We start from the raw sequence: 114,454 nt of genomic DNA on the forward strand, positions 1-114,454 counted from the left end.
GCCGCGGGCAATGGCGTTCTGGCGAAACCCGCGGAACAGACGCCGCTGATCGCCTGTCTGGCCGTTCAGCTTCTGCACCGGGCCGGGGTGCCGCGGTCCTGCCTGCAGCTTTTGCCCGGGGATGGCGCGACGGTCGGCGCCCGGTTGACGTCGGATGCGCGGGTCAACGGCGTGGCCTTCACCGGCTCGACCGAGACGGCGCGGATCATCCGCCGGTCGATGGCCGCGCATATGGCGCCGGGGACACCGCTGATTGCGGAAACCGGGGGGCTGAACGCGATGATCATGGACAGCACCGCCCTGCCAGAACAGGCCGTGGCCGATGTCGTGACCTCGGCCTTCCAGTCGGCCGGGCAGCGCTGTTCGGCCCTGCGGTGTCTCTACCTGCAGGAGGACGTCGCGGACCGGGTGTGCCAGATGCTGTTCGGCGCCATGGCGGAATTGCGGCTGGGCGATCCCTGGCACCTGTCCACCGATGTCGGCCCGCTGATCGATGCAGAGGCACAGGCCGGGATCGCCGCCTATGTGGAGGCCGCCCGCGCCGAAGGCCGCGTTATGTGGCAGGCCGACGCGCCGGATGGGGGGCATTTCATGGCGCCCGTCGCGATCCGGGCGACTGGGATCGAGGAGATGGAGCGCGAGATCTTCGGCCCGGTCCTGCATATCGCGACCTTCCGGGCAGAGGCTCTGGACGATGTCCTGACCGCCATCAATGACAGCGGCTACGGCCTGACCTTCGGGCTGCACAGCCGGATCGACGACCGCGTGCAACTGGTGGCCGACCGGCTGCGCGTGGGCAATCTGTACGTCAACCGTAACCAGATCGGCGCCATCGTCGGCAGCCAGCCCTTTGGGGGAGAGGGGTTGTCAGGCACCGGACCGAAGGCAGGGGGGCCGCATTATCTTGCCCGCTTCACGGCGCGCCCTGCCGCGGTCGCCAAGCCCGCGGTCGATGGGCCGGCCGATCCCGGCAAGGTGCAGGCCCTGCTTGACGGGTGTCGCGCGGCCAAGGGGGCCGAGACGCGCCCGCTGCCCGGCCCGACGGGCGAGTCCAACCGGTTGACGACCCATCCGCGCCCGCCGCTATTGTGCCTTGGCCCCGGCGATGAGGCCGCGCAGGCCCAGGTTGCGGCCGTGCGTGCCCTTGGGGGCGCGGCAGTGGCGGTTCCGGCATCGCTCTCGCCAGAGGCGATTGAGCGGCTGACCGGGTTCGCGGGGGTCCTGTGGTGGGGGGATGCCGATACGGCGCGTGCCCTTGACCGGGCGCTTGCGGGGCGCGACGGCCCGCTGCTGCCGCTGCTCACGGGCTGGCCCGATACCGCCCATGCGCGGGTCGAGCGGCATCTGTGCGTCGACACCACCGCCTCGGGCGGGAACGCCGCACTTCTGTCGGCGGTCGCGGCGCCCTGACCGCGGCATCGGGCCCCCGGTATCGGGCATCGCCCGGCGGGTGCCCGAATTGCTTAAATTTTTCGCAACCGCAGGGTTATGCTCGTCTCAGGCGGCTGGCCCTTGCGCAAAGGGCCTCGTCGGTCCGGCCTGTGCCCTTACCGTTTTGCGAATGCCGGGACGTGACGGAACGCCAAGAATGACAAACAGGGAGAACGTGAACGATGAAGATACTCGTCGGATTGGACGGGCATGAGACGGGCGAAAAGGCGCTCGCCCATGCCAAGCGGCTGGCCGCCGCGATGGAGGGCTGCACATTGCTGGCGGCCTTTGTCATCGAATGGTCGCCCTACACCTTCCAGACGCCCGAAGAAAACGCGCAGCGCCACAAGCGGCGACTGGAAGAGATCGCCGCCGCACAGGAACGCATCGTGGCACCCGTGGTGGAAAAACTGAAATCGGAGGGGTTCGAGAGCACGGGGCTTGTGCATCACGGGGATGTCGCCGACACGCTGCACCGATTGGCCGAGGAAAACGGCGCCGACCTGATCGTGGTGGGGCGCGCGTCCAAGGGCGGGTTCAGCCAGCGGCTGTTCGGCTCGTCCAGCGTGAACCTCGCCATGCATTCCAAGATTCCCGTCACGGTCGTCGGTTGAGGAGGCAAGACATGAACGCAAGAGCATTTCTGACCGTCCTCATCCTCGCGCTGCTGGCCCCCTTGGCCGCGCTGGCGCAGGACGCCCCCGGCATCGACGCCGCGGTGAACGAGGCCTTCGCCAAGATCACCGGGCCTTTCGTGTCGCTGATCTTTGCGCCGATCCCGTTCACCAACTTCCCGTGGATCGTGCTTTGGCTGGTTGTCGGCGCCTCGATCTTCACATGGTATTTCCGGGCCATTCAGGTGCGGGCCTTCTTCCATGCGATTTCGCTGGTCAAGGGCGACTATTCCGACCCAAAGGATGCGGGCGAGGTCAGCCATTTCCAGGCGCTGGCGACCGCGCTGTCGGGCACGGTGGGGCTTGGCAACATCGCGGGCGTGGCCGTGGCCGTCGGCATCGGCGGGCCGGGCGCGACCTTCTGGATGATCCTGGCCGTGCTTCTGGGCATGGCGTCCAAGTTCACCGAATGTACGCTGGCCGTGAAATACCGCAATGAATACGACGATGGCACCGTCTCTGGCGGGCCGATGTATTACATGCGGAAAGGCTTTGCCGAACGTGGCATGAAGGGCGGCCGGATCCTTGCCGTGCTGTTTGCCGTCTTCTGTATCCTCGGCGCGCTTGGCGGGGGCAACATGTTCCAAGCCAACCAGGCCCATGCCCAGATCGCGGGGCTGGTGGGCGACTATCCGGGCTGGATCACCGGGATCGTCTTTGCGGCCATCGTGTTCGCGGTGATCGTGGGCGGCATCAAGTCGATCGCGCGGGTCACCGAAAAGGTCGTGCCCTTCATGGGCGTCTTCTACGTGTCCGTGGCGATGATCATCCTGATCGCGAATTACGACATGATTGGCTGGGCCTTCGGCCAGATCTTTGCCGGGGCCTTCACCGGTCTGGGTGTCGCGGGGGGGCTTGTCGGCGCGCTGATCCAGGGGTTCAAGCGGGCGGCGTTCTCGAACGAGGCGGGGGTGGGTTCTGCCGCCATCGCCCACTCGGCCGTGCGCACCAAGGAGCCGATCACCGAAGGCGTGGTGTCGCTGCTGGAACCCTTCGTCGACACGGTGGTGATCTGCACCATGACGGCGCTTGTCATCGTGATCACCGGGCAACTGATGATCGATCCGGAAACCGGCCTTTACATCGTGCAGGATGGTGCGATCCAGACCGTCGGCGGAACGTCCGGCGTGACGCTGACCTCGGCGGCGTTCGGATCGGTCTTCTCGTGGTTCCCGATCCTTCTGGTGATCGCGGTGGTGCTGTTCGCCTTTTCCGCGATGCTGTCGTGGTCCTACTACGGGCTGAAGGCGTTCACCTACCTGTTCGGCGAGGGCAAGGTGCAGGAACTGATCTTCAAGGTCACCTTCTGCGTCTTCGTGGTGATCGGCGCCTCGGCCAGCCTTGGCCCGGTGATCGACTTCTCCGACGCGGCGATCTTTGCCATGGCGGTGGTCAATATCAGCGCGCTTTACGTGCTGATGCCGATTGTCCGGGTGGAACTGCGCTCCTACTTCGCGCGGCTGAAATCGGGTGAGATCCGGAAATACAGCGGTACGGCGGCGGAATAGGTCGTCCTCCTGACGGGCCTGCGTTTCGGCGCAGGCCCTTTCCGATCGGCGGGAAAACCCGGGGGTATACGTTACGGTCAACTGCCTGACTTTGTTGGCCGGACCCTTGGCACGACAGCGGCGCCCCCGGTGCATCGACTGGTCCGGCGGCGGGCGTGGTCTACCTCCTCTCCTGCAACGGGAGGAATGCGCCATGAAAAAGCTCACGGTAAATGGGCGGGATCTTGCGGTCGATGTCGAGGATGACACGCCGCTTCTTTGGGTCCTTCGCGATACGCTCGGGTTGACGGGAACCAAGTTCGGATGCGGGATATCGGCCTGCGGGTCGTGCACCGTCCATGTGGACGGGGTGGCCATTCGGTCCTGTTCCGTGCCCGTCGCCGATGTCGAAGGGGCGGATATCCGCACGATCGAGGGGCTGTCTGACGGCACCGCCCTGCACCCCGTCCAACAGGCGTGGGTCGAACTCGACGTGCCGCAATGCGGGTATTGCCAATCGGGGCAGATCATGGCCGCCGCGGCGCTGCTGGCGCGGACGCCCGAGCCCACCGATGCCGATATCGACGCCACGATGATCAACCTGTGCCGCTGCGGCACCTATCAGCGGATCCGGGATGGCGTGAAGCGCGCCGCCGAGATCATGAAGGCTTGAGGAGGTGCACAGATGACCGATACACAACTTTCGCGCCGTCTGTTCCTGAAGGTGACGGCCACGGCGGCCGGCGGGGCGCTTTTCGCCTTCAACCTTTCCGGCGCCCGGGCACAAAACGCCACCGGGTCGGGCACCGCGATGGAAGACGCGCCGCAGGTCACCGCTTTCCTGCGGATCGATCCAGATGGCGGCATCGTCTTCCTGAACCCGTTCATCGAGATGGGTCAGGGCACCTATACCTCGATCCCGCAGATCGTGGCAGAGGAACTGGACGCGCCGCTTGAGGCCTTCCGGGTCGAGCAGGCCCCGCCGGGCGACGCCTACAAGGTGTTCAACTTCGGCGCGCCCTTGCGTTTCACCGGCGGGTCGCTGTCGGTACGCGGATCCTACATGACCATGCGCAAGGTGGGGGCCGGGGCGCGGGCGATGCTGCTGGCCGCCGCCGCCGATGAGCTTGGCGTTCCGGTGGCCGAGTTGCGCACCAGCGACGGCAAGGTCCATCACGACGCATCCGGCCGGTCGGTCGGCTATGGTGCCTTGGCCGCCCGTGCCGCCGCGCAGACGCCTCCCGAGGACCCGCCGCTGAAGGACCCGTCGGCGTTCAAGCTGATCGGCCAGTCGCCGAAGCGGACCGACAGCCTTGAGAAATCGACGGGCCGTGCGGGGTTCGGGATCGATGTGCAGGTGGACGGCATGCGCTTTGCCGCGATCCGGCATGCGCCCAGCTTTGGCGGAACGGTGGCGTCTTTTGATCCGAAGTCCATCGACGGGATGCCGGGCAATCCCCGGGCTGTCGATCTCGGCTCTGCGGTCGCCGTGGTGGCCGACAGCTTCTGGCGCGCGAAGAAGGCGGTCGAGGCGCTGGGCGTTACGTGGAATGACGGGGCGGCGGATATCTCCTCCGAACGTCTGATCGACGCGGCCCTCGCCCGCCTGGACGAAACCGGCATCGAGGCCGAGGCCGAGGGGGACGCACCGGCCGCCATCGCGGGTGCTGTGCAGGAACTGACCGCCGACTATGTCCAGCCCTTCCTGGCCCATGCGACGATGGAGCCGCAGAACTGCACCGCCTGGGTGCGCGACAACGCCTGCGAGATCTGGGCCCCGAACCAGGGCGCCGATTTCGTCCTGGGCACGGCGCAGCAGGTGACCGGCCTGCCGGCCGAGGCGATCACCGTGCACACGCCCTATCTGGGCGGCGGGTTCGGGCGGCGCTTCGTCCTCGACTTCGCGACACAGGCGCTGAAGCTCAGCATGGCCGATGGCGGCCCGGTCAAGCTGGTCTGGACGCGGGAAGAGGATACGCAGAACGACTATTACCGCCCGATGGCCGCGGTGCGCCTGCGCGCGGGGCTGGATGCGGGGGGCAAACCGGTGGGGCTGCACGCGACCACGGTCACCGAAGGACCCGCCGCCCGGCTGATGCCGGGGCTGGTGCAGCCGAACGGGCTTGATCCGACATCGGTCGAAGGTCTGGTAAAGCAGCCCTACAAGGTCGGTGCCCGCAGGACCGACATGGTGAATGCGGGGTATGATGCGGTGCCGGTCGGGTTCTGGCGGTCGGTCGGGGGGGCGCTGAACGCCTTCCCCTATGAATCCTTCATCGACGAAATGGCCCATGCGGCCGGGCAGGAGCCGCTGGATTACCGCCTTGCCTTGCTGGAGCCCGGTTCAAACGAATACGCGCTTCTGGAAAAGGTGCGCGACATGGCCGGTTACCGCCCGGGCACCTACACGGCAGAGGGCGAGACGCGGGCGATGGGCGTGGCCCAGCATGAGGCCTTCGGTTCCCTCGTCGCGCAGATCGCCGAGGTTTCGGTCCGCGCGGGTCGTGCCCATGTTTCGCGCGTCTGGGCGGCCATCGATCTGGGGTCGGTCGTCAATCCCGAGATCGTCAAGGCCCAGGTGACGGGCGGTGCGATCTACGGGCTGTCGGCTGCGCTCCACGAAGAGGTGGTGATCGAGAACGGCCAGGCCACGCGGCCCAATTTCGATACCTATCCGATCCTGACACCGCAGGAGGCGCCCGAGATCGAGGTCGCGGTGGTCACCAGTGACCGTCCCATGGGTGGCGTCGGCGAACCGGGCACCGCCCCGATTGCACCGGCGGTCGCGAATGCGATTTTCAAGCTGACCGGCACGCGCATCCGCCGCCTGCCGATCAGCCGCCATGACCTTGGCGCGGCGTAAGGCAACGCGTTCGCGCATGACCTGACGGCCGCCATGTGCCGTCAGGTCGTTTGGCCCGGCCCCTGCGGGTTCGGGGCAAGCGGTCTTCTGCTGCGGTCTTGAACGCGCTCGCTCATCCCTCTTCCAGAGATGCCGAATTCCCCGGCAAACGCATGATTTGCGCCGTCTGGCCCTGAAAAAGGCGCCGAATTATCCCTTTAGGCCAGTTTTCGGCCCGCGAAGTCCCCGCCAATGCATTGCAAAACAGGAATGTACTTTGCAGACTGCCCAAAGGTGGATTTGTATTTTTGAAAGATGGCGGGGGACTCGTGAAACGGCATCTCGGCGTAGCTCTTTCGGTTTGCATGGTTGTCTCGGGGGGCCATGCGCTTGCGCAGGATCCACCGACCGACGAAACACTGGAGGCCTATTCAGAGCAGGCCGCCTCTTTCCGACGCGTGATCGCCGCGCTGCAGGACGAGATCAAGGCCGCGGAAGCGGAATCCGAACGGCTGACGGCGCAGCAATCCGCGCTTGAGACATCCATAGCGGCCCTTGGCGCGCAAAAGGCGGAATTGAGCGCCGAGGCGCAGGCCGCCCGTACCGCGCGCGAAGAGGCTGCCGCTGCCGTTGAAACGGCCCGCGCTGAGTTGGCGGAGGTTCAGGCCGAGGTGGACGCGGCCCGGCGGGATCTGAGCGGCGTTCAGGAAATGACCGAGACCCAGCGCGCGGCGCTCGCAACGCTTGAGACGCGTGTGGCCCAGGCAGAAACCGCCGCCGCAAATGCGGAGCGCCGCGCCGGGCAGGCCAGCGATGCGGCCGACCGGGCCGAGGCCGCGCGGGAGGCCAGCCAAGCGGCGCTTGAAGAGGCCGAAGCCCGGCGCGCGGCCTTGCACGCGGATATTTCCGAGGCGCGGCAGACCCTCGACGCGTTGCAGCAAGAAATCGAGACCGCGCAGGCCAACCTGTCCGAGAGCCGCGCAGAGGTCGAGGACGCCCGGGCAACCGTGGCGCAACTCCGCCAAGAGGCCGAGGCGAATGCTGCCGACGGCCAAAGCGCCGCCCTGACCGACGAAATCGCCACCGCCCGGCAGACACTCGATGCGCTGAAGCAGGAGATCGCAACGGCCGAGGCCAGCCTGTCCGAAAGCCGGACGCGGGCGGAGGAGGCAAAAGCCGCCGCCGACAAGCTTCGCCAGGAGGCCGAGACAAACGCACAGCAAATGGCCGAGGCCGTCGAAACGCGGCGTTCGGCTTTGGGTGAGGAAATATCTGCCGCCCAACAGACTCTCGACGCGCTGAAGCAAGAGGTCGCCACCGCCCAAGCCGATCTGTCCGAAAGCCGGACGCAGGCAGAGGAGGCCAAGGCGGCCGCCGAAAAACTCCGCCAGGAGGCAGAGGCGAACGCGCAGAAAGTGGCGGAGGCCGCCGAAAGCCAGCGTGCGGCCCTGGGTGAGGAACTCTCCGCGGCCCAACAGACGCTGGATGCACTGAAGCAAGAGCTCGCCACCGCCCAAGCCGACTTGTCCGAACGCCGGAAACAGGCGGAAGAGGCAAAGGCCGCCGCTGCGCAAATGCGTCAGGAGGCCGAGGCGCTGGCGCGCGAGACCGTGGAGACCGCGGCCTCCCGTGCGGCGCGCGAGCGCGATCAGATGCGCGCGGAAAGCGAGGCCGCCCTGGCCGAACTGGCCGCGTTGCAGGCCGAGATCGCCGACGCCGATGCGCGGCTTGGCACGGCGCGCACTGCGGTCGAGGCGGCACAGGCGGAGGCCGAGAGCTTGCTTGCAACCGCGCGGGAACAGGCGGAGGCGATCCAGTCCGACGCCAACGCCGCCCTTGAGGCCGCACAACAAGCGGCGCAGGCACGCATTGCCGGGGCAGAAGACGCCGCCTTGGACGCCGAGCGCCGCCGCGCAGCAGCCGAAGAACAGGGGGCCGGGCTTCAGGCTGAACTGTCCCGCTTGCAGGACGAGATCGCCGCCGCGCAAAGTGCAGCGGAACCGGCCCCGCCGCCCGGCCCCGCCGCCCAGCCCGACAGGGAGATGGCCCGGCGCAGCCCGCCCGCGCCCGATGCCGTGGCCCGTGCCATCAGGGCGGCCCCCGGCCTGTCCGCGGCAAACCCGGCGGAGATCGCGAACCTGCAGGCCCTGCTGTCAGAGGGGGTCTGCGCGCCCGATGCCCTGCTTGAGGTTTTCAAGACAATCAACCGTCAGACGCTCGTGTCGCTGATCCGCGATCTGGGCCGGTGCTGACGATGCCGGTGCGAGGAGAAAGTTACCGATGATCCCGATTATTGCCTGTTCCCGCCGCCTAGCCGCCGCTTTGGCCCTGATCGTTGCCTGCGCGGTTCCTGCCGTGGCGTCCGATGTCGAGAAGAACATCGTCACCGGCGGCCCGACCGGAACCTATATCCAGTTCGGTCAGGACATTGCCGATATTGCTGCGGAGTGCGACATCACGCTGACCGTGAACGAAAGCGCGGGCTCGCTTGAAAACTTCCTTGCTGTGCGCCAGCGCCCCGTGACGCAGTTCGGGATCGTGCAAAGCGATGTGCTGGAATATCTCAGCACCTTTGCCGCCGACGATGCCGGGATCGCGAACGCGATTGCCGGTGTGCGGATCGCCTTCCCGCTTTACAACGAAGAGGTGCACCTGCTGGCCACCTCCGACATCCAGAGCCTGTCTGACCTGGAGGGCAAGAGGGTCGCCATCGGCGTCTCCGAAAGCGGGACCTTCCTGACCGCCGCGCTGGTTCTGGATCTGGCCGAGGTTCAGGTGGGCGAACGGCTGACCATTGGCCCCGACGACTCCCTGCGCCGCCTGCTGGCCGGAGAGATCGACGCGTTCTTCTATGTGGCCGGGGCCCCGACCAAGCTGTTCGAAGACCCCGCGATCGATGGTGAGCGGTTCCATCTGGTCCCGATGAACGACCCGGTGCTTCAGGCGGTCTATGTGCCCTCGACAATCGCGGCGGGCACCTATCCGTTCCAGCCCGCGCCGGTTGACGCCGTCGCCGTGAAGGCGGTGCTGATGACCTATGAATACCTGCCGGAGCGTAACCGCTATTACCGCGAAAGCTGCCTTGCCGTGTCGGAAATCACGCACCTGATCGTGACGCGTTTCCAGAAGTTGAAGGAAACCGGGCACCCGAAATGGCAGCAGGTCGATCTGAACGCCATCCCCCCGGGGTGGGAGGTCGGATCCTGCGTGAATGCCGGGCTTGAGGCGTCCTTTACGCTGCCCTGCGACCGGGTGATGGGGGCGGCGCAACCGTCCGAAGAAAGCCGCGCGAACTCTGTCTATCGCGAACGTATCTGCGCGGCGATGGGTGGGTGCTGATCGGAGCGCCTGATCTTGCGTTGCCCTGAACCGGGCAACGCGGGTTCGCCCCGCCCGTACCGGCCGCGTTAGTCCATCTCGGCCCGGTGGGGCGCGCCGATCTCCAGCCACGGGCCCGGGGCAGCGCCCTCTGGCGTCACCCGCCACCATGTCATGTTGTCCGGTGCCACAAGGCGCAGCGCTGTCAGGTCGGTCTCGCGATGCGCCGCGGGATGGTCCGGGTGCGGGGCAAGGTCCACGCGGAACGACCCGCGCCCGGTCCAGATCAGGGTCACGATCCCGCCTGACCGCTCTGAATAAAGCGGCTTGGCCACCGGCATCGTGTCGAGGCTCCGGTCGCTTTGATCCAGACGCGCGGGCACATCCTGCCCGCCATGGGTGGCCGAAAAGGCATACCACGACCGCGCCGTGCCCGGCGCGTAAGTGACCCAATCGCCCGTTTCGAACATCTGCGCGAGGTAATAGGCCGCGCGCCCGTGCCCGGCCGCCGCGGAAAGGGAAAAATCGATCACGGCTTGCCGGCGGCTGGTCTCGGGGTCGAGTGCCGACCGGAAATGCTGCCGGGCCAAAGCCGTGTCAAAGGGGGCGTTGTCGAGAACGCGGCTTTCGGGGGCGGTCGCGTCGTCCACCGGGCCTGTCGCGCGAAGACGGGGCACGACCGACATGGCCAGTTCGGATCGCGAGGGGGCCGCCGTCGCCCGGTCGGGCGGGGGATCTGCCGGGGTGGGCGCGGGCTGCACCGCGTCCGTCGTTGCAGAGACATATTCCGCGTCCTCGATCCCGGCGCGCGGCCAGTCCAAGCCTGACTGGATCAATGGGGCAACCAGAACGGCGCAGGCCAGAACCCCCGTCGCGGCAAGGGCGCCGGCCAGAAACCCGACCGGATTGCCCTTGTTCGGCCTGCCATCTTCGGGACTTTCGGCTTCTGGGGGCTGGCGGTCGTCCCCGGGTGTTTCCGGCGGGTCGTCGGTGCCAGTGGTCTGCCATCCAACCTGTGGGGCCAGAACCCGCTGCACGAATTCTGCATCGATACGGGGCTTTCGATCCTGAAACGCCGCGATCAGGCAGGCGGTGCCGTGGGTGGCGATCAGGCGCGGCACGCCGCCGGCCATGTCGTGGATGGCGGTCAGCGCCTCGGGGTCAAAGATGCCCTCTGCCGGGCGGCCGGCCGCCTGCACTTCATGCCGGATGAAGTCGACGGTTTCGGTCTCTGTCATCGGCGTCAGCGTGCCCGCCTCGGCCAGTTCTTGCAGCGCGGGGCCGGCGTGGCCCAGCCGCTCCTTCAGTTCAGGGGTGCCCGCCAGCACGATTTGCATCGATGTGCCGCTCTCACCCGTGTCCGACATCAGGCGGTCAAGCGCCAGAAGCCCGGAGTCAGACAGTGTCTGGGCCTCGTCGATCAGGACAAGCGGCCGCTGACCGTTCTCCTCCACCTTGGCCAACAGCTGCCGCAGCCGGTCATAGGGGGGCACCGCCGTACTGCCGAGGGCTGTTACACCGAACGCGGTCAACAGCCACAAAAGCAGCGACTCCCCCTCCCCCGAGGGATTGGGGACGAGGGCCGGTTTGAACTCTGCCCGGTGTCCGGCGGCGTCGAAGACCGCTTGCAGAACGGTGCTTTTGCCCGTGCCGCTGTCCCCCAAGAAGACGGTGCCGGGCTGGCCACGGACAACCGTGTCGAGAACACCGGCAAACAAGGCCCTTTGTGAGGCGGTCCAGCGTAGCTCTCCGCCACCATGTATCCCGCGAAAAGGGTCGCGCCTTAGCCCAAAATATGCCGTCCAGTCCGTCATGGCGCACCGGGCGTTTCTTGAAATGTCATGGAACAACCCTGCGCCATGTTTGCCGTTCTGTCGAGACCCCAAGGGACGCGAACAGAGTTCCGGCCGATGGGGTTGCGAAGACTGTCTTTCCTGTTGCGGTTGCATTGCGCCTGTGGGTCACCTGATCCCGGGCTTTGTGGTTTCGGGCTGTGATGCTAGGCTTTCGCCTGGGAAGATCGCCCTGCATCCCGGTGCATCCAGTGCGGGACAGGGCGAGGGATCAGGGAGGAGTTCCAATGAAGACATGGGTCATGCCCGTGGCGGTTGCCCTTATGCTTGCAGGCCAGGCCGCCGCGGCAGACGACACCGATGCGCTTGTCGCGGAAGGCAAGGGCCTGATGCGCGCGTTTGGCGCAGCGCTCAAGACCGAACTGACGGCAGCGGTCGAGGCCGGCGGGCCGGTCAATGCCATAACCGTCTGCAACACCGAGGCGCCGGGAATTGCCAAGGGGTTGTCGAAAGACCGATGGACCGTCGCGCGGTCAAGCCACCGCCTGCGCAATCCTGACAACGCCCCCGACGCCTTTACCGCCAACGCGATTGCGGCATTCCTTTCCCGGCAGGCGGCCGGTGAAGCGCCCGAACGGCTGTCCACGGCGGCGATCGTCGAAGAGGACGGACAAAGGGTCTTTCACCTCGTCAAGGCGATCCCGACCAGCGATCTTTGCCTTGGCTGTCATGGCGGCACCACCGTCAAGCCCGAGGTCGAGGCGAAGCTGGCCGAACTCTATCCCGACGACAAGGCCCGGGGGTTCAGCGCCGGAGAGATGCGGGGCGTCTTCACCCTCAAGAAGGTGCTGAGCGAGTAGCGCGGGCCGAGCAACCGGCCGGTGTCGGGTGACGCGATGAACAGCGGACAGGCGGACAAGCCCGCCGCCTTTCTTTCATTGACAAGTTCGGGGCGGCATCGTTCGGTATACCAACGGTTCGCCCCGCAGCATGGGAGGCTGCCAGTCGCAGTCGGGGGGACGGGGAGAACCGAACCCGCGCGCGTGTCAGAGAACCCGCGCGAAAAGAGGAGGAAAGACATGATCTTCAAGGCGACCCGCACCCTGATTGCGGCCGGTCTTCTGGGCGCTGTGGCCATCGCGGCCCATGCCCAGGACTACAGTATCGAAAGCCCCGAATGCATCGCCCCGGCCAATCCCGGCGGCGGCTGGGATTTCACCTGCCGTCAGGTCGGCAAGTCGCTGCAGGATCTTGGCCTGATCGACCGGACCATGCAGGTGGTGAACCTTGCCGGTGGTGGCGGCGGCGTGGCCTTCGCCGAGGTCGTGAACAAGCGTGGCGACGACAACGACCTGATCGTTGCGGCCTCCTCTGCCACGGCGACCCGGCTGGCGCAGGGCGCCTATCCGGGCAACACGATGGATCAGGTGCGCTGGCTGGCCTCGATCGGGGCCGATTACGGCGTGATCGCGGTGGCGGCCGACAGTGCGATCGAAACACTTCCGCAACTGCTGGACCAGATCAAGACGAACCCCCGGTCGGTTTCCATCGCGGGCGGCTCTGCCGTTGGCGGATGGGATCATCTGAAGGTCCTGATCGCGGCGAATGCCTATGGCATCGAGGATGTGCGTTCGGTCAAATACATCGCCTTTGACGGCGGCGGAGAGGCCGTGACGCAGCTTCTGGCGGGATCGGTGCAGGCCTTCACCGGCGATATTTCCGAGGCCAAGGGCTTTGTCGACAGTGGCGACATCCGGGTCATCGCGGTTCTGGCCCCCGACCGTCTGGGGGGCGAGTTCGCCGATTTCCCGACGGCCAAGGAACAGGGCGTCGACGCCATCGGTGCGAACTGGCGGGGCTTTTATGCGCCGGGGGCGATGTCGGATGCGGCCTATGACACATGGGTTGCCAAGATCGGCGACCTCTACGCCTCCGACGAATGGAAGGCGGTGATGGCGGCCAACGGGCTTGCGCCGCTGGATCTGCAGGGGGATGCGTTCCAGGCGTTCGTGGCGGACTCGGTCGCCAAGATCCAGAGCATCTCGCGCGAGATCGGCATCATCAAGTAACCCCGACCCGGCGTCGGTCGGCCCCGGGGTCGACCGGCGCAGTCGGGGCCGTGCCCCGTTTTCCCGTCGACGGAGAATCGTGATGAGTGATCGCATCTTCGGCCTGTTCGGCGTCCTTCTGGCCATCGGCTTCGCCCTGTCCGCGTTGACGATCGAGGAAAGCTTTCTTTCCGATGCCGTCGGCCCCAAGGCCTTTCCCCTGATCATCGCGGCCATTCTGGGCCTGTCTTCGGCGGTGATCGCGTTCCGCCCCGACCCCGAACCCACATGGCCCGCGCTGGGGCGACTGGTCGAAATCGGCGCGGCAGTGGTCGTCATGGTCCTGTATGCGGAATTCCTGCCGATTGCGGGCTTTGTCGCCGCCACGGCCGTTGCCGCCGCCTATCTGGCGTGGCGGCTTGGGTCCGGCCCGGTAGAGGCCGTTCTGACCGGCCTTGGTACCTCGGTCGGCATTTACGTCATCTTCCACCTTGTGCTGGGGCTTTCGCTGGCCCGCGGCCCCTGGGGCTTTTGAGGGGCGATCATGGATATCCTTTCGTCGCTTGCAGACGGCTTCGCGATTGCCCTGACATGGCAGAACCTGTTGCTGGCGCTTCTGGGCTGTTTCCTCGGCACGATCATGGGGGCGCTGCCCGGTCTTGGCCCGTCGAACGGGGTGGCGATCCTGATCCCCCTGGCCTTCACGCTGGGGCTGGGGGCCACGCCCTCGCTGATCCTGCTGACCTCGGTCTATTACGGGGCGATGTATGGCGGGCGGATATCGTCGATCCTGCTGAACATCCCCGGCGATGAGCCCGCCATGATGACCTGTCTTGACGGCCATCCGATGGCGAAGAAGGGCATGGCGGGCGAGGCGCTGTCGCTGTCGGGGATCGCTTCCTTCGTCGGTGCGTTCCTTGCCACCTGGGGGCTGATCCTGCTGGCGCCGCAGCTTGTGAAGATCGCGCTGTTGTTTGGCCCGGCGGAATACTTCGCGCTGTTCGCGCTGGCCTTCATGACGCTGGGGGGCGTTTCCTCCACCAACCAGGCGAAATCGGCCTTCGCGGCGGCGCTGGGGCTGGGGCTGGCCATGATCGGGGTGGACACCCAGACCGGGGTGCCGCGCTTCACCTTCGGCGAGGTGCATCTTTACGACGGGCTGGATTTCCTTGTCGCCATCGTCGGGCTTTTCGCGCTGAGCGAGGTGTTCATCTTTCTCGAAAACCGCCACGGCGGGTCAGAGGCCGAGGGCCGCAAGCTGGAGATCGGACGGCTTTATCCGCCGCTGTCGATGATCAAACGCTGCACGCCCACGATGCTGCGCACCTCGTTCCTCGGCTTTCTCGCAGGCGTGCTGCCGGGCGCGGGGGCCTCGCTGGGCTCGTTCATCTCCTATTCGATGGAAAAGCGGCTGGTCGACAAGGAGGGCACCTTTGGCACCGGCGATCCGCGCGGCGTGGCGGCGCCGGAGGCCGGCAACAACGCCGCCGCCGGGGCGCGCTGGTGCCGATGCTGGCGCTGGGCGTGCCGGGGTCGGGCACCACGGCGGTGCTGCTGGCCGTTCTTCTGGCGTTGAACATCACGCCCGGGCCGCTTCTGTTTACCCAGAACCCCGATGTCGTCTGGGGGCTGATCGCGGCGCTATTCATCGCGAATTTCATGTTGCTGGCGATGAACATCCCGATGGTGGGGCTGTTCACCCGCGTGCTGATGATCCCCTCGCGTATCCTGATGCCCATCGTGGCGATGGTCAGCTTTGTGGGGATCTATGGCATCTCGGGGTCCAGTTTCGACCTTCTGGTGATGATCGGCTTCGGCGTGATGGGGTGGGCGCTGCGCAAGCTGGACGTGCCGCTGGTGCCGGTGATCCTTGGCACGCTTCTGGGCAATGCGATGGAAAACAACCTGCGCCGGGCGATCACCATCGACAATGGCAACTGGGGCACGCTGGTCGACAGCCCCCTGTCCATCGCGCTGTGGGCCATCGCGATTGTCGGGTTCGTTCTGCCGCTGATCATCGGCCGAAAGGTAAAGGCGCAGATGCACGAGCGCCGCGATGAAGAAGGGGCGATCAGCGATTGACCGGGGCCGGGGTCCGGTCTTGCCACGGGTTTCAGCGGACCGCGTGCGGCCGTCTTCAGGACGCGGCGGAACGCATCCGGGGCAGACCGGCGGCCTGTCGCCGCATCACGGCCGCGGGCGCGGGGTGGCCAAGATAGAAGCCTTGCGCCTCTCGACAGCCGTCTAGCGCCACCGTTTCAAGCTGTTCCGCGGTTTCGATCCCCTCGGCCGTGACGTCGATATCAAGGCTGGCACATAGCGCGCAGATCGCGCGCACGATGCTGTAGGCGTTCGGGTCGTGGTTCAGTTTGCGCACGAAGGAGACGTCGATCTTGACCTTGTCAAACGGGAAGGCGCGCAGATAGTGGAGCGAGGAATAGCCCGTCCCGAAATCATCCAGCGCGACCCGGACGCCCAGTGCGTGCAACTCCGCCAGAATGTCGAGGGTGCGCTCGGACCGTTCAACCAGAACGCTTTCGGTGATGTCGACCTCCAGCCGTTCGGGCGGCAGACCGGAACGGTCGAGGGCGGTCAGGATGTCTTTCAGCACGTCGTTCCGCGTGAACTGCGCGGGGGCGATGTTCACGGCCAGCCGGATGTGGTCGGGCCATGTGGCGGCCTCGGTACAGGCAAGGTCCAGCACGCGCTGGCCGAGATCCGACATCAGGCCAAGCTCTTCTGCCATCGGGACGAATTCTGCGGGCGGCACCATGCCGTGCGTGGGGTGTTTCCACCGCAACAGCGCCTCGGCCGCGCAGATCTTGCCGGTCCTGATGTCGTAGATCGGCTGATAGTGCATGGTGAAGACATCGTCGCTCAGCGCTTGCCGCAGGTCGCGTTCAAGCTGGAGCTTGGCCTGTTCGTGGTCCCGCATCTCGGGCCTGTAGAACTGGCAATGGCCCTTGCCGGCGGCCTTGACGCAGTAAAGCGCGACATCGGCATTTTTCAGAACCTCTTCGGCACACGCGCCGTCGCCCGGCGCAAGGGCAATGCCCACGCTGCCCCCGATCCGGACCTCGTTGCCGTCGATCTCGAACGGGGTCGACAGAAGATCGATGATCCGGTCGCCCAGTGCCTGCGCGCCCTCGGGCTGGCGGCAATCGCGCTGGATCACGGCAAACTCGTCCCCGCCGAAGCGGGCGAGGGTGTCGTGATCGCCCACCGCCCATTGCAGGCGCCCGGCCACCTGTTTCAGAAGCGCGTCGCCCACCGGATGGCCCAGCGTGTCGTTCACCCACTTGAACCGGTCGAGATCGATGAACATCACCGCGGACGGCCGCGACGGATCGGCCGCGGCCAGGACGGCATCGATTTCTTCGCTGAAGGTGCGGCGGTTCGGCAGGCCGGTCAGGGCATCGTGCCGGGCGAGGTGGCGGATGTTTTCTTCGGCCGCGACACGTTCCGAGATATCCTCGGCGATCATCATCCAGCCATCGGGCGTCGGCTGGGTCCGGGTGGCGACCGTGCGGCCGTTGGTCAGGCGCCATGTCGCGGATTTCGGCTGACGCGCCTCGGCGATCTCGGCCATCCGCATGTCGGCGTCCAGCGGGCCATCGCGATCGTCGTCTTCCAGACGCTTGGAGATGTGTTCCAGAATCCGTGCCTGCGGCGTGCCCGGAAAAAAGCGCCAGTCATCCAGTTCGTAGAGCGACCGGAACACCGGGTTGGCGACGACCAGTTCTTCCTTGGTGTCGAACATGCACAGGCCGACCGGCATGTTCCGGACCGTCGTGTCCAGCAGGGAGCGTTGCAGTTCCAGATCGGCGGCCAGCGCCCGCGTGGCCAGAACGCTGTCGCGGAAGGCCGTGGCCGCGTCGGACAGGATCTCGATCTCGTCCATCCGTTGGGGCAGGTCGGGGGCGTCCTGGGGCGTGTCGATATGGGTGATCCGGCGCATGGCGGCGCTGATCTGCAACAGCGGCCGGGTGATGCTGCGCGAGGCCCAGAGCATCGCGACCACGGTCGCGGCAATGCCCAGCAGGATCGTCCCCGCCGTCACGAAGCGCGCTTGCCGATAGCGCGTGTCGGCCACCGCGGCGATGGCCCGCGCCTCTTTCTCGGTGCCGGTCATCAACAGATCGACCGAGTGCCCCGCATCGATCACCGCGACAGAGGCCTCTTCCTCGAACAACAGGTTCGCACGCGAAAGCTCCCCCTGTTCCAGAAGGAAGAAGACCTCGTCAAGCGTGGCAAGATGGGTGTCCCAATCCTTGCGCAGGGCGGCCACCGTGGCGGCCTCCGCCGCGCTCAGGCGCAGCGACTGGAACTCCGCCAGGAACATCGACAGCCCCTCGCGCACCTCGCGCATGTCCCGTTCGATCTGCGCGACCTTGCGGAAATCCCGCGTCTCGATCCGGCTTCGGGCCAGGATGGCATGGGTGCTGAGCGAGGTGTCGATGTTTTGCAGGGCGATCAGTTTCGGCAGCGCGACCCGGCGCATCTCGTCCGTGACCGCGCTGACGGTATCAAGCTGGCGGATCGCAACGGCGCCCAGGGTCACGATCAGGACAAGCAGCGTCCCAAAGGCCAGGGCAAGGCGCGCACGGATCACCGTCCAGCCCGCGCCGGACCGGTCCTTTCGCCCGGCCGGGGCCGGGGCGCTGGTGTCTGTCTCGGCCTTCGCCATCACCGCTCCGCCGCTTGCTGGATGTCGGAGTTATTCCAGGAAGCTGAAATGTTTCCAGATTTTGTAATTCTCCCGGAAGTCCGAATATGACGCATAAACCCGGGCGAAATTGGGGTTGTTTGCGGCCTCGTTGCGGGCAATATCCAGCCACGCATCCTCAAGCTCGACCAGAATGGAGGCCGGCCAGCGGCGCAGTTCCACGCCCTCGGCCTGCATTTCCTGCATCGCGCTCCACTGCATCGCCTCGCCCTTGGCCATCATGTCGCGGATGACGTCGCCGCAGGCGGTTTCAACGATGGTCTGGTGGCTTTCCGACATCTCGTTCCAGACATCCAGCGCGATATACAGATCGAACAACGTCGCCTGCTGGTGCCAGCCGGGGAAGTAGTAATATTTCAGAACCTTGGAAAACCCCAGCCGCTGGTCCATCGAGGGCAGCGAGAACTCCGTGGCGTCAAGTTCTCCGTTCTCGACGGCGGCCAGAATTTCGCCGGGCGCCAGTTGCTGCGTTTCGACACCCAAGCGCTGCATCACCTGCGCGCCCAGGCCGAAAAACCGCATCCGGATCCCTTTCAGGTCTTGAACGCTCCTGATCTCCTCCGGGAACCAGCCGGATGCCTCGGGCGGGATCATGCCGCAGGGAATGTTATAGACGCCATGTTCGGCGAACATCTCCCGCGCCAGTTCAAGCCCGCCGCCATAGTAAAGCCATGCGAGGTATTCGCCCATCGACGGCCCGAAGGGCACGCTTGAGAACATGTTGAAGGCCGTGTCGCGCCCCGCGAACCATCCCGCACCGGCCCAGGCGGCCTCGATCCGGCCATCGGCGACCGCGTTCACGCTGTCGGGGGCCGGAACGAGGGTGTTGGGCTCGTGCGAATGGATGACAAGGGTGCCGTCCGACATGGTCGCGATCCGCTGCACCAGATCCTGCGATGCGGTGCCGAGGATGGGCATGCTGGTCGGGAAGGTCGACGCCATGTCGAGCTCGACGGTGGGGGTTGCGGACGCGGTCGTGCCGACCAGGCCGCTGCAGGCGACGGCCACGGCGGCAAGCGTGCTTCGAAGTCCTGTCTTCATCATCCTGCGTCCCTTCAACCGGTCCGAACCGCGTGGTGTTCGATGGTTCAAGACATGCGGGACGGGTCTGAAGCGCGCGTTAACGTTCCCATGCCGGATGTGCCCGGTTGCGGAAATCTGTTTTGCATTTTGCGCGGAATTGTTGCGAATGTCCGCGGTATCGCCGCAGGCAAGGCATCCTGCCCGGCCATCGCCGCGTGAAAGGTTCCGGCGCTGTGGCCGGTCAGCCAGATCGTGCGATGGGCAGGGTATCGGTCGCCCGACAGGAGGCGCCCCCGGCCGACGGCCGGGGGGGCCGATGGTTGTTCTCGGCCCTTAGCCTGCTTTTGCCACGGCTCTTTGTGTCATGACCTTTGCGAGATGGGCGCGGTATTGGGCGGTGCCGTGGATGTCTTCGATCATGTCGCCTTGGGGCGGGGTGAGGGGGGCGAGGGCGGCGGGGGAGAAATCGGCGGTCAGCGCGGCTTCGGCCTCGGCCCAGCGGAACACGCCCTCCTCGGAGGCGCCGGTGATCGCGACGCGGACGCCGGCGGGGCCCTTGGCCACGAAGGCGCCGGTCAGCGCGAAGCGGGAGGCGGGTTGCTCGAACTTGGCGTAGGCCGCCGCCGCCGGCACGGGGAAGCGGACGGCGGTGATGATCTCGCCTTCCTCCAGCGCGGTGGTGAACATGCCCTGGAAGAAGTCGTCGGCCGCGATCTCCCGGGTATGGGTCACCACCGTCGCGCCCGAGGCCAGCACCGCCGCGGGATAGCAGGCCGACGGGTCGTTATTGGCAAGGCTGCCGCCGATGGTGCCGCGATTGCGCACCGCGGGGTCGCCGATATGGCCCGCCAGCGCGGCCAGCGCGGGGTAATGGGCCGCGGCCTCGGCCGCCACCACCGCATGGGGCGTGGCGCCGCCGATGGTCAGCGTGCCGCCGTCCATCGAGACCCCCTTCAGCTCCGCGATGCCGGTCAGGCTGACCAGTTTCGAGGGCGCCGCCAGCCGCTGTTTCAACGAGGGGATCAGCGTCTGCCCGCCCCCCAGCGCCTGCGCCTCTTCGGTGCCAAGCGCGTCGATGGCCTCGGCCAGTGTCGCGGGGCGGTCGAATTCGAATGCGTACATGGTCCTTGTCCTCCTCAGCCCTGCATGGCGGCCCAGACGCGCGACGGCGTCAGCGGCATGTCGATATGGGTGACCGATGTGTGGCCCGCGCGCTGCAGCGCATCGACCACGGCATTGACCACCGCGGGCGGGGAGCCGATGGCCCCGGCCTCGCCGCAGCCCTTCACCCCCAGGGGGTTGTGGGTGCAGGGCGTGGCGCAGGAATGATCGACCGCGTAGAACGGCACGTCATCGGCCCTGGGCATCGCGTAATCCATGTAGGAGCCCGACAGAAGCTGGCCATACTCGTCGAACACCGCGCTCTCCAGCAGCGCCTGCCCGATCCCTTGGGCGATGCCGCCATGCACCTGCCCCGAGACGATCATCGGGTTCACGATATTGCCGAAGTCGTCCGCGGCGGCAAAGGAGACCACATCGACCTTGCCGGTCTCGGGGTCGACCTCCACCTCGCAGGCATAGGCGCCGGCGGGGTAGGTGAAGTTGTTGGGGTCGTAGAAGGCGGTCTCCTCCAGCCCCGGTTCGATATCCTCCAGCGGGTAGTTGTGGGGGACATAGGCCGCCAGCGTCACGTCGCCCCAGGCGACCGACTTGTCGGTGCCCGCCACGGTGAACTGGCCGTCCTTCAACTCGATATCTTCCGGCGCGGCCTCCATCAGGTGGGCGGCGATCTTCTTCGCCTTGGCGATGATCTTCTCGGTCGCCCGCACCATCGCCGATCCGCCGACGGCCAGCGAACGCGAGCCATAGGTGCCCATGCCCATCGGCGTGTTGGCGGTGTCGCCATGGACGATCTCGACCATGTCCTCGCCGATGCCGATCATGTCGGCCACGACTTGCGCAAAGGTCGTCTCATGCCCCTGCCCGTGGCTGTGGCTGCCGGTCATCACCACCAGGCCGCCGGTCGCGTTCACCCGCACCGTGGCCGATTCATACAAACCGGCCCGCGCGCCCAACTGGCCCACAAGCTGGCTGGGCGCGATCCCGCAGGCCTCGATATAGCAGTTGATGCCAAGGCCGCGCAGGCGCCCGCGGGCCTTGCTCTCCGCCAGCCGCGCCTCGAAGCCCGAGAGGTCGATCATCTCCAGAAGCTTGTCCATCGTCGCGTTGTAATCGCCGGTGTCGTATTCCACCGCGACGGGCGTGGCATAGGGAAACTCGGTGACGAAGTTCTTCCGGCGGAGGTCCACCGGGTCCATCCCCAGCTCCCGCGCGGCCTTGTCGATCACCCGTTCCAGCTGGAAGGTCGCCTCCGGCCGGCCCGCGCCGCGATAGGCATCCACCGGCACCGTGTTGGTGAACACCGCCTTGACGTTCACATAGATCAGCGGTGTCTTGTAATTGCCCGCCATCAGCGTGCCGTGCAGCCAGGTCGGGATCGACGGCGCGAAGGTCGACAGATACGCGCCCATATTGGCGTAAGTCTCGGTCCTGAGCGCGGTGAAGTTGGCCTCGGCATCCAGCGCCAGTTCGATCTTCGTGACATGATCGCGGCCATGGGCGTCGGAGATGAACGCCTCCGACCGCGTGCAGGTCCATTTCACCGGGCGCCTGATCGCCTTCGCGGCGAAGGTGCAGAATGCCTCTTCCGCATAGTGGAAGATCTTCGACCCGAAGCCGCCGCCCACATCCGGGGCCACCACGCGCAGCTTGTGCTCGGGAATGCCCAGCACGAAGGCCCCCATCAACAGCCGGATCACATGGGGGTTCTGCGAGGTGGTGTAAAGCGTGCTGTCCTCGGTCGCGGGGTTGAAATCGCCCACCGCCACCCGCGGTTCCATCGCGTTGGGGATCAGCCGCTGGTTCACAAGCTCCAGCGTGGTGACGTGATGGGCCGCCTCGAACGCGGCATTCACCGCCTCGCGGTTCTCCTCCACGAAGCCCCAGTCATAACAAAGGTTCGAACTCAGATCGTCATGCACCCTGGGCGCGCCGTCCGCCAGCGCCGCCTTCATGTCGAGCACCGGGTCCAGTTCCTCGATATCGGGGTCGACGGCCTCGGCCGCGTCGCGGGCCTGGTCCTCGGTCTCGGCCACCACCACGGCGATCGGGTCGCCCACATGGCGCACCTTGCCCTGGGCCAGCACCGGGTGGCCGGGTTCCTGCATCGGTTCCCCATGCCGGTCGGTCACCTGCCAGCCGCAGGGCAGGCCCCCCACGCCCTCGAAATCCGCACCGGTAAAGACGCGGATCACGCCGGGCATGGCTTCGGCGGCCGCGGTGTCCACCCCGTTCAGTTTCCCATGGGCCACCTGGGAGCGCACGAAGACCGCATAGGCCTGCCCTGCCAGGTTGATGTCGTCGGTATACCGGCCCCGGCCGGTCAGGAACCGCTTGTCCTCGCGCCGCTTGGAACTGGCGCCGATGCCGTGATCTTTCGGCATGTCTCTGTCCTCCCTCAAGGAATGTCCGGTGCGCGGGACGGCCCCGTCCGGGCCCCTATGCCCGCCCGCCGCTGGTGGTGTGCCGCGCCTATTCCGCCGCGATGGCGTCGCCGCCGATATGGGTCACGTCCTGACCGCTGGCCGCCAGGATCGCCTTGACGATGTTGTGGTAGCCCGTACAGCGGCAGATATTGCCCTCCAGATAGGCGCGCACCTCTGCCTCGGTCGGCTTGGGATTGTCCGCCAGAAGCGCCGCCGCCGACATCACCATCCCCGGCGTGCAGAACCCGCATTGCAGCCCGTGATGGTCCTGGAACGCCTGCTGGATCACGCTCAGCGAACCGTCCGCATTGGCCATCCCCTCGATCGTGACAACCTCCGCCCCGGCCGCCTCTGCCGCCAGCATCGTGCAGGACTTCACCGCCCGACCGTCCACATGCACAACGCACGCCCCGCATTGCGACGTATCACAGCCAACATGCGTCCCCGTCAGGCCCAAACCCTCCCGCAGAAACTCGACAAGCAACGTCCGACCCTCAATAGCCCCACTCAACAAACGGCCGTTCACCGTCATGGATACCGTCGTCATCTGAAATCCTCCCGGACCCGTCTTTTTCAGTTTTCTTGTGTTTCTTCGGCCTCGGCCGTGGGCTTGCGCCCGGTCAGGCGGCCGAACCAGCCTTTCTTCTTGCCCGTCTCGGGCGCGGCGTCCTCTGCCCCGGTTTCGTCCGCGGGCTCTTCGCCCTCTGCCTCGGGCTCTTCGACGGCCGCCTTGAAGTTTGTGAAGAACTGGTCGGTCAGCTTGTGCGCGACGCCGTGGATGATGCGGCTGCCAAGCTGGGCCAGCTTGCCGCCGACCTCGACCTCCAGCTGGTAGGAAAGTTGCGTGCCGCCCTCGACCTCGTCGAGCGTGACATGGGCATGGCCCTTGGCAAAGCCGGCCGCGCCGCCCTTGCCTTCGCCGCTCAGCGTCAGGGACTGCGGCTCTACCATCTCGCTCAGGCTGACATGGCCCTTGAAGGTCGCCTTGACGGGGCCGACCTTCTGCACGGCGACCGCATCAAAGCCCTCTTCGGGCGAGCCGCTCAGCTCCTTGCAGCCGGGCACACAGTCCCGAAGCACGTCCTCGGACAGCAGGGCCTTCCAGACCGTGTCGCGGTCGGCGGCGATGTCATGCGTCGCGTGGAATTCCATGGTCACACCTCCCCTTTGGACATGACGATAGCCCCTTCGCCTGCGGCAAGCTATTCGACCAAGGTGTCGGCCGGGTCCCGGCGCCGCCTGCCCGCATAAGACCATCGTCCTATGTCTGGCGCGCGCCGGGGCCCCTATCTTCGCCCCATGCGTGCGGTCCGCCCTTTTCTGGTGTTCCTCCTTGCGCTGGCGCCGATCTGCCTGCCGGTCGGTGGCGGGCGGGCCGACACGTTACCGAGAGAGGTCATCGCCCGCTTCGTGATGCCGCCCTTTTCGGTGGGGGAACCGGTCAACGACAAGGGCGTCTGGTCCCTGTTGAGTTCCGGCGGCGCGAAAGCCGGCTTCGTTTTCGAGACAGAGCCGCTGGCCCCCTTGCCCGGTTTTTCCGGGGCGCCGATCAACCTGCTGGTCATGATGGACCTGAACGGCAGCTTCATGGATGTGCGGCTGATTTCGCAGAACGAGCCGATCTTCGTCTCGGGGCTGGGAGAGGCGCCGCTGCGCGCGTTCCTTGAACAATATGGCGGGTTGTCGATTTCCCAGTCGCTGGTGGTCGGCACGCCCTATGGCGGGGCGGGGGGCGGATCGTCTCTGGTCTATCTCGACGGGGTGACCAAGGCGACGGCAAGCGTGCGGATCGCCCATGAATCGATCCTCGCCGCCGCCCGGGCCGTGGCGCGAGAGAAGATGCAAGGGGTGGCGACCGGCCCGCCCGCACGGCCGGACCCGGACCATGCCGAGGACCTGACATGGGACGATCTGGTCGCCAAGGGCCTTGTCACCCGCAAAACCGTCACCAATGCCGAGGTCGAGGCGCTGTTCGCAGGCACCCTTTGGCGCGCGGACGATCCACAGGCCGCGGCTGACCCGGACGGTGTGTATCTGGACCTGTGGATCGTCGATCTGGGGCCCCCGTCGATTGCCCGGGCCGCCCTGTCGCCAGACGGGTTTGCAGAATTGCAGGACTTCCTGTCGATCTCGGGAACTGATGAGCCGATCCTCGTGATCGATACCGGGCGGCACGGGCTGGTGTCAGAGGATTTCGTGCGCAACACCGCGCCCGACCTGTTGTCGGCGGAGCAAGGCGGCCTGCCTGTTGCGCTGCGCGATGCCGATCTGCTGGTCGACCTGGCCGAGGACGCGCCGGACGGGACGGCGATGATCCTGCGGACCGACCGGCGGCTGGGGTTCGATCCCACGCAGCCCTGGCAGATGAAGGTGCAGGCGGTGCGCAAGCACGGGATGTTCCAGCCGCAAGTGGGAAGCGTCACCCTGACCGCCGAACACACCACGCCAGAGCGGTTCTTCACCCGGCCAGAGGCGCCACGGCAAAGCCCGCCCTGGCGCGATGCCCTGCGCAACCGGGCCACCGATCTGTGGGTCGCGGGTGGGTTTCTGGCGGGGCTCTTGCTGTTGCTGGGGCCGGGGATGCGGCGCTTTGCGGGCAGCCGGCTTTTCATGCCCGCCCGTCTGGCGATCCTTGCCGGCGTGGTGGGGTTCATCGGTTGGTGGGGGCAGGGGCAGTTGTCCATCGTCACGGTGCTGGGCGTGCTGCGTACCGCGTGGGAGGGCGGAAGCTTTGCCTTCCTGCTTTACGACCCGTTTTCGCTGCTGATCTGGGGCGTGACGCTCCTTGGGTTCCTGCTGTGGGGCCGGGGGCTTTTCTGCGGGTGGCTCTGCCCCTTCGGTGCGCTTCAGGAGTTTGCCGGGGTTCTTGGTCGCGCGCTGCGCCTGCCGCAGGTGGAGCCCTCCGCCCGCTGGGACCGGCGGTTGAAGCTGTTGAAATACGGGCTGCTGGCGGGGCTGGTCGGCACGGTTTTCGTCGCGCCCCAGCACGTCGGCACCGTGGCCGAGGTGGAACCCTTCAAGACCGCCATCACCACCTATTTCGTCCGCGACTGGTACTACGTCCTCTATGCTGCGTTCTGGCTGCTGCTGGGTTTGAGCCTGTTCAAGGGCTTTTGCCGCTATGTCTGCCCTTTGGGGGCGGTGATGGCCATCGGCGGGGTCTTGCGCGGGCGGGACTGGATCGCGCGGCGGGCCGAATGCGGGTCGCCCTGTCAGTTGTGCCGGGTGCGCTGTCGCTATGGCGCGATCGAACGGTCGGGCAAGATCGCCTATTCGGAATGTTTCCAGTGCCTCGACTGCGTGGCAATCCATGACGACCCGTCGCAATGCGTGCCGCTGGTGCTGGCCAGTCGCGCGGACAGGCAGAAGGAGGCCGCCGAATGAACCGCCGCCGTTTCCTGAGCATTTCCGCTGCGGCTGTCGCGGTGCCGGGGGCCGCGTGTGCGAGGACCGTCTGGCGCGGCCATGCGCTGGGGGCAGAGGCGCAGGTTACGCTTGCGGGGGACCGCGCCGCGGCGCAGGCCGTGATCCCGGCGCTGACGGCGGAACTGGACCGCATCGCATCTCTCTTCAGCCTTTATCGGCCGGACAGCGCGCTGGTGCGGCTGAACCGGGCCGGGCAGCTCAGCGGCCCGCCGCCGGAGATGGTGGAACTGCTGACACTCTGCGGGCAGGTCCATGCGGCAACCGCGGGCCGGTTCGATCCAACGGTGCAGCCGCTTTGGGCCGCCTTGGCCCGGGGGGAGGATGGCGCGGCCGAAAAGGGCCTGATCGGCTGGAACAGGGTCGAATTCGGGCCGGATGCGATCACGCTTGGCCCCGGGCAGGCGCTGACGCTGAACGGCATCGCGCAGGGCTATGCCACCGACCGCGTGGCCGATCTGCTGGCCGGGGCCGGGTTCACCGACGTTCTGGTCGATATCGGGGAGCATCGCGCCCTTGGCGGCCCTTGGCGGCTGGGTCTGCGCGATCCGGCATTTGGGCTATTGGGCACACGCACGCTGCGCGACGGGGCCATCGCGACCTCCAGCCCCGCTGCGCTGTCGCTGGGGGGGGCGGCGCATATCCTCTCGCCCACAGGCGTGCCCCTGCGCTGGTCGACGGTGAGTGTCGAGGCCCGAACCGCCGCGCCGGCCGATGCGCTGTCCACGGCGCTGTGCATGGCGTCGCGAGACGAGGCGGAAGGGGCAGTGGCGCTGATGCCGGATGTTCGGTCGGTCACGCTTGTCGATCACGCGGGCGATCTGCGGACGATCCGACGGTAGCTCCGGGCGCACGTCGTCAGCCTGCACACCGCGCCCCGGATCGGGGGGTGCGCAGCGGGCTCACCACTCCGGCGGATGATAGCTCAGCCCCTCGGCCTCGAAGATCGCCGCGATCCGCCCGTCCGCCATCGCGGCGCGGATCGCATCGTCCACGGCATATCCCAGGGCCCGATACCGCTGATGCACCGCGACGCCGATGGGCCATGTGCCCACCGCAAAGCCCGGCAGGGGCGGTTCGTGGATCGCGCTGTCTTCGGTCAACCCGGCCTCCAGTTGCGCGCGGGGGGCCATGGCGGCCATGACCTCGTGCCGGGCCAGCGCCTCCATCGCGGCGGCGGCGGTCGGATAGCGGCGGATATTCGCGGCCAGCGCCCCACCGGCCAGCGAGGTCAGGTAGAAATCGGCGATCGAGTCGTTTTCCACCGCCACCGTGTCAAAACGGAAATAGGCGGGCACCGGCGGATCCTCGGGATAGTCGTCGCGGCGATAGGCGATGGCCACGGTCTCCTCCGCATAGACCCCGGTGAAGACGACCTGTTCCACGCGGCAGGCGAACTCGCTGTCATAGGGAACATGCATCATCACGTTGGACACGCGCCCGCCGACAATGGCCCCCTTCCAGACATAGTTGCGCAGATCGGCCTGCAATTCTTCCCCCGCGGCCACAAGGCGAAAGCGCGGCGCCACCCCCAGATCGGCGGCGATCAGGCGGGCGATTTCGACATCCACGCCCGCGGGCTTGCCCGCCTTTTCATAGGACCAGGGCGGGAAGTCATCATACAGCGCGAACTCGATGAAGCCCCGCTCCATGATCTGGTCGAGATCCTGGCCGACGATATCGCGCGACGCATTCTGGGGCTTGGCCTGCGGCACATAGGTTTCACAGCGTGCAAGGGCGCCCCCACCGGGCATGACCCCGGCAAGGGCGACAAGCGCGGCAAGAACGGCCCGGCGCTCCATGCCTAGTGGGCGGCCGACAGACCGATGGTCAGTGTCTCGGCCGCAAGTTTGTAGGAGGCCGACGTGCCGTCGATCTGGCGGGCGGCGCGATAGGCCACGCTGTCGGCGACAGGGGCGCCAGACAGGGTTTCGATGTCCCCGGCGATGGCATTCAGTTCTTCGATCATCCCGTCGGGGTCGGGGATGCCGTCGCCTTGTGCCCAGCCCGACAACTGGTCGCGCAGCGCCTTCAACTCATCGGTGCGTTCGGACACCTGCACATCGTCGGGGCGGGTTTCGATATAGGTCCGGATCGCCCAGGCGGCCTTCTGCCCCAGCAACTCGCCAAAGGCCGGCATCTTGGTGATGCCGTTCTGGGTGTAGCCGTGGCGAAAGCGTTCCACGAACCATTCGTCGCCATATTCTTCTGCCTCAAGGAAGCGCACATCGGGGGCCAGCCCGCCCGAAATCGCCCCCAGGCCATGACAGCGCGCGCAGTTCTGGTTGAAGCCGGATGCGCCGATCTCGATCGCCTTGTCCCAGACGTCCTGCCCCATGTCGCGATAGGGATTCTCGATCAGCCAGTCCTCGCCCACATCGGGCAGGGCATCGGTGTTGATCGGCTGCGGTGCCACATCGCCATGGGCATGGGCCAGCGTGGCGGCGGTGATGGCGGTGCCGGCGGCAAGCAGGATGCTGCGGCAGAGCTCTCGCATGGTGGTCCTCCCTCTCGACCTGTCACCGGGGTTTTAGCGCGCTGCCGGTCGTGGCGGTATTCGACCTTCGTTCAAGCGCTGGTTTCGCGCGGGCCGACAGGGGATGAGACCTTGGTCGAATGGCCCCGCATTTTCCGGCGGCGATATTGGGTGCGGAGGGAGGACGTCATGCTGAGAGTGGTTTTGGCGGTCATGGCCGTGGCCGCGATGCTGGGCGGGCTGCCCGCGCGGGCAGAGCTTTCGGTGGCGGTCGGCTATCTGCGCGTCGATGTGCCCCTGCCGCCGACACTGTCGAACCTCGACCCGGTGCCGGACGATCTGGGGATCGCGGGGGCAGAGGTGGGACTGGCCGACAATGCCACCACCGGCCGGTTTCTGGGCCATGGCTATGGGCTGCGCGTTGTCCGGGTGCCTGTCGACGGCGACGTGGCCGGGGCGGCGCGCGCCCTGCTGGGAGAGACGAGGCTGGTGCTGGTCGACGCACCGGCCGACACGCTTCTTGAGATCGCGGACTTGCCCGAGGCCCGGTCAGCCCTGCTGTTCAACGTCGCCGCGCGGGACAACCGCCTGCGGGACGGGGCATGCCGGGGCAACCTGCTGCACACGATCCCGTCCGATGCCATGCGCACCGATGCGCTGGCCCAGTTCCTGGTGCGAAAACGCTGGACCGATGTTGCCCTGATCGAAGGGACAACGCCGGCCGATGTGCAATTCGCAGACGCGCTCCGCCGCAGCATGACCAAGTTCGGGCTGAAGCTGCGGGGGCAGAATACATGGGCCTTTGACGCCGACATGCGCCGCAACGCCGCGCAGGAGGTGCCGGTCTTCACACAGGCGTTCAAGGAGTATGACGTGCTGCTGGTGGCCGACGCAGCCGACGATTTCGCCCGCTACATCCCCTTCAACACATGGGAGCCCCGGCCGGTTGCAGGCTCGGCCGGGCTGCGGCCCATGGCATGGTCGCGGGTGGTGGAACAATGGGGCGCGGCACAGCTTCAGTCGCGCTTTGCCGACCATGCCGGGCGCGACATGCAGCCCAAGGACTACGCCGCGTGGGCGGCGCTGCGCAGCATCGGTGAGGCGGTGACCCGCACCGGGGTGGGCGATGCGGCGACGCTGCGCGCCTTCCTGCTGTCGGACGCTTTTGAACTGGGGGGCTTCAAGGGGCGGCCGCTCAGCTATCGCGGCTGGAACGGGCAATTGCGCCAGCCGATCGCGCTGGTCGGGCCGCGGGCGCTTGTCGCCACCGCACCGATGGAGGGGTTTCTGCATGCCCGCAACGAACTCGACACGCTGGGTCTCGACCGGCCGGAAAGTGCGTGCACCGCATTCGGGGGCTGAGATGAGATTTGCCGCACTGGCCCTCTTGATGGCGGCGCTGCCCGCGCAAGCCGCCGAGATCTGGGTGACCAATGAAAAGGACGACACGATCAGCGTGATTGATGTGGACAGGCTGGAGGTCACCCGCACCATTCCCACCGGCGAACGCCCGCGCGGGATCACCTTCGCCCCCGATCATTCGGTCGTTTATGTCTGCGCCTCCGACAGTGACACGGTGCAGGTGATCGACCCGGTCAGCGGTAAGATCCTGCATGACCTGCCCTCGGGCGAGGACCCGGAGCAGTTCGCCGTCTCCCCCGATGGCAAGCTGCTGTACATCGCCAACGAGGATGACGCGATCACCACGGTCGTCGATACCGAAACCCGGCACGTGATTGCCCAGATCGACGTGGGGATCGAGCCGGAGGGGATGGCGGTGTCGCCGGAGGGCAAGATTGCGGTCACGACGTCTGAAACCACCAACATGGCCCACTGGATCGACACGGGCACGCACAAGCTGTTCGCCAATACGCTGGTCGATGCCCGGCCGCGCCATGCGGAATTCGTCAAGCACGGGACAGAGCTTTGGGTCAGTGCCGAGATCGGCGGAACCGTCACCGTCTTCGATGTGGCCACGCAGACGGAGAAGGCAAAGATCGCGTTCCCGCTGAAGGGCGTGCATCCCGACCGGGTGCAGCCCGTGGGGTTCGAACTGACCGCGGATGAAAAGACGGCCTTTGTGGCGCTTGGCCCTGCGAACCATCTGGCCGTGGTGAATGCGGAGACCTACGCGGTGGAGGACTACATCCTTGTGGGGCGCCGGGTCTGGCACATGGCCTTTTCGCCGGACAAGCGGCTCTTGTTCGTCACCAACGGGGTGTCGGGCGACGTAACCGTGGTGGATGTGGCCAAGCGCAAGGCGATCAAGACGATCAAGGTCGGCCGCTTCCCCTGGGGCGCGGCCACCAGGCTCTGACCGGGGGCACGGCTGCAAGATCATTCGCCCGGATTGTGCTATGCTAACGGCAAAGGAGAGACCGATGTTCACCAGAGCCCTGCTGATCGCCTGCCTGACCGCTATGCCCGCCCTTGCCGAAGGGGACGACCCGCTGGGCACGCTGAACCCCGACGAGATGAGCATGGGCCGGGTGATGGAGAATATCCGGCAGGGCCAGACCCGGATGACCGACTGCGCCGCGGGCTACCTGATGACGAAAGGCGGGCGGCACGGTCTGGCGCGCGAGACGTTTCAGGCCTGTGCCGAGGCGGGCTATTCCGGCGCGATGACGTGGATGAGCTATATGGAGAACAACGGCTTGGGTGGTGACTACAACCCCGATGCCGCGGCCGCGTGGGACCGGCGGGCGGCAGAGGCGGGCGACTCGGTCGGCAAGTTCAACCACGGTGTCAACCTGATGCGCGGCCACGGGATCGCGCGGGATGTCGAGGCCGGGCGGCGGCTGGTGGACGAGGCCGCCCGCGACGGTCTGGAGATCGCGCGGCGCCTGCAGGGGGCGGATTACGATCTGGACGAGATCACCCCCGATGCCGACGACTGGAAATATGCGCCGCTGTTCTGACCGGTTGCGGGACGGGGCCAACCTAAGCCCCGCCGATGGTGCCGGGAATACGACCATTGGACGATGGCACAACCCCGCGCGGCCTGACCTTTATCATGCAGAAGGACCCTGACCGGGCATGGCGTCCGGCCAGATTTCAAGGGAGCATGCCGATGAAACCGATCCTGACCGCCTGCGCAGTCGCGCTGGCCTGCGCAACGCCCGCCGCGGCCAAGGGGCCTGACCTGAACCCCGAGATCATGGAGAAGATCAAGGTCGAGGCGGGCGAGGAGCTGTTCCGGCATGAATGCCGGCGCTGCCACGCCACGGATCCGGTTGACCCGTCCTATGGTCCGCCCCTGGAAAACGTGGTCGGGCGCGGGGCCGGGACCTATCCCGATTACGACTATTCCATCGCGCTGTCGGCCTCTGGCATCGTGTGGACCGATGCCGCCATCCGGGCCTGGATGGAGGACAACAGCGGCTTCATGCCCGGCACCAAGATGCGCCATGTCGGCATCACCGACCGCACGATCCAGGACTTCATCCTCGCCTATCTCCACTCGATCTCGAAACAGGACAATTCGGCGATTTCCGAAGACCTGACGAAGTAGCGCCAGAGCGCCGGGCCGGGGCGCGTGGTGCAGGCGCGCCTGCCCCTACGACCAATGTTCAATTTCGCGCCGCCGACCCCGTCCCGATAATGATGACCGTGCTGGTGAAGTGCCGGGCACAACAGGAAACGGCAGAGGGAGGGAGCCGATGAACCGGTTCATAATGGCCGTGGTCGCGGGGATTGTGGCGACGGGCGTCGCGCAGGCCGAGGTCACGGAAGACGACATCGCCAACGACCAGACGATCACCACGCAGGTCGTCACGAACGGCATGGGGCGGCACCTTCAGCGCTATTCGCCGCTGGACATGCTCAACAAGGATAACGTCAAGAACCTTGTCCCGGCCTGGGCCTTCTCGCTTGGCGGCGAAAAGCAGCGCGGGCAGGAGACCCAGCCCTTGGTGCATGACGGGATCATGTATGTCACCGGGTCCTATTCCCGCCTTTATGCCATCGACGTAAAGACCGGCGACGAGATCTGGCAATACGATGCGCGCCTGCCCGAGGGCATCCTGCCCTGCTGCGACGTGATCAACCGCGGCGCCGCGCTTTACGGCGACAAGGTCTATTTCGGCACGCTGGACGCGCGGATCGTGGCGCTGAACGCGAAAACCGGTGACGTGGTCTGGCGCGACAAGATCGCCGACTACAAGGCGGGCTATTCCTACACGGCCGCGCCCCTGATCGTGGACGGGTTGGTGATCACCGGCAATTCCGGCGGTGAATTCGGCATCGTGGGCGAGGTACAGGCCCGCGACGCGGAAACCGGCGACATCGTCTGGACTCGGCCGGTGATCGAAGGCCACATGGGCACCCTGAACGGCGAACCCTCGACCATGACCGGCGAACTGAATGCGAGCTGGCCGAGCGACATGTGGAAGACCGGCGGCGGCGCGACGTGGCTGGGCGGCTCCTACGATGCCGATACCGACACGCTGGTCTTCGGCGCGGGCAACCCGGCCCCCTGGAACAGCTGGCTGCGCAATGCGGGCCAGAAGAACGACGGCAGCGGCGACAACCTTTACGCGGCCAGCCGCATCGGGATCGACCCCAAGACCGGCGAGATCAAGTGGCATTTCCAGACCACCCCGCGGGAGGGCTGGGACTTCGACGGCGTGAACGAGGTCGTGGCCTATACCGACCGCGACGGAAACAAGCGCTTTGCCACCGCCGACCGGAACGGGTTCTTCTACGTGTTGAACCGCGAAGATGGCGCCTTCGTGTCGGCCACGCCCTTCGTCAAGGAGATCAGCTGGGCCGAGGGCATCGATGACACCGGCCGCCCGATCTATAACGAGGACAACCGCCCCGGCGACCCGTCCGCCGCGGCCGATGGCGGCAAGGGAGAGACGATCTTTGCCGTGCCGTCCTTCCTTGGCGGCAAGAACTGGATGCCGATGGCCTTCAGCCAGAAGACCGGTGATTTCTACGTGCCGTCGAACGAATGGGGCATGGACATCTGGAACGAGCCCGTGACCTACAAGAAGGGCGCGGCCTATCTGGGGTCGGGCTTCACCATCAAGCCGCTGTTCGAGGACCACATCGGCGCGCTCAAGGCCATCGACCCCGACAAGGGCGAGATCAAGTGGGAGTACCATAACGAGGCCCCGCTTTGGGGGGGCGTGATGACGACCGGCGGCGGGCTGGTGTTCTTCGGTACGCCCGAGGGCAAGTTCATCGCGCTGGATGATGAGACCGGTGAGGAACTGTGGAGCTTCCAGACCGGCTCTGGCATCGTCGGCCAGCCCATCACATGGGAGATGGACGGAGAGCAGTATGTCTCGGTCGCGTCCGGCTGGGGCGGCGCGGTGCCGCTTTGGGGTGGGGAGGTCGCCAGCAAGGTGAACTACCTCAACCAGGGCGGCATGATCTGGACGTTCAAGCTGCCCAAGGCACTGGCCATGGCGAACTAGGGCGACCTGCACGCGCCTGGGCACCCCGCAGCGATGCGCGGGGTGCCCTTTCGTTTGGCACCTGCGGCAAGTACCCGTCGCATCAGACCTTGGTGCCATTCCGCCCGGGCCGCCGGCCGTGCTAGCCTGCCGGACAGCGATTATGCTATCCAAGGGATCCGATGAACGCAGCCGCGCGAAACCAGACCGACACGACCGCCCGCAGTTTCGACCGGGCGATGATCATCGACGATCATCCGCTGTTTTGCGACGCGCTGTCGATGACGCTGAAAACGGTCGTCGGCATCGACACCATCGACACCTGCGATCACCTTGAATGCGCGCTCCGCCGGCTGGAGGATGGGCCGAAGCCCGACGTGATCGTGCTGGATCTGCACCTGCCCGATGTCAGCGGGCTGGACGGGCTGATCCGGCTGAAGACGACGGTGGCGAACACGCCCGTCGTGGTCGTCTCGTCCATGGCCGATGACCGGATGATCGCCTCGGCGATCCGGGCGGGGGCCTCGGGGTTCGTGCCGAAACACAGCCAGCGAGAGGTGTTCCGGACCGCTTTCCTGACGATCCGGGCGGGGGGCACCTTTGTGCCCGACGGGGTGATTCTGACCGATGGCCCAACGGTCAACGGGACCGACCGGGAAGACGCGCTGCAACGGCTGGCACTGCTGACCCCGCAGCAGGCCCGTATCCTGAAGCTGATTTGCGCGGGCAAGCTGAACAAGCAGATTGCGTTCGATCTGTCGATCGCGGAAACTACCGTGAAGGCGCACGTGACCGCGATCATGCGGAAACTGGGTGTGCAGAGCCGGACACAGGCGGTTCTGATCGCACAGGAGGCCAGTTTTTCAAGCGTGCTGGACGACCCCCGCTAAGGCGGGCGGAAGGGGGCGGAAACGCCCGGGGAGGACAAGATGGACGGGATCGGGAAACCGGCCCTGTCCGATGCAGGTGCCCGGTCTTTGATGCGCAGCGCGCATGTGCCGGGCCGCTCGGACAACCCGATGGGGGCGTTGCGGGCGCAATTGGGCTCGGGTCCTTTTGCGCTTGTTGTGCTTTTTGCCAGCCCCGAGGCAGATTTTCTCGCCCTGATGGCCGCGGCGGAAAGGGCCTTTCCGGACACGCCAACCGCGGGCTGCACCACCGCCGGCGAAATCACGGCAGAGGGGTATACCGAGGGCGAGATCGTCGCCGTCGCCCTGCCCGCGGCCCATTTCAGCGCCCGCACGCTGGTGGTCGAGGATCTGTCCCGGATCGATCCGCAGGCGCTGGTCGGTGACATGATCCGCACCCGTGCAGCCCTTGGGCGCGATGTGCCCGATTTCGCCCATGAATTCGCGATGCTGATGGTCGACGGCCTGTCGGTGCAGGAGGATGCCCTGTGTTCGGCGCTTCTGGGGGGGCTGGGCCCGGTGCCGCTGTTCGGCGGATCGGCCGGGGACGGCACGCGGTTCCGCCAGACCTTTGTGGGGCATGGCGGGCAGACGCTGGGCAATGCGGCGGTTCTGTGTTTCGTGCGGACAGATTGCCCGGTGCGGGTGTTCAGCCTTGACCACCTGCATCCCAGCGACCGGCGCATGGTCGTGACCGAGGCCGACCCCAAGAACCGGATCGTGCGCAAGATCAATGCCGAACCGGCCGCGCGGGAATATGCCCGTCTTCTGGGAAAGGACCCCGAACAGCTGTCGCCGCTGACATTCGCCGCGCACCCGGTCGTGGTGAGGATCGGCGGGCGGCATCACGTCCGTGCCATCCAGCGCGTTGCCGACAACGGTGATCTGGTGTTTTTCGCTGCGATTGACGAGGGGCTGGTGCTGACGCTCGCCGACCCCGAGGATATGGCCGTGCATCTGGAACGCAGCCTGTCGGAGCTTGGCGCCACCGAAACGCCCGCCGCGATCCTGGCCTGCGATTGCGTGTTGCGGCGGATCGAGGCGCAGGAAAAGCAGAAGATGACCGAGCTTTCCCGCCTGCTGGCCCGTCACAATGTCGTCGGCTTTTCCACCTATGGAGAGCAGGTGGGCGGCCTGCATGTGAACCAGACCATGACCGGGGTCGCGATCTATCCGCCGCTGACCAGAACGGGAACATGACCTATAGCCTGATCGACCCGTCCGACAGCGTCCAGCGCCAGAACGAGAAGCTTCAGCAGATCGTCGAGGTCCTGATGAAGCGTGTCGAGCAAAGCACCGACGACAGCGGCGCGGCCTACGCCCAGTTCCAGCGGGTGGTGATGCTGGAGGACGAGGTTCGCGACCGCACCCGCGACCTTGAACACGCGCTGGACCTGCTGAACCAGTCGAACGCCCAACTGGCGGAGGCCAACCGCGCGACCGAGGCCGCCCGGTCCGACCTCGCCAATGCGATCGAGACGATCCAGGAAGGCTTTGCGCTCTTTGACCGCAACGATGCGCTGGTTCTGTGCAACAGCCGCTTTTCCATGCAGCTTCCGGATGTGCGCGAAATCCTGCGCCCGGGCCTGTCTTTCCGCGCCTATGTAGAGGCCGTCAGCGAAAGCCAGTTCCTGTCGCTGCCCGCCGGGGAAACGCCTCGGGACTGGGCCACCCGCCGTCTGAACCGCCACCGCGACAGCCGCGTGGTGCTTAACGTGCGCCTGATCTGGAACCGCTGGGTGCAGATCAGCGAACACCACACCGGCGACGGGCAGACCGTCATCCTGCAGACCGACATCACCGACATCATGCGGCTGGAGCGGCGCGAGCGGGATCGGATGCTGGACGATCAGGCCCGGCTGATCCGCGCGACGCTCGACCACATCAATCAGGGGGTGTGCATCTTCGACACCAAGGCGCGGCTTGTGGGCTGGAACGGCAAGGTGGGCGAGATGCTGTCGATCCCGGTCAGCCAGTTCCGTTTCGGCGCCGATTTCGACCGGATCTTCGACCGGCTGATCAACGAGCTGCAATTCACGGCCGGGCTGGCGCCGGACAAGCTCCTGTCATGGGTGCATCAGGACGACCCGCGCCCGCCCTTGCGGTTCGAGATCCGGCGCGGCGATGCCATCATCCTGGATGTCTTTGCCGAGGAGATGCCGAACCGGGAATTCGTGATCTCCTTCAACGACGTGACCGCGCGGCGGCAAGCGGCCGAGGCGTTGCAGGACGCCAAGGCGTTTCTGGAACAGCGCGTCATGGAACGCACGCTGGAACTTGAAGATGCGCTGGCCGAGGCCGAGCGTGCCAATGCGTCCAAGTCGCGTTTCGTTGCCGCGGCAAGCCATGACCTGTTGCAACCGCTGTCGGCGGCCAAGCTCTATGTCTCCTCGATTACCGATGACCTGGAAAAGCCTGCCCATGCCGAGGTTCTGCGCCGCACCGAACGCGCGCTGGAAAGCGTGGAGGACATCATCGGCGCGCTTTTGGATATCTCGACCCTGGACTCGGGGCAGGTGTCGATCGACCTTGCCCCGGTCGATGTGACAGACCTGTTCGCCCATATCCACGCCGAATTCGCGGCCCATGCGGACCTGAAGGGGCTTGATCTGCGGATCCGTCCGCGCCCGGCCTTCATCCGGACGGATGCACGCTATATTCGCCGGATCCTGCAAAACCTCGTTGCCAACGCCGTTCGATATACCGAGCGGGGCAGCGTTCTGGTCGGCGCGCGGCGGCGCGGCCGGTCGCTGCGTCTGGAGGTCTGGGATACCGGTCCGGGCATCGCGGAAGAGGATCAGGACACGATCTTTCGTGAGTTCCAGCGCCTGAACGCCCGCGCCTCGGCCAGCGAGGGGATGGGGCTGGGCCTTGCCATCGTGGAACGTGCCTGCGCGCGGCTGGGCCATCCCCTTGGCCTGTGGTCGCAGCCCGGACGGGGCAGCGGGTTCTTCGTGACCGTGCCGCTCGACCCCGGGCCGGGACCTGTGTCGGCGCGCTTGCCGGTTCAGCGGGCACCGGCCCATGACGTGGCCGGTCTGGCCGTCTTGCTGGTCGAAAACGACAGCGACATGCGGCGGGCCCTGTCGATGGTTCTTGAGCGGCGGGGGGTCAACCTTCTGTCCGTTGAGAACACGGCAGAGGCGCTGGCGCTGCTGGACGAAATCGCGCTGACACCCGACGCGATGCTGGTGGACTATCACCTTGACGGCGATGAGACCGGTGTCGAGGCGATCCGCGCGATCCGGGCCGTCTATGGCGCGATCCCGGCGCGCATTATCACCGCCAACCGCGCGCCAGAGGTGGCCGACGCCTGCCGCGCGGCGCAGATCGACCTCCTGCACAAGCCGCTCTCGACCGCCGAGGTGGAGGCCTTTCTGCACGCGGCTGCGCCCGCCTGACGGCGACGGGATGGCGACGAGGACGACCGATTTCCCTTGAACTGCGGTGAGAGTTCGCTTGTGCTTTGCATATGGGTAGCCAGCAAGGGGGCATGGTATCGTGAAAGGCCGCAGTTTCGCCGTCATCGGCCTTGGCACCTTCGGAAGCACAGTGGCCAGCGAACTTGCCCGGTTCGGCAATCCTGTGCTCGGCATCGACACCCAGGAACGCACGCTGTCCCGCCTTGCGGAGGTTCTGACCGAGGCGATCATCGCCGATGGCCGGGATGAGGTCGCCCTGCGCGAGGCAGGGGTGCAGAACTACGACGTCGCTGTCATCGCCATCGGCGAGGACCTTGAGGCGAACATCCTGTGCACGATGAACGTCAAGCTGCTGGGGGTGGAGACGATCTGGGTCAAGGCGATGAGCCGCACCCATCACCGAATCCTGTCAAAATTGGGCGTCGATCGCGTTGTCCTGCCAGAGCAGGAGGTCGGACAGCACATCGCGCAGATGCTGCACAACCCGATGGTGCGCGACTATGTCAGTCTCGGCAACGGGTATCACGTCGTCGAACTGATCGTTCCCGAGGGGCTGGAAGGCCAGACCGTTGCCGACCAGAAGCTTGCCGATGACTACGACCTCAGGGCGCTGGGCGCGATGCGGGAAAGCAGCTTTCTGTCCTGCGAAGACGGCGGGCTTGTGCTGAAGACGGCCGACAAGCTGCTGCTTTTGGGGCGGTCGTCGGATTTGCGCCGGTTCGCGGATGACCGGCGGACGAAAGCCTAGGCAATGGTGCAGGCGCGCAAGCGGCGGGCGCCGCCTTTCATGCCGCCGCCCCTGGCGCTGATCCTCGTTTATGCCGCGTCGATCGTTCTTGGTACCCTGCTGTTGAAGCTACCCCTTGCCGCGCGGGTGCCGATCTCTTGGTCGGACGCGGCCTTTACCGCGACGTCCGCCGTGACCGTGACCGGTCTGTCGGTGATCGACACCGGCAGCGTGCTGACGCTGTTCGGGCAGGCGGTGCTGTTGTTGCTGATACAGGTGGGCGGGCTTGGGCTGATGACCTTTGCCGTGCTGATCCTGACCATGCTGGGCCTGACGGTGGGCGTGACCCATCGCCAGTATCTGCGCGAGGATCTGAACCAGACCTCGGTCTCGGGGCTGCTGCGCCTCGTGCGCACGATCATCGGCTTCGTTCTGGTGTGCGAGCTTGTCGGGGCCGGGCTGCTGACGCTTGTCTTCGTGCCGCATCTGGGCTGGGCCGACGGGCTTTGGGCCAGCCTCTTTCACGCGGTTTCGGCCTTCAACAACGCAGGCTTTGCGCTTTTCCCCGACAGCCTGTCGGGCTGGGTCGGCGATCCTTTGGTGAACCTCGTCATTCCGGCGCTGTTGATCCTTGGCGGGCTTGGCTTCACGGTCGTGGCCGACCTGCGCCGCATCGGGGGCTGGCGGGGCCTGACCGTGCACGGCAAGCTGATGCTGGTCGGCACCGCCGGGCTGCTCGTCTGGTCGACGGTCAGTTTCGCCGCGCTGGAATGGACGAACCCCGCCACGCTGGGACAATTCGAAAGCCCGGCCACGCGGGCGCTGGCAAGCTGGTTTCAGGCGGCCACCACCCGGACCGCGGGGTTCAACACCGTCGACATCGCAGAGCTGGAAAACGGCACCACATTGATGTTCATGACGCTGATGGTGATCGGTGCGGGCTCGACCTCGACCGGGGGCGGGATCAAGGTGACGACCTTCATCGTGCTGTTGCTGACCACCGCCGCGGTGTTTCGCCGTCGCCCCAGCGTCGACGTGTTTGGCCGCCGGCTGGGGCATGACCAGATCATGAAGGTTCTGGCCCTGGCGATGGTCAGCGTTCTGGCGATCCTGATCGCGCTCTTCACCCTGCTGTTGTTTCACGAGGGCGATTTCCTCGATCTCGCGTTCGAGACGGTTTCGGCCTTCGGAACCGTGGGGCTGTCGCGCGGCGTCACCGGCGATCTGGACGCGGCGGGCCGGATCGTGATCATGGCGATCATGTTCATGGGCCGCGTCGGTCCGTTGACCTTCGGTTTCCTGCTGGCGGTACGGCGCCGGCGGCGCATCGCCTATCCCGAAGGCACGGTCTATCTGGGCTAGAACCCGCGCGATCCACAAGATCCGGGCGCGTGTTCATGGATTCTTCGCAGATCCCCCCTACGTTAAGAGTGTCGAAACGATACCGCCTTCCGGGCCGTCGGGGCTTGGGGGCGGTTCGGACGACATGAACGACCAAAACTGCCGGTCCGCGAACGATCCGGTTCGCCCCGGCCAAAAAAGACAGGAAAGAACAAAATGGCTCTTCACTTTACACATATCGACGAAACCCGGGCGAAGGGCGTCATCGACGACGTCCATGCCTTTGACATCGTGACCAATGACGGCGGCGCCACCGGGCAAATCCATACCTGGAAAAAGGTCCTGGCCGACCGCGCCGTGGACACCGTGGCCGACATGCGGTCGCTGACCTATGAACTGGTGGCGTTTTACCGCAACGAACAGCGCAGCCGGTATATTGCCGCGCGTCCGTTTTCGGGCCGATAGGGGCCCTGTACGGCCTTCGGGCGGCACGCAGCACATTCCCAGCATCGCAAGCAGCGCAAAGGGCACAGCCAGTGGTGGCGACGCCCTGCCCGGGCAGTCCTGCAAGCCGCCGATTTGGGGCATGCCTCTGCTGACGGCGCTGCGTGACGCCCCGCTGCATGCACGGCAATTTACGTACTGGCCCCACAAAACACACTCTGTTGCCCGCTCTTCGCCCCACCTCTGAAGAAGATCCTTCCTCATCAATGAGAGGGAACCGAGAGGATGGAACGCCGGGACAGAGGTTTGCACCGAAACGTCAGGGGCTTTCTGCACCGCGAAGACGGGTCCATCGTCGTCTTCGCGCTTTTCGTCTTCGTGGCGATGGTGATCGCCGGGGGTATGGCCGTCGATCTGTTGCGCGCGGAAGATCAAAGAACACGCCTTCAGGCCACGCTTGACCGTGCGGTTCTGGCAGCGGCGGATCTTGACCAGACCGGCGACACCGAGGCGATCACGGAAATTGTCTATGACTATTTCCGGCGCGAAGGGCTGGCCGATCACCTGGTCGATGTGCGCGTAAAACCGGACATCGCCGGGCGGACGGTGGGCGCGTCGGCGTCGTTCAGGCTGGACACGTTCTTTCTGCGCATGGTCGGGGTCGACGAGGTGTCCTCTGGCGTGGCCGGCGTCGCGCAGGAGTTCATACCCAACCGTGAAATCTCCCTCGTCATCGACATTTCCGGATCGATGCGCTGGGACGACCGGATGACCCGGCTGAAGCCCGCGGCCAAGACATTCGTCAAGACGGTGCTTGACCCGACCGAAAACGCGCGCGTTTCGATCAACGTCATCCCCTATGCCGGGCAGGTCAATCCGGGCCCAGAGATGTTCGACTACCTTGGCGGGGTGCGACAGGGCGGTGGAAACTATTTCGAGGAATGGCCGCAGGACATTTCCAACATCGTCACCTATTTCGACACCGATGACGACGGCCTCATCGACATCATGGCGAAGGTCGAGGATTTCCCCGACGCCGGACAGCCGGGCCATATCAGCAACGATGCGGATGCGTTCTTCAGCCAGATGGTTGAGGGTATCGTGGAGTCCGCCGGGGGCGTGCTGGACGGTGCCAGCGTGATCGGTGCCTCGATCAAGGGCGGCGTGCAAAGCGATGCCTATTTTGCCATTGCCGACAATAGCAACGGCGATGCGCCCGACATCGGGCCGACATGGAACACGGGCGGCGCGCCCAAGGGCATCACCGAAATCGATACGCTTTCCTACGGCGAACTCGACCTGACCGGGCCGCTTGTCGGCGGGTCCTGCCTTGAACTCGGTCAGGGCGATTTCGACGGCACCGGTCTCCCGGCGGCGGGGTCCTATGCGCAGACGCCGCTGTTCATGAAATGGGCCATTGCGGCGGACGTGATGGACTGGGGGTGGTGCCCGCAGGACGACACCGCGATTCAGTACGCCCAGAATGATCTGGAAACGATCGGCGACTATATCGACGCGCTGCGGATGCATGACGGAACGGGCACCCATTACGCCATGAAATACGCGCTGGCCCTGCTCGATCCCTCATCGCTGCCCGCGCTGGCGCATCTGGGGGCGCAGGGGCTTGTGCCCGATGACTATTCGGGTGTGCGCCCTGCCGCATGGCATGCGGACCAGACCGCGAAATTCATCGTTCTGATGACCGACGGGCAGATTACCGACCAGTACCGGCCGAAAGACCCGACAACCCCCCTGAATGCGACTGTCGAACTCGACCGGCAAAGCGGCAGCGTGACCAACACGCTGAGCGGGCGGGCCGACAACCTCGCGAACTTCTACGCGACCTGTCAGGCGGCCAAGGACAAGGGCGTCACGATCTTCACCATCGCCTATGAAGCGCCCGCCGATGCGAAGACAGAGATGCGGACCTGCGCCACCTCTGAATCGCATTTCTTCGATGCCAATACCTCTAACATCGCGTCCGTCTATTCCGCCATCGCCGGAAAGATCAACGCGCTGAGGTTGATCCATTGATGCGCGGCTTTCCCGGACATCTTCGGCGTTTCGGACGGGAGGAAGCCGGGTCATCAACGGTCGAGGTGGTGATCCTGCTGCCGATCCTGTTGTCGATCCTGTTGATGGCCGTGGAACTGGGGATCCTCGATGTGCGGCATGTGATGCTGTCGCGGGCGACGGATCTGGCCGTGCGGGAAATCCGCATCGGGGCTGGCGCGACACCGGATTTCGAAACCTTCCGGTCGCGGATCTGCGACTTCGCGATGGCCATTCCGAATTGCGAAGAGGTCATCCGTGTCGAGATGCGCTCTCTGCCGCCATCGCAATGGGCGACGATGACCCGCGATGCCATGTGTATCGACCGGGCGGAAGACATCGACCCCGCCGATAATTTCACCCATGGCGGCGAGAACGAGTTGATGTTCATCCGCGTCTGCGCGCTGTTCGATCCGGTCTTCCCCACGGCCATGCTGGGACATGCGCTGCCGAAGAACGCCGATGGCGAATACGGGTTGGTCGTCACCAGCGCCTTCGTCAACGAACCGGATGATGCGACATGAAAAGGCGCGTATTCTCCGGCTTTCGCAGCGATGAAGACGGCAGCATGGCGGTGGAATTCGTCCTGATGCTGCCAATGCTGATCTGGGCGCTTGGGGCGCTTTATGTCTATGTGGCGGTGTTTCAGGTTCGGGAAACGGCGACAAAGGCCACCTATACCATCGCCGATCTTTATTCCCGCCAGACCGATCCGGTGGACCAGAGCTTCGTCGACCAGACGGGAAATGTTCTGGCCTTCCTTGCCGGGCAGGGGGCGTCGCCGGCGATGCGCGTTTCGGTCATTCACTGTGCTGCTGATTGCGACATGCCCGACCGAACGCTGGCGCTGGACTGGTCGGCCGGGACCACGGGCGTTGCGGGCCTGACCGAGGCGGCGCTTGGCGCAAGCGGCATCGCGGCACGGGTGCCGACAATCGGGCTGGGCGACAGGGTGATCGTGGTCGAAACCAGGTTTCCCTTTGTGCCGCCGCTGGGCTTCGGGCTGCCGCCCCAACTGTTCGAGACGATGATGATCACGCCGCCGCGATTTGCCCCGCAACTGTGCTGGGAAACCTGCGCGAGTGGGGGTTAGAGCTGAACGCCCGCGGGGCGCATGGTGGCCGCCCTTCTGCGATGACCGGCCGTGTTCGCGTCGCTCTCGCACAACGGTTTGCGCCGCGGCCCCAGTGCCCCGCCGATATCGACAGTTTTCGCTATTTCCAGGGTTCTCGCTGCGCGGGCCGGGGAATTCTTAATCCTCTTTTTCTTGGTTCCAGCCACAAAAGTCAGAGTCCTTCGAAAAGCCAGGATCCGCAATGAAGGCGAGCATCTCGCGCACTATTGTTTCGGCAGTGATCGCGGCGGCGGTCATCGGTCTGGTTCTGGGTATGGTGCAGCACCAGCACACCCTGAAGAAGGCCGTGGCCGATGTGCGCGCCGACACCTATGCCGCGACGGACCAGATCGAACTCTTGCTGCGCAGTTTGCGGCTGTCGGCGGAGACCGTGGCCGATCGTCTGGACACGGGCGATCTTGCGACCAGCGGCCAGCCCGCGATGGAGGCCATCCGGAAAGAGAATATCGGTCTGAACGCAGTTCTTGTGATCGACGCGGATGGAATTGTCGTCGATGAGTTGTTCCCCGGCGGCACGGCGCTGGGGCTGGATGTATCAGACCGGGCCTATTTCCGTGTGCACCGGGATGGAGAGGTTCACAGCCACTATATGGGTGCCCCGATCCGGAACCGTTTCAATGGCGCGTGGAGCCTTCCGGTCAGCGTCGCGGTCCGCGATAGCAGCGGGGCATTTGCCGGGGTGGTCACGGTCGGCGTTCTGCAGGACTTCTTTGCGCAACTGAAGACGTATCTGTCGGCGGACGACAGCGAGATCTATTTCCGCGTGCGCCCGAATGGCGCGTTCATCGCGTTGTCCGGGGAAGCGGGGGCGCAGGACTTCGCAAAGGGCATCGCGGATGTCTTGGGGGGCGATACGGTTCGGGGCGAGGTTGGGGCCGGTGTGACGCGGCTGAACCTTGCCGGGGGGACGGCCTTTCTGCGCGAAAGCCCCTCTGGCCTGTTCGACGTCGTGGTCGTGCGCCCTGACGCGGGCTTGCAGGCCAGTGCGCTTGCCGCGGGGGTTTGGGCGGGCCTCGGCGCCTTCCTGCTTGCCGCGATTGTGCTGTTGGCCGCCGTCGCCCTGCGGTGGTCGGGGGCGCAGGCGCGGCAGGCGGCAGAGGACACCCGCGTCGCGCTGGACCGGCTGAACCGGCTGGCGGACAATACGCCCGGCGTTCTGAGCGAGTTCACGATTTCCGAGACCGGCGAGATCGACTTTGTCTATTTCAGCGCAAAGATGCCTGCGATGATGGGGATCACGGCCGACGCGCTGATGGCCGATGGACGGGCGATCGTCAGCCGTGTGCCCGAAGACGATGTCGGAGAGATCTTCGATGCGTTCGAACGAACGGCGCGGGATTTGAAGACCCTGACCTTCCGGCACCGCGTGCTTCACCCCGAAACCGGATTGCGGTGGATCCTTGCCACATGCTCGCCCGAACGTGCCGCGAACGGCACGATCCGGTATTTCGCAAGCAATGTCGACATTACCGATCAGGTGGAGGCCGAGCGGCGCCTTGCCGAGGCCGGGGAAGCGCTGCGGATCGCCCATGAACGTCTGAACACGCTCAACAACAACTCTGCCACGGCGCTGTTCGAGTACCGGATTTCTGCCGAGGGCGAGATCGACGTGCCCTATTTCAGCGACAAGCTGCCAGAGATCACCGGCGTGTCACGGGCCGAGATCGAGGCGGACGGCGCCGCATTCGAACGCCATGTCCACCCCGATGATTTTTTCGGTGTTCATGCGACCCTGGAAAAGGCCGGACGCGACCTGACGCCGGTGACCTTCAAGCACCGGCTGAACCACCCCACCAACGGCCTGCGCTGGGTTCTGGCCTCGGTCACGCCCAGTGCGCAGCCCGACGGGGCCATCGTGTTCTACAGCAGCATGCTGGACATCACCGACCAGATGTCGGCCGAGGAGCGCGCAGCGCAAGCGGGCGAAGAACTGAAACGCGCCCATGAACAGTTGAACTCGGTCGCCAATGTGGCGCCCGTGGGGATCTACCAGTTCCGGCTGTGTCCCGACGGGACGGGCGACTTTCCCTATACCAGCGGCCGGTTCGAGGAGCTTGTCGGCTATACGCGCGAGGAGATCGCCGAAATCAGGCTGGGCGTGTTCGACCGTATCCTGCCGGAAGACCGCGAGCGGGTGCTGGCGACGACCGTTGAAAGTGCCCGAACGCTTGAACCCTGGGCAGAACGCTTCCGCGTTCAGCATCCCGACCGCGGCGTGATCTGGTTGTCGGCGTCCTCGATCCCGCGGCGGGCAAAGGACGGGTCGGCCATCTTCGCGGGTGCCCTGCTGGATGTGACCGCGGATGTGGAGCGCGAGGAAGAACTCCGCCGGGCCCACCGGGTGACCGAGGAGATGCGGGCCGAGAACGAAAGGCAGGCGCTCCATGACGGGCTGACCGGTCTGCCGAACCGGCGCCACTATGACAAGACATTGGACGAGCGTCTGCACAGCGCGCGGGGCGACGGGCCACAGGACTGTGTGCTGATCCGCATCGACCTGGACCATTTCAAATACGTCAACGACACGCTGGGCCACGAGGCCGGCGATCTGGTGCTGATGCGTGTGGCGGATGTATTGCGCGATTGTCTGCGTGGCAGCGATTTCGCCGCTCGTATCGGCGGGGACGAGTTCACGGTGCTCATGGCGCCGGGGGCGTCCGAGGCGGATGCCATCGCGCTTGTCGAACGTATCCGCGCGCAGATCGAGGTGCCGCTTCTCTACGAAGGCCGCCAATGCCGCTTTGGCGCGAGCTTTGGCGTCGCCCATATCGCTGAACTCGCCCAGGTCGGCGAGGATATCCAGATGTTCGCCGACGCCGCGCTCTACCGGGCCAAGGAAGGCGGGCGAAACAGGTCAGAGCTTTTCACGCCCGATCTGCACCGCCAGATCCAGCACGATCGCCGCCTGGCTGTCGAGATTCACGAGGCTCTGGACAACGACCAGTTCGTGCCTTTCTTCCAGCCGCAGGTCGCGGCGGAGGGTGGCCGGCTGGTGGGTGTTGAAACGCTGCTGCGCTGGAACCATCCAACCGACGGCCTGCTGGCCCCCGATGCCTTCATGAACGTGGCGGAGCAGTTGCGGCTGGTCGCCGATATCGACCGGATCATGATGGAGAAATCCCGCGATGCGCTGTCGCGCTGGCGGGCGCGCGGGCTGATCATGCCCAAGATCAGTTTCAACGTGTCCTCGGGCCGGATGCACGACCCCGATGTGGTCGCACTGGCCAGCGAAATGGCGGCCGAAGAGACCAAGGTGACCTTCGAATTGCTGGAATCGATCCTTGTGGAAGAGGAAAGCGAGGCGTTCAAGTTCCACCTCGGCATGCTGCGCGAGGCCGGCATCGACATCGAGATCGACGATTTCGGCTCCGGCCATGCCTCGATCATCGGGGTGATGGAGATCGCGCCGTCTGCGCTGAAGATCGACAAGCGGATCGTCATGCCGCTGGAAGATGACCTGCGCAACCGCAGCCTGGTGCGGGCCATCGTGGAAATCGCCGAAACGCTCGGCATCGAAACCGTGGCTGAGGGCGTGGAGACCCAGGAACAGGCCGATATCCTGCGCGGGATCGGCTGCACGGTTCTGCAGGGCTATCTGTTTGCCAAGCCGTTGACCGAAGAGGCCCTGCTGGCGTTCGCTTTGGGGTCCGACAGGCGCACCGCCTGACCCTGCCGCGGAAAGACGGGGAACGGCCGGCCGGTCAGCCGCCCGAATTGCCCTTGATCATGCGACGGCGCAGGATCCCCGACAGCCAGTCCATGAAGATGACCATCACCACGATCAGCACGATGTAATAGCTGACCTCCTCCCAGTCCTTCTGGGTGATGATCGCCTGGGTCAGCATCAGCCCGATCCCGCCGCCTGTGATCGCGCCGATGATCGTCGCGCTGCGGGTGTTGGATTCTAGGTAATACAGCACCTGGCTGAGCAGGACCGGCGTGATTTGCGGGATCACGCCGAACCGATACCGCGCAAGGACCGGCGCGCCGGTGGACTGCACCCCCTCGATCTGCTTGCTGTCGACATTTTCCAGCGCCTCGGAGAAGAGCTTGCCGAACGATCCGCTGTCGGTCAGCAGGATGGCGAGCGCCCCGGTCATCGGTCCGGGACCGAAGGCGCGGGAAAGCAGGATGGTGAAGATCAGCGCATCCACCCCCCGCACGAAGTCGAAGACCCGCCGCACGGCAAAGCGCAGCGTCATGATGGGGGTGAAGTTCTTGGCCGCGAGGAAGGCCAGCGGCAGCGCCAGAAGGGCAGCCCCCATCGTGCCGAGGAACGCCATCAGGATCGTCTCACCCAAGGCCCAGAACACCTGTGCATGGTGCCAAAGCGGGTTTTCCCAGAAATCGTGCCACGCGCCGGCGATGTTGGACCGGTCCGGATCGATCTGCGGGCCGAACAGGATCGCGACCACCGAATGGCCGTGATAGGGGCTGTCGAGCGTGAACCAGAACAACTCCCACCCGAAGAAGTAGCGGAACACCTCTGTCTTGGCGCGGGTCATGGTCAGACGGCCCGCCTCGGTCGTGATGTCCACCCGCGCCTTGGAATAGCTGATCCAGTCGGGGATCTCGCTCTCTGGCAGATTGATCTGAACGCCGGAGGTCACCTGCACCCTGATGTCGCCGAAATCGGGGTGGTGATAAATCGCCGCCCTCTCTGGCAGGAACCGCACGTAGTGGCCGTCTGCCAGGTCGATCTCGGTGGTCTGCCCCCGGGGCATCACCCAGTCCGGAGAGGTGCCTTCGGGATAAAGGCCCGCGCGCTCGCCCTCCTTGGCGATGGTCAGATCACCGGTGCGGTTGTTGCGCGACACCACGGTCTTGTAGCTGTAGGTATCGCGCATCAGCGTCATCGCGTTGTCGACACGCGCACGTTCGGCCAGCCCGATCACGTCGAAGGCAAAAAACACGTAGCTGAGATAGGCCAGAACGGCGAGCGGCGCGCCGATGGAGACAAGCCGCTTGCGCCGGATCAGGCGGTCGGCCCCGGCCATGCGGGCGGAAAGATCGGCGGTCATGTCGCTCATGTCCGGGCCCCCTCGCTCAACCGGTTGCGCAGCGCGGATGAGGCCTGGTCGACCACCACGATGGTCGCGAACAACAGGGCGAAGATCGCCGCGGCCTCATCGAACCGCCCCGGCCCCCATGTGACGGAGTTCTTGAGTTCGTAGCCGATACCGCCTGCCCCCACGAAGCCGAGGATGGCCGAGGCGCGAATATTGATCTCGAACCGCAAAAGACCGTAGGACAGATAGTTTGGCGCCACCTGCGGGATCACGCCCAGAAGCATCCGCTGCGTCCATGTCGCCCCGACCGAGGTTAGCCCCTCGACGGGCTTGAGATCGGCGTTTTCGTTGACCTCGGAATACAGTTTGCCCAGCGCCCCGCCGGTATGCAGGGCGATGGCGATCATCGCCGGGACCGGCCCGCCGCCAAGCAGGTAGATCAAAACCAGCGCCACCACGATCTCTGGCAGGGCGCGCAAGACATCCATCAGCCGTCGAAAGACCGGGATCAACGGCGGCCAGAGCGCCAGGCCGCGGGTCGACAGAAGCGACAGCACCAGCCCCAGCGCGGCGCCCAGAATGGTGGCGACGGCGGCGATGTTCAGCGTCTCGATCAGGTCGGGCAGGTATTTCAGCAGCAGCCCGCCCATATCGGCCCGCTTGTCCCACGCCTCTGCCAGCACGTCTGCGGGAAAGTCGAATATCCGGTGAATGCCGTCGAAGAACCCGCCGGCATTGCGGTCGTTAGCCACGCGAAAGCCGGAGACGAGCAGCACCGCGAAGATCAACAGCATCAGCCCGCCGTAAAGGCGCTTCTGGCGCACCAGCGCCATATAGCTTTCCTGCGTCGCGGCAACGCTTCCGTGAAGCGGCATGTCAGTCATCCGGGGCCCCCGATCGGCGAACCCCGCCCCGAGAGGGCGGAGTTCAGATGTTCAAGACCGCGCAGGATCAGTTCTCGATCTTCTTGCGGCGGACTTCGATGATGGTCTCGTAGGCTTCGTGGCTGATGGGCGAGAAGCCGGCCGTGTCGCCGAAGGCCACGTTGTAGGCGCATTCGGGGTCTTTTTCAAAGAGGCCCAGAACGACTTCCTTCATCTTCTCTTTGACGTCAGCGGGCAGCGCCTTGCGCAGCACGACCGGGCCTTCCGGGATCGGCTTCGACATCCAGATCTGCACCAGCTCGTTCATGTCGACGAGGCCGTTGTCGACCGCGCGGCGCAGCGCGCCGGAGTTGTAGCCGTCTTCCCACTCGCCCAGACCGTCGGCCCAGGTCACGCCGGCATCGATGTCGCCGTTATAGACTGCAACGATGGTCTGTTCGTGGCCGCCGGTGAACTTGACCTCGCCGAAGAAGTCGCCCGACTCCATGGTGACGTTGTATTCGGCCGGGATCTCGACCGACGGGATCAGGTAGCCGGAGGTGGAGTTCGGGTCGCCGAAGCCGAAGGTCTTGCCCTTCAGGTCGGTGATCGAGGTGATGCCGCTGTCCTTGCGGGCAAAACCGATGGAGTGGTAGCTGTAGGAGCCGTCCAGATTGGTTTTCACGGCGAAGGGTTCGCCGGCTTCCGGGTCCTGCAGGTAAAGCGCGGCATAGGAGGAGGCACCGAACCATGCGATGTCCAGCGTGCCGCCCAGGAAGCCCTGGATCACGCCGTTGTAGTCGGCCGGGGTGAACATCTTGACCGGCACGCCCAGCGCTTCCTCGGTATAGTCGGCCAGACACTGGTAGTTGTTCAGGCGCGACTGGACGTTGTCGCCGCCAAGGATGCCGATGCGGAATTCGGTGATGTCCTGCGCCATGGCGGGTGCGGCGAGGGCGGTGGTTGCCGCAAGGGCAGCAAGCAGTTTCTTCATCATTCACTCTCCAGGTTGAAAGGCCCCCCGGGGTCGCCCCGAGGGCGCGTCGGGTCAGAGGACTTCGGTCTCCTCCATCATCGCGCGGGCATTTTCGTCCAGCGCGTTGATCGATGTGGATGTCGACGCCTCGGAAAAGGACGCGTCGGCCCCGTAGATGTCGCGCGCGACGCCGGTGGTCAGTTGGTCTGGCGTTCCGTCGAAGACCACGCGGCCCTCGCGCATGCCGATCACCCGGTCGCAATAGCGCCGTGCCGTATCCAGCGTGTGCAGGTTCGCGATCACCATGCGGCCGTCTTCCTCGTGGATGCGGCGTAGCGCATCCATCACCACCTGCGCGTTCGTCGGGTCGAGGCTGGCGATGGGTTCGTCGGCAAGGATGATCTTGGGGTCCTGCATCAGGGCGCGGGCGATGGCCACGCGCTGCTGCTGCCCGCCCGACAGGGCCTCGGCCCGCTTGGCCGCCTGTTCCGAGATGCCCAGCCGGTCGAGGATCTCGATGGCGCGGTGGATATCGGCGGTGGGGTAGAGGTTGAAGAAGGTCGCGAAGGCCGAATGCCGGTTCAGCGTGCCGTGCAGGACATTCGAAACCACATCCATGCGCGGCACGAGGTTGAACTGCTGAAAGATCATCGCGCAGTCCGACTGCCAGGCGCGTTTTGCCGGCCCTTTCAGATCCAGCACATTGCGCCCTTCGAAGCGGATCGCGCCGGAACTGGCATCGGTCAGGCGGTTGACCATGCGCAGAAAGGTCGACTTCCCGGCACCGGAACGCCCGATGATGCCGATAAAGGCGGTGTCATCGACCGAAAAACTCACATCATCGACGGCGGTGTTGCGACCGAACATCTTGGTCACATTCTGAACGCTAAGCAGCATCCGGCCTCCCGGAAAGAACTTTCGGGCTCCCTAAGCCGGGGCTGCAACGCGGATGTATCGGTTCGTTGAAGCTTTCGTGACGCCGGGCATTTGCCCCGGTCCGGTTTCGCGACATCGAGGTGGGCCGCACAACCGCATACCCATGCTGGGCACGGCGGCTGTGACTTACGGTTGTCCGATGCCAAGATTACCTGTCGGTTTGATTCCACGGACGGCTTGACCGCGCGGTTCATGCAGATTGATCGGGCTGGTGCGCAGATGGCAATTGCTATGCGGGCGGCACCGTTTGCCGCCCACGATGTCGACCTGAGGTCTCGTCTCAGGCGGCGCGCTTGCGCAGGGCGCCAAGCAGGCCAAGGCCGCCGACCATTAGCCACGCAGCCGCCGGCACCGGGACCGGGTTCGCAACCGCTGCGGTGCTTGGCGTGCCGAAATACGGGATCAATCCGTTCTGCGCGAAGTTGAGGTCGAAGTCGCCGGTCCGGATCGTGAACTGGAACGACTCGTCGGTCCCGACCATGATCCCGCCGATTGTCGCGAACGAATCCTTCGGAGCGAGGGAATCGTTTTCGATGATCGCGAACGAACCGGCGGGTCCGGCGAAGCTGCCAAGCTCGAACGCGGCACTTTTCCGAAGCACGTCAAAGTATCTCGATATCAAGACCCTGCCGGCGGCACTCAACATCGGGCCGAAGGTGATTGAGAGATTGGACAAGTTAGGGTTGCCGGGCGTCTACTGGCTGGCCGATACGCCCGTCGATTTCCCCGGGCAGTGACGGCTGACTCATGCCGCGCCTTTCCTGACCTTCGCCGGATGATCTGTGCCAAGCTCGCCGCGTGGATCAACCGCTACGGCCTGCCCGCCGCGCCTGACGGTTGAGGTTGAAAAGGCGCGGAAGACCGGCCAGCGCGCGCACTGCAACATCACCGGGCGAACGATGGCCGCGCTGATCCACGACGACCGCCAGAACCGCGTCTTCATGTCGTGCGGCCAAGAGACCCTGTGCAGTTACAGTCCCCTGCTGATCTTGATCGAAACGTATTGGGGCCGCAGCCGGTGACATATTTCGGCACGCCCGTGGTGGAGCAATGGTATGAGATCAACCTGACCGCCCGCGATCTGCGCCAGCCGTTCGGCCACCCTTCCCGCGCAGGCGGCGCGTCAAAGGACGACAGGGCAGACGTGCTGGGCAACTCTGCGGCGGCCGACCGGCGGCTGCAGCGCACCTACATGGCCCCGCAATTCGGGGCCGCCATGCGCGTCATCCACGCGGTGCGGCGGCCGGCCGACGATCAGACTGCATCGACTGGCAGGGGCCGGAAATCGTAGGGGCAAAATGGCGCGGCACGCTCCGGTTGCAATGCCCGTTGAGGTGTCGCCAATTCGGGGGCGTTAGGTTGCGGCCGCAGTCGTAGGCCCCCTGCCAGTCCATGCAGTCAAAAATAATAGGAGGAAGAACGCATGATCACACAGTTGAAAGCCGCCGTTTTCGTTGCGCTCGGGTTGGGTGTGGTGGCCACGTGGATACTGGCCGGCTATGGCGCTTGGTCCCTGTTCCACCGCCCACCCGCCTGCGAGGAAGCGCCGCGGTGAGCGTGACCGTCACGATCACGGACGACCAGGTCGCCGATGCCATCCGCAACGGCGAGCTGTGTCCGCGCGAGTGGCACATCGCCCGTTCGGCCGGCGTCGATCTGCACAAGGCCTGCAAGTTCCCCGGTTACTGCCGATGACCGCAGCGTCCGAATCGGACGCGCCGCACTGCAGCAACGCATTATCTTTTTTCAGTGTCTAAGTGGTGAGCCGTGCAGGATTCGAACCTGCGACCCACTGATTAAAAGTCAGTTGCTCTACCAACTGAGCTAACGGCCCACTTGAGGCCTGCTTCCTATGAAAAGCCGAAGGGGGGGTCAAGGCCAAAATCCGTGCTTTTTGCGGGGGTCTCTGGATTCATCTGACGCAGGGGCGTATAGGTCCGCGGCATGTCTGACAGGGTGTACGCAAACGGCCTGCATTTCATGAAGATGCACGGCCTTGGCAATGATTTCGTGGTGATCGACGGTCGGCAGGACGGGGTGTCCTTGCCGGCAGGCCTTGTCGCGGCGATCGCCGACCGGCACCGGGGGGTGGGTTTCGACCAACTGGCGGTGATCGAAGCGGCGCAGGACGCCGATGCGCATCTGCTGTTCTACAATGCCGATGGCTCCGTCTCTGCCACATGCGGGAATGCCACGCGCTGCATCGCGCGGTATCTTATGGCGGAAACGGGCCGGACCGATCTGACGTTGGAAACCGAACGCGGGCGGCTTGTGGCGCGCGATGCCGGGAACGGGTTGACGTCGGTCAACATGGGGGCGCCGCTGCTGGACTGGCAACAGGTGCCCCTGGCCAAGGATGTCGACCTCGACCGGCTGCCCATCGACGGCGCCCCGGTGGCCACCGGCATGGGCAATCCCCATTGCACCTTTTTCGTGGAGGATGCCGAGGCCGTGGACCTCGCTCGCTTCGGCGCCGCGCATGAGCATCACCCGCTGTTCCCCGAACGCACCAATGTTCAGGTCGCCCATGTGCTGGGGTCCGACCGCCTGCGCATGCGGGTGTGGGAGCGGGGCACGGGGATCACGCTGGCCTCGGGGTCGTCGTCTTGCGCGGTGGCCGTGGCGGCGGCGCGTCGCGGACTGACCGGGCGGAAGGTCACGATCGTTCTGGATGGCGGAGAGCTGGACATCGACTGGGCCGCGGATGGCGTTTGGATGACCGGTCCGACGGCCCATGTGTTCGACGGGGTGTTCACCCCTGATTTTCTGCGGTCGTCCTGATGGACCGCCCGGTCCCCCGTTTCACCACCTTCGGTTGCCGCCTGAACGCGTGGGAGACCGAGGCGATGAAGGCGCTGACCGATGCCGCGGGGTTGGAAAACGTCGAGGTGGTCAACACCTGTGCCGTGACGGCCGAGGCCGTGCGCAAGGCCCGGCAGGACATCCGCCGTTTGCGGCGGGACAATCCCAGGGCGAAGATCGTCGTCACCGGCTGTGCCGCCCAGACCGAGCCCGAGCGCTTTGCCGAGATGGACGAGGTCGACCTTGTCCTTGGCAACGCCGAAAAGATGCAGGCCGAGACATGGGCGCGGCTTGCCGCGGCGCCCGATTTCATCGGTCAGACCGAGAAGGTCATGGTGGATGACATCATGACGGTCCGGGAAACCGCGGGGCACCTGATCGACGGGTTTGGCACGCGGTCGCGCGCCTTTGTGCATATTCAGAACGGCTGCGATCACCGCTGCACCTTCTGCATCATCCCCTTTGGTCGGGGCAATTCCCGGTCGGTGCCCGCGGGCGTGGTGGTCGAGCAGACGCAGCGGCTGGTGGCGCGGGGGTACAATGAGGTCGTGCTGACCGGGGTCGACCTGACAAGCTGGGGCGCCGATCTGCCGGGGGCGCCGCGGCTGGGCGATCTGGTGCGCCGTATCCTGACGCTGGTGCCCGACCTGCCGCGGCTGCGCATCTCTTCCATCGACTCGATCGAGGCGGACCCGGCGCTGATGGCCGCGATTGCCGAGGAAGAGCGGCTGATGCCGCATCTGCACCTGTCGCTTCAGTCGGGCGATGACCTTATTCTTAAACGGATGAAGCGGCGCCATTCGCGGGCAGATGTCATCCGCTTCTGTGCGGAGGCCCGCCGACTGCGCCCCGAGATGACCTTTGGCGCCGACATCATCGCGGGCTTCCCGACCGAGACCGAAGGGATGTTCGAAAACTCCCTGGCTTTGGTGGAGGACTGCGGGCTGACATGGCTGCATGTCTTCCCCTATTCGCCCCGGCCAGGCACGCCCGCGGCGCGCATGCCCCAGGTCGGTGGCGCGGCGATCAAGGCGCGCGCGGCGCGTCTGCGCGCGGCGGGGGAGGCGCGGGTCGCCCGGCATCTGGAAGATCAGGTGGGCAAGACCCATCAGGTTCTAATGGAAAGCGCCCGCATGGGCCGTACCGAACAGTTCACCGAGGTTGCGTTCGACACAGACCGGCCAGAGGGCCGGATCGTGACCGCAACCATCACGGGCCACGCGGGTGGCCAGTTGCGGGCGGTGTAGCGTATGCACCCCAACCCGGCCTTCCGGACACGGCCGCGCGACGCCAATGTCGCCTTTGCCCGCGACCGCGGGTTCGGCATGCTGACGGTGAACGGCCCGGATGGCCCGCATGTCAGCCATGTGCCGTTCCTGTTGTCCGAGGACGGGACGGTGGTTGAAACCCATCTGGTGCGCTCGACCCCGCTGGCCCGGTCGCTGCCGGCATCCGCCGTGCTGGCCGTGCAGGGGCCCGATGGATATATCTCGCCCGACTGGTACGGATTGCCCGATCAGGTGCCGACATGGAACTATGTTGCCGTGCACCTGCGCGGCCCGCTTGAGGTCGCCCCGCCGGATGCTCTGCGCGATCTGCTGGACCGACAGTCGGCGCTGTTTGAGGAACGCCTTGCCCCCAAACCCGTCTGGACGACCGCGAAGATGCCCGATGAGGGTCTCGCCCGTCTGATGCGGGCCATCCTGCCCTGCCGGATGCGGGTGGAGGTGGTCGAGGGGACGTGGAAACTCGGCCAGAACAAGCCCGAGGCTGCGCGGATCGCCGCGGCGGACGGCCTGGCGGCGGCTGCCCTGTCGCCAGAGGCACGGATCCTTGCCGACCTGATGCGCATCCTGCCCGAGACGTGAATGGACAGGGCCGGTTTCGCCCCCTATCTTTTTCACGACTGAAACGGAGTGATCGACGTGCCCCTGCCTATTGCCCCGATTGCCGGTGTGGCGCTGCGCTACGGCGCGGTGGCGCTCGCCGCCTTTGCCATCACCCAGATCCGCGAGTCCGGACTGGCGCGACGTGACCAGCGCGCGGAAGACGCGATGGATGACCTGGGCGAGGGGGTCTGCTTCCGGCGGGACGGGGAACAGGTGAACGGCACCGCCCGTTTTGCCCGCACCATCCGCATGGGTCGAAACGGCCCGGGGGTGGAAATCGATGCAAGCGCCCTGGGACGGCTGCGATTCCGCCGCGTATGATGCGCCTTTTCGACAGCCAGGCTTCCCCCTTCTGCCGCAAGGTGCGCGTGCTGCTGCTGGAAACCGGGCAGGCCGACGATGTCGAGATCGTGCCGGCCATAGGCAACGTGCTGGAGTGCGAGCGGATGCCATTGGCCGAAAACCCGCTTGGCAAGATCCCGACGCTTGCACGGGACGAGGGGCCCGCACTTTACGACAGCCGGGTGATCTGCCGGTTTCTCGATGCACGGGCGCAGGCGCGGCTCTACCCCGAAACACGGCTGTGGGATGTCCTGACGCTGGAGGCGACGGCGGACGGGATCATGGATGCCGCCGTCCTGATGGTCTATGAAGGGCGCTGCCGTCCCGAGGCGATCCGCAGCGCCGACTGGGTCGAGGGGCAATGGGCCAAGGTCGACCGCGCGCTGGACGCGGTGAACGCGCGGTGGGTCAGCCATCTGGGCGGGCGTCTGAGCATGGCGCAGATCGCGATGGGCTGTGCGATGGGCTATCTCGATTTCCGGCATGGCGACCGGGACTGGCGCCGGGGGCGCGATGCCCTTGCCGCATGGGAGGCTGGCTTTGCCGAACGCCCCTCCATGCAGGCGACGCGGCCGGTCTGACGGGGCAAATCAAGTACATGTGACGGAAACTTGCCTTTCAGGCGGCAACTTGTGGGTTGCGCTGCGGTCATACGTCTCAGAATCGCGACTCGTTCCAGATTTTCTCTGGCTGACTCGCGGGGGCAGGGGTATACGACGGTCGACCGGAAGCCTGCGGGGCCCCCGCTTTAGCTTTGCTGTGCGGCTATGTCCGCTGGACGCAAGAATTTCTTGGGGCTAGGTAAGTCTGGTAAACGGCCCGGGCAATTACCTTGGCCCGTTTTTTGGAATCGGCCGGTTTTCCGGCCATGGAAAGGAGAAATTCTCGTGTCGCACGCAGAAGATCACGACGGCACCCGCCGCGATTTCCTTTACTACGCCACGGCGGGCGCCGGTGTTGTGACCGCCGGCGCGGCAATCTGGCCGCTTGTCGACCAGATGAACCCATCGGCGGACGTACAGGCGCTCAGCTCTATCCGGGTGGACGTTTCCTCGGTTACCGAGGGACAGCAGATCACCGTGAAATTCCTCGGCAAACCGGTGTTCATCCGGCTCCGCACGCCGGAGGATATCGAACTGGCGCGGTCCGTTCCTCTGGACGACCTCCGCGACAACAACTCGCGCAATCCCAACAAGCCGGGCGAAGCGACCGACGCAAACCGCACCATGGACCCCGAGGGCAAGTGGCTGGTCATGATCGGCGTCTGCACGCATCTGGGCTGCGTTCCGATGGGCAACCAGTCGGGCGATTTCGGCGGGTGGTTCTGCCCCTGCCACGGGTCGCACTACGACTCGGCCGGCCGTATCCGCAAGGGCCCCGCGCCTGAAAACATGTACATCCCGGTCGCGTCCTTCGTGGACGAGACGACCATCAAACTCGGTTAAGGGAGTCCCCGATGTCCGGTATTCCTCACGATCACTACGAGCCGACGACGGGCTCCGAAAAGTGGCTGCATCGGCGCCTGCCGGTTGTGGCCCTGATCTACGACACGATCATGATCCCCACCCCCAAGAACCTCAACTGGATGTGGATCTGGGGGATCGTGCTGTTTTTCGCGCTGGTTCTGCAAATCGTCACCGGTATCGTGCTGGCGATGCACTATGTGCCGAACACCGAGATGGCGTTCGCCTCGCTCGAACACATCATGCGTGACGTGAACGGCGGCCACTTCCTGCGTTACCTGCACTCCAACGGTGCGTCGCTGTTCTTCGTGGCGGTGTATCTGCACATCTTCCGCGGCATGTTCTATGGCTCGTACAAGAACCCGCGCGAGGTGACCTGGATCGTCGGTATCCTGATCTACCTTGCCATGATGGCGACGGGCTTCATGGGTTACGTGCTGCCCTGGGGTCAGATGTCCTTCTGGGGTGCGACCGTGATCACCGGCCTGTTCGGCGCGATCCCGTGGATCGGCGACGACATCCAGGTGTGGCTGTTGGGCGGACCGGCCGTCGGCAACGCGACGCTGAACCGCTTCTTCTCGCTGCACTACCTTGTGCCGTTCATCATCCTGGGTCTGGCCATCGTCCATGTCTGGGCATTCCACACCACCGGCAACAACAACCCCTCGGGTGTTGAGGTTCGCCGCGGCTCCAAGGAAGAAGCCAAGAAAGACACGCTGCCCTTCTGGCCCTACTTCGTGATCAAGGACCTGTTCGCGCTGGGCGTGGTGATGATTGTCTTCTTCGCCATCGTCGGCTTCATGCCGAACTATCTGGGCCACCCGGACAACTACGTCATGGCCGACCCGCTGGTGACGCCCGCGCATATCGTGCCCGAATGGTACTTCCTGCCGTTCTACGCGATCCTGCGCGCCTTTGACGGTGACGTGTGGATGGTCCAGTTCTTCGACTGGCTGACCCTCGGTGTCGTCAACGCCAAGTTCTTCGGCGTGCTGGCGATGTTCGGTTCGATCCTCGTGATGGCATTCCTGCCGTGGCTCGATACCTCCAACGTCCGTTCGGGCCGCTACCGTCCGATGTTCAAGCTTGCCTTCTACGGCTTCTTGATCGACTTCGTGATCCTGACCTGGGCAGGCGCGATGCCGGCGGAAGGTATCTACACCACCATCGCGCTGATCGGAGCGACCTACTGGTTCGCCTACTTCCTCGTGATCCTTCCGGTGCTCGGCGTCATTGAGAAACCGCTGCCGCAGCCGGCAACCATCGAGGAAGATTTCAACGACCACTACGGCGAAGGGGCTGCCACCGGCACCGCCTCTGCGACCCCGGCCGAGTGAGAGAAGGGATCGGAAGAATGCTCAAGAAACTCACGATCACGGCCCTGACGGCCCTGAGCCTCGGCACCGCCGGTGCCTGGGCCTCGGAAGGCGGCCACGTCAAGGACTACAAGTTCTCCTTCGAGGGGATGGCCGGCACCTACGACCAGGCACAGCTTCAGCGGGGTCTGCAGATCTACACCGAGATCTGCGCCACCTGCCACGGCCTGATCTACGTGCCGTTCCGCAGCCTTGCCGAACCGGGCGGTCCCAGCCTCAGCGAGCAGGCGATGATCGACTATGCCGCGAGCTTCGAAGTCTATGACGACGAGATCGAGGATTATCGCCCGGCCAAGCCGACCGATTACTACCCGGCCGGCACCTATCCCGGGGCACCGGACCTGAGCCTGATGGCCAAGGCCCGCGCCGGGTTCCACGGGCCGATGGGATCGGGCCTTGCCCAGCTCTTCAAGGGCATGGGCGGACCTGAGTACATCACGTCCTACCTGCTTGCCTTCACGGACGAGACCAAGGACGAGGCCGGCACGCTCTACTATGAAAACCCGGTCTTCTCGACGGGGTGGAGCGCGATGCCGCCGCAGCTTTACGGCGAAGACGTCGAATTCGCTGACGGGACCCCGGCCACGGCCGAGCAGGAAGCCAAGGACGTTGCGGCCTTCCTGATGTGGGCGGCCGAGCCGAAGCTGATGGCGCGCAAGGAAGCCGGGTTCATCTCGGTCGTGTTCCTGACCATCCTGACCGTGCTTCTGTACCTGACGAACAAGCGTCTCTGGGCCCCCTACAAGCCCGAGAAGAAAGCGTCCTGATCAGACGGCACAGTCTGCCACGTTATCGGAAACGCGCCCCACGGGGCGCGTTTTTCGTTTGTCGGCCTGACGCGACGGGCGACACGGAAACGCTTGCCGGGAAGAACGCCAAAGCCTTCAGCCCAGATAGGCCCGGAGCGCCGGGGGCGGGTCATCGAACAAGGCGGCCGTGGCCTGCGGGGCATGGGCCTGCCCGCCGGCCACCAGGATCGTCTGGTCGCAAATCGCCTGCGCATCGGCGGGATCATGGGTCACCAGAAGAACCGTCGCGCCCGTTTCGCGGGCAAGGTCGGCCACCAGCCCGAGCATTTCCGCCTTCAGCGCGGGGCCGAGCGCGGCGAACGGTTCGTCCAGCAGCATCAGCGGCCGCCCCCGCAACAGCATCCGGGCCAGCGCCACGCGCCCGCGCTGCCCGCCCGACAGCGCCGCGGGCTTGCGCGCGCCAAGCCCCGGCAGCCCAACGCGGGACAGGGCCGTCTCGATCCGCTCATGGTCGGCGGGCGACAGCTTCAGATCGGGCCGCAGCCCAAGCCCGACATTCCGTGTGACGCTCAGATGCGGAAACAGGTTGTTGTCCTGAAACAGGATCGACAAGGGTCGCTGTCCCGGCGCCATGGGTGTCAGGTCCTGTCCGTCCCACAGCACACGGCCTTTGTCGGGGGGGCGAAACCCGGCGATCATGTCCAGCAGCGTCGATTTCCCCGCCCCCGACGCGCCGAGGAGCGCGACGATCCGGCCGGGCTCGACCGCGAAATCGGCCGCCAGCCGAAAGTCGCCCTGCCTGACCGAAAGCCCCTTACAGATCAGCATTGATCCGCCCCCCGCGGTCGAACAGCCAGAACAGCCCAAGGCTGAGGATCAGAAGCAGCAGCGCGGCCCCGGCCGCGTCCTCCATCCGGTACGCGGCCATCAGGCGATAGAGTTGCAGCGGCAAGGTGGCCTGCCCCTGATCGGCGAACAGCGCAATCACCCCCAGATCCCCCATCGACAGCGCCGCCGACAGCCCCAGCGTGAAGCCCACAGGCCGGCGGAGCCGCGGCAGCAGGACAAGCCGCAGCCGCGAAAACCCGTGGATGTCGAGACTGTCGGCAAGCTTTCCGAAATCCCGTTGGGCCTCGGCCACCGCCGGGGCAAGGGCGCGCAACGCGAAGGGAAGGCTCATCACCGCGTTGACCGTCGCGGTCACCGGCAGGGCCAAGGCCGTTGGGTCCGCCAGGGGAAACAGCAGGATGAACAGCCCCGTGCCCATCACCAGCGGTGAGGCCGCGATCGACAGGGTGCCCGCCGCCAGAAGGGCGCCGCCAAGTGCGCGTTTCAGCCGGGCCGCGGCCAGCGCCATCGGCAGGGCAAGGGCCAGGGTCACGGCGGCAGAGGCCAGCGCCACGCAAAGGGACCGAAGGGCGGCGTGATAGACCTGAACCGGCAGCCCCGGCAGGTGGGCGGCCCCCTTGGCGATGATCATGGCCAGCGGCAGCAGCAGGAACAGCGCCCCAAGGCACAGCCAAATGGCATCGGCCAGGCGCAGCGCCCACCGGTCGCCGTCCCACCGTGCGAGGGGGCGGCCCAGCCCGGACCCGAAGGCCGACGGCACCGCGACGGCAAATGCCAGAAGAGCGGCCACGCCGCACAGCCCGAACTGGATCAGCGACAGCAGCGCCGCATGGCCAAGGTCGAAGTCGTAGCGGAAGCTTTGATAGATGGCGAGTTCCACCGTCGTGGCCCTAGGACCGCCGCCGAGTGTCAGGGCCACCGCGAAACTGGTCATGCAGATCAGGAAGACTACCACGAAGGCGCCGGGCAGAACGCTGCGCAGCATCGGCGCCTCCAAGTGACGCGCGACATCGCCGGGCGAAAATCCCAGCGCCGCGGCCAGCCGGAACCGCTCGGCCGGGATCGCCAACCATCCTTGCAGGAGCAGCCGCGTGGCCAGCGGCAGGTTGAAGAACACATGCGCCAGAACCACGCCCTCCAGCCCGTAGATATCGACGGGACCAAGCCCAAGCGGGACCAGCGCCGCCGAGAGCAGCCCGGAGCGCCCGAAAACGGCCAACAGACCCAGCACCGCGACGATCACGGGCAGGATGAACGGCGCGCCCAGCAGCGTGATCAGCAGCGCCCGCCCGGGAAACTGCCGTCGCGCCAGGGCACGGGCCACGAAGACGGCCAGCAGGCAACTGAACCCGGCCGAAAGCGTCGCCTGCGTCAGCGTGAATCGCACCGCGGCCCAGTCGGCCGCAGCCAGCCCCGTGCCCCCCTCTGCCCGCAAGGCGACCGCGGCCAGCGTGCCGAGGCTGAGCGCCAGAACCGCGCCACCGGCCAGCACACCCGCGGGGAGAGCGATGCCTATTGGCTGAGCGCGTCGCGCCATTCGGCCAGCGCGGTGTCGCGCACCCGTGCCGCCTCTCCGGCGGGATAGATCAACGCGGTGTCGGGGGTGATCAGCGTGTCGAACCCGTCGGGCAGGCCCCCTGCGGGGGTGACGGCGGGATACATCCAGTTCGTGGTCGGGATCACCGACTGGAACGCATCGCTCAGCATGAAGTCGAGGAATTGCCGCGCAAGCGCCGGCTGGTCGGAATGGGCGATCTGCCCCGCCACCTCGATCTGCATGTAGTGGCCTTCGTTGAAACCCGCCGCGGCCTTGCTGTCATCGCCTTCGGCGATCAGGTGATAGGCGGGCGATGTGGTGTAGGACAGCACCATGTCGGCCTCACCTTCAAGGAACATGCCATAGGCCTCGCTCCACCCCTTGGTCACGGTCAGGATATGGGGGGCAAGCCCCTGCCAGATCTCGGCCGCCCGGTCGCCATAGGCGGCCTTGACCCACAGCAGCAGCCCCAGCCCCGGGGTGGAACTGCGCGGATCCTCGATCACGATCTTCACGTCGTCTGGCAGCGCGGCCAGCGCCTCGAAGCTTGTCGGCACCTCGTCCAGCCGGGTCTTGTCATAGACGAAGGCGAAATAGCCCCAGTCATAGGGCAGGAACATGTCGTCCTCCCACGCGACGGGCAGGTCGAAGTCCCGGTCCTCCAGCCCGTGTTGTGCGAAGAGACCCGTTTCCGCCGCGGCCGCCGTCAGGTTGGTGTCGAGCCCCAAGACCACATCCGCCCTTGTCCGCGCCCCTTCCAGCCGGATCCGCGCGAGCAGAGCCGCCCCGTCGCCGGAGGCCACGAATTGCAGGTCGCAGCCGCAGATCTCTTCGAACGCGGCCTCGACCGCCGGGCCGGGGCCCCAGTCGGATACGAAGCTGTCATAGGTATAGACGGTCAGAACGGGCGTGTCGGCCTGCGCCATGGTGGCGCCCAAAAGGCCGGCGGCGAGTGTCGGGTAACGCATGGCTTCCTCCATCGACCGGACGGGAAAAGGGTGGAGGAGTGCCCATACCTTCCCTCCGCCGGTCCTAGCCGGGTCAGGTTCAACGGGTTCGCATCGCTGCATCTCAGCCCATGCCGGGCACCCCGAGGTCGGACCAAGACTAGGGGCCGCCGCGGTGCTGTGCAAGGGAAAGCGCTTGAGGGGGGCGGGCGCGCCCGCTATGCCCGGACGCGCAAGAGGAGACCTGCCCCATGAGCCTGAACAGCTTCGGCCATCTTTTCCGCGTCACCACCTGGGGCGAAAGCCACGGGCCCGCCCTTGGGGCCACGGTAGACGGCTGCCCGCCCGGCGTGCCGATTGACGAGGCCGCGTTGCAGCACTGGCTGGACCTGCGCAAGCCCGGGCAGAACCGCTTTACCACCCAGCGGCAGGAGGCGGACGCGGTCGAGATCCTCTCGGGCGTGTTCGAGGGGCAGACGACCGGCACGCCGATCCAGTTGATGATCCGCAATACCGACCAGCGCTCGAAGGATTACGGCGACATCGCCGAGAAGTTCCGCCCCGGTCACGCCGACATCACCTATTGGCAGAAATACGGCATCCGCGACTATCGCGGCGGCGGGCGTTCCTCGGCCCGGGAAACCGCGGCGCGGGTGGCGGCGGGCGGCATCGCGCGCGCCGCATTGGGCGTTCTGGCACCCGAGATCGCGATCACGGGATACATGGTCCAGATGGGCCCCCATGCCATCGACCGTGCGCGGTTCGACCTCGACGAAATCGGCCGGAACCCGTTCTGGGTGCCCGACGCGCAGGCCGCCGACGACTGGGCCGTCTATCTGGACGGGTTGCGCAAGGATGGCAATTCTGTCGGAGCCGTCGTCGAACTGTTGGCAAGCGGCGTGCCCGCGGGGTTGGGCGCCCCGGTCTATGGCAAGCTTGATACCGATCTGGCCGCCGCGATGATGAGCATCAATGCGGTGAAGGGTGTCGAGATTGGCGAGGGCATGGCCGCCGCGGCCCTGACCGGGACCGAGAATGCCGACGAGATCTTCCTCGGCGAGGATGGCCAGCCCGTCTATTCCTCCAACCACGCGGGCGGCATCCTTGGCGGTATCTCCACCGGGCAGGACGTCGTCGTGCGCTTCGCGGTCAAGCCGACCTCGTCGATCCTGACCCCGCGCCGCACCATCACCAAGTCGGGCGAGGTCACCGAGATCGTCACCAAGGGCCGCCACGATCCCTGCGTCGGCATCCGCGCCGTGCCGGTGGGCGAGGCGATGATGGCCTGCGTTTTGCTGGATCACCTGCTCTTGCATCGCGGGCAGGTGGGCGAGAACCGGGGGCGGATCGGGTAACACCGCGACCCTGTCAGGCACACAGGCGCCCGACAGGGGATCGCGCAGGCGGCCCCACATTGTCTGCCCGTCCCGGCCTTGTTCGGCGCGGCCTCACTTGCCCAAGGGCGCAACCGCTTGCGTCTGCTTCGACACCTGAACGGCGAAGATGCCGGCCATGATCACCGCGACGCCGGCCACATCCATCGCGCCCAGACGTTCCCCCAGCAGAAGGGCCGCGATGCCGACCCCGAAAAACGGGCTGAGGAAGTGGAAGGTCGCGGCGCGCACGGCCCCCACCCGGCGCACCAGCAGGAACCAGATCAGCGTGGCGGTGAGGCCGGGGAACAGCGTGGTATAGCCGAAGGCCAGACCCAGCCGCCAGTTCGGGGTGATGTCCCAGACCTCTCCGGCCGCCAGCGAGGCTATGCCCAGAACGGTGGCCCCCAGCAGCATCTGAAGACCCACGATCATCAGCACGTTCCCGCCCGAGGACGCCCCCCGGACCGACAGCGTTGCGGCGGTCAGCGCGAACACCCCGGCGATGCACAGCACCAGCCCGAACAGATCGACGCCTTGGGTGATGCGGCTGCCCATGATGATCGCCACGCCCGCAAAGCCGACGACCAGCCCGGCAATGCCCAAGGGGCGCACCCGTTCCCCCAGCACGATCCAGCCGAAGAGCGCGACCAAGAGCGGCATGGTCGAGGCGATGATCGCCGCCATCGAGGCCTCCAGCGTCTGCATCGCGACGAAGTTCAGACCGAGATACAGCGCGTTCTGGCTGATCCCGAAGATCGCGGTCGCGCGCCATTGGGGCCCCGTCAGGCGCCAGCTTTGCCCCAGCGCCGCGGCGATCCCCACGCCCAGAAGGCCCGAAATCAGGAACCGGAAGGCCAGCGCGCCCAGCGGCGGCGCCTCGGCCACGATGATCCGCGCCGAGGAAAACGCCGAGGCCCAGATGAAGGCGAAGGCCAGGCCCATCGCCAATGCGCGGAAATCCATTCTTCCTCCGGACAAGCAAAAGGGCCGCCCCCGGGACGACCCTAGACCGTTTCCGGCCAGCGCAGAAGCGCAGAAGGGCGGAGGTCTATCCGTTCACGCTGTCCTTCAGCGCCTTGGCGACGGTCACCTTCACGACCTTGTCGGCCTCTTTCTTGAACTGCTCGCCGGTGGCGGGGTTGCGCACCATCCGCTCGGGCCGTTCGCGGCAGTAGATCTTGCCCACGCCGGGCAGCGTCACGGCGCCGCCAGCGGCGACTTCGCGTGTGATGATGGCCGTCATCGCGTCCAGCGCTGCGCCTGCCGTCTTCTTGTCGGCCTCCATCTCCTCCGCGAGGGCCGCAACCAGTTGCGTCTTGGTCATCGGTTTTGCCATTCGTGGTCTCCTCGATCCTGCCCTCTATGGGGGCTCATTTCGGTGACATTGCGGGATATTGCGGGCCCACACAACGCTTTGTGGTCGAAAAGGCCGGATTTCCTATGATTTTGTGGCCGATTTGCGTCTTACAGAAAGGCGGTTTCCTGAAAACTGCGGAGTTTCCGGCTGTGGATCCGCTCCAGCGGCATGTCGCGCAGCCGCTCCATCGCGCGCACGCCGATCGCCAGATGCCGCGAGACCTGCGTCTTGTAGAAGTCGCTGGCCATCCCCGGAAGCTTCAACTCGCCATGCAGCGGCTTGTCCGAGACGCACAGAAGCGTGCCATAGGGCACCCGGAAGCGAAAGCCGTTGGCCGCGATGGTCGCGCTTTCCATATCCAGCGCGATGGCGCGGGACTGCGACAGCCGCTGCACCGGCCCGGTCTGGTCGGCCAGTTCCCAGTTGCGGTTGTCGATGGTGGCCACGGTGCCGGTGCGCATGATGCGTTTCAGCTCATAGCCTTCAAGCTGTGCCACTTCCTCCACCGCGTCTTCCAGCGCGACCTGGATTTCGGCCAGCGCCGGGATCGGCACCCAGACCGGCAGGTCGTCGTCCAGAACGTGATCTTCGCGCAGATAACCGTGGGCCAGCACGAAATCCCCCAATCGCTGGGAATTCCGCAAGCCCGCGCAATGGCCCACCATCAGCCAGGCATGGGGGCGCAGAACGGCAATATGGTCGGTCGCCGTCTTCGCGTTCGAGGGGCCCACGCCGATATTGACCAGCGTGATGCCCTGCCCGTCGGCCCGTTTCAGGTGATAGGTCGGCATCTGCGGCAACTTGGGCGGTGTGGGCAGTGGGGCATCGGGGGCGGTGATCTCGACATTGCCGGGGCCGACAAGGGCGACATAGCCGCTGTCGGGATCGGCCAGTGCCTTGCGGCCCAGCGCCTCGAACTCCTCGACATAGAACTGGTAGTTGGTGAACAACACGTGGTTCTGGAAATGCTCCGGCGCGGTGGCGGTGTAGTGGGACAGCCGGGCAAGGGAATAATCCACCCGCTGCGCCGTGAACGGGGCCAGCGGGGCCGGGGCGCCGCCAGAGCGGTCCAGCGTGCCATTGACGATGTCGTCATTGGTGGTGCCAAGGTCCGGCACGTCGAACAGATCGCGCAGCGGCACGTCGAACGCGCCTTCCTGGGGCACGGTCATGCCATCGTCGCCAGCCATCGCGAAATGGATCGGGATCGGCGTGGTCGAGGGGCCGATGGTGACGGGCTGGTTGTGGTTTTCCACCAGAAGGCCGATCTGCTGGCGCAGGTAGTTGGCGAACAGGTCTGGCCGGGTGATCGTCGCGGCATAGGTGCCGGGTTCGGCGACATGGCCAAAGCTCAATCGGCTGTCGACACGGGCATGGGTCGCCGTGGAGAACCGGATCTCGGGATAGACCGCGCGAGAGCGTGCCTTCGGCGGGGCGCCGGCCATGGTTTCCCGGAACCGGGTTTTCAGGAACCCGACAGAGGCGTCGTAGAGCGCGATCAGCCGTTCGACCGCGGCGTCGGCCTCCATGAAGGTGGCGGGATCGGGCAGGGCAGGGGTATCCAGCGGCAATTCCGCGGTGGCGTCCGGCATTGGGGGAACCTCGTCCTTGGCGGGGCGTGACGCGACCAAGTGTCATTCTTTGGACACGCGGCGCAAGGTCTGCGGGGCTTTGCCGCTTGTCCTTTGTCGCTTTTTGCTTGAAACGAGTGAGTGCCACGCAATCCTGAGGATTATGAAACCTGTCCTTTTGTCCATAGGCCACGGCTATTCGGCACAGGCGTTGGCCCGGTGTCTGACGCCGGACTGGCATGTGATCGGCACCACGCGGGGTGCGGCCCGTGCGGACGTCTTGCGCGCGCAGGGGGTGGAGCCGTTGATCTGGCCCGGCGCCGAGATCGGCCCGGCGCTCGCCCGCGCCACCCATGTGTTGAGTTCCGTGCCCCCGACGCCGGACGGCGACCCGGTTGTCGCGGCGCTGGGCGGGGCATTGGGGGCGGCGCGCCACCTGCAATGGGTGGGCTATCTGTCCACCACCGGCGTCTATGGCGATCACGGGGGCGGTTGGGTCGACGAAGACACCCCCCTGACCCCGGCGACCGACCGTGGACAGGCCCGGGTGAAGGCCGAAGCTGACTGGGCCGCGCTGGGCCTGCCCCTGCATATCTTCCGCCTTGCCGGGATCTATGGGCCGGACCGGTCGCCCCTCGACCGGGTCAGATCGGGGGTCGCCCAGCGCATCGTCAAGGACGGGCAGGTCTTTTCCCGCATTCATGTGGACGATATCGCGCAGGTGCTGGCCGCGTCGATGGCCGCGCCGTGCCCCGGTGCGGTCTATAACGTCGCCGATGACGAACCGGCGCCGCCGCAGGATGTGATCGCCTTCGCCGCACGGCTGCTGGGTCTGCCCCTGCCGCCCGAGGTGGCGTTCGAGGAAGCCGGCCTTGGCCCGATGGCGCGCAGCTTTTACGCGGAGTCCAAGCGCGTGCACAACGACCGCATCAAGGCGGATCTCGGCGTGATCCTGCGGCATCCGGACTATCGCGCAGGGCTTGCCGCCCTGTTGGAGTTGGAGCGGATGCAGCGGTCGGGGCCGGAGCGTTCGGCGTGACGGACCGTGGGCGCCGTCAGTCGTAATCCGACACAAGCAGGCGCAGCGGCGCGACGTCTTCGGTGACGTTTGAAAACCGCCCGATCGGGTCGGCGAAGACGTTGTCGGTGAGGTCGTCATTGACGGTTGAGACCTCTGCGATCAGGCAGTCGCCGCCTTCCGCCCAGAACGCGTGCCACACCGTGGGGGGCAGGGTGACGCTGCTGCCGGGCCGAAGCCGCAGATGGCCGCCCGCGGTCATGGTCTGCGGCACCCCGTCTGACAGCACCTCGACTGCCGCATCGGGGTCAATCGCGCCGTCGGGCCGCGCGGCGTGCAGTTTCAGAACCAGATCACCGCCGCCGCGGTTGATGATGTCCTCGGTCTTGAGAATGTGCCGGTGCATCGGCGAAAGCTGATCCCGGCGCGAGATCATGATCTTTTCCGCGTAAACCATCCCCCGGCCCTGCGACAGGGCGCCGAGGCTGCCGTTGCGGATGGTGAACAGGAACAGCCCGAGCGTGTCGAACCGGCCCTGCCCGTAATCGGTGATGTCCCATCCCAGCCGCCGTTCGCGGATCAGCGCGCCATCGGGGCCGCGCATCCGATCCGGCGGCCAATCGGCAAAGGGCGGCAGGAAATGCCCGAAGGAGCGGATGAACGCCTCCCCTTCCCTCAGGATGTCGTTGATCTCGGATCGCTTCATGCCGGGTCGGCCTTGTTGGGGGCGGGGGGCGCGTCGCCGCGAAACAGGATATCCGCGGGCAACCTTTGGCCCGCCACGGCGCGGGCATTGGCCATGTCGTTGGTTTCCGCCCGGGCGCGGGCGGCGTCCGGGGGCAGACCATGCTTCAGCCAGCGGCGGGTCAGGCGGTCCAGCAACTCGGCTTCGGGGACGTCGCGGAAGACCGACAGGTCCCATTCTGCCGCAAGATCCCGCCAATGCGGCGCATCGAACAGCAGGTAGTTGCCTTCGACGATGACCGTGTCGCAGTCCCGCGCAACGCGGCCGGCCCCGGCGATGGCGATGTCCCGCGCCCGGTCGAACAGCGGGAAGATGACCTCCTCGTCGTCGTGCAGGGCCGCGACCAGCCGCTGAAAGCCCATCACGTCGAAGGTGTCCGGTGCCCCCTTGCGCGCGCGCAGGCCGCGTGCGTCGAGCAACCGGTTATCAAGGTGGAAGCCGTCCATCGGCACCACGACGCAGGCCGTTCCCGTCTGGGTCACCGCCTCGGACAGGGCCCTTGCCAGCCGGGACTTTCCGCTGCCGGGGGCGCCGGCCACCGCCACGACCCGCCGGTGCCGGGTGACCGGGCACCGGCCGATCCGGTCGGCAAGGGCCGTGACGGTATCGATCTCCTCGCTCATGCGGCTTGCGCGGCCTCTGGCGCTTCCTTTGCCCCGGTCATGAAGGCCACCGCGTCGGACATGGTGTATTCCCTGGGGTCGATCACGCACAGGCGCCGGCCCAGCCGGTGGATATGGATGCGGTCGGCTACCTCGAACACATGGGGCATGTTGTGGCTGATCAGCACGATCGGGATGCCGCGGGCGCGGACGTCGCAGATCAGCTCCAGCACCCGGCGGCTTTCCTTCACGCCCAGCGCGGCCGTCGGTTCGTCCAGGATGATGACCTTGGACCCGAACGCCGCGGCGCGGGCCACCGCCACCCCCTGCCGCTGGCCGCCCGAAAGGGTTTCGACCGCCTGGTTGATGTTCTGGATCGTCATCAGCCCCAGTTCGGACAGCTTCTCACGGGCGAAGGCTTCCATCGCCTTGCGGTCAAGCATCTTGAGATACTTGCCCATGAAGCCCGATTTGCGGATCTCGCGCCCCACGAACATGTTGTCGGTGATCGAAAGCGCGGGCGACAGCGCCAGCGTCTGGTAGACGGTTTCGATCCCGGCCTCGCGCGCCTCGATGGGGGAGGCGAAGTTGACCGGTTTCCCCTCCAGCCGGATTTCACCGGAGTCGGGCACCAGCGCGCCCGAGATCGCCTTGATCATCGTCGACTTGCCCGCGCCGTTGTCGCCGATCACGGCCAGGATTTCGCCGGGGTAAAGGTCGAAGTCGGCATGATCCAGCGCGGTGACGCGACCGAACCGCTTGACGACATTGCGGGCGGTGAGAATGGGCTCTTGTGTCATCCCGAAACCTTTCTGATCCACTGGTCGATGGCGACGGCCAGAATGATGAGCCAGCCGATGGCGAAGACCTGCCAGAGCACGTCGACCCCGGCCAGCCGCAGCCCCGACTGGAACACGCCGACGATCAGCGCGCCGAAAAGCGCCCCGAGGACGGAACCGCGCCCGCCGAAAAGCGAGATGCCCCCGATCACCACGGCGGTGATGGATTGCAGGTTGCCTTCATAGAACGCCTGCGGGCTGATCGACCCCACCCGCCCGATGGAGGACCACGCCGCGATGGCGCAGACAAGGCCGGCCAGCATGTAGACCGACATCAGCGTGCGGTCGGTGCGGATGCCCGCCAGTTCCGCGGCCTCCTTGTCGTCGCCCACGGCATAGACATGGCGGCCCCACGCGGTCTTGTTCAGCAGGTACCACAGCACCCCGAAGGTCACGAACATCAGGATCGAGCCATAGGTGATCCGCGCATCGCCGATATCGACGGCGTTGCCGAAGAATTTCAGCAGCGGTGCCTCGGCGTCGATATCCTGGCTGCGGATCGACTGCGCGCCGGAAAGCCACAGGTTCAGCGCGTAAAAGATGTTCCATGTGCCCAGCGTCACGATGAAGGGCGGCAGCTTGACCCGGGTCACCAGCAGGCCGTTCAACAGCCCCGCTGCCGCGCCGCCCGCAAAGGCGACCGGCAGCGCAAGAATCGAGGGCACGCCCATATAGACGGCCAGATTGCCCGCGATGACCGACATCAGAACCATGACGGCCGCAACGGACAGATCGATGCCCGCGGTCAGGATGATCAGGCTTTGCGCCGCCGCCAGCATCCCGATGATCGACACCTGCTGCATGATCAGCGTCAGGTTGAAGGGGGAGAAGAAGCGCTCCCCTGCGATCAGCCCGAAGACCCCGATGCTGACCAGAAGCACGATGATCGGCACCAGCGTCGGATTGCCGTGCAGGATGTGCTGGATGGTGCCCACGACGCCGCGGCGGTCCTCGGCAAATTGCGCGACGCGCGTATCGCTTTGGGCGAGGCTTCGTTCGAAGTCCTGCCCGCGCGCGGCGGGTTCGGTTGTGTCAGTCATTAAAAGTCCTCCCGGGGGGAAGCATGCCCGCCCCCGCTGCATCGGTCAAAGCTGGTCTTGAGGAGGGAGGCGGCGCGGGGCCGGAACGCCCGCGCCGCCGGTCAGGCCTTGGCCGTCAGCCCCAGCACATCTTCAGCCCCTCGGCGGAGGTCTTGGAGGGCAGGCCGTCCACCGGTTCGTCGCTGATCAGTTCCACGCCGGTGTTGTAGAAGTCGAGCCCTTCGGTGTTCTGCGGCTTCTCGCCGGTTTCGGCGAAATGCTTGATCGCCTCGATCCCCTTGGACGCCATCAGAAGGGGGAACTGCATCGAGGTCGCCCCGATCACGCCATCTGCGATGTTCTGCACGCCGGGGCAGCCCCCATCGACGGAGACGATCAGCACCTTGTCCTCGCGCCCCATGGCCTTCAGCGCCTCATAGGCGCCCGCGGCGGCGGGTTCGTTGATGGTGTAGACGACATTCACGCTTGGGTCGCGCTGCAGAAGGTTCTCCATCGCCATGCGCCCGCCTTCCTCGTTGCCGTTGGTCACGTCATGGCCGACGATACGCGGGTCGTCTTCGTCCCCGATATCGGTGGGGTTCTTGATGTCGATGCCGAAGCCTTGCATGAACCCCTGATCGCGCAGGTAGTCGACCGACACCTCGGACGGGTTGAGGTCGAGGAACGCGATCTTGGCATCGGCCGCTCCGTCGCCCAGCTTGGCCTTGGCCCATTGTCCGATCAGTTCGCCCGCCTTGAAGTTGTCGGTGGCAAAGGTCGCGTCGGCCACGTCCGCCGGTTCGAAGGGGGTGTCGAGCGCGATCACCAGAAGCCCGGCGTCCCGCGCCTGCGTGACCACGGGGGCCAATGCGCGGCTGTCGGACGGGGTGATCAGGATGCCCTTGGCGCCGCTGGCGATGCAGGTTTCCACCGCCGCGATCTGGGTTTCGACATCGCCGTCGAGTTTGCCTGCGAAGGTCGACAGCTTGATCCCGTTTTCCTTGGCGCCCTGCTGCGCGCCTTCCTTCATCTTCACGAAGAAGGGGTTGGTGTCGGTCTTGGTGATCAGGCAGGCGCCGATATCGGCGGCCCATGCGCCGCCGGTGGCCAGGGCCAGGGTTGCTGCGCCGATGAAGAGTGTTTTCAGGGTGGCAGAGTTTTTCACGATGTTTCCTCCCGCTCGTGTCGCGTCCGGATCGGCGGCGTTCTCCCCGCTGTCCTTGTGCCCTATGAGCGCGATTCTCAGGCGAAATGTCAATAAATAATTCAGAGTGATTTATTTATTGACAGATGTGGCGTGACCTCGCCATCCTTGGGGCAAGCCGAACAGGAGATCGACGTGGAGAAGGTGGAGCCGCAACTGACCGTACCGATCCGCGGGTCGAGCCAGAGCGGCATGCGCGCCCATAATGAGCGGCTGGTTCTGACCTTGCTGCGCCGCCACGGGCCGCAACCCAAGGCGCAGATCGCGCGCACGACGGGGCTGTCGGCGCAAACGGTGTCGGTCATCATGCGGCGGCTTGAGGAGGACGGGCTGCTGGTGCGCGGCGCGCCGATGCGGGGCCGGGTGGGGCAGCCCTCGGTCCCGATGGCGCTTGCCCCCGATGGGGCGCTGTTCTTCGGTCTGAAGGTCGGGCGGCGCAGCCTTGAACTGGTCCTGATGGATTTCATGGGCCATGTCCGGGACCGCCGGCAGGAACGGCACCGCTATCCGACGCCGGACGGCACGGTCAGCTTTGCCCGCCGGGCTGTGGTGGAAATCATGGCCGCGCTTGACCCCGCGCTCGGTGCCCGGCTTTCCGGCATGGGCATCGCCTTGCCGTTTCAGTTGTGGGACTGGGCCGAGCCCATCGGGGCGCCCCAGGACGAGATGTCGGCCTGGCGCACCCGTGACATCCGGGCGGAACTGGAGGCCGCGCTGGGCCTGCCGGTGTTCCTGCAAAACGACGCGTCATCGGCATGCGGGGCGGAACTGGTCCTGGGTACCGCGGACCTGCCCGCCAATGTGCTGCATGTCTTCGTGGGTTATTTCATCGGTGGCGGCGTGGTGCTGAACGGCAGTCTTTTCACCGGAAGCAAGGGCAATGCCGGGGCGCTGGGCTCACTTCCCGTGCTGGCTGCCGACGGAACGCGCCGCCAGTTGATCGAACTGGCCTCTCTGGCCACGCTGGAGCGCATGCTGGAGGCCACCGGGGTCTCTGCCGGGACGCTATGGGCGTCGCCCGACCGGTGGGAGGTCGATACGCTGATCCTGACCGACTGGCTGGAAGGGGCCGCAAACGGGCTTGCCCAGGCTGTCGCCGCGGCCTGCGCGGTCATCGATTTCGAGATGGTGCTGATCGACGGCTGGCTGCCGCCCGAGATCCGGGCCTGCCTCGTGCGTCGCACGCAGGAGGCCTATGCCGGGATGAACCGCGCCGGCCTGACCCCGGTGGCGATTGCCGAGGGCACCATCGGCCCCCATGCGCGATCACTGGGCGCGGCCTGCCTTGCCCTGTCAGAGCGGTTCTTGGTGGACCAGAACGTGCTGTTGCGCGACGCCTGAGCGTTCGCGGTCAGGCGCGCTTGGCCGCGGCGTCGGAGGCGTCCAGAACTTCCAGCACCTTCGCCTCGATATCCGGGGCGTTCATCTTGGCAGAGGCATACATGTCCGCGGGGCTGGCATGGTCGATGAAGGTGTCGGGAAGGACCATGGAGCGGTATTTCAGCCCACTGTCGAAAATGCCGTTTTCGGCCAGGAGATGCGCGACATGGCTGCCGAAGCCGCCGACGGCGCCTTCCTCGATGGTGATCAGCGCCTCATGGTCGCGGGCAAGGCGCAGGATCAGCTCCTCGTCCAGCGGCTTGGCAAAGCGGGCATCGGCGATGGTGGGCGTGATGCCCTTGGCGGCGAGCGCCTGTGCCGCCTCGTTCACCTCTTTCAGCCGGGCGCCGAAATTCAGGATCGCCACGCGCGACCCTTCGCGGATCATCCGGCCCTTGCCGATTTCCAGCGGAACGCCCTTTTCGGGAAGCTCCACCCCCACGCCTTCGCCCCGCGGGAAGCGGAAGGCGATGGGCCCCTCGTCATGGGCGACGGCGGTGGCAACCATATGCACCAGTTCGGCCTCGTCCGCGGCGGCCATCACCACCATGCCCGGCAGGTTGGCCAGAAACGCGATGTCATAGCTGCCCGCATGGGTCGCGCCATCGGCGCCGACAAGCCCGGCCCGGTCGATGGCAAAGCGCACCGGCAGGCGCTGGATCGCCACGTCATGCACGATCTGGTCGTATCCGCGTTGCAGGAAGGTGGAATAGATCGCGCAGAACGGTTTCTGCCCGCCTGCGGCCAGCGCCGCGGAAAAGGTCACCGCGTGCTGTTCCGCGATCCCCACGTCGAAGGTGCGTTCGGGGAAGCGTTCGGCGAACAGGTTCAGACCGGTGCCGTCGGGCATCGCCGCGGTCACGCCCACGACCTTGCGGTCGGCCCGCGCCTCGGCAATCAGGGCGTTGGCAAAGACCTTGGTGTAGGAGGGGGCATTGGCGGGCGTCTTCTTTTGCTCACCCGTCGCGATGTCAAAGCGCGACACGCCGTGGCAGCGGTCGGCGGCGGCCTCCGCCGGGGCATAGCCCTTGCCCTTCTGCGTGATGACATGCAGCAGCATCGGCCCGGTGGCCCGGGTCTTCACCGTGCGCAGGATCGACAGCAACTGGTCAAGATCGTGCCCGTCGATCGGGCCGACATAGGAAAAGCCCAGCTCCTCGAACATGGTGCCGCCGACCGTGACATGCTTGATCAGGTCCTTGGCACGCTTGGCGCTTTCCTGCAGCGGGCCCGGCAGATGGCGCACCGCGCCCTTGGCGATGGCCTTGAATTCCTGGAACGGTGCGCCGGTATAAAGCCGGTTGAGGTAGGTCGACATCGCGCCCACCGGCGGGGCGATGGACATCTCGTTGTCGTTCAGGATCACCACCATCCGCGATTTCAGATGGCCCGCATGGTTCAGCGCCTCGAACGCCATGCCGCCGGTCAGCGCCCCGTCGCCGATCACCGCGATGGCATCGCCAACGCCGGCTTCGGGCGCCGTGCCCAGATCGCGCGCCACCGCATAGCCCAGCGCCGCCGAGATCGAGGTGGAACTGTGACCCGCCCCGAAGGCGTCGTATTCGCTTTCCGACCGCTTGGTGAAGCCCGAGAGCCCCCCCTTCTGGCGCAGGGTGCGGATACGGTCGCGCCGCCCGGTCAGGATCTTGTGGGGATAGCACTGGTGGCTGACATCCCAGATCAGCCGGTCGCGCGGCGTGTCGAACACCGCGTGCAGCGCCAGCGTCAGTTCGATAACCCCAAGCCCGGCACCCAGATGGCCGCCGGTCTCCGACACCGCCGCGATGGTTTCCTGCCGCAACTCCTCGGCAAGCTGCCTCAGTTCGGCGTCCGAGAAACCTTTCAGGTCGGCAGGGCTGGACACACGATCCAGAAGCGGGGTGACGGGGCGGTTACTCACAGTACGGGCCCTCCGGGGCTGTCGGCGCGATTCAGGTCTCGCGCGCAATAACGAAGCGGGCCGTTGCCCGCAAGGTATCGGCCTTTTCGCCAAAGGGGGCGAGGGCGTCTTCGGCCTCTTCGACCAGCGCCTTGGCGCGGGCCTTGGCCCCGTCGAGGCCCAGCAGCGACACGAAGGTCGCCTTGCCGGCATCCGCATCCTTTTGCACGCGCTTGCCGGTCTTGGCCACGTCGCCCTCCACATCAAGGATGTCGTCGGCGATCTGGAAGGCAAGGCCCAGCGCGGTGGAATAGGCAGACAAGGGCGCGATATCGGCCTGGCCCAGCCGTGCCCCGGCTTCGGCCGACCAGCGGATCAGCGCGCCGGTCTTGTTGGCCTGCAACTCGGTGATCTCGTCCAGCGTCAGCGGGCGGCCGGCGGTTTCGGCGGCGATGTCCTGCGCCTGCCCCAGCACCATGCCATCGATGCCAGAGGCCCGCGCCATCGTCGCGACAAGGTCGATCCGCACCGCGGGGTCGGGGTGGCAACTTTCATCCGCCAGAAACTCGAATGCCAGCGTCTGCAACGCGTCGCCGACCAGAAGCGCCGTGCCGTCATCCCATTTCACATGCACGGTGGGCTGGCCGCGGCGCAGGTCGTCGTCGTCCATGCAGGGCATGTCGTCATGCACAAGGCTGTAGGCATGCACGGCCTCGATGGCGGCGGCGGCGTGCACCGACTGCTCCGGCCCGATTCCGTAAAGCGCGGCCCCTTCCATCACAAGAAAGCCGCGCAGGCGTTTGCCCCCGGCCACGGCGTAGCGCATGCCGTGGGTCACGGGCTGATCGGCGCGGTTTTCAAGGGACGTCATCAACCGCGCCTCGATCCGCGCGGCGGCGGCCTTCAACTGGGTCTGGAACATGGGATCAGAGACCTTCGACAGGGGCGGTGCCCGTGGGTGTGCCCTCGGCATCCAGCTTGATGGCCTCGACCTTTTCCTCGGCCTCTTTCAGCTTGGCCTCGCAATGGCGCTTCAGCTTCGCGGCATGTTCGGAAAGCGTGATCGACTCTTCCAGCGGCACCTCGCCCTTTTCCAGCGCGGAGACCGCCGATTCCAGCGCCGCCATCGCCTCTTCGAAGCTCATCTCGGTGATCTTCTTCTCGCTCATGCCCCCCGCTCCATCAGAACGCCCACATGGGCCGCGACGCTCGCGGCCAGTGCGTCAAGATCATATCCGCCTTCGAGTGTCGAGACCAACCGCCCCCCGCAATGGGTCTCCGCGATGTCGCAGAGCCGCTCGGTGATCCATGTGAAATCGGCCTCGCGCAGGTGAAGCTGGGCCAGCGGGTCGGCGGTGTGGGCGTCGAACCCGGCCGAGACGAGCAGCAACTCCGGCGCGAAGTCCGCCAGCCGCGGTAGGACGTGGTGCTCCACCTCGGCCCGGAAGCGTGCGCCATCGGTCTGGGCGGGCAGGGGCAGGTTCAGCACGTTGTCATGGGCGCCGGTTTCGTCCGCCGCCCCCGTGAAGGGGTAGAACGGCGCCTGGTGGGTCGAGATGAAAAGCGCGTTCGGTTCGTCCCACAGCACGTCCTGCGTGCCGTTGCCGTGATGCACGTCGAAATCCACCACCGCGACGCGGGACAGACCGTGCCGGTCCAGCGCGTATTTGGTGCCGATCGCCACGGTCGAAAACAGGCAAAACCCCATCGCGCGGGTCTTCTCCGCATGGTGGCCCGGTGGGCGGACGGCGGCAAAGGCGTTCGCCACCTCGCCCGCCATCACCATGTCGATGGCCCGCAGATGGGCCCCCACGACGCGCAAGGCGGCCCGCATCGACCCCGGAGAAACATGGGTGTCTGGGTCGAGAGAGACCGAACCCGCCTTTGGGATCGCGGCGCGCAGCTTGTCGATATAGCCCTGCGGATGGGCGCGCAGGATCTCGGCCTCATCGGCCAGGGGCGCGGTTTCGCGGACAAGGGCGGAAAACCTCTCGGTCGTCAGCGCCTCGTTCACGGCCTCCAGCCGGGCGACGCGTTCGGGGTGCCCCGGCGGTGTGACATGGCCAAGGCAGTCGGGATGGGTGATCAGCGCGGTTGTCATGCGCGAAAGGCTAGGGGCGCGGGGGCGACCCCGCAACCGTCAATCGGGGGCCAGCATGTAGCCCGCCCCGCGCACGGTCTGCAGATAGCGGGGCTGCTTGGGGTCTTCCTCGATCTTGCGGCGCAGGCGGGTGATCTGCACGTCGATGGCGCGTTCCTGCGCCTGCCCGCCATCGCGGCCCAGTTCCTCGACCAGCGTTGTCCGGCTGACGGCCTCGCCCGGGCAGGCGGAAAAGATACGCATCAGTTGCGCCTCGGTCGCGGTCAGGCGCACGCGTTCCTCGCCCTGCCACAACTCGCCGCGGCCGATGTCATAGCGCACCGGGCCCAGATGCAGCACCTTGGGCAGCCGCGCTTCGTCCCGCGCATGGGGCAGGCGGCGCAGGATCGCGTTGATCCGCAGCAGCAGTTCCTTCGGCTCGAACGGCTTGGGCAGATAGTCGTCGGCCCCGGCTTCCAGCCCCTCGATGCGATCCGTGGTTTCGCCCCGGGCCGTCAACAGCAGGATCGGCGTTGAAATCTCGCGCCGAAGTGCGCGGGTAAAGCTGATCCCGTCTTCCTCTGGCATCATCACGTCCAGCACGATCAGGTCGAATTCCAGCCCGGCCAGCAATTTGCGGGCATGGGCGGCATCGCGCGCGGCGCTGACCCAAAAGCCGTTGCGCACAAGAAACTTGCGCAGCAATTCGCGAATCCGGGCATCGTCATCGACGATCAGCAGGTGGATTTCGGTTTCGGCATTCATTTCCCGCCATCCGACAGGCGATTGAAATGGCGGCGCATCTCCGGGTCCATCATCGCCTCCAGCACCTCGCGAAATCCGGCCACGGCGCTGGGGCCGGCGGCGCGATAGGCCTCGCGCATCCGTTCCCGCTGGGCGGTGGACAGTTCGTGTTCCAGCGCCGCGCCGCTCTCGGTCAGATACAGGTGACGCTCGCGCTTGTCGCGGTTGCCCACCCGGCTTTCGACCAGCCCGTCCTCGATCAGGCTGCGCAACACGCGGTTCAGCGACTGTTTCGTCACGCCGAGGATCGACAGCAGGTTGTTCACCGTGGTGCCCGGCGCCCGGTGGATGAAGTGGATCGCCCGGTGATGGGCGCGGCCATAGCCGTATTCTTCGAGAATGCGGTCGGGATCGGCGGTGAAGCCGCGATAGGCGAAGAACATCGCCTCGATTCCCTTCCGAAGCTGTTCGTCGGTCAGATAAAGCAGGCTTTCGCCGCTTTTCTTCGTAATTGCGGACGTCCCTTGCGCCATGATCCCACCCCGCAGGTTTGCATTCCGATCAATTGTTAAGCGATCATATGTCAGCCTTGTTGACTTTCCAAGACTCAACTGATAGCCATCCGTGAAATTAGCGCAACATTATGTCCGTTTCGGACCTAGGTTGCGCAACTTTCGTAAAAGCAACGCCGCGAGAGGCAAGAGGAAGGACTACAGCCATGGCTGGCTACGACGACCGGGACGGCTTTATCTGGATGGATGGGAAACTGGTGCCTTGGCGCGACGCCAATGTGCACATCCTGACCCATGCGATGCATTACGCCTCCTCGGTATTCGAGGGGGAGCGGGCCTATGGCGGCAAGATCTTCAAATCGGTCGAACATTCGGAACGGCTGCGGTTCTCTGCCAGCCAGATCGATTTCGAGGTCCCCTACACGGTCGAGGAAATCGAGGCCGCGAAATACGAGGTCATGAAGGCCAACAACCTGACCGACGCCTATGTCCGTGCGGTCGCGTGGCGCGGTGCGGGGGAAGACATGGGGGTCGCCTCCGCGCGCAACCCGGTGCGCATGGCCGTCGCGGTCTGGGAATGGGGTGCCTATTACGGCGATGCCAAGATGAAAGGCGCCAAACTGGACATTTCCAAGTGGAAGCGGCCCAGCCCCGAGACGATCCCGAGTGCTGCCAAGGCCGCCGGGCTCTACATGATCTGCACCATGTCCAAGCATGCGGCAGAGGCCAAGGGCTGTTCGGACGCGATGATGTTCGACTATCGCGGCTATGTGGCCGAGGCGACCGGCGCCAACATCTTCTTCGTCAAGGATGGCGAGGTGCACACGCCCAAGCCCGACTGCTTCCTGAACGGGATCACCCGGCAGACAGTCATCGGCATGCTGAAAGACCGTCAGGTCAAGGTGCATGAACGCCATATCGAACCCGGTGAGCTGGAAGGGTTCGAACAGTGCTGGCTGACCGGCACGGCGGCAGAGGTCACGCCGGTGGGCCAGATCGGCGACTACAACTTCGAAGTCGGTGCCCTGACCCGCGAAATGTCGAACGCCTACGAGACGCTGGTGCGCGCCTGATCCGGGCCCGGACTGCGACGCAGGGCAGAACTGCCCTGCGTTCTTGACTTGTCAGACCGCCTGAGCCTCTATGCCCGCGATTTTCAGGCAAGGCAGTTCTCTTATGGCACCCAAATTCGGAACAAGCGGGCTTCGCGGTCTGGTGACGGACCTGACGCCCGATCTTGTCGGCCGCTACACGCGGGCCTTCGTGGCGGCCTGTCCTGTCGGGGACAGCATTTTCGTCGGCCGCGACCTGCGCGACTCCTCCCCCCGAATTGCGGGCGACGTGATCGCGGCGGTGCGCGCCGCTGGCAAGCGGGCCGTCGACTGCGGGGCGCTGCCCACCCCGGCGCTGGCGCTGGCGGCCATGGGGCAGGGCGCGGGCGCGGTGATGGTCACGGGCAGCCACATTCCCGCGGACCGGAACGGGCTGAAATTCTACCTGCCGACGGGCGAGATTTCAAAAGCCGACGAACAGGCCATCGCGCAGAGTTTCGCATGCGAAACTTTTGCCGCGTCGGGGGCGCAGGGCGCGCTGGCGGCCGATCCGAAGGCCCTGTCCGACTATGTCGGGCGCTATGCGCAGGCTTTTGGCGCGGATGCCCTGGCGGGGCTGAAGATCGGCGTTTATCAGCATTCCTCCGTCGCCCGCGACGCGATGATGGACGTGGTGCAGGCCCTGGGGGGGCAGGCGCTGCCGCTGGCCTTTTCCGATCACTTCATCCCCGTCGATACCGAGGCCGTGGATGCCGATACCCGCGCGATGCTTGCGGGGTGGTGCGCGGATCACGGGCTGGACGCGGTGATTTCCACAGATGGCGACGCCGACCGGCCGATGCTGACCGATGCCAACGGGCGCGTGGTGCCCGGCGATGTCATGGGCATCGTCACGGCGCGCGCGCTGGGCGCCCGGGCGGTCTGCACGCCGGTGTCGTCCAACAGCATGGTCGCGCGTCTGCCAGAGTTCGACACCGTGCGGCTGACCCGGATCGGATCGCCCTTCGTCATCGCCGCGATGGAAGAGATCCTCGCCACCGATCCCGCCGCCCCGGTCGTGGGGTTCGAGGCGAATGGCGGGTTCCTGCTGGGCTTCACGGCCCATCGGCCGGCCGGCGCGCTGCCACCGCTGATGACGCGCGATTCCCTTTTGCCCATCGTGGCGGTGCTGTCCGCGGCCCGGGCTGCGGGGGGCGGGGTGGCCGATCTGCTTGCCGGTTTGCCCGCCCGGCGCACCGCCGCGGACCGGCTGCAAGGCGTGGCGACAGAGGCCTCGGCCGACTTCCTTACCGGGCTGAAGGCCGATCCGAACGCCCGCGCCGAGTTCTTCGCGCCCGCGGGGGCAGAGACGTCGTGTGACCTGACCGACGGGCTGCGCGTGACGTTTGAGGGCGGCGATATCGTGCATCTGCGCCCCTCCGGCAACGCGCCGGAGTTTCGGGTTTATACCGAGTCGGAAAGCACCGACCGGGCAGAGGCGTTGCTGGCCACCTTCCTCGACCGGGTTGCCGTCCGTCTGATCGGCGCTCTGGCGTAAACCCATCTCCGGAAGACCTTTGATCGGCGCTCCGGCGATGGCGCTGCGGGGCTGCCGCCCCTTTGCTCCGCGCCGCAGGCTTCGGCGCGAACGGCGATGGTTCGAACTGTGCGCGAGGTTTTGGGACGTGGTGCAAGACGTTTTCAGAACACCAGATACTTCACCCCGATCCCCGTCACGATCACGGCCATGATCGCCTGCAGTACGGCATTGGGCATCGCCCGGTTCACCTTCGGCCCCAGGATCGCGCCCCCGATGACACCGACGATCAGCGGGATCAGGATGCCGAACTGGATCTCGGCCCCCAGCGCCACGAAATTGCTGATCGACACGGCCAGCGACATGAAGATCGCGATCGCCGCGGTGGCCGGGATGATGTACATCGGCAGACCCAGCATCACCGACAGATAGGGCACCAGCAGGAACCCCCCGCCCACGCCGAAGATCGCCGCCAGCATCGCGATGCCCGCCCCGGCCAGCAGGGGAGAGCGCAAGGGGATGCGGTAGGCGTGATCGCCATAGGAAAACGACAGCGCCCGGAGCGAGATCGACGTCCCCCGGACCGGCAAACCTCCGGGCAGGCGCCTGGTGTCGCGGCTGAACCAGCCCTTGACCAGCTTGGTGACGATCTGCACGGCAATGGCGAGGGTCAGGACGCCGAACAGCGGGCGAAAGGTCGTCATGTCCGACAACAGAAGGCTGGAAAGCGTGCTGCCGACATAGGCGCCCACCAGCCCCCCGGCCCCAGCAACACCCCAAGCGGCAGAACCACGGCCGACCGGCCGAAATAGCCCGGCACGAAGGTCAGCGTCGCAGCGAGGACGACAAGCTGGGTCATCGGTTTGACGCTGTTGGGGTCGGCGACGGCGAAAAGGGTGATCAGGCCGAAAGAGGTCAGGATGCCCCCCGCAGCCCCGATGGCCGAGAACACGACGCCGGCCAGAACGCCCCAGCCCAGATAGGCGGGTATCATCATGACTTCCACGGTGCGGTCCTCCCTCGTCGCTCCGCAACCGGCGCGCATGGGGTGCGGGCCGGTCCGCCGAACATCAAGACCGGCCCGCACGGGATTTTCAAGGGCCCGCGCCCGGTGTCAGGAGATCAGTTCGAACCGGTCCACATCGACCATGCCGCGGTCGGTGATCTTCAGCGACGGGATCACCGGCAGGGCAAGAAAGGCCAGTTGCAGGAAAGGTTCTTCCAGCGTCACGCCAAGGCTTTTGGCGGCGGTGCGCAGGGAAACCAGCCGGTCATGGACCGCCTCGAACGGATCAAGGCTCATCAACCCCGCCACGGGCAGGGGCAGTTCGGCCAGAACGGTGCCACCCGCGGCGACGACGAAACCGCCCTCGATCTCGCTCATCCGGTTCACCGCCAGCGCCATATCGGGATAGTCCACGCCGACACAGGCGATGTTGTGGTGATCGTGACAGACGGTGGAGGCAATCGCCCCCCGTTTCAGGCCAAATCCCTTGACGAAGCCCGTCGCGATATTGCCGTTCTTTCCGTGCCGTTCGACCACCGCGATCCGCACCAGATCGCGCGCCGGATCCGGGCGCTTGTCGCCATCGACGATGGGGACGGTCTCGTGCAGGTGTTCGGTCAGGATCTTGCCGTCCAGAATGCCGATGACATGGGTGTCCTCCCGGTTTTCCGCGAGGCGGAAGTTGTCGGCCGTGACCTGTGGCGCGAGGACGGAGTGTCGCCCGATCGGGGCGATGGTGTCGCGTGCGGCAAAGGCGGTCTCGCCCACGCGCCGCCCGGCCGCCCAGACCATTTGCGCGCGGCAGTCATTCAAGCTGTCCAGCGCCACGATATCGGCGCGCTTGCCCGGTGTGATCAGGCCGCGATCTTTCAGCCCGAATGCCTCTGCCCCGGACAGGGACGCCGCGCGGTAGACGGCCAATGGCGGGCAGCCCAGCCCGATCAGCGTGCGGATCATGTAGTCGAGATGCCCGGCATCCGCGATATCCAGTGGATTGCGGTCGTCGGTGCACAGGCACATGTAGGGCGCGGTCGTCTCGGTCAGCACCGGTTGCAGGGCGTGCAGGTCCTTGGATACCGATCCTTCGCGGATCAGCACGCGCATCCCCTTTTGCAGCTTTTCAAGCGCCTCTTCGGCGGTGGTCGCCTCATGCTCTGTCCGGATGCCCGCGGCGATATAGGCGTTGAGGTCGCGCCCCGACAGAAGCGGGCAATGCCCGTCGATATGACCGCCGTCAAACAGCCGCAGCTTGGCCAGAACGCCCTGGTCACGGAAGATCACGCCGGGGTAGTTCATGAACTCCGCCAGCCCGATGCCGGAGGGGTGGCCCATCAGGGCGGCCAGCGCGTCGGCGTCGATCTCGGCGCCTGCGGTTTCCATCGTGGTGGACGGCACGCAGGAGGAAAGCTGTACCCGGATGTCCATCAGCGTGTGTTCGGATGCCTGCTGGAAGTATCGGATCCCGTCGGGCCCGATGACATTGGCGATTTCATGCGGGTCGCAGATGGCGGTGGTGATCCCGCGGGGGGTGACGCAGCGGTCGAACTCGAACGGCGTGACAAGGCTCGACTCGATATGCAGATGCGTGTCGATGAAACCGGGGACGAGGATCAGGCCGGAGACGTCGACGACCTCTCGCCCCTCATATTCCGCGCCGGTGCCGACGATGGTGTCGCCGCAGATCGCGACATCGCCGTCCAGCATCGCGCCGGTGATCAGGTCGAAGACACGGCCCCCGCTGAGGACCAGATCGGCAGGCTCGTCGCCCCGGCCCTGGGCAATGCGGCGTTCAAGATCGGCCATCGGTTGCGTTCCTTCTGCACCCCCGGGCGGTCCGGGTGTCACCCTAAGACATACCAGCGGACCGTGAACATGACCACGTCACAGACGAGTTCAGGTTGTGCCGGAGATCCAAGGCGCGGAGTCGAGGGGAGTCAGCCCCGGCGATCTGCTGACGCCTGCGCATCGATCAGAGGCGCGGCGAACGTGTCGCGACAAAGTGCCCACAAGTTTGGTCGGATTGCCGCGCCTCGACCCTGCGATGGCGCGCCTCGGCACATCGTCGGCGGATGCCCGCGGCTGACGCGGCCCGCTCAGACCACGACGTCGATGGCCTCTTGCGTGCCGACGCCGAACACCCGTTTGTAGCGTTCGATTTCGTCCGCCGGGCCCATCGCCTTGTTGGGGTTGTCCGACAGCTTTACCGTCGGGCGGCCGTTGGCGCTGACCGCCTTGCAGACCAGAGAAAACGGCGCCAGCGCGTCGTTCGCCACCAGTCCGCGGAAATCGTTGGTCAGAAGCGTGCCCCAGCCGAAGCTGATCTTGGCGCGGCCCGCGAATTGCGCGTGCAACTCGATGATCTTGTCCACGTCCAGCCCGTCTGAAAAGATGATCAGCTTCTGCGTCGGATCCTCGCCCCGCGCCTGCCACCAGCGGATGGCGGTCTCTGCCCCTTCCGCCGGATCGCCGGAATCGATGCGAATGCCGGTCCAGCCCGCCAGCCAGTCCGGCGCGTGGTCGAGAAACCCCTTGGTGCCATAGGTGTCGGGCAGCATGATCCGCAGGTTGCCGTCATGTTCTTCGTGCCAGTCGGCCAGAACCTTGTAGGGCGCCTGCCGCAATTCCTCGTCCGTCTCGGCCAGCGCGGCCAGGACCATGGGCAGTTCATGGGCATTGGTGCCGATGGCCTCGATATCGTGGCGCATCGCGATCAGGCAGTTGGAGGTGCCGACGAAGCTGCGGCCCAGACCCTCGATCATCGCCTCGACGCACCAGTCCTGCCACAGGAAGGAATGCCGCCGCCGGGTGCCGAAATCGGCGACCTTCACGCCCTCAAGCGTTTTCAGCCGCTCGACCTTTTCCCACAGCTTGGTCATCGCGCGGGCATAGAGGATCTGAAGCTCGAACTTGCCCATCCGCTCCAGCACCGCGCGGGAGCGCATCTCCATCAGCACGGCGAGCGCGGGGATTTCCCACATCATCACCTCGGGCCAGCGGCCCTCGAAGGTCAGTTCGTACTGGCCGTCGCGCTTTTCCAGGGAATAGGGCGGCAGTTGCAGGTTCTCGTACCACTCCATGAAATCGGGGCGGAACATCTGGCGCTTGCCGTAGAAGGTGTTGCCGCGCAGCCATGTGCTTTCGCCGCGGGTCAGGCGCAGGGTGCGAATGTGGTCAAGCTGTTCGCGCAGCTCGCCCTCGTCGATCAGATCGGCAAGCCGGATGTCGGTGGACCGGTTGATCAGGCTGAAACGGACATGCGTGTCGGGCCGGTTGCGGAACACCGACTGGCACATCAAGAGCTTGTAGAAATCCGTATCGATCAGGGACCGGACGATGGGGTCGATCTTCCACTTGTGGTTATAGACCCGTGTCGCGATGTCGACCATGCGTTACGGTTCCAGCACGATGTTCGCTTCCAGCATCGCCTGTTTGGCGTCTTCCAGCGACCCGTTCAGGTCGATCCCCCGGCAGGCACCGTCGATGACCGTCACCGCATAGCCCAGCTTGTTCGCGTCAAGCGCGGAGTAGAGCACGCAGAAATCGGTGGCCAGCCCCACCAGCGTCAGGTGGTCGATGCCCTTGCCGGACAGATAGTCGTCCAGCCCCGTTGGGGTTTCGTGGTCGTTTTCGAAGAACGCGGAATAGCTGTCGATCTCGGCGCGGAAGCCCTTGCGCACGATGTGATCGGCACGGGAGACGTCCAGCGCGGGGTGGAAGGCGGCGCCCTCGGTGTCCTGCACACAGTGGATCGGCCACAGGATCTGCCCGCCATAGGGCATGTCGATCACCTCATAGGGATTCTTGCCCGGATGGTTGGCGGCGAAAGAACTGTGATTGGCCGGGTGCCAGTCCTGCGTGAAGACCCGCGTCTCGAATTCATCCATCAGCGCGTTGACGCGGGGAATGATGGTCTCTCCGCCGGGCACTTCCAGCGCGCCGCCGGTGCAGAAATCGTTCTGGATATCGATCACGATGAGGGCTTCGTTCGCGGGTCGCATGGGCCTTCCTCCGGTCGGTTTCGCCCCAAGGGGTTAAGGAAGTGCCCCCCCCGGGTCAATGCCCCGCTCTTGCCGCAGGGCCGGTGCCCATCGTATCACATGCGTCGATGTATGATGTCGCAGCCCTGTACCACTTCACCCGGTTCGATGATCCGGCGCGTCTGAAACCGCCGCTTCTGGCCTTGTGCGAGGCGGAGGATATCTGCGGCTCACTCCTTCTGGCGCGGGAGGGGATCAACGGGACGATCGCCGGGTCCCGTGCGGGGATCGATGCGGTGCTGGCCCATATTCGGGCGCTTCCGGGCTGTGCCGGCCTGGAATGGAAGGAAAGCACCGCCGCGGACCGCCCCTTTGGCCGGATGAAGGTGCGCCTGAAGCGCGAGATCGTCACCATGGGGCAACCGGATGTCGACCCCCGCGCCGCCGTGGGCCATTACGTGCGGCCACGGGACTGGAACGCGCTGATCGCGTCAGAGGACGTGGCCGTGATCGACACGCGCAACGACTATGAAATCGCCATCGGCAGTTTCGAAGGTGCGGTCGATCCGGGCACGCGGAGTTTTCGGGACTTCCCGGCATGGTGGCAGGAAAACCGCCATCGGTTTCACAACAAGCGGATCGCGATGTTCTGCACCGGCGGTATCCGCTGCGAGAAATCGACGAACTACCTTTTGTCCCAAGGGGTTGAAGAGGTCTGTCACCTCAAGGGCGGGATCCTGAAATATCTGGAAGAGGTGCCGGAGGAAGAGAGCCTCTGGCACGGCGCCTGTTTCGTGTTCGACGGGCGCGTGTCGGTAGAGCACGGGCTGCGCGAGGGGGCCCATGTGATGTGCCATGCCTGCCGCCGCCCCCTGTGCCCAGAGGATCTGGCCCACCCGGACTACGAGGAAGGCGTGCGCTGCCATCAGTGTGCGGGTGAGTATTCCGAGCCGCAACGGGCCCGCTTTCGCGAACGCCATCGGCAGGTAAAGCTGGCCGAGGCGCGGGGGGAACGGCATCTGGGGCGGTCTGGACGCGGGGCCGACGGCACCTAGACTTAGAAAAGTCTGAGGTATCGGAGGGCCCGAAATGCTTCACGTCGTGACCCCGTCGACCGTGTCGCGCAAATACGCCATGAAGATCCGCAAGGTCCCGCGGGCGCTGTTCGGGCATGGGTCGGGCCTGTTGCCGCCGGGGTCGATGACCAGCAAGATCTATCTGCGGATGCTGATGGAAAATTCGTTCCTGCGGTATTGCATCCCGCTGACGCCGTTTCCCGTGGCCATGCTGCTGTTCCCGGACCTGGCCTTGCCCATCGGGCAGGCGCCGGCGCTGATGTTTCTTGTGGTCTACCTGTTCGAATCGCGGCTGCTGTCCGTCGACAATCCCGAACGCCGCCGTCGCCTGATGGCCGAGGAAGAGGCCGAGCGCGGCGCCGATATCGCCAAGGCCCGGGGGCGCGAGATCCTGACCAAGATCGCCGCCAAGCGCGGGCAGACGGCGGGAGAGTTGCACCTTGTGATCGAACAGACCCAACTGGCGCGCATTCCGCCGGTGACGATCGTTTCGCTTCAGACCGCCGAGCCGGAACCAACCGTTCTGGACATGGACGAGGAAGAAGTCGCGCTGATCCACGAGACGCTGTTCGACGATGAGTTCACCGAACAGCGCATGCACATCACCAGCCTTGCCCTGGGGCGCTTCTTGCACGATGTGGTGCTGGAGGCCCGGAGCGTGTCCGCCCATGCGCGACTTGCGGCGCTGGCCGGGGAGTAGGGCAGGGCGTCCCCGTTCCGCGGGCCGGGCCGAATTCAGGGAAGATCCGAGGCGTCGATTAGGAGCGTTCGGCACCGCCTTGTGCGGCCCAAATCCGCTTATTCAAGAGCGCAACATGGCCAACTCGCCTTAAGGGCGAGATGTTTTAGCTATTGGATTCAATCTACCAAAAATTAGCGAAATGGGGCAATCGAAATTATTGACGAAACCGTGAATGATTGCTTAACGTCCCTGCGTTCGCGGACTTGGTGGGAATCGCGGTCGCCGAAGGCCTGTCAGGTCCGAACGGCCACGATACACGGGGTGCGATGTCTGCGGGACGGGTCGCCATAATGGCGGCACCAGACGGACTGAATTGGACTCCGGTGCGTGGATGGGCGGGCATGCCTGCAAATCTCTGTACCTCTGCTGTTACAAGGCATGGAAGGACAGAACGATGAAAGTCTTCAAAAGTTTGGCCGCCGCAGCGCTTGCACTGGCCGTCTCCGGCGCAGCAAATGCTGAAACACTGTTGTATGACGAAGTAATCGACGGCGATGCCGCGCCGCTTCGTCAGGGATCGCCCGTCGTTGACCTTGTGGCGGGGCGCAACGTGATTTCGGCCTCGGCCCTTTATGTGGACCGGCAGGCCGATCTGGATGCATTCGAACTTCGCCTTGGCGCGGGATTGGAAATCGAGAATCTCTCGGTCAGCTTTTCCAGTTTCTATTACGGCGGCGATTATTATCACGAAATCAATGGCCAACCTTACGGTAACCCCGCCCTGATGTATGTCAGCTTTGGCGCATATTACGCGAAAAGCGGGGGCGGCGGGCGCTCCTACCTTGGGTCGGTGTATCATAGCATCGACGACCCGGTCGAAGACGGCGAAAGTATTTCGCTGGGCTATTCGTCCTTCTGGGCCGCGGGTTCGGAAGAGGCCCGCAATGGCATGGAACTCCTTGTCTATCTGCAAGGCTACAGGGCAGAGGTCGGTCTTCAGGGCGTGATCTACGATATGGATTATTCGTTCGTCTTCGACGTGGCCGACCTGAACGCCCCGCCCTTGGAACAGAATCTGCCGCGAAACCCGTTGCCGTCGTCGCTGCTGTTGATGTTGGGGGCGATGGGCGCTGTCGGCGGATACCGCCGCATCACGACACGCAACTGACCAGTCTGGCAAGCGGGTCCCGCGTCGCCACGCCGGGGGCCGTATGTCACCCCAAAACGCATCGCGCCCCCGCACTATGGCGGAGGCGCGTTTTCGTGACGGTTCAGGGGTGGCCGCCTCAGATTTGCGCCAGCAGCGCCTCACCGGCCGAGATCTCGCATTCGCCGGGGCTGTCCTCGACATTCAGCGCCTTGACGACACCGTCATCCACGAGCATCGAGTAGCGTTTGGATCGCGCCACCAGACCCACGGGCATCGCGTCGAAATCCATGCCGATGGCGCGGGTGAAGTTGCTGTCGGCATCCGACAGCATGGTGATCCCGGCCGCGTGCGCGCCGGTCGCATCGCCCCAGGCCTTCATCACGAAGGGATCGTTCACGGCGACGCAGATGATTTCGTCCACGCCCTTGGCTTCGAGATCCGCCTTGGCGCGGATGAAGCTCGGCATATGGGCCGAATGGCAGGTGGGGGTGAACGCGCCGGGCACGGCGAAGATCACAACCTTGCGGCCCTTCAGCTTGTCGGCGAGCACGACTTCGCCGGGGCCGTCGGCGCCCATCTCGGTAAAGGTCGCGTCGGGCAGGCGGTCGCCTACGGAAATCGTCATCGGGCTTACTCCTCGCACATTGCCAATGGTTTCATCGCTCAGATAATCTGTGCCGCGGAATAGGCCAGAGCGAAAGGGCGCGGATGTCCCATATCGTCATTGTCGGTGCCGGGCAGGCGGGCGCTGCGCTTGCCGCGAAACTGCGCGGGCTGGAGTTTACCGGCCAGATCACCTTGATCGGCGAAGAACGGGTGCCGCCCTATCAGCGCCCGCCCTTGTCGAAGAAATACCTGCTGGGCGAGATGGAGCTGGAGCGGCTGTTCCTGCGCCCGCCCGACTTTTACGCCGAGAACGGGATCGATCTGCGCCTGTCGGACACGGCCATTGCCATCGACCGGGCGGACAAGACGGTGATCGCGGGGGGGCATGCGATCGCCTATGACCAGCTTGCCCTGACCACCGGCGCGGTGCCGCGGCGCTTGCCCGCCGATATCGGGGGGACCTTGTCCGGCATCCACGTCGTGCGCACGCTGGCCGATGTCGATGCAATGGCGCCGGCCTTCGTGGCCGGGGCGCGCGTGCTGATCGTGGGGGGCGGTTATATCGGGCTGGAGGCCGCGGCTGTGGCGGCCAGCCGTGGGCTGGCGGTCACCTTGATCGAGGCCGCGCCGCGCATCCTGCAACGCGTCGCCTGTGCCGAGACTGCGGCATGGTTCCGCGATCTGCACCGGGCCCGTGGGGTCGATCTGCGCGAAGGCACGGTCCTGACCCGGCTGATCGGCGAAACCCGTGTCACCGGGGCGGAGATGTCGGACGGCACCGCGCTGAACGTCGATTTCGTCATCGCGGGGATCGGTGTCAGCCCGGCCACCGAACTGGCGCAGGCCGCGGGGCTGGCGGTGGAAGACGGCATCACGGTGGATGCGTTTGGCCGCACGAGCGACCCGGCGATCTGGGCCGCGGGGGATTGTGCGTCGCTGCCCTATCGCGGGCGACATCTGCGTCTGGAAAGCGTGCAAAACGCCATCGACCAGGCAGAGGCGGTGGCCGCGAACATGCTGGGGGCCGAGACGCCCTATGTGCCGAAGCCATGGTTCTGGTCGGATCAGTACGATGTGAAGCTTCAGATTGCCGGGCTGAACATCGGTTATGACCATGTCGTCGCGCGCCCGGGTGACCGGGAAGGAAGCCTGAGCCACTGGTATTTTCGCGGGGCGGAGCTGTTGGCCGTCGACGCCATGAACGACCCGCGTGCCTATATGACCGCCAAGCGGCTGATCGAGGCCGGACGCTCCCCCGATGCGGCCGCGGTGGCCGATGCGGGTGTTGACCTCAAGACGCTGATGGCCGCGTGAGGATCATTGCCGGACAGCACAAGGGGCTGCGGCTGGCCTCGGTCGGGAAGGGTGACGCCGGTGCGCATCTGCGCCCCACGACCGACCGGGTGCGGGAAAGCCTGTTCAACCTGATCCTGAACGGCGGTTACGGCGATCCGGTGACCGGTGCGCGGGTGCTGGATCTGTTTGCCGGGACGGGCGCGCTGGGGCTGGAGGCGCTGTCGCGGGGCGCGGCCCATGTGACCTTTGTCGATGACGGGGGCAAGGCGCGGGCGCTGATCCGTGAAAATGTCGAGAAATGCCGGGCCGGGGGGGCGACGAAGATCTTTCGCCGGGATGCCACGCGTCTGGGGGAACCCAAGGGGGCGCCCTTCGATCTGGTGTTTCTCGACCCGCCCTATGGCAAGGGGCTTGGCGAACGGGCGCTGGCCGCCGCGCTCGACGGCGGGTGGATCGCGCCCGGGGCGCTGATCATCTGGGAGGAGGGGGCGGCGGTCGTGCCGCCCGACGGGGTGGAGGTGATCGACACACGCCAATACGGCGATACGGTGATCACGCTCCTGCAACCGTCGTGACGCCGGTCGTCCGGCGCCGCATCCGGCCTTAGCGGCGGATGCCGAGGTTCTGGATCAGCTTCAGGTAACGGCTTTCGTCCTTACCCTTGAGGTAGTCCAGAAGCTTCCGGCGCTGGGCGACCAGTTTCAGAAGACCACGGCGGGAGTGGTTGTCCTTCTTGTGGGTCTTGAAATGCTCGGTCAGCGTCGAGATGCGGCTGGTCAGGATGGCGACCTGAACCTCGGGCGAACCGGTGTCGCCGTCCTTGGTGCCGTATTCCTTGATCAGCCGGTTCTTTTCTTCAGCAGTGATCGACATCGGGGTCTCCTTTCAAAGGGTCCATGGCACAAGCCGGGATGTCGTCCAGCAGGGCCCGTGGAGAAAAAACGCCCGGACGGTCCGGGCGAAGGCCGCCGTATAGAGGATTCGTGTGTGGAAGGAAAGGGGGCGTGGCGGCCTATTCCTGCAGCGGGGGGGCGCCTACCCCTTCCGGGGCATCGCCGCCCGGGGCCTGATGCCGGATTTCGCGCGCGATTTCCACCGCCCAGTCGCCGATCACCGGGATGAAGTCGATCTGCGACAGGGAATAGGCGATGACGGAAACAAGCACCGAAGCCCCGACAACGGTGCCAAGCCCCATGGTCATGCCGCGCAGGAACTGCATCAACAGCATCCGCCGGGCAGAGCCGTTCAGCACGAAGAACCGTTGCGCGTTCAGGGCTTCGACTTCGCGGCGCAGGGCGGCGATTTCGCGGGCGAGATCGGCGGGCTGGTTATCCGGTTGTCTGGGGTCGGGCATGACGGCGCTTCGGTGGTTCGCATTGCGGCCAACCTAGGCCAAGCGGTGCGTCGCGCCAAGCTTTGCCCGCCTACACCGCGGCAGACAGATATTCGGGGAACAGCGTGTCCGGGACGAGGTTGACCTTGGCCAGGTTCATCCCGGCGCCGCCGCTGACAACAGCCAGCGGCATGCCATCCAGCATCAGCATCGCATCGGTCGTTCCGGTCTGCGATGGACGCTTGGACAGGACCGGGTCGGGATGGGTCTTTGAGTCGTAGACGATGAAAAGCGCGTCTTCCTGTTCGTCATAGGTGTCCACGAGGGCCGGCCATCTTGTATCGCGGTCGAACAGGTCGTCGAGCGAGAACGGTTTCGCCGTGGCGGTCGCCCGCGCCCATTCCTGGGCCGAGAAATCCGGCCCGTCATCGGTGTCGAGGGCCATCAATGCCGCCTTGAACGCGTCTGCCCGCGCCAGATCGTCGGAAGGGATGTCATCGAGACAGGCGGAGCGGTCGGGTACTGTTCCGCCTGCGGGCAGGGGGGCTTGCGCCTCGGGCGCGCCGGTCACCAAGAGCCCCAAGAGACCTGTCACGGTGTTCATCTTCCGCTCCTTCCAGAACGCCCCGCGCCGCCTTCGACGGCTTTCACCGTCGGAAAGTCTACGCATCCCGGCGCCCTGCCGCGACGACAAGCTGGAAAACTGGTAACCGAAACCTTGACGCGGGCGGGCCGGGTCAGGCGGCGAAGAAGGGAACGAAAGCGTCCAGCACGGCCTGGGGCGCCTCTTCCATGGCGAAATGGCCCGACCGGCAGGATGCGTCCTGTACGTTTTCGGCCCATGCCCGCCACAAGTCGGCCGGATGCCCGGTTTGTGCGGGAAACCCGGTTTCCGCCCAGAGAAACATCAGCGGGGCCGCGATACGTCGGCCCGCGGCGCGGTCGGCCTCGTCAAGATGGCGGTCGGTCGTGGCCCCGGCGCGATAGTCGGCACACATCGCGGCAATGCGGGCCGGGTCGCCCGCCTGACGGCGATAGGCGGCAAGGGCTGCGGGCGGGAACACGTCCAGCGATTTCGCCAGCGTCCAGCTTTGCAGCGTGTGATCGATATAGCCGACCGGGTCGGCGCCGATCAGCCGTTCCGGCAGCGGCGCAGGCTGGGCAAGGAAGGTCCAGTGATAGGCCTTGTAGGCAAGATCGGCAGTCCAGGAGGCCCAGAAATCGCCCGTGGGCACGATCTCTATGATCCCCAGCCGGTCCACGCGGTCGGGATGGTCGAGCGCCAGCCGATAGGCCACCCGCGCGCCGCGGTCATGGCCGAGGATATGCGCCCGCGCCAGCCCCAGCGCGTCCATCACGCCGACGATGTCGCGGGCCATTTCGCGTTTGGAATAGGTGGTGTGGGCGTCATCATCTGGGGGCGCGTCGCTGTCGCCATAGCCGCGCAGATCGACCACGATCACATCGAACCGCTCTGCCAGTGCCGGCGCGACGTTCAGCCAGCACATGTGGTTTTGCGGATAGCCGTGCAGCAGGATCAGCGGCGCGCCCGTGCCCGCGCGATGCACGGACAGGCCGATGCCGTTGGTGTCGATACGGGTTTGGGTAAATCCCGGAAGTCCTGATGCCATGGCTGCCCCCCTCTTTCGGCGTCAGACTAAGCGCCGGATGGAGCGATGTCGCGCGCTTTCAGAGGGAGAGCTTCTTGAACACGGCCTCGGGGATGGCGCGGATGATGGCCATGATCAGACGCCAGACGGGGCGGACATAGATGATGTTCCGCTTCTTCTCGACGGCTTTCACGATGGCCGTACCTAGTTCCTGAGGTTCCGCTGTGAGGCCCCCCGGCAGGTCCATCCCCTCGGTCATCCTCGTGTTCACGAAGCCCGGCAGCACGGTGACCACATGCACGCCCTGTTTGGCAAGCCGGTTGCGCAAACCCGACAGGAACGCGGTGAACCCCGCCTTTGACGCGCCGTAGACATAGTTGGTCGCGCGCCCCCGGTCACCTGCCACGGAACTGATGCCGACCAGTGTGCCGGAGCCGCGCGCGGCGAAGCGGTTTGCCAGGTCTCCGAGGATCAGTGCCGGCCCCTCGAAATTGGCGCGTATCACGAGGGCCGCCTTGCCCGCGTCGGTCTCGTTCTCCGCCTGATCGCCCATCAGGCCGACGGCGCAAACGGCAACCTCTGGCAGGGTCGGCAGGTGGTCGAGAAAGGCGGCGTGGTGCGCGGTGTCGAGCGCGTCGAAGTCGTGCACCGATGCCGCGACATTGTAGCGGATCGTGATGTCTGTGGCGTCGGGCTGAAGGCTTTCCGCATTGCGCGCGGCCAGCTGGATCGGGTGGCCTTCGGCGGCAAAGGCATGGGCCACGGCGCGGCCGATATCGGACCGCGCGCCAAGGATCAGGACGGGGGGCTTGGTCACAGTGAGAGCCTTTCGGACTGGGAGGAACGGAAGGCGGGGGACATGCCCCTTGCCTGCCGCAGGGCGGCGAAGTCCTCCGCACGGGGATCGGCGGCGCGCAGGGTCTTCGCGCTCAGCCGCGCATCCTTGGCCAGGTAGAACCGCCCGCCATGGGCCAGCGTGATCGCATCCAGCCGCGACATCAGCGCCAGCGTGCGGCGGTTGACGGGGAAGTCGAGCGCCAGCGTGTAGCCCTCCATCGGGAAGGAAAAGCGGCCCTGTCCCGGCCCGAACCGTTTCAGCACTGACAGGAAGCAGCCGGCGCGCGCCGCAGCGATTTCGTCGAGCAGCGCATGCAGGCCGGTATTGGCCACCTGCAGGGGCAGAACGCATTGAAACTGTACGAAACCGCGGCGGCCATAGATTCGGTTCCAGCCGAGGATCGCGTCGAGCGGGTAGAAATAGCTGTCCCAGTCCACGTAGGACGTGCCTGCCTGCCGCAGGCCATTGCGGTAATAGGCGGCGTTGAAGGCCCTGACCGTCAGTGGGTTCAGCGCAAGGCCGGGGAAATCGATGGGGATGGTCTTCGTCGTCTTCTCGGGCGTGCGGAGGGGATGCAGCCGGTGCTGGTGCGGCAGCTCCACGGCCCGGGCATGTTCGCCCAGCATGACAAGCGCGCGGCCCTTGGCGGCCCCGGTGCTGAGACAGTCGATCCAGGCCACCGAATAGGTCGCGTCGTGATGATCCTCGAATGCGGCCATCGCGGCATCCAGATCGGGGGCGGGGATCATCCGTTGCCGGATCCAGGCGCTTTCGACGGGCCGTAGGCGGATCGCGGCGCGCAGGATGACGCCGGTCAGCCCCATGCCGCCAACCGTCCAGTCGAAAAACTCGGCATTCGCGTCCCGCGAACAGCGGTGCACCTGTCCGTCCGGCCCCATCAGGTCGATCCAGTCGACGCTTGCGCGCATCGCCCCGTCGCGATGATGGTTCTTGCCATGCACATCGGCCGCGATCATGCCGCCCAGGGTGACGAATTTCGTGCCCGGCGTGACCATGGGGAACCAGCCGCGGGGCAGGAAGGTGTCGATGACGTCGGACAGGAGGAGCCCCGCCTCCGCCACCAGTTGGCCCGTATCAGGGTCGAAGGCGATCATCCTGTTGAAGCGGCGCATGTTCAGGGTCGTGGCCAGCCCGATCGCGCTGTCACCATAGGCACGGCCATTGCCGCGGGCGATCACGGCGCCTTTCGCGACCGCACGGGCCAGCGCCGCTTCGCTGTCGGGCCGGGATTCGTCGGTGTCCACCACCGGAAACCGGCCCCAGCCCGAGAGCTTCATGCCCTTGCCCCCAACTGGCTGTCGGTGAAGACAAAGCGGCGGTCGAGCTGGTACTTGGTCACGTAGCCGACGGTCAGCCCCAGAAGGGCCCCGACCTCTCGCATCCTGTCGGTTTGCCAGATGGCCCAAAAGGCGGTCTCGGTCCCCCAGAAGATCGCGGTCGTGACCACGCCCATCAGGGTATAGAGCGAGAATTTCCGCCCATGTGCCCTGAGCCCCGTGCCGGTGTCGGCAAAGATCCACCGCTTGTCGAGCAGGTATTTCAGCACCAGCCCCATGCCGGTCCCGCAGACCAGGGCGGCCACGAAGACCAGCGGCCCGTCACCCAACAGGAATACCACGCGCTGGGTGCCGAGATTGGCCAGCGTGGCCAGTACGGCAAAGGCGGAATAGCGGAAGATCAGCCCATGCAGCGTCATAGCAGCATCGCCGCCAGCGCGAAGCCCGCGATCAGCAGGAAGCTCATCCGGCTGATGCCGTCCCTTGCGGCATAGACGACCGGGTCGTCATGCATCTCTCCGCGATGGGCGATCATCACCGTGCGCGACAGCCAGTAGAGCAGCACGCAGCAGATGCCCCAAAGTGCCTCTGGCAGGGAGTAAAGCTCCTGCGTGGTGGGGGCATTGACGTAAAGCGCCATGACGAGGACGGAGACATAACCCGCCCCGATTGCCATCATCGAGATGATCGGCAGGTCCTCGACAGAATAGTCGCGCCCCGAAGCGCCCGGTTCCTGTCGTTTCAGGTTATCGACAAGTTCCGCCTGCCGTTTCACCGCGGCGAGCGCGAAGAAAAAGAAGATCGAAAAGGCCAGCATCCAGACCGAAAGCGGTAGACCCGTCGCCGCACCGCCCGCGATGATGCGTATCGTGTAAAGCCCGGCCAGAACGCAGATGTCGATGACCTTCCTTCGCTTCAGGCCCATCGAATAGGCCGTGGTCAGCCCGATATAGCCCAGCATCACCAGGAAGAACGGCCCGCCAAGTGCAAGTGCGATCAGGGTGCCGCCGGCCAGCATGCCGGCACCCATCATCGTGCCATGGGCAATCGGTACGCGGCCCGCGGCGAAGGGGCGTTCACGCTTGCGCGGATGCGCCCGGTCGGCCCTGAGATCGACCAGATCGTTGAGGACGTAGACCGCCGAGGCGACGAGAGAGAAAGCCGCGAAGGCGAAAAGCGATGCAAGGACCGCCCCAGGCGTGAACGCATGCGCGGCCAGAAGCGGCATGAAGACGAGGATGTTCTTGACCCATTGATGCGGGCGCAGGGCCTGCATGTAGGCGCGCCAGCTTGCCCGATGGGTCGCCAGATGCTCTGCCCCGGGATCGAGGGCGTCGGCGGCCGCCCGCAAGGACCGCGATGCATTGACGGTGATCGCCCGCCCGGCCTGATCCCAGATCGCCAGATCGGCGCGCGAGTCGCCCATATAGGCATAGTGTCCCGCGCCGAAGCGGTCATTCAGGAGCGTGGCCTTCGCCCCTGCCTTGAGGTTGGTCCGCCCGTCCGATCCGTGGACCTCGTCGAAGATCCCCAGATGGTCGGCGATCTCTTCGGCAAGGAAACGGTCGCTTGCGGTGATCAGCACGGTTCGGCCGCCGGCCGCCCGGAATTGGCGGATATGGTCGATGACGGTGCTATCGTAGGGCAGGGTCGTGACGTCGATATGCGAATGCTCTGTCAGGTGGCGTTTCAGCGCCGCCTTGCCCTGGCGCAGCGCCAGGGCCGCGGTGAAGGGGCGGTGCCAATTGCGAGCACAGGCCGACCAAAGGCTCTCAAACAGCATATCGCTTCGAAGAAGCGTGCCGTCGAGGTCCACGGCGAGGACGGGACATGGAAGATCCGGCTGCGGTTCGGTCACAACGGCCTCATCCAAGGCTCAACTTTCGCGGTGATCGCACAGTTTGCACTCAACTTCCACCGTCGCGCGGGGACAAGTGCGTCGAGTTTGAACGGATCGGCGCCTGCGCCCGCGCCTGTGTCCTGGGTTCGGAAGGCTGACGTCCGGTTATCGTCGGGATGCTGGAAAGCTGTCTAAAATCCGATTGTTTACCCTGTTCCTTAGGCGTCGGTTAGGCTGTGACGCGGATGAAGGGGGCTGTCTTTGCGGTTCTCCAGGTGCTCTCAATGCAACGTCACAATCAGGCTGCCCCGGTTTGCGAGGAGACGCCCGGTGTGTCGATTCTGGTCGTGTCGCCGTCGGGCCATATCCTGAGCGCGAGCGGTGCGGCCATTGCCGCGATGGGGCCGGAATCGACCGACCTGTCTGGCAGGGTTCTGGGCGATATCCTGTGTCCGGACGATGTCGCGGGGGTTGAGACGGCCATCCGCGCGCTGGACGGCGGGCAGGTTGCCGCGACAGATGTCGAGCTTGGTGTTCTGTGCGCTGGCGGGGTATGCCGCCGGTTCCGGGCCTTCCTGTCGCCCGTGCGTGCCGACGACCGGATGGTTGCGGTCTCGATGGTGCTGCATGAGCCCGGCAAGGAGAGGGCGGGGCCAACGGTTTCGTCCGCGCCTGACCCCGCGCGGCAGTTCGATCCCGGCCTCATGCGTCAGGCCGCGCGGCATTTCGGATTCGCCCAGTGGTTTCTGGAGCCGGCGACGCGGGCGATGTGGGCGACGGAGGCCTATTTCGACCTTCTGGGATTTGAGCCCGACGAGGTGGAATTGAGCGGCCCCTGGCTGCGGTCGCGGCTGCATCCCGACGATTTCGACGCGACCGTGTCGCGGATGGAGCAGTTGCTGGCCAATGAGAACGAGACCTTTGCAATCGACTATCGCCTGCGCTGCAAGGACGGGACCTACAAGTGGTTTCAGGCCAATGCCCGCCTGTATTCGCGCAAGGGCACCGGCTTGCCCCCCGTCGTTTGCGGCAGCCTGATCGACATTTCCCGCCGCAAGGCGAACGAGTCGCGCCTGAACGCCGCGCGCGCCAAGGCCGACGCGGCCCGGGCCGAGGCCGAGAAGAGCGAGAGCCTGCTGCATATCGCGACCGAACATGCCGGGGTCGCCCCATGGTTCCTGAACCCGGCAACCGGAGAGTTCGTCCGCAACGACCGGTTCGGCACGATCACCGGACGAACCGGTGACGGTCTGGCCAAGACGCTGGATGGCATGCTGGGCATGGTCCATCCCGACGACCTGCCCATGGTGCAGCGGGAACTTGCGGCGATGGTGCAGGGCAAGCAGGCCGAGGCCAAGGCAGATCACCGGATACGCCACAAGGACGGGCATTGGGTCTGGTGCACAAGCGTCGCCAAGCCGTATCAATCGGGGGAAGACGGCCAACCGCTGCTGATTTGCGGCACGACCTTCGACATCACCGACCACAAGGCCTATGAGGCGCGCCTTGCCGAAGCGCTGCGCGCGGCGCAGACCGCGCGCGAGGAAGCGCAGGAAGCTGCCGAGATTCTGCGCCACTCGACGGAAAACAGCAATGTCGTGCCGTGGTACCGCTATCCCGATTTCGGGCAGGACAGGGTTGGCGATCACCTCAAGACGATGCTGGGCCATGGGCCGGAGTTCGAGATTGACCGGCCGGCCTTCCTTGACCTGATGCATCCCGATGACCGTTCCGCGGCCAAGGCGGATTTCTGGGCGATGGATCGCGGCGAAATCGACGCCTATGATCACAGTTTCCGGCTGCGCCGGGCGGACGGCACGTGGTGCTGGTTCTCGGCCATGGCGAAACGGGTGGATCGGTCGGATCAGGGCCGCCCGCTGCTGATTTGCGGCAGCCTGACGGATATCGACGACCTGAAGCGGAACGAGGCACGACTGGCGGAGGCCGCGTCGGAGGCGCAGCAGGCGCAGGACCGGCTGCGGAAACTGGCCGACAACATGCCGGGCGCACTGGCCGAGCGGCAGGGGTGGCCTGACGGCACGTCCTCTCTGCCGTATTTCAGCGCCAGGCTGCCGGAGATGTTCGCCACCACGCGGGACGCGATCGAAAAGGACAGCACCGCCCTTTACGTCCACATGCATCAAGACGACCGCGCGCGGCTTGTCGAACGCGTTGATCAGTCCGCCGCGGAATTGTCGGCCTTCGACGAACGGGTCAGGATCATGGATCCGGAAACGGGGCCGCGCTGGGTTCGGATTTCGTCGCAGCCCTTTGCCCAGCCCGACGGGTCGGTCATCTGGTACGGCAATGTCAACGACATCACTGCACAGGTGGAAACCGAGCAGCGGGCCGAAGAGGCGGCCGCACGTCTGCGCTTCCTTGAGGAGCGGTTGCGCCTGGCCACCGAAGCTGCCGGGATCGGGGTCTGGGACTTCGATCTCGTCAGCGGCCAACTTGTCTGGGATGACACGATGCACCGGATTCACGGCATCGCCCCGGGAAGTTTCGGGGGGCGGCTGGAGGGCTGGGTTGACCTCGTGCACCCCGAGGATATCGCGGCCTCGGAGCGACGTTTCAGCGCCGCTGTCCAGTCGGGCAGTGCCTTCGATGACGCGTTCCGTATCGTCCGGCCCGATGGGACCGTCCGTGTCATCAGCGCCAGGGCGCAGATATTCCGCGACGCGTCCGGGGCCCCGGTAAGGGCCGTTGGCGTGAACATGGATGTCACCGAGCAGAAGGCCGCGGAGTTGCACCTGGCCGAAGCGGCCGAGGATGCAAGGCGGGCCCATGATCGGCTGAACATCCTTGCCGACAACGCGCCGGGTGCCCTGTTCGAGTTTCGGCAGGACAGCGCGGGCGTGTTCAGCCTGCCCTATTTCAGCGCCAACCTTGCGCCGATCATGGGCGTCACGGCCGAGGCGCTGGCCGCGGACGGCGCCGCGGTATTCGCCCATATCCATCCCGAAGACCTTCCCAAGGTGGTGGAGGATATCGCGATTTCCCGGGCGGACCTGTCGGATTTCACGGCGCGCTTCCGCATCAATGACCCGCGAACCGGTCTGCGCTGGGTCATGGTCTCCTCCCTGCCGTCGCTTCAGTCGGATGGCGCCGTTGTCTGGTACGGCAACATGTTCGACGTGACCGAGCAGGAAAAGGTCGAACGCCAGGCCGCAGCCGCCGCAAAAGAGTTGCGTGTCGCCAACGACCGTTTCCTGAGTATGGCCGAGAACGCACCCGGCGCAATTTTCGAATGCCACATGGCCCCTGACGGCGAGATGGACTTCAAGTTCCTCAGCTCCACGCTTTTGGACCTGATGGGCGTGGCGCGCGGCGACGTGGTCGCCAAGGGCAGGAACATGTTTGCGCGGATCCCGCAGGAGGATGCGGAACTGATCTTGCCCCAGATCATGCAATGCGCCGCGGACCTGCGCCCCTATGAGGTCAAGCACCGCGTCGATCATCCCGAAAAGGGACTGCGCTGGGTCATGGCGGCGGCAAATCCCTCCCTGCAACCGGACGGATCGATCATATGGCACGGCAGCGTCGTCGATATCACCGACCGGCTGGAGATGGAGCATCGCGCGGCGCAGGCGGCCGAAGAGCTCAAGCGGGCCCATGACAGTCTGACCCTGCTGGCCGACATCTCGACCGTTGGTCTTTACGAGTTCTGCCTGCAGCCGGACGGCACGACGAAACTGTCCTATTTCAGTGCCCGCTTCGCCGAGCTTGTCGGTTTCGCCCGCGAAGACCTGGAAAAATCGGACGAAGGTGTCTTTGCCCGTATTCCTGAAGAAGACCTGCCCGCTGTCCGGGCTGCCATTGCGAAAAGCCACCGTGACCTGGTGCCGTTCAGCGTGCGTTTCCGCCTGCGGCATCCCGATCGGGGCATGGTCTGGGTTCTGGCGGCCGCGAATGCACCGCGTCTGAAAGACGGCGTGTTCACATGGTCGGCGGCGCTGTCCGATGTCACCCCCGTGGTCGAGCGCGAGCAGGAACTGCGTCGTGCCCACCGTTTGGCCGAGGACATGCGCGCCGAGAACGAGAGGCAGGCGCTGCATGACGGGCTGACCGGTCTTCCCAACCGTCGCTTCTATGACAAGATGATCGCCGAGCGGCTGGCCTCTGCGGTGGATGGCGGGCCGCGGGACTGTGCCCTTATCCGGCTCGATCTGGACCATTTCAAATACGTCAACGACACGCTGGGGCACGAGGCCGGTGATCTTGTGCTGGTGCGCGTGGCGGCGGTGTTGCGCGACTGCCTGCGCGAAGGGGATTTCGTGGCCCGCATCGGCGGCGACGAATTCTCGATCCTGATGGCGCCGGGCGTGTCCGAGGTGGAGGCCGAGGCGCTGGTCGAAGAGATCCGCGTGCGGCTGGCCGAACCGCTGATCTATGAGGGGCGCCAATGCCGCTATGGCGCGAGCTTCGGGATCGCGCAGACCGAGGATGTGTCCGAGATGGGCGAGGACATCCAGATGTTCGCCGATGCTGCGCTGTACCGTGCCAAGGCGAGTGGGCGGAACCGGCTGGAGGTGTTTACCCCGGACCTGCATCGGGAGATCCTGACCGACCGGCGTCTTGCGGTCGAAATCCACGAAGGGCTCGACCGGGATCAGTTCGTGCCGTTCTTCCAGCCGCAGGTTGCAGCCGATGACGGACGACTGGTCGGGATCGAGACGCTGCTGCGCTGGAAACACCCGGTCGAGGGGCTCTTGTCGCCGGACGCCTTCATGCATGTGGCCGAACAGTTGCGCCTTGTTCCCGAAATCGACCGGATCATGATGGAGAAATCCCGCGATGCGCTGGCAAACTGGCGTGAACAGGGCCTGATCGTGCCGAAGATCAGCTTCAACGTCTCGTCGGGCCGGATGCACGACCCCAGCGTCGTGGCGCTGGCCGGCGAGATGGCAAGCGGTGAGACGCGCGTGACCTTCGAGCTTCTGGAATCGATCCTGGTGGAGGAGGAGAACGACACTTTCCGCTGCCACCTCGACATGCTGCGCGAGGTCGGGGTCGATATCGAGATCGACGATTTCGGCTCTGGCCATGCCTCGATCATCGGGGTGATGGAAATCGCGCCCTCTGCGCTGAAGATCGACAAGCGCATCGTGCTGCCGGTCGAACAGGACCTGCGCGCGCGCAGCCTGGTGCGGGCGATTGTCGAGATCGCCGACACGCTGGGGATCAACACCGTGGCCGAGGGCGTCGAAACCGAGAAGCAGGCCAGGATTCTGCGTGGCATCGGCTGCGATGTTCTTCAGGGCTACCTGTTTGCGCGCCCGCTGAGCGAAGACCAACTGCTGACCTATGCGCTGGGCGATGGGCTGAGCAAGGCACTGGCAGGGGGCCGCTAGGCCGGTCAGACGGGGTCTTTGTGCGCGTTTCGCACCGGATGCGGCGCCCGTATTTTTATGCACGCATTCGAATGTGAGCATATATGTCGCACCCTGCGCAGGCGCGGCTGCCCGAAAAATGGGCGCAAAATTAACCTGTAGGCATCTGTATTAAAGCGACAATTCCACCCTGTCGGCATTAATATGCGCATCTGCGGTGTTTCTTTTAACAACCTTGCCAAGTCCTGTGGAAAAAAATTATCGTCATTTTAGGGCGTTAAGAATCGAGCAGAACAAAAAAACAAAACGATCTTCGGGCGAAGACCCGAGCGCGAACACTGGAAAGGCCTGGCGACGGAACAGGGTCGCCGACGAGGGAGGAGCTTTTCAATGCCCGAACTGTTCTCGGACGACTTCATGGTCGATTTCGGAAACGCATGGAATGACGATGAAATCGGTGAGGCTTTGGCCAAGATCGGGTTCAACTCGACCATCGGTTACGGTTTCGAAGGCGACGACAAACCAAAGGGTTATCTCAAGGTCGAGAATGGCTTTGTGACCGAGGCCGGCGCCTATCAGGACGCCGCGCTAAACTGGGATCTGCGCGCCAAGCCCGCCGACTGGGAGAAATGGTGCCAGAAGGGCGTCAGCATGATGTCGCTCGGCCTGGCCTATACCTCGGGCAAGCTGAAGTTTCTGACGGGTGACTATACCGCGATGATCAAGAACCCGGCGATGGCCGGGCCGTTCATCAAGAGCTTCGCGGTCATGGGACGCGTTCCGCGCACCTGAACCCTACCGAAATCCTGACGGAGGAGGAGGCGTCGAATGTCGGCGATCTCAAGGATTTTTGCGCTTGCCGTGGCGGCGTTGGCGGGAGCCGGGGCCGTGATCGTGGCCCGCCCGTACCTGTTCCCCGAAGAGCCGTCCGGCGCGCGGTCCGCGGAGGGATCGGCCCATTCGCGGCCCCCGGTTTACGGCCCGGCCTTCGCGGCGGCGTCCGGCCGGCTGGTCGAAGTGTCCGAGATGTCGGCGGCGCAACGCATCCGTCTTGGCGGAACGGTCGAACCGGACCGGACCGTGCGCCTGTCTGCCGAAGCCTCCGGCCGCGTGACCTTCGTCGCGGGTGAGGAAGGCGACCGAGTGGCAGAGGGCGACATCGTCGTCGGCCTGGATACCGATGCGATCGACCCGCAATACCGGGCGGCATGGGCGGATCTGAGCGAACAGATGGCCGGTCTTGCCAATGCCCGGACGCAACTTGTGAATGACCTTTACGGCCCGACAACGCCGCCGATGGGGGGCACGCCGCAGGCCGCCTTCGATCAGGCCGGCGTGCCGCTTTACAACATGTTCCAGAGCATGATGGGCGGGATGCCGGGCACGCCCTATAGCGGGCCGATGCAGACCCAGTCCGAGGCGCAGCGCAACTTCGCCACCGCCTCGGCTGCGCGGTACGACTATGAACGACAGCTTGCGGCGCTGTCGGCCGCGCAATCCCGGCTTGACGGGCTGGACGCGCAGTTGCGCGACCGCCGGGCCATTGCGCCCTGGAACGGCGTGATCATGAAGCGGTTCGTGCGCGTGGGCGATCAGGTGCAGCCCGGTCAGCCCGTGGCCGAGTTCGCCGATGTCGATGCCCTTGTCGTTCGGATCGACGTGCCGGTTGCGATGGTGGAGAACCTGCATCTTGGCGAACGGGTGCCGCTAAGCATTGCCGGCAACAACATCTGGGCACCGGTCAAGCAGATCTATCCGGCGGCCGATCCCTCGGCCCATACCGTGCCGGTCAAGCTGGCGCTGCCCTATGGCGCCCCCGCGGCACCCGGCATGTATGCCGTAGCTTGGATCGGGCAGGAGAAGAGCGGCAGCCCAAGCGCGCTTTCGGCCGCGATTCCGGCCAGTGCCGTGACCTATCGCGGCAGCCTGCCGCTCGCCTTCGTCGCGGGGCGCGACGGCCGGGTCGAGATGCGCGTGGTCCGGCTGGGCGACCGGCAGGGCGACCGGGTCGCCGTTCTGTCGGGCCTGAAGCCCGGCGAGATGGTCGTGGATACCCCCGCGCCGGATCTGAAATCAGGCCAGTGGCTTGCGGTAACCGGCGGCTGAGGGGCGGTAGACAATGACCAGTCCGACCGAAACCGGGGTGAACGACAAACCGAACGGCCACCCGCCGCGCCGCCTTGGCATCTCGGGATGGACGGCGCGGTCCTTCATCCAGTCGCCGCTGACCCCCCTTCTTCTGATCGCGTTCTTCGCAATCGGCCTTCTGGGCGCAATGGTCACCCCGCGGGAGGAAGACCCCCAGATCTCGGTGCCGATGGTCGATATCATGGTCGGCTATCCCGGCGCATCGTCGAACGAGGTGGCCAACCTGATCTCCGAACCGCTGGCCAGGATGATGAGCGAGCTGTCGGGGGTGGACCATGTCTACTCGATGTCGCGCGACGGGGCGTCGATGGTCACCGTCCGCTTCGACGTGGGCGAGGGGATGGAGCCGTCGCTGGTCAAGCTCTACGACAAGCTGATGAGCAATATGGAGCAGATCCCCAAGGGGGTGATGGAGCCGCTCGTCAAACCGAAGTCCATCGACGATGTGCCGGTCGTGACCGTCACCCTGTCCTCGGACGAACTTGACCTCGTGCAGTTGCGCAAGCTTGGCCTCGACGTCCAGCAACGGTTCAAGGCGCTGCCGAATACCGGGCTGTCCTTTGTCACGGGCGGCAGTCTTGAGCAGGTGCGCGTGGAGGTCGACCCCTCCAGCCTTGCAAGCTTCGATCTGACGCTGAGCCAGGTTGCGCATGCGATCTCGGGCGCGAACCAGCGGCTGCCCGCGGGCAACGTGATCGATGGCAACCGGTTCTTCGATATCTACACCGGCGCGTTCCTTGAGAACGCGGACGAGGTGGCCGCACTGGTCGTCGGCGCCTATGAGGGCAAACCGGTGTTCCTGCGCGACGTCGCCAAGGTCACCCAGGGCGTATCCGAGACCGAGACCATCGTTCATAACACCCTGCGCGTGGCGGACGGGTTCCAGACCGAACCCGCGGTGACGGTGGCCGTGGCCAAGAAATACGGTACCAACGGCGTCGATGTGGCCAGTGCGCTGCTGACAGAACTTGAGGCGATGAAGGGCCAGATCATTCCGCCCTCTGTCGATGTCACGGTCAGCCGCGACTATGGCGCGACCGCGCATGACAAGGTTTCGCACCTGATCATGAAGCTGTTCATCGTGTCGGCGCTGGTCACGGTGCTGGCCCTGGTCACCATGGGCATCCGCCCCGCGGTCATCGTGCTGATCACGATCCCGGCGGTGCTGCTGATGTCGCTGGCCGTGGCCTATGTGCTGGGCTTCACGATCAACCGCGTGTCGATGTTCGCGCTGGTCTTTGCCATCGGCATCCTCGTGGATGACGCGATCGTCGTGGTGGAAAACATCTATCGCCGCTGGCTGAAGGATGGCGACACGTCCGATGAAACGACGGCCGATGCCGTGGACGAGGTCGGCAACCCGACGATCCTTGCCACCTTCACCGTGGTCGCGGCGCTTCTTCCGATGGGCTTCGTGTCCGAGATGATGGGCCCCTACATGCTGCCCATTCCGGTCCTGTCCTCGGCGGCGATGGTGTTCTCGCTGATGGCGGCGTTCATCTTCGTGCCGTGGCTTGCCGCCCGGGTAAAGCCCTCGATGGAGGCGCTTGAACGGGCCGAGGCGGCCGAACACCGGCAGTCGGAAGTGATCGCCAAGTGGTATTCGCGCCTGATCATGCCGATCATGAATTCGCGGCCCTTGGGGTGGCTGACGCTGATGGTCATCATCCTTGCGATGTGTGCGGCCGTCGCGATGTTCCCGCTGAAGATGGTGGCTTTCAAGATGCTGCCCTTCGACAACAAGTCGGAACTGCAGGTCGTCATCGACATGCCCGAAGGCACCGACCTGTTCGTCACCGCCAACCTGGCGGAGCGGATCGGGACGCGGCTGCAGGACATCCCCGAGGTCGTCGCCTATCAAAGCTATGTCGGCACCGCCTCGCCCTTCAACTTCAACGGTCTTGTGCGGCACTACTTCCTGCGGAGCGAACCGTGGCAGGCCGACATCGCGGTCGAACTGATCGACAAGGAAGAGCGCGCCCGGTCCTGCCATGAGATCGCGACGGAAATCCGCGAGATCCTGCGACCCGTCGCCGATGCGGCAGAGGCGCGGTTGACCATCGCCGAAACACCGCCGGGGCCGCCCGTTCTGGCGCAACTGGTTGCCGAGGTCTACGGCCCGACCACCGAGATCCGCCAGAACCTCGCCCGCCGGATCATGGCCGAGATGGAGGCCGCGCCCGACATCGCCGATGTCAACACCTTCATGGAAGAGCCCCATCAACGGCTCGACTTCACGGTCGATCGTCTGAAGGCGGCGCTTTACGGGATCAGCGTCGAGACGATCAACCGCGAAATCGCGATGGCGGCCGGCGGTTTCGAGGTCGGCGCGCTGAAAAGCAAGCACAACCTCGAACAGGCGGTCATCGTGCTGCAGGCCCCGCTCAGCCAGCGGGTGAACCTTGGCAACCTGCTGGTCCTGCCGATCCCGACCGCCGATGGCAGCAAGGTGCCGCTGGGCGAGTTGGGCTCCTTCGAACAGGTCCCGGTCGATCCGCCGATCTACCACAAGGACTTGCGCCCGGTGGAATATGTCACCGGTGAGGTCATCGGCCCGATGGGCGCGCCGCTTTACGGCATGCTGCAAGTCGATGCCGCGCTGTCCAACCCGGCCCTGCCGGCCGACATGCAGATCAGCGGCAACTACTTCACCGCGCCCGACGGAAACGACGGCCCGGCCTTCAAGTGGGATGGGGAATGGCAGGTCACCTATGTCACCTTCCGCGACATGGGCCTGGCCTTCGCCGCGGCGCTGGTGCTGATCTACATCCTTGTCGTTGCCGAGTTCAAAACCTTCGCGCTGCCCCTTGTCGTGATGGCGCCGATCCCGCTGACGCTGATCGGTATCGTGCCCGGGCATTGGCTGCTTGGCGCGGATTTCACGGCGACCTCGATGATCGGCTTCATCGCGCTGGCCGGTATCATCGTGCGAAATTCCATCCTGCTGGTGGAATTCGCCCGGGCCGAGGTCGAAGCCGGGCGCAGTGTGCAGGACGCGATCACGCTGGCAGCCCAGGTGCGCCTGCGCCCGATCCTGATCACCGCGCTGGCGCTTGTCATCGGCTCCATGGTGCTTCTGTCGGACCCGATCTTCCAGGGCATGGCGGCGTCGCTTCTGGCCGGGTCGCTGGTGGCCACCTTCCTGACGCTGGTCGTCATCCCGCTGGGGTGCATCTCGATGAGCGGCAGTTTCGAGCCGAACGGCAACGGCGGGTCGTCGACGCCGCCGGTGGGTGGTGCGCCGGACCCGACGCCGCCTGCCCCGACGCCGGGCAAGCCGCCGCGGCTGGTGCGCAAGTCCGCGTCGGACACGCAGCAGGCCGCCATCCCCGAAGAGCGCCCAAAGCCGGCCCGCCCGCCGAAACTTCAGCGGAAGTCCGCATCGGCCAGCGCGACATCGGCCACCACCAAGAGTGACGCCGAGACACCGGCCCGGCCCCCAAGACTGCAACGCAAGTCAGAGCCCAAGCCCGAGGCCCCGAGTGAGCCAAAGGCCGAGGCCAAGCCCGCCGGGCGCAAGACGACGAAATCCGCAACGCCGCGCAAGAGCACGGCCAGAACACCCCGCAAGAAACCCGCATCCAACGCGCCGAAGCCGCAAGCCAAACCCGACACGCCGGAGGACAAGACATGATCGTGCGTTCATCTCTCGCCCTTGCAGCGGCCCTGTTCTGCGCGCCCGTGGCGGGGTCGGCGGGGACGTTCGGCGAACTTTCCGCGGCCAAGGCCCGGCCCCCGGTGCAGGAGCCACCGGCCGCCACCTGCCCGCCCTATTGCCCGGTTGCGCCCTATTATGCGCCCCCTGCGGCCGAGGGCGGACTGCGCCGCGGTTACGTCACCGGGCAGCCTTACATGGTCGCTCCCGTGCCGCCGCCCACCCCGTACCCGCCGCTTGTGACGGGGCCGGGTGGCGAACCGGGCGGGGCGATCCCGATCTGGAGTTACGGCCAGATGACCTCGATGTCGAACCCCTACGATCCGTGGGGGCTCAGCACGCCTTTCATGCACGTACCTTGGTCGACGCCGCTGTCGGGGTGGACCAATGCGACGACATGGAACTGGTGGCGCGAACGATCCGGCGCGTCACCGGGCAACTGGTAGCGCGGACACAGACCGCGCTGCCACGGGTTAACCAAGGAGGAGACGACCCATGAAAACTCTCAAGATCGCACTGCTCTCGACCGGCTTTGCCGCCGTTGCAGGGCTGGCCGCTGCCCAGCAGAACATGCAGCCCCCGCCCCCGAGCGGCCCCTATGCCGGTCAGGAACAGCAGGCCCCGGCCCCGCAGGCTGGCCCGCAGGCCCCGGCCCCCTATGGCTACGCCCCGGCGCCCTACGGCTATGGCTACCCGCCCCCCTACTACGGCGGCTACCCCTACTACGATGACTACGGCTACGGCCGTGGGTATGGCCGTGGCTACGGGCGTGGCTATGGCCGCGGTCGTGGTCGCGCCAGCGGCTCGTTCTCGTTCGGTGGCGACGCCGACATGTACGGCCGCGGCCTCGGCGACATGTACGACGACATGTATGGCCGTGGCTACGGCGACCGTGGGGGCTGGGGCCCCGGCTGGTGGTAAGCAGCACCTTTGGCGCTCCGGCTTGTGCCGGGGCGCCGCCTCCCGTGCCTCCCAAACTCGAGGACCAGTAAGACCATGCAGATCAGAATGAAAATCCTCGGGCCGACCGCCGCGGCAGCCATGGCCCTGGTCATGGCAAGCGGTGCCCTGGCCCAGAATGCACAGCAGGCACCGGACGCCGGTCAGGGTGGAGCCCAGAGCAGCGCATCCGCTGCTCCCGCGCGTCAGCAGAATTTCGACCCTTGGGGACCGCCGCCGGGCTGGGGCCCGGAGCCCGGTTGGGGCCCCGAACCGGCCTGGGGCCCCGAACCCGGTTGGGGCCCGGAGCCGAACTGGGGACCCGCCCAGCGCCCGGCACCCGCATACGGGCCTGGCCCCCGCGGGCGTCAGATGGCCGACCCCGGTTGGGGCGCCGCGCCCGGCTGGGGCCCGGAACCCAATTGGGGTCCCGAACCGAACTGGGGCGCCGAACCCGACTGGGGGCCGGAGCCCAATTGGGGACCTGAGCCTGACTGGGGGCCCGAACCGGCTTGGGGCGCCGAGCCGAACTGGGGTCCTGAACCGGGGCGGCAAGGTGCCGCTCCGGCCGCGGCCCCTGCGCAGACCGGCGAGCCGCGCCGGCGGGCCGCACCCGAGTGGTGGTCCGATCCGAACTGGGGCGCCGAGCCCGATTGGGGCCCGGAACCCGAGTGGGGGTCTGAACCGAACTGGGGGGCTGAACCCGACTGGGGTCCCGAACCGAACTGGGGCCCGGGGCCGCGCGGACGGCGTGCCGCGCCGGGCTGGGGCCAGCCGCCGATGGACCCGTGGGGGCCGTATCCCGGTGGGCAACAGCCGGCGCAGGGTGAACCTGCCCAAGCCCGGCCGATGCCGCCGCAGCAGCCCTATGGCTATGCCGCGCCGGCCTATGGCCCCGGCTATGCGCCCTACGGTTATGGTCGTCCGGCGCCCTATTACGGCTATGGCTACAACCCCTATTACGACGGCTACGGGCGAGGTTACGGCTATGGCCGCGGGTACGGCCGGGGGCGCGGCATCATGCGCGGGTCATGCACCTGTCGCGGTGATGGCGACATGTTCGGCCGCGGATGGGGCGACAACTATGGCCGTGGCTGGGGCCCCGGTCGCTGGGGTCGCTGGTAATCGCGAAACGGTCCCGTGCGCGCGGCGCGCGGGATCACCGCCCTGAACCAATCGGGAGAAGAACATGAAAAGGATCAAGCGCGCTCTCGGTGCCGTTGTGCTGTCCCTCGGGGTTGCAGCATCGGGCACGGCGCAGGCCCAGTGGGGCGGACCTTGGGGTGGAAGCCCGTGGGGCGGCGGTCCTTGGGGCGGCGGTCCTTGGGGCGGCAACCCCTGGGGAGGTGCCTACGCGCCGTATGGCGGCTACGCACCCTACGGGAACAACCCCTACTACTATGACCCCTACAACTCCGGGTATGGCTATGGTCGCGGCTGGGGCCGGGGCCGCACCGGCGGCAATGTGGGCTTCAGCGCCACGATGGGCGGCTGGGGCAACGGGCTTGGCAACAACGGCTGGGGCGGCTCGCCCTGGAACAGCTATGGCGGCTCCCCCTGGGGGGGCGGTCCCTGGGGCGGCAGTCCATGGGGAAGCCCATGGGGCGGCTCGCCCTGGGGGGGCAGTCCCTGGGGCGGTAGCCCATGGGGAGGAAGCCCTTGGGGCGGCAGTCCGTGGGGCAGCCCGTGGGGCGGTTTCCCCGGATTCGGCTGGTAATCAGAAACACGTCTTTTGAATGGAACGGCGGCGGCATGTCTGCCTGGCGCCGTCTGTCTTGATCCCGATCTGAAAAGGGGAGCCCTATGCTTTTGCGTGTTCTCGTCGTCGTGGTACTTGCCGCGGTGTTCTTTGCAATCGGCGCCTGGAGCGGTGGGCGGTTCCCGCCGATCCGCGAGGCCGTCGTGACCGGTACAGTCATGGCCGGTGAAAAGGCCGATCAAGCCTGGACGTGGCTGCGTGACGGACCCGTCGGCAGCGAATCCACCCGTGTCTGGCACTGCGTGCGCGACGGTGCCCCCCAGCGCGCCCCCGACACGCCGCCGGCGGGCGTTGAAACCGTCGCAAGCGTCGCAACCGCCCGCGAGGCCTTTGCCCGGGGCGACCTGAAGGCGGCGATCGCGGACTACAAGACCGTGCTGGAGGATCAGCCTGACAATGCGGATATCCTGGGCGAGTTGGGCAATGTCTACTTCGCCAGCGGACGGTCGCTTGAAGCGGCAGAGGCCTTCCACGCATCGGCAATTGCCCTGATCGCGCAGGGCAGTGATGCGAAGGCGCGCGCGCTGCTGCCCACGATCCGCGATCTTGCGCCGTCGCTGGCGGCGGATCTGGATGCGAAACTGGCCGCCCCGTCAGGCCCGGCGCGGCCATGACTGAAAAAGCTGCCTCCACGACGAAGGAAAAACTTGCGGCCGAAACGCGGGAAAGGCGTCGCGAACTTGCGCGATCGCTCGAATATCTCCAGCATCTCGAACATTTCGAGGCGGCGCTCAAGGCGGTTCGGCTGGTGGTCTTCGCGGGGATGACGAGCTTTGTCATCCTTGCCATCTACGGCTTCGTCCTGATCTATCGGTTGACCACGGACGTGCATGTTCTGGTGGGTCAGACCGCGATCATGACGCAGCAGATGCAGGCGATGACCCGAAGCATGGCGAACCTGCACCAGACCACGGCCTCCATGTCGACGGACGTATCTTCGATGAGCGAGGACATGTCCGTGATGACCGGCCAGGTCGGGCGGATGGCGGACTCGGTCACGTTGATGCAGCACTCCGCCACCAACATGGACCGGCAGATGAGCCCGATCATGGGGAC

At 65.8% G+C, this 114,454-nt stretch carries 105 protein-coding genes, 1 tRNA gene, 1 pseudogene and 1 riboswitch (2 of these 108 cut by a window edge); of the genes and pseudogenes, 61 read left to right on the plus strand and 46 right to left on the minus strand.

The genetic code is table 11. From position 1 onward, the window contains the following. From putA to RGUI_RS12190, 7 genes are all read left to right on the plus strand, one after another. Positions 1-1,410 carry the 3' end of a bifunctional proline dehydrogenase/L-glutamate gamma-semialdehyde dehydrogenase PutA gene (putA, locus tag RGUI_RS12160; protein WP_081533308.1) on the plus strand. The gene continues 2,052 nt to the left of window position 1, outside the view, so the window shows 1,410 of its 3,462 coding nt (coding positions 2,053-3,462); the start codon falls outside the window, past its left edge; the stop codon is at positions 1,408-1,410. Between the two features lie 203 nt (positions 1,411-1,613). Next, entirely contained in the window at positions 1,614-2,045 is a 432-nt protein-coding gene (locus RGUI_RS12165) for a universal stress protein (RefSeq protein WP_081533309.1), read from the plus strand. 11 nt (positions 2,046-2,056) lie between these two features. Then, the gene (locus RGUI_RS12170; RefSeq protein WP_081533310.1) at positions 2,057-3,613 is read left to right on the plus strand and encodes a sodium:alanine symporter family protein; all 1,557 of its coding nucleotides are present in this window, start codon (positions 2,057-2,059) and stop codon (positions 3,611-3,613) included. A gap of 193 nt (positions 3,614-3,806) precedes the next feature. Beyond that, positions 3,807-4,265: a (2Fe-2S)-binding protein gene (locus tag RGUI_RS12175; RefSeq protein WP_081533311.1), complete on the plus strand. Its 459-nt coding sequence runs from the start codon at positions 3,807-3,809 to the stop codon at positions 4,263-4,265. 12 nt (positions 4,266-4,277) lie between these two features. Continuing rightward, positions 4,278-6,455, plus strand: a complete 2,178-nt coding sequence (locus tag RGUI_RS12180; RefSeq protein ID WP_081533312.1) for a molybdopterin cofactor-binding domain-containing protein — start codon at positions 4,278-4,280, stop codon at positions 6,453-6,455. Between the two features lie 344 nt (positions 6,456-6,799). After that, positions 6,800-8,686: a hypothetical protein gene (locus tag RGUI_RS12185; RefSeq protein WP_081533313.1), complete on the plus strand. Its 1,887-nt coding sequence runs from the start codon at positions 6,800-6,802 to the stop codon at positions 8,684-8,686. Positions 8,687-8,714: 28 nt separating this feature from the next. Then, positions 8,715-9,773 carry a TAXI family TRAP transporter solute-binding subunit gene (locus RGUI_RS12190; RefSeq protein WP_156882949.1) on the plus strand — a complete coding sequence of 353 codons (1,059 nt, stop codon included), beginning with the start codon at positions 8,715-8,717 and terminating at the stop codon, positions 9,771-9,773. Positions 9,774-9,841: 68 nt separating this feature from the next. Here RGUI_RS12190 and RGUI_RS12195 read toward each other — a convergent pair whose 3' ends face one another. Beyond that, on the minus strand, positions 9,842-11,470 hold the full coding sequence (locus RGUI_RS12195; RefSeq protein WP_172841137.1) for an AAA family ATPase: 1,629 nt from the start codon (positions 11,468-11,470) through the stop codon (positions 9,842-9,844). 362 nt (positions 11,471-11,832) lie between these two features. On the opposite strand from RGUI_RS12195, the gene RGUI_RS12200 reads away from it, so the two are divergent. From RGUI_RS12200 to RGUI_RS12215, 4 genes and pseudogenes are all read left to right on the plus strand, one after another. Next, a complete protein-coding gene (locus tag RGUI_RS12200) occupies positions 11,833-12,405 on the plus strand; it encodes a DUF3365 domain-containing protein (RefSeq protein ID WP_081533316.1) in 573 nt (190 codons plus the stop codon). Between the two features lie 219 nt (positions 12,406-12,624). Beyond that, entirely contained in the window at positions 12,625-13,614 is a 990-nt protein-coding gene (locus RGUI_RS12205; RefSeq protein WP_081533318.1) for a tripartite tricarboxylate transporter substrate binding protein, read from the plus strand. Positions 13,615-13,696: 82 nt separating this feature from the next. Further along, positions 13,697-14,128: a tripartite tricarboxylate transporter TctB family protein gene (locus tag RGUI_RS12210; protein WP_081533320.1), complete on the plus strand. Its 432-nt coding sequence runs from the start codon at positions 13,697-13,699 to the stop codon at positions 14,126-14,128. Between the two features lie 9 nt (positions 14,129-14,137). Beyond that, positions 14,138-15,675, plus strand: a pseudogene (locus tag RGUI_RS12215) (tripartite tricarboxylate transporter permease). A gap of 55 nt (positions 15,676-15,730) precedes the next feature. Here RGUI_RS12215 and RGUI_RS12220 read toward each other — a convergent pair. From RGUI_RS12220 to RGUI_RS12245, 6 genes are all read right to left on the minus strand, one after another. Continuing rightward, positions 15,731-18,280 carry an EAL domain-containing protein gene (locus tag RGUI_RS12220; RefSeq protein WP_081533322.1) on the minus strand — a complete coding sequence of 850 codons (2,550 nt, stop codon included), beginning with the start codon at positions 18,278-18,280 and terminating at the stop codon, positions 15,731-15,733. A 30-nt stretch (positions 18,281-18,310) separates the two neighbouring features. Then, the gene (locus tag RGUI_RS12225; protein ID WP_216640071.1) at positions 18,311-19,360 is read right to left on the minus strand and encodes a TRAP transporter substrate-binding protein; all 1,050 of its coding nucleotides are present in this window, start codon (positions 19,358-19,360) and stop codon (positions 18,311-18,313) included. Between the two features lie 315 nt (positions 19,361-19,675). Then, on the minus strand, positions 19,676-20,464 hold the full coding sequence (locus tag RGUI_RS12230) for a xanthine dehydrogenase family protein subunit M (RefSeq protein WP_081533326.1): 789 nt from the start codon (positions 20,462-20,464) through the stop codon (positions 19,676-19,678). Between the two features lie 14 nt (positions 20,465-20,478). Further along, the gene (locus RGUI_RS12235; protein ID WP_081533328.1) at positions 20,479-22,845 is read right to left on the minus strand and encodes a xanthine dehydrogenase family protein molybdopterin-binding subunit; all 2,367 of its coding nucleotides are present in this window, start codon (positions 22,843-22,845) and stop codon (positions 20,479-20,481) included. 88 nt (positions 22,846-22,933) lie between these two features. Continuing rightward, positions 22,934-23,434 carry a (2Fe-2S)-binding protein gene (locus RGUI_RS12240; protein ID WP_081533330.1) on the minus strand — a complete coding sequence of 167 codons (501 nt, stop codon included), beginning with the start codon at positions 23,432-23,434 and terminating at the stop codon, positions 22,934-22,936. Between the two features lie 26 nt (positions 23,435-23,460). Next, on the minus strand, positions 23,461-24,039 hold the full coding sequence (locus tag RGUI_RS12245; protein WP_081533331.1) for a CoxG family protein: 579 nt from the start codon (positions 24,037-24,039) through the stop codon (positions 23,461-23,463). A 147-nt stretch (positions 24,040-24,186) separates the two neighbouring features. Here RGUI_RS12245 and RGUI_RS12250 point away from each other — a divergent pair, with 147 nt between their 5' ends. Together RGUI_RS12250 and RGUI_RS12255 are read left to right on the plus strand one after the other, a co-directional pair. Then, complete coding sequence (locus tag RGUI_RS12250) at positions 24,187-26,271, plus strand: 4Fe-4S binding protein (RefSeq protein ID WP_081536076.1); 2,085 nt, start codon at positions 24,187-24,189, stop codon at positions 26,269-26,271. Next, positions 26,268-27,152, plus strand: coding sequence for an FAD:protein FMN transferase (locus RGUI_RS12255; RefSeq protein ID WP_081533333.1), 885 nt, complete (start codon positions 26,268-26,270; stop codon positions 27,150-27,152). Before RGUI_RS12250 ends, RGUI_RS12255 begins: the two co-directional genes overlap by 4 nt. A gap of 60 nt (positions 27,153-27,212) precedes the next feature. Here RGUI_RS12255 and RGUI_RS12260 read toward each other — a convergent pair whose 3' ends face one another. Next, positions 27,213-28,112 (minus strand): ABC transporter substrate-binding protein, encoded by a 900-nt coding sequence (locus RGUI_RS12260; protein WP_081533335.1) that lies wholly within the window; start codon positions 28,110-28,112, stop codon positions 27,213-27,215. A 2-nt stretch (positions 28,113-28,114) separates the two neighbouring features. After that, complete coding sequence (pedF, locus tag RGUI_RS12265) at positions 28,115-28,807, minus strand: cytochrome c-550 PedF (RefSeq protein ID WP_081533337.1); 693 nt, start codon at positions 28,805-28,807, stop codon at positions 28,115-28,117. Positions 28,808-28,975: 168 nt separating this feature from the next. Between pedF and RGUI_RS12270 the strand changes: the two genes are divergently transcribed. From RGUI_RS12270 to RGUI_RS12340, 15 genes are all read left to right on the plus strand, one after another. Continuing rightward, positions 28,976-30,148, plus strand: coding sequence for an ABC transporter substrate-binding protein (locus RGUI_RS12270; protein ID WP_081533339.1), 1,173 nt, complete (start codon positions 28,976-28,978; stop codon positions 30,146-30,148). Position 30,149: 1 nt separating this feature from the next. Beyond that, entirely contained in the window at positions 30,150-31,103 is a 954-nt protein-coding gene (locus tag RGUI_RS12275) for a YVTN family beta-propeller repeat protein (protein ID WP_081533341.1), read from the plus strand. Between the two features lie 64 nt (positions 31,104-31,167). Next, entirely contained in the window at positions 31,168-31,707 is a 540-nt protein-coding gene (locus RGUI_RS12280; RefSeq protein ID WP_081533343.1) for a hypothetical protein, read from the plus strand. A 152-nt stretch (positions 31,708-31,859) separates the two neighbouring features. Next, complete coding sequence (locus RGUI_RS12285; RefSeq protein WP_081533345.1) at positions 31,860-32,300, plus strand: cytochrome c family protein; 441 nt, start codon at positions 31,860-31,862, stop codon at positions 32,298-32,300. A 148-nt stretch (positions 32,301-32,448) separates the two neighbouring features. Continuing rightward, positions 32,449-34,212, plus strand: coding sequence for a PQQ-dependent methanol/ethanol family dehydrogenase (locus RGUI_RS12290; protein WP_081533347.1), 1,764 nt, complete (start codon positions 32,449-32,451; stop codon positions 34,210-34,212). Positions 34,213-34,373: 161 nt separating this feature from the next. Then, positions 34,374-35,081 (plus strand): response regulator transcription factor, encoded by a 708-nt coding sequence (locus RGUI_RS12295; RefSeq protein ID WP_081533349.1) that lies wholly within the window; start codon positions 34,374-34,376, stop codon positions 35,079-35,081. A 39-nt stretch (positions 35,082-35,120) separates the two neighbouring features. Beyond that, the gene (locus tag RGUI_RS12300) at positions 35,121-36,299 is read left to right on the plus strand and encodes an FIST N-terminal domain-containing protein (RefSeq protein WP_081533351.1); all 1,179 of its coding nucleotides are present in this window, start codon (positions 35,121-35,123) and stop codon (positions 36,297-36,299) included. Beyond that, a complete protein-coding gene (locus RGUI_RS12305; protein ID WP_081533353.1) occupies positions 36,296-38,500 on the plus strand; it encodes a PAS-domain containing protein in 2,205 nt (734 codons plus the stop codon). The genes RGUI_RS12300 and RGUI_RS12305 overlap by 4 nt, the downstream gene beginning before the upstream one ends. A gap of 100 nt (positions 38,501-38,600) precedes the next feature. Next, entirely contained in the window at positions 38,601-39,269 is a 669-nt protein-coding gene (locus RGUI_RS12310; protein ID WP_371586874.1) for a TrkA family potassium uptake protein, read from the plus strand. A 39-nt stretch (positions 39,270-39,308) separates the two neighbouring features. Next, positions 39,309-40,610: a TrkH family potassium uptake protein gene (locus RGUI_RS12315; RefSeq protein WP_253798343.1), complete on the plus strand. Its 1,302-nt coding sequence runs from the start codon at positions 39,309-39,311 to the stop codon at positions 40,608-40,610. 195 nt (positions 40,611-40,805) lie between these two features. Beyond that, a complete protein-coding gene (locus tag RGUI_RS12320) occupies positions 40,806-41,054 on the plus strand; it encodes a hypothetical protein (protein WP_081533359.1) in 249 nt (82 codons plus the stop codon). Positions 41,055-41,318: 264 nt separating this feature from the next. Beyond that, complete coding sequence (locus tag RGUI_RS12325) at positions 41,319-43,067, plus strand: TadE/TadG family type IV pilus assembly protein (protein WP_081533361.1); 1,749 nt, start codon at positions 41,319-41,321, stop codon at positions 43,065-43,067. Next, positions 43,067-43,609, plus strand: coding sequence for a TadE/TadG family type IV pilus assembly protein (locus RGUI_RS12330; protein ID WP_081533363.1), 543 nt, complete (start codon positions 43,067-43,069; stop codon positions 43,607-43,609). The genes RGUI_RS12325 and RGUI_RS12330 overlap by 1 nt, the downstream gene beginning before the upstream one ends. Continuing rightward, positions 43,606-44,178, plus strand: coding sequence for a TadE/TadG family type IV pilus assembly protein (locus RGUI_RS12335; protein ID WP_081533365.1), 573 nt, complete (start codon positions 43,606-43,608; stop codon positions 44,176-44,178). The genes RGUI_RS12330 and RGUI_RS12335 overlap by 4 nt, the downstream gene beginning before the upstream one ends. A 223-nt stretch (positions 44,179-44,401) precedes the next feature. Then, positions 44,402-47,887 (plus strand): EAL domain-containing protein, encoded by a 3,486-nt coding sequence (locus tag RGUI_RS12340; RefSeq protein ID WP_081533367.1) that lies wholly within the window; start codon positions 44,402-44,404, stop codon positions 47,885-47,887. Between the two features lie 34 nt (positions 47,888-47,921). Here RGUI_RS12340 and phnE (RGUI_RS12345) read toward each other — a convergent pair whose 3' ends face one another. The 5 genes from phnE (RGUI_RS12345) to RGUI_RS12365 form a co-directional block, all read right to left on the minus strand. After that, positions 47,922-49,250: a phosphonate ABC transporter, permease protein PhnE gene (gene phnE / locus RGUI_RS12345; RefSeq protein WP_081533369.1), complete on the minus strand. Its 1,329-nt coding sequence runs from the start codon at positions 49,248-49,250 to the stop codon at positions 47,922-47,924. Beyond that, positions 49,247-50,113: a phosphonate ABC transporter, permease protein PhnE gene (gene phnE, locus RGUI_RS12350; protein ID WP_081533371.1), complete on the minus strand. Its 867-nt coding sequence runs from the start codon at positions 50,111-50,113 to the stop codon at positions 49,247-49,249. Before phnE (RGUI_RS12350) ends, phnE (RGUI_RS12345) begins: the two co-directional genes overlap by 4 nt. A gap of 67 nt (positions 50,114-50,180) precedes the next feature. Next, complete coding sequence (gene phnD / locus RGUI_RS12355; protein ID WP_081536077.1) at positions 50,181-51,086, minus strand: phosphonate ABC transporter substrate-binding protein; 906 nt, start codon at positions 51,084-51,086, stop codon at positions 50,181-50,183. A 54-nt stretch (positions 51,087-51,140) separates the two neighbouring features. Further along, entirely contained in the window at positions 51,141-51,965 is an 825-nt protein-coding gene (phnC, locus tag RGUI_RS12360) for a phosphonate ABC transporter ATP-binding protein (protein ID WP_371586875.1), read from the minus strand. 319 nt (positions 51,966-52,284) lie between these two features. Further along, on the minus strand, positions 52,285-52,485 hold the full coding sequence (locus tag RGUI_RS12365; RefSeq protein ID WP_081533373.1) for a hypothetical protein: 201 nt from the start codon (positions 52,483-52,485) through the stop codon (positions 52,285-52,287). Between RGUI_RS12365 and RGUI_RS12370 the strand changes: the two genes are divergently transcribed. The 5 genes from RGUI_RS12370 to RGUI_RS21250 all read left to right on the plus strand — a co-directional run bounded on the left by RGUI_RS12370 (position 52,484) and on the right by RGUI_RS21250 (position 53,699). Next, a complete protein-coding gene (locus tag RGUI_RS12370; protein WP_081533375.1) occupies positions 52,484-52,741 on the plus strand; it encodes a hypothetical protein in 258 nt (85 codons plus the stop codon). The genes RGUI_RS12365 and RGUI_RS12370 overlap by 2 nt on opposite strands. 162 nt (positions 52,742-52,903) lie before the next feature. Then, entirely contained in the window at positions 52,904-53,026 is a 123-nt protein-coding gene (locus tag RGUI_RS22365) for a hypothetical protein (protein WP_256387848.1), read from the plus strand. Next, positions 53,023-53,295: a hypothetical protein gene (locus tag RGUI_RS12380; protein ID WP_156882952.1), complete on the plus strand. Its 273-nt coding sequence runs from the start codon at positions 53,023-53,025 to the stop codon at positions 53,293-53,295. Before RGUI_RS22365 ends, RGUI_RS12380 begins: the two co-directional genes overlap by 4 nt. A 132-nt stretch (positions 53,296-53,427) precedes the next feature. Further along, positions 53,428-53,559, plus strand: coding sequence for a hypothetical protein (locus RGUI_RS22370; protein ID WP_256387849.1), 132 nt, complete (start codon positions 53,428-53,430; stop codon positions 53,557-53,559). Beyond that, positions 53,556-53,699: a hypothetical protein gene (locus tag RGUI_RS21250; protein ID WP_156882953.1), complete on the plus strand. Its 144-nt coding sequence runs from the start codon at positions 53,556-53,558 to the stop codon at positions 53,697-53,699. Before RGUI_RS22370 ends, RGUI_RS21250 begins: the two co-directional genes overlap by 4 nt. A gap of 63 nt (positions 53,700-53,762) precedes the next feature. Here RGUI_RS21250 and RGUI_RS12385 read toward each other — a convergent pair. After that, positions 53,763-53,838: transfer RNA gene (locus RGUI_RS12385), tRNA-Lys, on the minus strand. A 110-nt stretch (positions 53,839-53,948) separates the two neighbouring features. Here RGUI_RS12385 and dapF point away from each other — a divergent pair. The 8 genes from dapF (at position 53,949) to RGUI_RS12425 (ending at position 60,643) form a co-directional block, all read left to right on the plus strand. Next, on the plus strand, positions 53,949-54,785 hold the full coding sequence (dapF, locus tag RGUI_RS12390) for a diaminopimelate epimerase (protein ID WP_081533380.1): 837 nt from the start codon (positions 53,949-53,951) through the stop codon (positions 54,783-54,785). Then, entirely contained in the window at positions 54,785-56,053 is a 1,269-nt protein-coding gene (mtaB, locus tag RGUI_RS12395; RefSeq protein WP_081533382.1) for a tRNA (N(6)-L-threonylcarbamoyladenosine(37)-C(2))-methylthiotransferase MtaB, read from the plus strand. The genes dapF and mtaB overlap by 1 nt, the downstream gene beginning before the upstream one ends. 3 nt (positions 56,054-56,056) lie before the next feature. Further along, positions 56,057-56,674, plus strand: coding sequence for an FMN-binding negative transcriptional regulator (locus RGUI_RS12400; RefSeq protein ID WP_081533384.1), 618 nt, complete (start codon positions 56,057-56,059; stop codon positions 56,672-56,674). Positions 56,675-56,722: 48 nt separating this feature from the next. Further along, the gene (locus RGUI_RS12405) at positions 56,723-57,016 is read left to right on the plus strand and encodes a hypothetical protein (RefSeq protein ID WP_253798356.1); all 294 of its coding nucleotides are present in this window, start codon (positions 56,723-56,725) and stop codon (positions 57,014-57,016) included. Then, positions 57,016-57,618 (plus strand): glutathione S-transferase, encoded by a 603-nt coding sequence (locus RGUI_RS12410; protein WP_081536080.1) that lies wholly within the window; start codon positions 57,016-57,018, stop codon positions 57,616-57,618. The genes RGUI_RS12405 and RGUI_RS12410 overlap by 1 nt, the downstream gene beginning before the upstream one ends. A gap of 306 nt (positions 57,619-57,924) precedes the next feature. Next, a complete protein-coding gene (gene petA, locus RGUI_RS12415; protein WP_081533386.1) occupies positions 57,925-58,482 on the plus strand; it encodes a ubiquinol-cytochrome c reductase iron-sulfur subunit in 558 nt (185 codons plus the stop codon). A gap of 11 nt (positions 58,483-58,493) precedes the next feature. Further along, positions 58,494-59,837, plus strand: a complete 1,344-nt coding sequence (locus tag RGUI_RS12420; protein WP_081533388.1) for a cytochrome b N-terminal domain-containing protein — start codon at positions 58,494-58,496, stop codon at positions 59,835-59,837. A 17-nt stretch (positions 59,838-59,854) separates the two neighbouring features. Beyond that, positions 59,855-60,643, plus strand: coding sequence for a cytochrome c1 (locus RGUI_RS12425; protein WP_081533390.1), 789 nt, complete (start codon positions 59,855-59,857; stop codon positions 60,641-60,643). Positions 60,644-60,760: 117 nt separating this feature from the next. Here the strand turns inward: RGUI_RS12425 and RGUI_RS12430 are convergent, their stop codons facing one another. Genes RGUI_RS12430 through thiB form a run of 3 tightly spaced genes read right to left on the minus strand, consistent with a single transcriptional unit; the run spans position 60,761 to position 63,979 of the window. Next, complete coding sequence (locus RGUI_RS12430; RefSeq protein ID WP_081533392.1) at positions 60,761-61,453, minus strand: ATP-binding cassette domain-containing protein; 693 nt, start codon at positions 61,451-61,453, stop codon at positions 60,761-60,763. After that, positions 61,440-63,011 (minus strand): ABC transporter permease subunit, encoded by a 1,572-nt coding sequence (locus RGUI_RS12435; protein ID WP_081533394.1) that lies wholly within the window; start codon positions 63,009-63,011, stop codon positions 61,440-61,442. Before RGUI_RS12435 ends, RGUI_RS12430 begins: the two co-directional genes overlap by 14 nt. Next, positions 62,987-63,979 carry a thiamine ABC transporter substrate binding subunit gene (gene thiB / locus RGUI_RS12440; RefSeq protein ID WP_081533396.1) on the minus strand — a complete coding sequence of 331 codons (993 nt, stop codon included), beginning with the start codon at positions 63,977-63,979 and terminating at the stop codon, positions 62,987-62,989. Before thiB ends, RGUI_RS12435 begins: the two co-directional genes overlap by 25 nt. A gap of 33 nt (positions 63,980-64,012) precedes the next feature. Continuing rightward, positions 64,013-64,114: riboswitch (TPP riboswitch) on the minus strand. A gap of 95 nt (positions 64,115-64,209) precedes the next feature. Between thiB and aroC the strand changes: the two genes are divergently transcribed. Then, on the plus strand, positions 64,210-65,313 hold the full coding sequence (gene aroC, locus RGUI_RS12445) for a chorismate synthase (RefSeq protein ID WP_081533398.1): 1,104 nt from the start codon (positions 64,210-64,212) through the stop codon (positions 65,311-65,313). Positions 65,314-65,406: 93 nt separating this feature from the next. Here aroC and RGUI_RS12450 read toward each other — a convergent pair whose 3' ends face one another. The 3 genes from RGUI_RS12450 to RGUI_RS12460 all read right to left on the minus strand — a co-directional run bounded on the left by RGUI_RS12450 (position 65,407) and on the right by RGUI_RS12460 (position 68,283). After that, positions 65,407-66,297, minus strand: coding sequence for a DMT family transporter (locus RGUI_RS12450; RefSeq protein WP_081533400.1), 891 nt, complete (start codon positions 66,295-66,297; stop codon positions 65,407-65,409). Positions 66,298-66,382: 85 nt separating this feature from the next. Then, the gene (locus RGUI_RS12455) at positions 66,383-66,670 is read right to left on the minus strand and encodes an HU family DNA-binding protein (protein ID WP_081533402.1); all 288 of its coding nucleotides are present in this window, start codon (positions 66,668-66,670) and stop codon (positions 66,383-66,385) included. Between the two features lie 128 nt (positions 66,671-66,798). Then, positions 66,799-68,283, minus strand: a complete 1,485-nt coding sequence (locus RGUI_RS12460) for an AMP nucleosidase (RefSeq protein ID WP_081533404.1) — start codon at positions 68,281-68,283, stop codon at positions 66,799-66,801. 142 nt (positions 68,284-68,425) lie between these two features. Here RGUI_RS12460 and RGUI_RS12465 point away from each other — a divergent pair, with 142 nt between their 5' ends. Then, positions 68,426-69,301, plus strand: a complete 876-nt coding sequence (locus RGUI_RS12465; RefSeq protein WP_081533406.1) for an SDR family oxidoreductase — start codon at positions 68,426-68,428, stop codon at positions 69,299-69,301. A 16-nt stretch (positions 69,302-69,317) separates the two neighbouring features. On the opposite strand, the gene RGUI_RS12470 is transcribed toward RGUI_RS12465, so the two are convergent. From RGUI_RS12470 to RGUI_RS12490, 5 genes are all read right to left on the minus strand, one after another. Next, positions 69,318-69,986 (minus strand): D-lyxose/D-mannose family sugar isomerase, encoded by a 669-nt coding sequence (locus RGUI_RS12470; protein ID WP_081533408.1) that lies wholly within the window; start codon positions 69,984-69,986, stop codon positions 69,318-69,320. Further along, positions 69,983-70,648 (minus strand): nucleoside/nucleotide kinase family protein, encoded by a 666-nt coding sequence (locus tag RGUI_RS12475; protein WP_081533410.1) that lies wholly within the window; start codon positions 70,646-70,648, stop codon positions 69,983-69,985. The genes RGUI_RS12470 and RGUI_RS12475 overlap by 4 nt, the downstream gene beginning before the upstream one ends. Continuing rightward, positions 70,645-71,427, minus strand: coding sequence for an ATP-binding cassette domain-containing protein (locus RGUI_RS12480; protein ID WP_081533412.1), 783 nt, complete (start codon positions 71,425-71,427; stop codon positions 70,645-70,647). Before RGUI_RS12480 ends, RGUI_RS12475 begins: the two co-directional genes overlap by 4 nt. Further along, a complete protein-coding gene (locus RGUI_RS12485) occupies positions 71,424-72,506 on the minus strand; it encodes an ABC transporter permease (protein ID WP_081533414.1) in 1,083 nt (360 codons plus the stop codon). The genes RGUI_RS12480 and RGUI_RS12485 overlap by 4 nt, the downstream gene beginning before the upstream one ends. Positions 72,507-72,621: 115 nt before the next feature. Then, entirely contained in the window at positions 72,622-73,632 is a 1,011-nt protein-coding gene (locus RGUI_RS12490; RefSeq protein ID WP_081536081.1) for a sugar ABC transporter substrate-binding protein, read from the minus strand. 249 nt (positions 73,633-73,881) lie between these two features. Here RGUI_RS12490 and RGUI_RS12495 point away from each other — a divergent pair, with 249 nt between their 5' ends. Next, positions 73,882-75,030, plus strand: coding sequence for an ROK family transcriptional regulator (locus RGUI_RS12495; RefSeq protein WP_081536082.1), 1,149 nt, complete (start codon positions 73,882-73,884; stop codon positions 75,028-75,030). Positions 75,031-75,040: 10 nt separating this feature from the next. Here RGUI_RS12495 and dxs read toward each other — a convergent pair whose 3' ends face one another. Genes dxs through RGUI_RS12525 form a run of 6 tightly spaced genes read right to left on the minus strand, consistent with a single transcriptional unit; the run spans position 75,041 to position 80,305 of the window. Continuing rightward, entirely contained in the window at positions 75,041-76,969 is a 1,929-nt protein-coding gene (gene dxs / locus RGUI_RS12500) for a 1-deoxy-D-xylulose-5-phosphate synthase (RefSeq protein ID WP_081533416.1), read from the minus strand. A gap of 31 nt (positions 76,970-77,000) precedes the next feature. After that, entirely contained in the window at positions 77,001-77,870 is an 870-nt protein-coding gene (locus tag RGUI_RS12505; RefSeq protein WP_081533418.1) for a polyprenyl synthetase family protein, read from the minus strand. 4 nt (positions 77,871-77,874) lie between these two features. Further along, positions 77,875-78,117 carry an exodeoxyribonuclease VII small subunit gene (locus tag RGUI_RS12510; protein WP_081533420.1) on the minus strand — a complete coding sequence of 81 codons (243 nt, stop codon included), beginning with the start codon at positions 78,115-78,117 and terminating at the stop codon, positions 77,875-77,877. Next, the gene (locus RGUI_RS12515; RefSeq protein WP_081533421.1) at positions 78,114-79,049 is read right to left on the minus strand and encodes a histone deacetylase family protein; all 936 of its coding nucleotides are present in this window, start codon (positions 79,047-79,049) and stop codon (positions 78,114-78,116) included. Before RGUI_RS12515 ends, RGUI_RS12510 begins: the two co-directional genes overlap by 4 nt. 39 nt (positions 79,050-79,088) lie before the next feature. Then, positions 79,089-79,793 carry a response regulator gene (locus RGUI_RS12520; RefSeq protein WP_081533423.1) on the minus strand — a complete coding sequence of 235 codons (705 nt, stop codon included), beginning with the start codon at positions 79,791-79,793 and terminating at the stop codon, positions 79,089-79,091. Continuing rightward, positions 79,790-80,305, minus strand: a complete 516-nt coding sequence (locus tag RGUI_RS12525) for a MarR family winged helix-turn-helix transcriptional regulator (protein ID WP_081533425.1) — start codon at positions 80,303-80,305, stop codon at positions 79,790-79,792. The genes RGUI_RS12520 and RGUI_RS12525 overlap by 4 nt, the downstream gene beginning before the upstream one ends. Before the next feature lie 185 nt (positions 80,306-80,490). Between RGUI_RS12525 and RGUI_RS12530 the strand changes: the two genes are divergently transcribed. Beyond that, positions 80,491-81,357 carry a branched-chain amino acid aminotransferase gene (locus tag RGUI_RS12530; RefSeq protein WP_081533427.1) on the plus strand — a complete coding sequence of 289 codons (867 nt, stop codon included), beginning with the start codon at positions 80,491-80,493 and terminating at the stop codon, positions 81,355-81,357. 103 nt (positions 81,358-81,460) lie between these two features. Next, entirely contained in the window at positions 81,461-82,873 is a 1,413-nt protein-coding gene (locus RGUI_RS12535; RefSeq protein WP_081533429.1) for a phosphomannomutase, read from the plus strand. A gap of 143 nt (positions 82,874-83,016) precedes the next feature. Here the strand turns inward: RGUI_RS12535 and RGUI_RS12540 are convergent, their stop codons facing one another. From RGUI_RS12540 to pncA, 5 genes are all read right to left on the minus strand, one after another. Then, entirely contained in the window at positions 83,017-83,604 is a 588-nt protein-coding gene (locus tag RGUI_RS12540; RefSeq protein ID WP_172841138.1) for a sulfite exporter TauE/SafE family protein, read from the minus strand. Continuing rightward, positions 83,553-83,858 carry a hypothetical protein gene (locus RGUI_RS21720; protein WP_172841139.1) on the minus strand — a complete coding sequence of 102 codons (306 nt, stop codon included), beginning with the start codon at positions 83,856-83,858 and terminating at the stop codon, positions 83,553-83,555. The genes RGUI_RS12540 and RGUI_RS21720 overlap by 52 nt, the downstream gene beginning before the upstream one ends. Positions 83,859-83,966: 108 nt before the next feature. Continuing rightward, entirely contained in the window at positions 83,967-85,661 is a 1,695-nt protein-coding gene (gene ade, locus RGUI_RS12545; protein WP_081533432.1) for an adenine deaminase, read from the minus strand. Positions 85,662-85,951: 290 nt separating this feature from the next. Then, positions 85,952-87,244: a nicotinate phosphoribosyltransferase gene (pncB, locus tag RGUI_RS12550; RefSeq protein ID WP_081533434.1), complete on the minus strand. Its 1,293-nt coding sequence runs from the start codon at positions 87,242-87,244 to the stop codon at positions 85,952-85,954. Positions 87,245-87,247: 3 nt separating this feature from the next. Beyond that, complete coding sequence (gene pncA, locus RGUI_RS12555) at positions 87,248-87,856, minus strand: bifunctional nicotinamidase/pyrazinamidase (protein WP_081533436.1); 609 nt, start codon at positions 87,854-87,856, stop codon at positions 87,248-87,250. Positions 87,857-87,963: 107 nt separating this feature from the next. On the opposite strand from pncA, the gene RGUI_RS12560 reads away from it, so the two are divergent. The 3 genes from RGUI_RS12560 (at position 87,964) to RGUI_RS12570 (ending at position 90,761) form a co-directional block, all read left to right on the plus strand. After that, a complete protein-coding gene (locus RGUI_RS12560) occupies positions 87,964-88,890 on the plus strand; it encodes a rhodanese-related sulfurtransferase (protein ID WP_081533438.1) in 927 nt (308 codons plus the stop codon). Between the two features lie 34 nt (positions 88,891-88,924). Next, entirely contained in the window at positions 88,925-89,611 is a 687-nt protein-coding gene (locus tag RGUI_RS12565) for a hypothetical protein (protein WP_081533440.1), read from the plus strand. Between the two features lie 436 nt (positions 89,612-90,047). Beyond that, positions 90,048-90,761: a hypothetical protein gene (locus RGUI_RS12570; protein ID WP_081533442.1), complete on the plus strand. Its 714-nt coding sequence runs from the start codon at positions 90,048-90,050 to the stop codon at positions 90,759-90,761. A 118-nt stretch (positions 90,762-90,879) separates the two neighbouring features. On the opposite strand, the gene RGUI_RS12575 is transcribed toward RGUI_RS12570, so the two are convergent. After that, positions 90,880-91,368, minus strand: a complete 489-nt coding sequence (locus RGUI_RS12575) for a peroxiredoxin (RefSeq protein WP_081533444.1) — start codon at positions 91,366-91,368, stop codon at positions 90,880-90,882. An 83-nt stretch (positions 91,369-91,451) separates the two neighbouring features. Between RGUI_RS12575 and RGUI_RS12580 the strand changes: the two genes are divergently transcribed. Both RGUI_RS12580 and rsmD read left to right on the plus strand, forming a co-directional pair. Next, the gene (locus tag RGUI_RS12580) at positions 91,452-92,663 is read left to right on the plus strand and encodes an NAD(P)/FAD-dependent oxidoreductase (RefSeq protein ID WP_081533446.1); all 1,212 of its coding nucleotides are present in this window, start codon (positions 91,452-91,454) and stop codon (positions 92,661-92,663) included. After that, on the plus strand, positions 92,660-93,220 hold the full coding sequence (rsmD, locus tag RGUI_RS12585; protein ID WP_081533448.1) for a 16S rRNA (guanine(966)-N(2))-methyltransferase RsmD: 561 nt from the start codon (positions 92,660-92,662) through the stop codon (positions 93,218-93,220). Before RGUI_RS12580 ends, rsmD begins: the two co-directional genes overlap by 4 nt. Before the next feature lie 28 nt (positions 93,221-93,248). Here the strand turns inward: rsmD and rpsO are convergent, their stop codons facing one another. From rpsO to RGUI_RS12625, 8 genes are all read right to left on the minus strand, one after another. Then, positions 93,249-93,518 carry a 30S ribosomal protein S15 gene (rpsO, locus tag RGUI_RS12590; protein ID WP_081533450.1) on the minus strand — a complete coding sequence of 90 codons (270 nt, stop codon included), beginning with the start codon at positions 93,516-93,518 and terminating at the stop codon, positions 93,249-93,251. A gap of 139 nt (positions 93,519-93,657) precedes the next feature. Beyond that, positions 93,658-93,999: a DUF5665 domain-containing protein gene (locus tag RGUI_RS12595; RefSeq protein ID WP_081533452.1), complete on the minus strand. Its 342-nt coding sequence runs from the start codon at positions 93,997-93,999 to the stop codon at positions 93,658-93,660. 70 nt (positions 94,000-94,069) lie between these two features. Beyond that, complete coding sequence (locus RGUI_RS12600; RefSeq protein WP_081533454.1) at positions 94,070-94,582, minus strand: hypothetical protein; 513 nt, start codon at positions 94,580-94,582, stop codon at positions 94,070-94,072. Positions 94,583-94,715: 133 nt separating this feature from the next. Further along, positions 94,716-95,609 (minus strand): alpha/beta fold hydrolase, encoded by an 894-nt coding sequence (locus RGUI_RS12605; RefSeq protein ID WP_081533456.1) that lies wholly within the window; start codon positions 95,607-95,609, stop codon positions 94,716-94,718. Positions 95,610-95,667: 58 nt separating this feature from the next. Continuing rightward, complete coding sequence (locus RGUI_RS12610) at positions 95,668-96,405, minus strand: SDR family oxidoreductase (RefSeq protein WP_081533458.1); 738 nt, start codon at positions 96,403-96,405, stop codon at positions 95,668-95,670. Continuing rightward, positions 96,402-97,724: an FAD-binding oxidoreductase gene (locus RGUI_RS12615; protein ID WP_081533460.1), complete on the minus strand. Its 1,323-nt coding sequence runs from the start codon at positions 97,722-97,724 to the stop codon at positions 96,402-96,404. The genes RGUI_RS12610 and RGUI_RS12615 overlap by 4 nt, the downstream gene beginning before the upstream one ends. Beyond that, positions 97,721-98,143 carry a GtrA family protein gene (locus RGUI_RS12620; RefSeq protein WP_081533462.1) on the minus strand — a complete coding sequence of 141 codons (423 nt, stop codon included), beginning with the start codon at positions 98,141-98,143 and terminating at the stop codon, positions 97,721-97,723. Before RGUI_RS12620 ends, RGUI_RS12615 begins: the two co-directional genes overlap by 4 nt. After that, positions 98,140-99,597, minus strand: a complete 1,458-nt coding sequence (locus tag RGUI_RS12625) for a UbiA family prenyltransferase (protein WP_081533464.1) — start codon at positions 99,595-99,597, stop codon at positions 98,140-98,142. The genes RGUI_RS12620 and RGUI_RS12625 overlap by 4 nt, the downstream gene beginning before the upstream one ends. Before the next feature lie 251 nt (positions 99,598-99,848). On the opposite strand from RGUI_RS12625, the gene RGUI_RS12630 reads away from it, so the two are divergent. The 10 genes from RGUI_RS12630 to RGUI_RS12670 form a co-directional block, all read left to right on the plus strand. Next, entirely contained in the window at positions 99,849-104,918 is a 5,070-nt protein-coding gene (locus RGUI_RS12630) for a PAS domain-containing protein (protein WP_172841140.1), read from the plus strand. Between the two features lie 369 nt (positions 104,919-105,287). Beyond that, positions 105,288-105,689, plus strand: coding sequence for an SCP-2 sterol transfer family protein (locus tag RGUI_RS12635; protein ID WP_081533468.1), 402 nt, complete (start codon positions 105,288-105,290; stop codon positions 105,687-105,689). 36 nt (positions 105,690-105,725) lie between these two features. Continuing rightward, the gene (locus RGUI_RS12640) at positions 105,726-107,003 is read left to right on the plus strand and encodes an efflux RND transporter periplasmic adaptor subunit (protein ID WP_081533470.1); all 1,278 of its coding nucleotides are present in this window, start codon (positions 105,726-105,728) and stop codon (positions 107,001-107,003) included. A gap of 13 nt (positions 107,004-107,016) precedes the next feature. Continuing rightward, the gene (locus tag RGUI_RS12645) at positions 107,017-110,679 is read left to right on the plus strand and encodes an efflux RND transporter permease subunit (RefSeq protein ID WP_081533472.1); all 3,663 of its coding nucleotides are present in this window, start codon (positions 107,017-107,019) and stop codon (positions 110,677-110,679) included. Further along, positions 110,676-111,146: a hypothetical protein gene (locus RGUI_RS12650; protein WP_081533474.1), complete on the plus strand. Its 471-nt coding sequence runs from the start codon at positions 110,676-110,678 to the stop codon at positions 111,144-111,146. The genes RGUI_RS12645 and RGUI_RS12650 overlap by 4 nt, the downstream gene beginning before the upstream one ends. A gap of 49 nt (positions 111,147-111,195) precedes the next feature. After that, a complete protein-coding gene (locus tag RGUI_RS12655) occupies positions 111,196-111,621 on the plus strand; it encodes a hypothetical protein (RefSeq protein WP_081533476.1) in 426 nt (141 codons plus the stop codon). Positions 111,622-112,488: 867 nt separating this feature from the next. After that, the gene (locus RGUI_RS12660; protein WP_081533477.1) at positions 112,489-112,764 is read left to right on the plus strand and encodes a hypothetical protein; all 276 of its coding nucleotides are present in this window, start codon (positions 112,489-112,491) and stop codon (positions 112,762-112,764) included. A 64-nt stretch (positions 112,765-112,828) separates the two neighbouring features. Beyond that, positions 112,829-113,356, plus strand: coding sequence for a hypothetical protein (locus RGUI_RS21260; protein WP_156882954.1), 528 nt, complete (start codon positions 112,829-112,831; stop codon positions 113,354-113,356). An 86-nt stretch (positions 113,357-113,442) separates the two neighbouring features. Next, positions 113,443-114,012, plus strand: coding sequence for a tetratricopeptide repeat protein (locus RGUI_RS12665; RefSeq protein ID WP_081533479.1), 570 nt, complete (start codon positions 113,443-113,445; stop codon positions 114,010-114,012). Beyond that, on the plus strand, positions 114,009-114,454 hold the 5' portion of the coding sequence (locus RGUI_RS12670) for a hypothetical protein (RefSeq protein WP_081533481.1). It continues 67 nt past the right edge of the window; only the first 446 of its 513 coding nucleotides appear in the window; it begins with the start codon at positions 114,009-114,011; the stop codon falls past the right edge of the window. The genes RGUI_RS12665 and RGUI_RS12670 overlap by 4 nt, the downstream gene beginning before the upstream one ends.

The organism is Rhodovulum sp. P5, from assembly GCF_002079305.1.
Classification (GTDB): Bacteria; Pseudomonadota; Alphaproteobacteria; order Rhodobacterales; family Rhodobacteraceae; genus Rhodovulum.

Bases quoted from the DNA above. Each gene is read 5' to 3' on its own strand.
- RGUI_RS12165 (WP_081533309.1), top strand. From the start codon at position 1,614: ATGAAGATACTCGTCGGATTGGACGGGCATGAGACGGGCGAAAAGGCG.
- RGUI_RS12170 (WP_081533310.1), top strand. From the start codon at position 2,057: ATGAACGCAAGAGCATTTCTGACCGTCCTCATCCTCGCGCTGCTGGCC.
- RGUI_RS12175 (WP_081533311.1), top strand. From the start codon at position 3,807: ATGAAAAAGCTCACGGTAAATGGGCGGGATCTTGCGGTCGATGTCGAG.
- RGUI_RS12180 (WP_081533312.1), top strand. From the start codon at position 4,278: ATGACCGATACACAACTTTCGCGCCGTCTGTTCCTGAAGGTGACGGCC.
- RGUI_RS12185 (WP_081533313.1), top strand. From the start codon at position 6,800: ATGGTTGTCTCGGGGGGCCATGCGCTTGCGCAGGATCCACCGACCGAC.
- RGUI_RS12190 (WP_156882949.1), top strand. From the start codon at position 8,715: ATGATCCCGATTATTGCCTGTTCCCGCCGCCTAGCCGCCGCTTTGGCC.
- RGUI_RS12200 (WP_081533316.1), top strand. From the start codon at position 11,833: ATGAAGACATGGGTCATGCCCGTGGCGGTTGCCCTTATGCTTGCAGGC.
- RGUI_RS12205 (WP_081533318.1), top strand. From the start codon at position 12,625: ATGATCTTCAAGGCGACCCGCACCCTGATTGCGGCCGGTCTTCTGGGC.
- RGUI_RS12210 (WP_081533320.1), top strand. From the start codon at position 13,697: ATGAGTGATCGCATCTTCGGCCTGTTCGGCGTCCTTCTGGCCATCGGC.
- RGUI_RS12220 (WP_081533322.1), bottom strand. From the start codon at position 18,280: ATGGCGAAGGCCGAGACAGACACCAGCGCCCCGGCCCCGGCCGGGCGA.
- RGUI_RS12225 (WP_216640071.1), bottom strand. From the start codon at position 19,360: ATGAAGACAGGACTTCGAAGCACGCTTGCCGCCGTGGCCGTCGCCTGC.
- RGUI_RS12230 (WP_081533326.1), bottom strand. From the start codon at position 20,464: ATGTACGCATTCGAATTCGACCGCCCCGCGACACTGGCCGAGGCCATC.
- RGUI_RS12235 (WP_081533328.1), bottom strand. From the start codon at position 22,845: ATGCCGAAAGATCACGGCATCGGCGCCAGTTCCAAGCGGCGCGAGGAC.
- RGUI_RS12240 (WP_081533330.1), bottom strand. From the start codon at position 23,434: ATGACGACGGTATCCATGACGGTGAACGGCCGTTTGTTGAGTGGGGCT.
- RGUI_RS12245 (WP_081533331.1), bottom strand. From the start codon at position 24,039: ATGGAATTCCACGCGACGCATGACATCGCCGCCGACCGCGACACGGTC.
- RGUI_RS12250 (WP_081536076.1), top strand. From the start codon at position 24,187: ATGCGTGCGGTCCGCCCTTTTCTGGTGTTCCTCCTTGCGCTGGCGCCG.
- RGUI_RS12255 (WP_081533333.1), top strand. From the start codon at position 26,268: ATGAACCGCCGCCGTTTCCTGAGCATTTCCGCTGCGGCTGTCGCGGTG.
- RGUI_RS12260 (WP_081533335.1), bottom strand. From the start codon at position 28,112: ATGGAGCGCCGGGCCGTTCTTGCCGCGCTTGTCGCCCTTGCCGGGGTC.
- pedF (WP_081533337.1), bottom strand. From the start codon at position 28,807: ATGCGAGAGCTCTGCCGCAGCATCCTGCTTGCCGCCGGCACCGCCATC.
- RGUI_RS12270 (WP_081533339.1), top strand. From the start codon at position 28,976: ATGCTGAGAGTGGTTTTGGCGGTCATGGCCGTGGCCGCGATGCTGGGC.
- RGUI_RS12275 (WP_081533341.1), top strand. From the start codon at position 30,150: ATGAGATTTGCCGCACTGGCCCTCTTGATGGCGGCGCTGCCCGCGCAA.
- RGUI_RS12280 (WP_081533343.1), top strand. From the start codon at position 31,168: ATGTTCACCAGAGCCCTGCTGATCGCCTGCCTGACCGCTATGCCCGCC.
- RGUI_RS12285 (WP_081533345.1), top strand. From the start codon at position 31,860: ATGAAACCGATCCTGACCGCCTGCGCAGTCGCGCTGGCCTGCGCAACG.
- RGUI_RS12290 (WP_081533347.1), top strand. From the start codon at position 32,449: ATGAACCGGTTCATAATGGCCGTGGTCGCGGGGATTGTGGCGACGGGC.
- RGUI_RS12295 (WP_081533349.1), top strand. From the start codon at position 34,374: ATGAACGCAGCCGCGCGAAACCAGACCGACACGACCGCCCGCAGTTTC.
- RGUI_RS12300 (WP_081533351.1), top strand. From the start codon at position 35,121: ATGGACGGGATCGGGAAACCGGCCCTGTCCGATGCAGGTGCCCGGTCT.
- RGUI_RS12305 (WP_081533353.1), top strand. From the start codon at position 36,296: ATGACCTATAGCCTGATCGACCCGTCCGACAGCGTCCAGCGCCAGAAC.
- RGUI_RS12315 (WP_253798343.1), top strand. From the start codon at position 39,309: ATGCCGCCGCCCCTGGCGCTGATCCTCGTTTATGCCGCGTCGATCGTT.
- RGUI_RS12320 (WP_081533359.1), top strand. From the start codon at position 40,806: ATGGCTCTTCACTTTACACATATCGACGAAACCCGGGCGAAGGGCGTC.
- RGUI_RS12325 (WP_081533361.1), top strand. From the start codon at position 41,319: ATGGAACGCCGGGACAGAGGTTTGCACCGAAACGTCAGGGGCTTTCTG.
- RGUI_RS12330 (WP_081533363.1), top strand. From the start codon at position 43,067: ATGCGCGGCTTTCCCGGACATCTTCGGCGTTTCGGACGGGAGGAAGCC.
- RGUI_RS12335 (WP_081533365.1), top strand. From the start codon at position 43,606: ATGAAAAGGCGCGTATTCTCCGGCTTTCGCAGCGATGAAGACGGCAGC.
- RGUI_RS12340 (WP_081533367.1), top strand. From the start codon at position 44,402: ATGAAGGCGAGCATCTCGCGCACTATTGTTTCGGCAGTGATCGCGGCG.
- phnE (WP_081533369.1), bottom strand. From the start codon at position 49,250: ATGAGCGACATGACCGCCGATCTTTCCGCCCGCATGGCCGGGGCCGAC.
- phnE (WP_081533371.1), bottom strand. From the start codon at position 50,113: ATGACTGACATGCCGCTTCACGGAAGCGTTGCCGCGACGCAGGAAAGC.
- phnD (WP_081536077.1), bottom strand. From the start codon at position 51,086: ATGAAGAAACTGCTTGCTGCCCTTGCGGCAACCACCGCCCTCGCCGCA.
- phnC (WP_371586875.1), bottom strand. From the start codon at position 51,965: ATGCTGCTTAGCGTTCAGAATGTGACCAAGATGTTCGGTCGCAACACC.
- RGUI_RS12370 (WP_081533375.1), top strand. From the start codon at position 52,484: ATGATCCCGCCGATTGTCGCGAACGAATCCTTCGGAGCGAGGGAATCG.
- RGUI_RS12365 (WP_081533373.1), bottom strand. From the start codon at position 52,485: ATGGTCGGGACCGACGAGTCGTTCCAGTTCACGATCCGGACCGGCGAC.
- RGUI_RS22365 (WP_256387848.1), top strand. From the start codon at position 52,904: ATGGCCGCGCTGATCCACGACGACCGCCAGAACCGCGTCTTCATGTCG.
- RGUI_RS22370 (WP_256387849.1), top strand. From the start codon at position 53,428: ATGATCACACAGTTGAAAGCCGCCGTTTTCGTTGCGCTCGGGTTGGGT.
- dapF (WP_081533380.1), top strand. From the start codon at position 53,949: ATGTCTGACAGGGTGTACGCAAACGGCCTGCATTTCATGAAGATGCAC.
- mtaB (WP_081533382.1), top strand. From the start codon at position 54,785: ATGGACCGCCCGGTCCCCCGTTTCACCACCTTCGGTTGCCGCCTGAAC.
- RGUI_RS12400 (WP_081533384.1), top strand. From the start codon at position 56,057: ATGCACCCCAACCCGGCCTTCCGGACACGGCCGCGCGACGCCAATGTC.
- RGUI_RS12410 (WP_081536080.1), top strand. From the start codon at position 57,016: ATGCGCCTTTTCGACAGCCAGGCTTCCCCCTTCTGCCGCAAGGTGCGC.
- RGUI_RS12420 (WP_081533388.1), top strand. From the start codon at position 58,494: ATGTCCGGTATTCCTCACGATCACTACGAGCCGACGACGGGCTCCGAA.
- RGUI_RS12425 (WP_081533390.1), top strand. From the start codon at position 59,855: ATGCTCAAGAAACTCACGATCACGGCCCTGACGGCCCTGAGCCTCGGC.
- RGUI_RS12430 (WP_081533392.1), bottom strand. From the start codon at position 61,453: ATGCTGATCTGTAAGGGGCTTTCGGTCAGGCAGGGCGACTTTCGGCTG.
- RGUI_RS12435 (WP_081533394.1), bottom strand. From the start codon at position 63,011: ATGGCGCGACGCGCTCAGCCAATAGGCATCGCTCTCCCCGCGGGTGTG.
- thiB (WP_081533396.1), bottom strand. From the start codon at position 63,979: ATGCGTTACCCGACACTCGCCGCCGGCCTTTTGGGCGCCACCATGGCG.
- aroC (WP_081533398.1), top strand. From the start codon at position 64,210: ATGAGCCTGAACAGCTTCGGCCATCTTTTCCGCGTCACCACCTGGGGC.
- RGUI_RS12450 (WP_081533400.1), bottom strand. From the start codon at position 66,297: ATGGATTTCCGCGCATTGGCGATGGGCCTGGCCTTCGCCTTCATCTGG.
- RGUI_RS12455 (WP_081533402.1), bottom strand. From the start codon at position 66,670: ATGGCAAAACCGATGACCAAGACGCAACTGGTTGCGGCCCTCGCGGAG.
- RGUI_RS12460 (WP_081533404.1), bottom strand. From the start codon at position 68,283: ATGCCGGACGCCACCGCGGAATTGCCGCTGGATACCCCTGCCCTGCCC.
- RGUI_RS12465 (WP_081533406.1), top strand. From the start codon at position 68,426: ATGAAACCTGTCCTTTTGTCCATAGGCCACGGCTATTCGGCACAGGCG.
- RGUI_RS12470 (WP_081533408.1), bottom strand. From the start codon at position 69,986: ATGAAGCGATCCGAGATCAACGACATCCTGAGGGAAGGGGAGGCGTTC.
- RGUI_RS12475 (WP_081533410.1), bottom strand. From the start codon at position 70,648: ATGAGCGAGGAGATCGATACCGTCACGGCCCTTGCCGACCGGATCGGC.
- RGUI_RS12480 (WP_081533412.1), bottom strand. From the start codon at position 71,427: ATGACACAAGAGCCCATTCTCACCGCCCGCAATGTCGTCAAGCGGTTC.
- RGUI_RS12485 (WP_081533414.1), bottom strand. From the start codon at position 72,506: ATGACTGACACAACCGAACCCGCCGCGCGCGGGCAGGACTTCGAACGA.
- RGUI_RS12495 (WP_081536082.1), top strand. From the start codon at position 73,882: ATGCGCGCCCATAATGAGCGGCTGGTTCTGACCTTGCTGCGCCGCCAC.
- RGUI_RS12505 (WP_081533418.1), bottom strand. From the start codon at position 77,870: ATGTTCCAGACCCAGTTGAAGGCCGCCGCCGCGCGGATCGAGGCGCGG.
- RGUI_RS12510 (WP_081533420.1), bottom strand. From the start codon at position 78,117: ATGAGCGAGAAGAAGATCACCGAGATGAGCTTCGAAGAGGCGATGGCG.
- RGUI_RS12515 (WP_081533421.1), bottom strand. From the start codon at position 79,049: ATGACAACCGCGCTGATCACCCATCCCGACTGCCTTGGCCATGTCACA.
- RGUI_RS12520 (WP_081533423.1), bottom strand. From the start codon at position 79,793: ATGAATGCCGAAACCGAAATCCACCTGCTGATCGTCGATGACGATGCC.
- RGUI_RS12525 (WP_081533425.1), bottom strand. From the start codon at position 80,305: ATGGCGCAAGGGACGTCCGCAATTACGAAGAAAAGCGGCGAAAGCCTG.
- RGUI_RS12530 (WP_081533427.1), top strand. From the start codon at position 80,491: ATGGCTGGCTACGACGACCGGGACGGCTTTATCTGGATGGATGGGAAA.
- RGUI_RS12535 (WP_081533429.1), top strand. From the start codon at position 81,461: ATGGCACCCAAATTCGGAACAAGCGGGCTTCGCGGTCTGGTGACGGAC.
- ade (WP_081533432.1), bottom strand. From the start codon at position 85,661: ATGGCCGATCTTGAACGCCGCATTGCCCAGGGCCGGGGCGACGAGCCT.
- pncB (WP_081533434.1), bottom strand. From the start codon at position 87,244: ATGGTCGACATCGCGACACGGGTCTATAACCACAAGTGGAAGATCGAC.
- pncA (WP_081533436.1), bottom strand. From the start codon at position 87,856: ATGCGACCCGCGAACGAAGCCCTCATCGTGATCGATATCCAGAACGAT.
- RGUI_RS12560 (WP_081533438.1), top strand. From the start codon at position 87,964: ATGTATGATGTCGCAGCCCTGTACCACTTCACCCGGTTCGATGATCCG.
- RGUI_RS12565 (WP_081533440.1), top strand. From the start codon at position 88,925: ATGCTTCACGTCGTGACCCCGTCGACCGTGTCGCGCAAATACGCCATG.
- RGUI_RS12570 (WP_081533442.1), top strand. From the start codon at position 90,048: ATGAAAGTCTTCAAAAGTTTGGCCGCCGCAGCGCTTGCACTGGCCGTC.
- RGUI_RS12575 (WP_081533444.1), bottom strand. From the start codon at position 91,368: ATGACGATTTCCGTAGGCGACCGCCTGCCCGACGCGACCTTTACCGAG.
- RGUI_RS12580 (WP_081533446.1), top strand. From the start codon at position 91,452: ATGTCCCATATCGTCATTGTCGGTGCCGGGCAGGCGGGCGCTGCGCTT.
- rpsO (WP_081533450.1), bottom strand. From the start codon at position 93,518: ATGTCGATCACTGCTGAAGAAAAGAACCGGCTGATCAAGGAATACGGC.
- RGUI_RS12595 (WP_081533452.1), bottom strand. From the start codon at position 93,999: ATGCCCGACCCCAGACAACCGGATAACCAGCCCGCCGATCTCGCCCGC.
- RGUI_RS12600 (WP_081533454.1), bottom strand. From the start codon at position 94,582: ATGAACACCGTGACAGGTCTCTTGGGGCTCTTGGTGACCGGCGCGCCC.
- RGUI_RS12605 (WP_081533456.1), bottom strand. From the start codon at position 95,609: ATGGCATCAGGACTTCCGGGATTTACCCAAACCCGTATCGACACCAAC.
- RGUI_RS12615 (WP_081533460.1), bottom strand. From the start codon at position 97,724: ATGAAGCTCTCGGGCTGGGGCCGGTTTCCGGTGGTGGACACCGACGAA.
- RGUI_RS12620 (WP_081533462.1), bottom strand. From the start codon at position 98,143: ATGACGCTGCATGGGCTGATCTTCCGCTATTCCGCCTTTGCCGTACTG.
- RGUI_RS12630 (WP_172841140.1), top strand. From the start codon at position 99,849: ATGCAACGTCACAATCAGGCTGCCCCGGTTTGCGAGGAGACGCCCGGT.
- RGUI_RS12635 (WP_081533468.1), top strand. From the start codon at position 105,288: ATGCCCGAACTGTTCTCGGACGACTTCATGGTCGATTTCGGAAACGCA.
- RGUI_RS12640 (WP_081533470.1), top strand. From the start codon at position 105,726: ATGTCGGCGATCTCAAGGATTTTTGCGCTTGCCGTGGCGGCGTTGGCG.
- RGUI_RS12645 (WP_081533472.1), top strand. From the start codon at position 107,017: ATGACCAGTCCGACCGAAACCGGGGTGAACGACAAACCGAACGGCCAC.
- RGUI_RS12650 (WP_081533474.1), top strand. From the start codon at position 110,676: ATGATCGTGCGTTCATCTCTCGCCCTTGCAGCGGCCCTGTTCTGCGCG.
- RGUI_RS12655 (WP_081533476.1), top strand. From the start codon at position 111,196: ATGAAAACTCTCAAGATCGCACTGCTCTCGACCGGCTTTGCCGCCGTT.
- RGUI_RS12660 (WP_081533477.1), top strand. From the start codon at position 112,489: ATGCCGCCGCAGCAGCCCTATGGCTATGCCGCGCCGGCCTATGGCCCC.
- RGUI_RS21260 (WP_156882954.1), top strand. From the start codon at position 112,829: ATGAAAAGGATCAAGCGCGCTCTCGGTGCCGTTGTGCTGTCCCTCGGG.
- RGUI_RS12665 (WP_081533479.1), top strand. From the start codon at position 113,443: ATGCTTTTGCGTGTTCTCGTCGTCGTGGTACTTGCCGCGGTGTTCTTT.